Annotated in this window: 92 protein-coding genes and 1 pseudogene (1 of these 93 cut by a window edge); 41 read left to right on the top strand and 52 right to left on the bottom strand. The window is 70.1% G+C overall.

Annotated features, from left to right (window positions below):
• Positions 1-140: 140 nt before the first annotated feature.
• Positions 141-1250, bottom strand: coding sequence for an AI-2E family transporter (locus ABZS61_RS18645; protein ID WP_356421795.1), 1110 nt, complete (start codon positions 1248-1250; stop codon positions 141-143).
• A gap of 67 nt (positions 1251-1317) precedes the next feature.
• Positions 1318-3168: a glycoside hydrolase family 15 protein gene (locus ABZS61_RS18640; RefSeq protein ID WP_356421792.1), complete on the bottom strand. Its 1851-nt coding sequence runs from the start codon at positions 3166-3168 to the stop codon at positions 1318-1320.
• Between the two features lie 105 nt (positions 3169-3273).
• On the opposite strand from ABZS61_RS18640, the gene ABZS61_RS18635 reads away from it, so the two are divergent.
• The 7 genes from ABZS61_RS18635 to ABZS61_RS18605 all read left to right on the top strand — a co-directional run bounded on the left by ABZS61_RS18635 (position 3274) and on the right by ABZS61_RS18605 (position 14951).
• Positions 3274-3876, top strand: a complete 603-nt coding sequence (locus tag ABZS61_RS18635; RefSeq protein ID WP_356421789.1) for a TetR/AcrR family transcriptional regulator — start codon at positions 3274-3276, stop codon at positions 3874-3876.
• A 118-nt stretch (positions 3877-3994) separates the two neighbouring features.
• Complete coding sequence (locus tag ABZS61_RS18630; protein ID WP_356421786.1) at positions 3995-4918, top strand: TauD/TfdA family dioxygenase; 924 nt, start codon at positions 3995-3997, stop codon at positions 4916-4918.
• Between the two features lie 48 nt (positions 4919-4966).
• Positions 4967-6295: an MFS transporter gene (locus ABZS61_RS18625; RefSeq protein WP_356421783.1), complete on the top strand. Its 1329-nt coding sequence runs from the start codon at positions 4967-4969 to the stop codon at positions 6293-6295.
• A 74-nt stretch (positions 6296-6369) separates the two neighbouring features.
• Complete coding sequence (locus tag ABZS61_RS18620) at positions 6370-8076, top strand: aldehyde dehydrogenase family protein (RefSeq protein ID WP_356421780.1); 1707 nt, start codon at positions 6370-6372, stop codon at positions 8074-8076.
• A gap of 61 nt (positions 8077-8137) precedes the next feature.
• Entirely contained in the window at positions 8138-9715 is a 1578-nt protein-coding gene (locus ABZS61_RS18615; RefSeq protein ID WP_356421777.1) for a long-chain fatty acid--CoA ligase, read from the top strand.
• A 371-nt stretch (positions 9716-10086) separates the two neighbouring features.
• Positions 10087-13821: a S8 family serine peptidase gene (locus ABZS61_RS18610; protein ID WP_356421774.1), complete on the top strand. Its 3735-nt coding sequence runs from the start codon at positions 10087-10089 to the stop codon at positions 13819-13821.
• Positions 13822-13958: 137 nt separating this feature from the next.
• A complete protein-coding gene (locus ABZS61_RS18605) occupies positions 13959-14951 on the top strand; it encodes a helix-turn-helix domain-containing protein (protein WP_356421771.1) in 993 nt (330 codons plus the stop codon).
• A 48-nt stretch (positions 14952-14999) separates the two neighbouring features.
• Here ABZS61_RS18605 and ABZS61_RS18600 read toward each other — a convergent pair whose 3' ends face one another.
• The 9 genes from ABZS61_RS18600 to ABZS61_RS18560 all read right to left on the bottom strand — a co-directional run bounded on the left by ABZS61_RS18600 (position 15000) and on the right by ABZS61_RS18560 (position 28726).
• Positions 15000-16280 carry a DUF2254 domain-containing protein gene (locus tag ABZS61_RS18600; protein ID WP_356421768.1) on the bottom strand — a complete coding sequence of 427 codons (1281 nt, stop codon included), beginning with the start codon at positions 16278-16280 and terminating at the stop codon, positions 15000-15002.
• A gap of 14 nt (positions 16281-16294) precedes the next feature.
• Entirely contained in the window at positions 16295-18061 is a 1767-nt protein-coding gene (locus ABZS61_RS18595) for a cation:proton antiporter (RefSeq protein ID WP_356421765.1), read from the bottom strand.
• Positions 18062-18116: 55 nt separating this feature from the next.
• Positions 18117-19163: a cytochrome d ubiquinol oxidase subunit II gene (locus ABZS61_RS18590; RefSeq protein ID WP_356421762.1), complete on the bottom strand. Its 1047-nt coding sequence runs from the start codon at positions 19161-19163 to the stop codon at positions 18117-18119.
• 11 nt (positions 19164-19174) lie between these two features.
• A complete protein-coding gene (locus ABZS61_RS18585) occupies positions 19175-20650 on the bottom strand; it encodes a cytochrome ubiquinol oxidase subunit I (RefSeq protein ID WP_356421759.1) in 1476 nt (491 codons plus the stop codon).
• A gap of 37 nt (positions 20651-20687) precedes the next feature.
• Entirely contained in the window at positions 20688-21527 is an 840-nt protein-coding gene (locus ABZS61_RS18580) for an SDR family oxidoreductase (protein WP_356421756.1), read from the bottom strand.
• A 187-nt stretch (positions 21528-21714) separates the two neighbouring features.
• Positions 21715-23274: a gluconokinase, GntK/IdnK-type gene (locus ABZS61_RS18575; RefSeq protein WP_356421753.1), complete on the bottom strand. Its 1560-nt coding sequence runs from the start codon at positions 23272-23274 to the stop codon at positions 21715-21717.
• 279 nt (positions 23275-23553) lie between these two features.
• Positions 23554-25833, bottom strand: a complete 2280-nt coding sequence (locus tag ABZS61_RS18570; protein ID WP_356421750.1) for a SpoIIE family protein phosphatase — start codon at positions 25831-25833, stop codon at positions 23554-23556.
• Positions 25834-25981: 148 nt separating this feature from the next.
• A complete protein-coding gene (locus tag ABZS61_RS18565) occupies positions 25982-27562 on the bottom strand; it encodes a GMC family oxidoreductase (protein WP_356421747.1) in 1581 nt (526 codons plus the stop codon).
• A 219-nt stretch (positions 27563-27781) separates the two neighbouring features.
• On the bottom strand, positions 27782-28726 hold the full coding sequence (locus tag ABZS61_RS18560; protein ID WP_356421744.1) for a cyclase family protein: 945 nt from the start codon (positions 28724-28726) through the stop codon (positions 27782-27784).
• A 492-nt stretch (positions 28727-29218) separates the two neighbouring features.
• Here ABZS61_RS18560 and ABZS61_RS18555 point away from each other — a divergent pair, with 492 nt between their 5' ends.
• Positions 29219-29416 carry a hypothetical protein gene (locus tag ABZS61_RS18555; protein WP_356421741.1) on the top strand — a complete coding sequence of 66 codons (198 nt, stop codon included), beginning with the start codon at positions 29219-29221 and terminating at the stop codon, positions 29414-29416.
• A gap of 213 nt (positions 29417-29629) precedes the next feature.
• Here the strand turns inward: ABZS61_RS18555 and ABZS61_RS18550 are convergent, their stop codons facing one another.
• Positions 29630-30277, bottom strand: a complete 648-nt coding sequence (locus tag ABZS61_RS18550) for a TetR/AcrR family transcriptional regulator (RefSeq protein ID WP_356421738.1) — start codon at positions 30275-30277, stop codon at positions 29630-29632.
• Positions 30278-30393: 116 nt separating this feature from the next.
• Between ABZS61_RS18550 and ABZS61_RS18545 the strand changes: the two genes are divergently transcribed.
• The 3 genes from ABZS61_RS18545 to ABZS61_RS18535 all read left to right on the top strand — a co-directional run bounded on the left by ABZS61_RS18545 (position 30394) and on the right by ABZS61_RS18535 (position 32732).
• The gene (locus tag ABZS61_RS18545; protein WP_356421735.1) at positions 30394-31086 is read left to right on the top strand and encodes a hypothetical protein; all 693 of its coding nucleotides are present in this window, start codon (positions 30394-30396) and stop codon (positions 31084-31086) included.
• A 46-nt stretch (positions 31087-31132) separates the two neighbouring features.
• Complete coding sequence (locus ABZS61_RS18540; protein WP_356421732.1) at positions 31133-31312, top strand: GNAT family protein; 180 nt, start codon at positions 31133-31135, stop codon at positions 31310-31312.
• A gap of 187 nt (positions 31313-31499) precedes the next feature.
• Positions 31500-32732, top strand: a complete 1233-nt coding sequence (locus ABZS61_RS18535; RefSeq protein WP_356421730.1) for a glycoside hydrolase family 64 protein — start codon at positions 31500-31502, stop codon at positions 32730-32732.
• A gap of 587 nt (positions 32733-33319) precedes the next feature.
• Here the strand turns inward: ABZS61_RS18535 and ABZS61_RS18530 are convergent.
• A complete protein-coding gene (locus ABZS61_RS18530) occupies positions 33320-33997 on the bottom strand; it encodes a response regulator transcription factor (RefSeq protein ID WP_329236913.1) in 678 nt (225 codons plus the stop codon).
• A 104-nt stretch (positions 33998-34101) separates the two neighbouring features.
• On the bottom strand, positions 34102-35955 hold the full coding sequence (locus ABZS61_RS18525) for a histidine kinase (protein ID WP_356421727.1): 1854 nt from the start codon (positions 35953-35955) through the stop codon (positions 34102-34104).
• A 298-nt stretch (positions 35956-36253) separates the two neighbouring features.
• On the opposite strand from ABZS61_RS18525, the gene ABZS61_RS18520 reads away from it, so the two are divergent.
• Positions 36254-36958: a hypothetical protein gene (locus ABZS61_RS18520; protein WP_356421724.1), complete on the top strand. Its 705-nt coding sequence runs from the start codon at positions 36254-36256 to the stop codon at positions 36956-36958.
• A 175-nt stretch (positions 36959-37133) separates the two neighbouring features.
• Here the strand turns inward: ABZS61_RS18520 and ABZS61_RS18515 are convergent, their stop codons facing one another.
• From ABZS61_RS18515 to ABZS61_RS18505, 3 genes are all read right to left on the bottom strand, one after another.
• The gene (locus ABZS61_RS18515; RefSeq protein WP_356421721.1) at positions 37134-37553 is read right to left on the bottom strand and encodes a hypothetical protein; all 420 of its coding nucleotides are present in this window, start codon (positions 37551-37553) and stop codon (positions 37134-37136) included.
• A 115-nt stretch (positions 37554-37668) separates the two neighbouring features.
• Positions 37669-38064, bottom strand: coding sequence for a hypothetical protein (locus tag ABZS61_RS18510; RefSeq protein WP_356421718.1), 396 nt, complete (start codon positions 38062-38064; stop codon positions 37669-37671).
• A 45-nt stretch (positions 38065-38109) separates the two neighbouring features.
• Positions 38110-39549, bottom strand: coding sequence for an NAD(P)/FAD-dependent oxidoreductase (locus tag ABZS61_RS18505; RefSeq protein WP_356421715.1), 1440 nt, complete (start codon positions 39547-39549; stop codon positions 38110-38112).
• A gap of 115 nt (positions 39550-39664) precedes the next feature.
• Here ABZS61_RS18505 and trxA point away from each other — a divergent pair, with 115 nt between their 5' ends.
• Complete coding sequence (gene trxA, locus ABZS61_RS18500; RefSeq protein ID WP_356421712.1) at positions 39665-40045, top strand: thioredoxin; 381 nt, start codon at positions 39665-39667, stop codon at positions 40043-40045.
• Between the two features lie 126 nt (positions 40046-40171).
• Here the strand turns inward: trxA and ABZS61_RS18495 are convergent, their stop codons facing one another.
• The 3 genes from ABZS61_RS18495 to ABZS61_RS18485 all read right to left on the bottom strand — a co-directional run bounded on the left by ABZS61_RS18495 (position 40172) and on the right by ABZS61_RS18485 (position 42837).
• Positions 40172-40546 carry a hypothetical protein gene (locus ABZS61_RS18495; RefSeq protein ID WP_356421709.1) on the bottom strand — a complete coding sequence of 125 codons (375 nt, stop codon included), beginning with the start codon at positions 40544-40546 and terminating at the stop codon, positions 40172-40174.
• Between the two features lie 60 nt (positions 40547-40606).
• Positions 40607-41635, bottom strand: coding sequence for a LacI family DNA-binding transcriptional regulator (locus tag ABZS61_RS18490; RefSeq protein ID WP_356421706.1), 1029 nt, complete (start codon positions 41633-41635; stop codon positions 40607-40609).
• 83 nt (positions 41636-41718) lie between these two features.
• A complete protein-coding gene (locus ABZS61_RS18485; protein WP_356421703.1) occupies positions 41719-42837 on the bottom strand; it encodes a glycosyl hydrolase family 18 protein in 1119 nt (372 codons plus the stop codon).
• Positions 42838-42908: 71 nt separating this feature from the next.
• On the opposite strand from ABZS61_RS18485, the gene ABZS61_RS18480 reads away from it, so the two are divergent.
• The gene (locus ABZS61_RS18480; protein ID WP_329204995.1) at positions 42909-43376 is read left to right on the top strand and encodes a type II toxin-antitoxin system PemK/MazF family toxin; all 468 of its coding nucleotides are present in this window, start codon (positions 42909-42911) and stop codon (positions 43374-43376) included.
• Here ABZS61_RS18480 and ABZS61_RS18475 read toward each other — a convergent pair.
• A complete protein-coding gene (locus tag ABZS61_RS18475; protein ID WP_356421699.1) occupies positions 43361-44197 on the bottom strand; it encodes a TIGR02452 family protein in 837 nt (278 codons plus the stop codon). The two genes, ABZS61_RS18480 and ABZS61_RS18475, sit on opposite strands and share 16 nt — an antisense overlap.
• A gap of 147 nt (positions 44198-44344) precedes the next feature.
• On the opposite strand from ABZS61_RS18475, the gene egtA reads away from it, so the two are divergent.
• The 4 genes from egtA to egtD are packed head-to-tail and all read left to right on the top strand — an operon-like array spanning position 44345 to position 48721.
• Positions 44345-45667: an ergothioneine biosynthesis glutamate--cysteine ligase EgtA gene (gene egtA / locus ABZS61_RS18470; RefSeq protein WP_356421696.1), complete on the top strand. Its 1323-nt coding sequence runs from the start codon at positions 44345-44347 to the stop codon at positions 45665-45667.
• Complete coding sequence (gene egtB, locus ABZS61_RS18465) at positions 45664-47004, top strand: ergothioneine biosynthesis protein EgtB (RefSeq protein WP_356421693.1); 1341 nt, start codon at positions 45664-45666, stop codon at positions 47002-47004. The genes egtA and egtB overlap by 4 nt, the downstream gene beginning before the upstream one ends.
• Positions 47004-47762, top strand: a complete 759-nt coding sequence (egtC, locus tag ABZS61_RS18460; RefSeq protein WP_356421690.1) for an ergothioneine biosynthesis protein EgtC — start codon at positions 47004-47006, stop codon at positions 47760-47762. Before egtB ends, egtC begins: the two co-directional genes overlap by 1 nt.
• Complete coding sequence (gene egtD / locus ABZS61_RS18455; protein WP_356421687.1) at positions 47759-48721, top strand: L-histidine N(alpha)-methyltransferase; 963 nt, start codon at positions 47759-47761, stop codon at positions 48719-48721. Before egtC ends, egtD begins: the two co-directional genes overlap by 4 nt.
• Here the strand turns inward: egtD and ABZS61_RS18450 are convergent.
• The 3 genes from ABZS61_RS18450 to ABZS61_RS18440 form a co-directional block, all read right to left on the bottom strand.
• On the bottom strand, positions 48664-49503 hold the full coding sequence (locus tag ABZS61_RS18450; RefSeq protein WP_356421683.1) for a lysophospholipid acyltransferase family protein: 840 nt from the start codon (positions 49501-49503) through the stop codon (positions 48664-48666). The two genes, egtD and ABZS61_RS18450, sit on opposite strands and share 58 nt — an antisense overlap.
• A complete protein-coding gene (locus ABZS61_RS18445) occupies positions 49500-50339 on the bottom strand; it encodes a GNAT family N-acyltransferase (protein WP_356421680.1) in 840 nt (279 codons plus the stop codon). Before ABZS61_RS18445 ends, ABZS61_RS18450 begins: the two co-directional genes overlap by 4 nt.
• Before the next feature lie 175 nt (positions 50340-50514).
• Positions 50515-51768, bottom strand: coding sequence for an extracellular solute-binding protein (locus ABZS61_RS18440; RefSeq protein WP_356421677.1), 1254 nt, complete (start codon positions 51766-51768; stop codon positions 50515-50517).
• 202 nt (positions 51769-51970) lie between these two features.
• Between ABZS61_RS18440 and ABZS61_RS18435 the strand changes: the two genes are divergently transcribed.
• Positions 51971-52186, top strand: coding sequence for a dodecin (locus ABZS61_RS18435; protein ID WP_356421674.1), 216 nt, complete (start codon positions 51971-51973; stop codon positions 52184-52186).
• On the opposite strand, the gene ABZS61_RS18430 is transcribed toward ABZS61_RS18435, so the two are convergent.
• Positions 52187-52675, bottom strand: coding sequence for a hypothetical protein (locus tag ABZS61_RS18430; protein ID WP_356421672.1), 489 nt, complete (start codon positions 52673-52675; stop codon positions 52187-52189).
• Positions 52676-52712: 37 nt separating this feature from the next.
• On the opposite strand from ABZS61_RS18430, the gene ABZS61_RS18425 reads away from it, so the two are divergent.
• A complete protein-coding gene (locus ABZS61_RS18425) occupies positions 52713-53282 on the top strand; it encodes a type 1 glutamine amidotransferase domain-containing protein (protein WP_356421669.1) in 570 nt (189 codons plus the stop codon).
• A 138-nt stretch (positions 53283-53420) separates the two neighbouring features.
• Positions 53421-53612, top strand: coding sequence for a DUF6381 family protein (locus ABZS61_RS18420; RefSeq protein WP_356421666.1), 192 nt, complete (start codon positions 53421-53423; stop codon positions 53610-53612).
• A 75-nt stretch (positions 53613-53687) separates the two neighbouring features.
• Here ABZS61_RS18420 and ABZS61_RS18415 read toward each other — a convergent pair whose 3' ends face one another.
• Genes ABZS61_RS18415 through ABZS61_RS18405 form a run of 3 tightly spaced genes read right to left on the bottom strand, consistent with a single transcriptional unit; the run spans position 53688 to position 57089 of the window.
• On the bottom strand, positions 53688-54434 hold the full coding sequence (locus tag ABZS61_RS18415; protein WP_356421664.1) for a succinate dehydrogenase/fumarate reductase iron-sulfur subunit: 747 nt from the start codon (positions 54432-54434) through the stop codon (positions 53688-53690).
• Complete coding sequence (locus tag ABZS61_RS18410) at positions 54431-56380, bottom strand: fumarate reductase/succinate dehydrogenase flavoprotein subunit (protein ID WP_356421661.1); 1950 nt, start codon at positions 56378-56380, stop codon at positions 54431-54433. The genes ABZS61_RS18415 and ABZS61_RS18410 overlap by 4 nt, the downstream gene beginning before the upstream one ends.
• Before the next feature lies 1 nt (position 56381).
• On the bottom strand, positions 56382-57089 hold the full coding sequence (locus tag ABZS61_RS18405) for a succinate dehydrogenase (RefSeq protein ID WP_356421659.1): 708 nt from the start codon (positions 57087-57089) through the stop codon (positions 56382-56384).
• Between the two features lie 96 nt (positions 57090-57185).
• On the opposite strand from ABZS61_RS18405, the gene ABZS61_RS18400 reads away from it, so the two are divergent.
• Positions 57186-58160, top strand: a complete 975-nt coding sequence (locus ABZS61_RS18400; RefSeq protein WP_356421841.1) for a LysR substrate-binding domain-containing protein — start codon at positions 57186-57188, stop codon at positions 58158-58160.
• A 43-nt stretch (positions 58161-58203) separates the two neighbouring features.
• On the opposite strand, the gene ABZS61_RS18395 is transcribed toward ABZS61_RS18400, so the two are convergent.
• The 4 genes from ABZS61_RS18395 to ABZS61_RS18380 form a co-directional block, all read right to left on the bottom strand.
• Positions 58204-60378, bottom strand: coding sequence for an EAL domain-containing protein (locus tag ABZS61_RS18395; protein ID WP_356421656.1), 2175 nt, complete (start codon positions 60376-60378; stop codon positions 58204-58206).
• Entirely contained in the window at positions 60375-61193 is an 819-nt protein-coding gene (locus ABZS61_RS18390; RefSeq protein WP_356421653.1) for an SAM-dependent methyltransferase, read from the bottom strand. The genes ABZS61_RS18395 and ABZS61_RS18390 overlap by 4 nt, the downstream gene beginning before the upstream one ends.
• Positions 61194-61397: 204 nt before the next feature.
• Complete coding sequence (locus ABZS61_RS18385; RefSeq protein ID WP_356421650.1) at positions 61398-62360, bottom strand: SCO0930 family lipoprotein; 963 nt, start codon at positions 62358-62360, stop codon at positions 61398-61400.
• A gap of 633 nt (positions 62361-62993) precedes the next feature.
• Positions 62994-63371 carry a hypothetical protein gene (locus ABZS61_RS18380; RefSeq protein WP_356421839.1) on the bottom strand — a complete coding sequence of 126 codons (378 nt, stop codon included), beginning with the start codon at positions 63369-63371 and terminating at the stop codon, positions 62994-62996.
• Between ABZS61_RS18380 and ABZS61_RS18375 the strand changes: the two genes are divergently transcribed.
• Positions 63253-63882: a DUF4239 domain-containing protein gene (locus ABZS61_RS18375; protein ID WP_356421836.1), complete on the top strand. Its 630-nt coding sequence runs from the start codon at positions 63253-63255 to the stop codon at positions 63880-63882. The genes ABZS61_RS18380 and ABZS61_RS18375 overlap by 119 nt on opposite strands.
• Before the next feature lie 165 nt (positions 63883-64047).
• Positions 64048-64605 carry a hypothetical protein gene (locus ABZS61_RS18370; RefSeq protein WP_356421647.1) on the top strand — a complete coding sequence of 186 codons (558 nt, stop codon included), beginning with the start codon at positions 64048-64050 and terminating at the stop codon, positions 64603-64605.
• A gap of 98 nt (positions 64606-64703) precedes the next feature.
• On the opposite strand, the gene ABZS61_RS18365 is transcribed toward ABZS61_RS18370, so the two are convergent.
• Positions 64704-65318 carry a hypothetical protein gene (locus ABZS61_RS18365; RefSeq protein ID WP_356421644.1) on the bottom strand — a complete coding sequence of 205 codons (615 nt, stop codon included), beginning with the start codon at positions 65316-65318 and terminating at the stop codon, positions 64704-64706.
• 313 nt (positions 65319-65631) lie between these two features.
• Here ABZS61_RS18365 and ABZS61_RS18360 point away from each other — a divergent pair, with 313 nt between their 5' ends.
• The gene (locus ABZS61_RS18360; protein ID WP_356421641.1) at positions 65632-66294 is read left to right on the top strand and encodes a class F sortase; all 663 of its coding nucleotides are present in this window, start codon (positions 65632-65634) and stop codon (positions 66292-66294) included.
• Positions 66295-66321: 27 nt separating this feature from the next.
• On the opposite strand, the gene ABZS61_RS18355 is transcribed toward ABZS61_RS18360, so the two are convergent.
• Positions 66322-67167, bottom strand: coding sequence for a polysaccharide deacetylase family protein (locus ABZS61_RS18355; protein ID WP_356421638.1), 846 nt, complete (start codon positions 67165-67167; stop codon positions 66322-66324).
• A 165-nt stretch (positions 67168-67332) separates the two neighbouring features.
• On the opposite strand from ABZS61_RS18355, the gene ABZS61_RS18350 reads away from it, so the two are divergent.
• Positions 67333-67794: a universal stress protein gene (locus tag ABZS61_RS18350; protein ID WP_356421635.1), complete on the top strand. Its 462-nt coding sequence runs from the start codon at positions 67333-67335 to the stop codon at positions 67792-67794.
• Positions 67795-67870: 76 nt separating this feature from the next.
• On the opposite strand, the gene ABZS61_RS18345 is transcribed toward ABZS61_RS18350, so the two are convergent.
• Positions 67871-69082 (bottom strand): CapA family protein, encoded by a 1212-nt coding sequence (locus tag ABZS61_RS18345; RefSeq protein ID WP_356421632.1) that lies wholly within the window; start codon positions 69080-69082, stop codon positions 67871-67873.
• Between the two features lie 257 nt (positions 69083-69339).
• On the opposite strand from ABZS61_RS18345, the gene ABZS61_RS18340 reads away from it, so the two are divergent.
• Complete coding sequence (locus ABZS61_RS18340; RefSeq protein ID WP_356421629.1) at positions 69340-69909, top strand: sigma-70 family RNA polymerase sigma factor; 570 nt, start codon at positions 69340-69342, stop codon at positions 69907-69909.
• Here ABZS61_RS18340 and ABZS61_RS18335 read toward each other — a convergent pair.
• A complete protein-coding gene (locus ABZS61_RS18335; protein ID WP_356421626.1) occupies positions 69843-70040 on the bottom strand; it encodes a zf-HC2 domain-containing protein in 198 nt (65 codons plus the stop codon). The two genes, ABZS61_RS18340 and ABZS61_RS18335, sit on opposite strands and share 67 nt — an antisense overlap.
• Positions 70041-70151: 111 nt before the next feature.
• Here ABZS61_RS18335 and ABZS61_RS18330 point away from each other — a divergent pair, with 111 nt between their 5' ends.
• Entirely contained in the window at positions 70152-70661 is a 510-nt protein-coding gene (locus ABZS61_RS18330) for a hypothetical protein (RefSeq protein ID WP_356421623.1), read from the top strand.
• Positions 70662-70680: 19 nt separating this feature from the next.
• Here ABZS61_RS18330 and ABZS61_RS18325 read toward each other — a convergent pair whose 3' ends face one another.
• The 4 genes from ABZS61_RS18325 to ABZS61_RS18310 all read right to left on the bottom strand — a co-directional run bounded on the left by ABZS61_RS18325 (position 70681) and on the right by ABZS61_RS18310 (position 74552).
• Positions 70681-71868, bottom strand: a complete 1188-nt coding sequence (locus ABZS61_RS18325; protein ID WP_356421620.1) for a histidine kinase — start codon at positions 71866-71868, stop codon at positions 70681-70683.
• A gap of 19 nt (positions 71869-71887) precedes the next feature.
• Positions 71888-73351, bottom strand: a complete 1464-nt coding sequence (locus ABZS61_RS18320) for a cation acetate symporter (RefSeq protein WP_356421833.1) — start codon at positions 73349-73351, stop codon at positions 71888-71890.
• A 23-nt stretch (positions 73352-73374) separates the two neighbouring features.
• The gene (locus ABZS61_RS18315; RefSeq protein WP_356421616.1) at positions 73375-73737 is read right to left on the bottom strand and encodes a hypothetical protein; all 363 of its coding nucleotides are present in this window, start codon (positions 73735-73737) and stop codon (positions 73375-73377) included.
• A gap of 62 nt (positions 73738-73799) precedes the next feature.
• The gene (locus ABZS61_RS18310) at positions 73800-74552 is read right to left on the bottom strand and encodes a LytTR family DNA-binding domain-containing protein (RefSeq protein WP_356421613.1); all 753 of its coding nucleotides are present in this window, start codon (positions 74550-74552) and stop codon (positions 73800-73802) included.
• Between the two features lie 86 nt (positions 74553-74638).
• Between ABZS61_RS18310 and ABZS61_RS18305 the strand changes: the two genes are divergently transcribed.
• Entirely contained in the window at positions 74639-75343 is a 705-nt protein-coding gene (locus ABZS61_RS18305; RefSeq protein WP_356421610.1) for a zf-HC2 domain-containing protein, read from the top strand.
• A 16-nt stretch (positions 75344-75359) separates the two neighbouring features.
• Here ABZS61_RS18305 and ABZS61_RS18300 read toward each other — a convergent pair whose 3' ends face one another.
• From ABZS61_RS18300 to ABZS61_RS18290, 3 genes are read right to left on the bottom strand one after another with little or no spacing between them, the layout of a single operon-like run.
• Positions 75360-76220 carry a DNA-formamidopyrimidine glycosylase family protein gene (locus ABZS61_RS18300; protein ID WP_356421607.1) on the bottom strand — a complete coding sequence of 287 codons (861 nt, stop codon included), beginning with the start codon at positions 76218-76220 and terminating at the stop codon, positions 75360-75362.
• 56 nt (positions 76221-76276) lie between these two features.
• Entirely contained in the window at positions 76277-77146 is an 870-nt protein-coding gene (locus ABZS61_RS18295) for an amidohydrolase family protein (protein ID WP_356421604.1), read from the bottom strand.
• The gene (locus ABZS61_RS18290; protein ID WP_356421601.1) at positions 77143-77310 is read right to left on the bottom strand and encodes a hypothetical protein; all 168 of its coding nucleotides are present in this window, start codon (positions 77308-77310) and stop codon (positions 77143-77145) included. Before ABZS61_RS18290 ends, ABZS61_RS18295 begins: the two co-directional genes overlap by 4 nt.
• Positions 77311-77486: 176 nt before the next feature.
• Between ABZS61_RS18290 and ABZS61_RS18285 the strand changes: the two genes are divergently transcribed.
• Together ABZS61_RS18285 and ABZS61_RS18280 are read left to right on the top strand one after the other, a co-directional pair.
• Complete coding sequence (locus ABZS61_RS18285) at positions 77487-78017, top strand: helicase associated domain-containing protein (protein ID WP_356421830.1); 531 nt, start codon at positions 77487-77489, stop codon at positions 78015-78017.
• 724 nt (positions 78018-78741) lie between these two features.
• Complete coding sequence (locus tag ABZS61_RS18280) at positions 78742-78870, top strand: hypothetical protein (protein WP_356421599.1); 129 nt, start codon at positions 78742-78744, stop codon at positions 78868-78870.
• Positions 78871-79015: 145 nt separating this feature from the next.
• Here the strand turns inward: ABZS61_RS18280 and ABZS61_RS18275 are convergent, their stop codons facing one another.
• Entirely contained in the window at positions 79016-79180 is a 165-nt protein-coding gene (locus ABZS61_RS18275) for a hypothetical protein (RefSeq protein ID WP_356421596.1), read from the bottom strand.
• Between the two features lie 200 nt (positions 79181-79380).
• On the bottom strand, positions 79381-80034 hold the full coding sequence (locus tag ABZS61_RS18270) for a DUF4232 domain-containing protein (RefSeq protein ID WP_356421593.1): 654 nt from the start codon (positions 80032-80034) through the stop codon (positions 79381-79383).
• A 417-nt stretch (positions 80035-80451) separates the two neighbouring features.
• Here ABZS61_RS18270 and ABZS61_RS18265 point away from each other — a divergent pair, with 417 nt between their 5' ends.
• Entirely contained in the window at positions 80452-80688 is a 237-nt protein-coding gene (locus tag ABZS61_RS18265) for a hypothetical protein (protein WP_356421591.1), read from the top strand.
• Between the two features lie 190 nt (positions 80689-80878).
• Here the strand turns inward: ABZS61_RS18265 and ABZS61_RS18260 are convergent, their stop codons facing one another.
• Together ABZS61_RS18260 and ABZS61_RS18255 are read right to left on the bottom strand one after the other, a co-directional pair.
• Positions 80879-82240: a wax ester/triacylglycerol synthase family O-acyltransferase gene (locus ABZS61_RS18260; RefSeq protein ID WP_356421588.1), complete on the bottom strand. Its 1362-nt coding sequence runs from the start codon at positions 82238-82240 to the stop codon at positions 80879-80881.
• A gap of 120 nt (positions 82241-82360) precedes the next feature.
• Positions 82361-84427, bottom strand: coding sequence for a SpoIIE family protein phosphatase (locus ABZS61_RS18255; protein ID WP_356421585.1), 2067 nt, complete (start codon positions 84425-84427; stop codon positions 82361-82363).
• 133 nt (positions 84428-84560) lie between these two features.
• Between ABZS61_RS18255 and ABZS61_RS18250 the strand changes: the two genes are divergently transcribed.
• Genes ABZS61_RS18250 through ABZS61_RS18240 form a run of 3 tightly spaced genes read left to right on the top strand, consistent with a single transcriptional unit; the run spans position 84561 to position 87356 of the window.
• On the top strand, positions 84561-85394 hold the full coding sequence (locus ABZS61_RS18250) for a YndJ family protein (protein WP_356421583.1): 834 nt from the start codon (positions 84561-84563) through the stop codon (positions 85392-85394).
• Positions 85391-85903: a DUF1990 domain-containing protein gene (locus ABZS61_RS18245; protein WP_356421580.1), complete on the top strand. Its 513-nt coding sequence runs from the start codon at positions 85391-85393 to the stop codon at positions 85901-85903. Before ABZS61_RS18250 ends, ABZS61_RS18245 begins: the two co-directional genes overlap by 4 nt.
• A gap of 16 nt (positions 85904-85919) precedes the next feature.
• Entirely contained in the window at positions 85920-87356 is a 1437-nt protein-coding gene (locus ABZS61_RS18240) for a lipase maturation factor family protein (protein ID WP_356421577.1), read from the top strand.
• 73 nt (positions 87357-87429) lie between these two features.
• Here the strand turns inward: ABZS61_RS18240 and ABZS61_RS18235 are convergent, their stop codons facing one another.
• From ABZS61_RS18235 to ABZS61_RS18225, 3 genes are all read right to left on the bottom strand, one after another.
• Complete coding sequence (locus ABZS61_RS18235) at positions 87430-87603, bottom strand: hypothetical protein (RefSeq protein ID WP_329215559.1); 174 nt, start codon at positions 87601-87603, stop codon at positions 87430-87432.
• A gap of 390 nt (positions 87604-87993) precedes the next feature.
• Positions 87994-89481: an SDR family NAD(P)-dependent oxidoreductase gene (locus ABZS61_RS18230; RefSeq protein ID WP_356421570.1), complete on the bottom strand. Its 1488-nt coding sequence runs from the start codon at positions 89479-89481 to the stop codon at positions 87994-87996.
• A 162-nt stretch (positions 89482-89643) separates the two neighbouring features.
• Positions 89644-91101 (bottom strand): MFS transporter, encoded by a 1458-nt coding sequence (locus ABZS61_RS18225; protein ID WP_356421567.1) that lies wholly within the window; start codon positions 91099-91101, stop codon positions 89644-89646.
• 233 nt (positions 91102-91334) lie between these two features.
• Here ABZS61_RS18225 and ABZS61_RS18220 point away from each other — a divergent pair, with 233 nt between their 5' ends.
• The 4 genes from ABZS61_RS18220 to ABZS61_RS18205 all read left to right on the top strand — a co-directional run bounded on the left by ABZS61_RS18220 (position 91335) and on the right by ABZS61_RS18205 (position 95857).
• Entirely contained in the window at positions 91335-92231 is an 897-nt protein-coding gene (locus tag ABZS61_RS18220; RefSeq protein ID WP_356421564.1) for an RNA polymerase sigma factor SigF, read from the top strand.
• Between the two features lie 113 nt (positions 92232-92344).
• Entirely contained in the window at positions 92345-93604 is a 1260-nt protein-coding gene (locus ABZS61_RS18215; protein ID WP_356421561.1) for a SpoIIE family protein phosphatase, read from the top strand.
• Between the two features lie 101 nt (positions 93605-93705).
• Positions 93706-95235, top strand: coding sequence for a CHASE3 domain-containing protein (locus ABZS61_RS18210; RefSeq protein WP_356421827.1), 1530 nt, complete (start codon positions 93706-93708; stop codon positions 95233-95235).
• 166 nt (positions 95236-95401) lie between these two features.
• A complete protein-coding gene (locus ABZS61_RS18205; protein ID WP_356421558.1) occupies positions 95402-95857 on the top strand; it encodes an ATP-binding protein in 456 nt (151 codons plus the stop codon).
• Here ABZS61_RS18205 and ABZS61_RS18200 read toward each other — a convergent pair.
• Positions 95847-96669, bottom strand: a pseudogene (locus ABZS61_RS18200) (glycoside hydrolase domain-containing protein); the annotation flags it as partial. The gene ABZS61_RS18205 and the pseudogene ABZS61_RS18200 sit on opposite strands and share 11 nt — an antisense overlap.
• A 290-nt stretch (positions 96670-96959) precedes the next feature.
• On the opposite strand from ABZS61_RS18200, the gene ABZS61_RS18195 reads away from it, so the two are divergent.
• Positions 96960-98108, top strand: a complete 1149-nt coding sequence (locus ABZS61_RS18195) for a DMT family transporter (protein WP_356421555.1) — start codon at positions 96960-96962, stop codon at positions 98106-98108.
• Here the strand turns inward: ABZS61_RS18195 and ABZS61_RS18190 are convergent.
• Positions 98078-99397: a peptidoglycan DD-metalloendopeptidase family protein gene (locus ABZS61_RS18190; protein WP_356421552.1), complete on the bottom strand. Its 1320-nt coding sequence runs from the start codon at positions 99395-99397 to the stop codon at positions 98078-98080. The genes ABZS61_RS18195 and ABZS61_RS18190 overlap by 31 nt on opposite strands.
• Before the next feature lie 209 nt (positions 99398-99606).
• Between ABZS61_RS18190 and ABZS61_RS18185 the strand changes: the two genes are divergently transcribed.
• On the top strand, positions 99607-101918 hold the 5' portion of the coding sequence (locus ABZS61_RS18185) for a glycoside hydrolase family 3 C-terminal domain-containing protein (RefSeq protein WP_356421549.1). 181 nt of this gene lie beyond the right edge of the window; only the first 2312 of its 2493 coding nucleotides appear in the window; the start codon lies at positions 99607-99609; its stop codon lies off the right edge, out of view.

Raw genomic sequence — 101918 nt, 5'->3', positions numbered from 1 at the left:
GCGGAAGCTCCGTTGCAGCACCACCCGGATCACCGCCGTCGTCCGGGCCGTCGTCGCCCTCGAACTCACCACTTGATCAAGATGGAAAAGGCTCACTACCACGACGACCTAACTCCTGATCACGATCTACGGCTGGAGTACTAGGAGGGGACGCCACTCGGTGACGCAAGGGTTTCCGGCTCTTCCTCCGGAACACTGAGCTGCTCGCGCAGATAGTTCCAGACCACCGCGATCAGTGCGGCGACGGGTACGGCGAGCAGGCTGCCCACGATGCCGGCGAGACTGCCTCCCAGTGTCACCGCCAGCAGGATCACCGCAGCGTGCAGGCCGAGTCCGCGGCTCTGGATCATGGGCTGGAACACATTGCCCTCGAGCTGCTGCACCACGATGATGATCGCCAGCACGATCAGTGCGTCGGTCAACCCGTTCGACACCAGGGCGATGAGTACGGCGACGAAGCCGGCGAACAGGGCACCCACGATGGGCACGAACGCGGAGACGAAGGTCAGCACCGCGAGGGGGAGCACCAGCGGCACTCCCACGATCCACAGGCCGATGCCGATGAGGACTGCGTCGAGCAGGCCGACGTACGCCTGGGAGCGCACGAACTCACCCAGTGTCCGCCAACCACGTGCCGCCACGGTCGGAACATCGGTGGCGAGCCGGCCGGGCAGCTGACGGGCGAGCCACGGCAGGAACCGGGGGCCGTCCTTGAGCATGAAGAACATCAGGAAGACCGCCAGGACGGCAGTGACCACGCCGTTGACCACAGTGCTCACGCCGGTGACGACGGTGGTGACCATACTGCCGATGCTGTCCTGGATGCGGGCAGCCGCTGTGTCGAAGGCACCGGCTATCTGATCGTCACCGATGTTCAGCGGGGGCCCGGAGGCCCACTCGCGCAGTTTCTGGATTCCTTCGACCACGCCGTCTGCCAGCTCGCCGGACTGGGAGGCCACCGGCACCGCGATCAGCGCTGCGACCCCTGCGGCTACCAGGAGGAACAGCACGGTGACCACGGAAGCGGCGAGGGCCGGTGGCCACCCGCGTCGGCGCAGGTAATGCGCCGTGGGCCAGGTCAGGGTGGTGAGCAACAAGCCGACTATGAGCGGCCAGATGACCGACCACATGCGGCCCAGCATCCATACCGCCACTGCGGTCATGACGAGGACGAGCAGCAACTCGCCTGAGACACGCGCCGATACGCGGAGCGCGGCGCGGGATTTGGTGGAGCTCAACGTGGCAGACATGCGAGCCACCCTATGGGCCACCGGTCCCTGCCCGGATCGAACCCCTCCCCCGGGAGGTGACGTGAAGCTACGCCCCGACCCCGCGCTCCTCATTGAGCCTCGCGTCCAGGGTGATCGCCGCGTCGATCAGGGCCAAGTGCGTGAAGGCCTGCGGAAAGTTTCCCAACTGCCGTCCTGTCAGGCCGATCTCCTCCGAGTACAGGCCCAGGTGGTTGGCGTAGGTGAGCATCTTCTCGAGCACCAGCCTGGCCTGGTCGGTGCGTCCGGCCCGCGCCAGGGCGTCGACGTACATGAACGTGCACAGGGAGAAGGTTCCCTCGGAGCCGCGCAACCCGTCGGGTGACGCCTCGGGGTTGTAGCGGTAGACCAGGCTGTCGCTGACCAGTTCACTCTCCATCGCGTCGAGCGTGGACTTCCACATCGGATCGTCCGGCGTGATGAAGCCGACCGTCGGCATGCGCAGCAGCGACGAGTCGAGCACGTCGTCGCCGTAATGCTGTACGAAGGCCCGCTTCTTCGGGTCCCATCCCCGGCTGATCACCTGCGCGTAGATCTCGTCCCGCGCGTCCACCCAGCGTCCGCGTGCCGCTGGGCGGCCGTCGTCGGTGGCGATCCGGACGGCCCGGTCGAAGGCCACCCAGGACATCACGCGCCCGTAGGTGAAGTCCTTTTGGCCGCCACGGGTCTCCCACAGCCCTTCGCCGGGCTGATCCCAGTGGTCGACCAGCCAGTCGAGAAGGGTGTGCAGCGCGGTCCAGCCCCCGTGGTCGAGGTGCATGCCGTGCCGGTGCGCGAAGTAGATGCTGTCGAGTGCCTCACCGTAGATGTCCAGTTGCCGCTGGGTCGCTGCTCCGTTCCCGATGCGGACCGGGGCGGAGCCGCGGTACCCCTCCCAGTGGTCCAGGGTCTCCTCGACCATGTCCGAGGAACCGTCGACGCGGTACATGATGTTCAGTGGCCCGGTGCTGCCCTCGCCTTCACCGGCCTTTTCCTTCACGCGCTCGTGCAGCCAGCCGATGAACGCCGCCGCCTCTTCCTTGAACCCCATGCCCAGCAGGGCGTACACGGAGAACGAGGCGTCACGGATCCAGGTGAACCGGTAGTCCCAGTTGCGCTCCCCGCCCAGTTGCTCGGGCAGCGCCGCTGTGGGGGCGGCGACCAGGGCGCCGGTCGGTGCGTAGGTCATGAGCTTCAGTGCCACGGCCGATCGCTCCACCGCTTCCCGCCAACGGCCCGTGTAGGTGGACTGGCCCAGCCACGAGCGCCAGAACTGGACCGTCTCGTCGAAGAGCTGCGTGAACTCCGCCACCCGGACTTCGTGCGGCGGTCCGCCAGGAGACGATTCCATGACCAGCCCGCGCTGCTGTCCCGCTTGCAGAGTCAGGGTGAACCGCAGGTCGTTGTCGCTCGGAAGAATGGTCAGCAGCCGTTCGTCCTGCGGCTCACGGACAGCGTGGATGGCGAGGTCCATGTCCTGTGAGGTGAACACGGCCCCGTGCTCCGTGATGTGCAACTCGTGCGGCTTGCGGCCGTAGTCGAAGCGCGGAGCGATCTCCCCTTCGAAGGTCATGCTGCCCCGGACACAGCGCAGCATGCGGACGAGGCGGTGCCGGTCGGTCGCGGTCGTGCCGGTGATCGGCATGAAGTCGACGACCTCGCCGGCTCCGGCTTCGGTCATGAAGCGCGTGACCAGCACGGCGGTGTCCGGGTGGTAGAGCTGCTTGGTGGTGTACGTGTCCGCGGCCGGCCCGACGGTGAAGTGCCCGCCCTTCCGCCGGTCGAGCAGGGCACCGAAGATGCTGGGCGAGTCGAAGCGCGGGCAGCAGAACCAGTCGATCGTCGCGTCGGTCGTGACGAGAGCCGCGGTCTGCAGGTCACCGATCAGACCGTGGTTCTCGATCAGGGGGTATTCATCCACTTTGCGCACCTTTCGTCCCCGGTTGGCAACCCTAGGCCAACGGGGGCGCCCCGTCCTGGGGAGGGCGTGAGGTGGGGACGGCGGCGGAGACCGTAGTCTCTGCGCATGGTGGGCACACAGCGGGACGGGACCGTACGAGGACCGGGCAGACCGCGCGAGGAGCGGGTCGCCGGAGCCGTTCTCGACGCGGTCGTCGGCCTGGTCACCGAGCAGGGGATCGGGGCGGTCACGATGGACGCCGTCGCGGCGCGGGCCGGGGTGAGCAAGCCCGCCATCTACCGGCGCTGGCCCACGAAGCAGGATCTGATCATCGCCGCCGCGGAGACCCGCATCGGCGTCCTGTCGGTGCCCGACCTGGGCGACTTCCGCGCCGAGCTCCGCTTCGTACTCACGGCTCGCCTGGAGGCCTACCGGCTGCCGGGGTCGGGCCGGCTGCTCGCGGGGCTCATCGGGGCGTCGGCGGACGCGGGCGCGGTACGGGGTCAGTACGCGGAGTACACCGAGCGGATCACGAGCGAGACGAGGCGCATCCTCGAACGCGGGATCGCCCGGGGTGACGTGGCCCCGGACACCGATGTCCGGGCGGCGACCACCTTGGTGGCCGCACCACTGGTCTTCCGGCTGGTCGGCGAGCTGGAGCCGCCCGACGCCCGCTTCGTGGACGCGCTGGTCGATCTCGTCGCCCGGGCGGTCGGCACGGGCGGCTGACCAATCCCCGTCTCGACTTTCCGGCTTTGCATTTTCCTACCGCAAGGACCCTTGCTTCCGCATGCCTCAATAACGATACTCCCCGTAACGATATTCAGGCCGCCACCGTGGAGGACTCATGGACAGCGTCGTCACCACCCCCTCTCCCGCGCTCGACAAGCCGTTGATGCACTACGGCAAGCGCACGCTCGACCGCATCGCACCGGGCGCGGAGCAGCCCGCCTACGGGCTTCTGGACGTCTTCCCGCTCACCCCGCACATCGGCGCCGAGGTCGAGGGCGTCGATCTCTCGCGCCCCATCGGCGAGGACCTCGCGGAGGAGATCCGGCAGGCCCTGCTGGAGTGGAAGGTGCTCTTCTTCCGCGATCAGCACGCCTTCGACCCGCAGTCCCAGCTCGCCTTCTCCGCACTGTGGGGCCGGCCCGAAGCCAACCCCTTCTTCCCCAAGGGCGACACCGTCGGCGTCTCCCGCCTGGCCAAGGACGCCATGGCCGTCGGCACCGAGAACATCTGGCACAGCGACCACTCGTTCATGGCCGCGCCGGCACTCGGCTCCGTCCTGCGCGCCGTCGAGGTCCCCGCCGCCGGCGGCGACACCATGTGGGCGGACATGGCGGCCGCCTACGACAACCTCACCGAGGCCATGAAGGCCCGGATCGAGGGCCTCACCGCCGTGCACGACTGGGTGCCGAGCTGGGGCGCCCTGATGACGGAGAGCCAGGTCGCGGCGCACCGGGAGAACCTGCCGGCCGTCGAGCACCCGGTGGTCGTCCGCCACCCGCGCACGGGCCGCAGGCTGCTCTACGTCAACGAGCCCTTCACCACCAGGATCGTCGGCCTGTCGGACGTGGAGAGCCGGGACCTGCTCGACGAGCTCGTCCTCCAGGCCCGTATCCCCGAGTACCAGGTGCGCTTCCGCTGGCAGCCGGGCTCCGTCGCGATCTGGGACAACATCGCCACCCAGCACTACGCGATCAGCGACTACTACCCGCAGCGCCGTGTCATGGAGCGCATCGCCATCGCCGGCGTCCCCCTCGCCTGAACGACCTCCCGGCCCTTCCCCCTCCCAACCAGTCTCCGCGGAGCCCTTGTGACCGACACCGATGTCGCACCCGCTGTTCCCGTCGGCCCCCCGCAGGCGCCGCACGGAACGAGACGCCGAGCGTGGATCGTCACCGTGCTGCTCGTCGTCTTCATGATGGTCAACTTCGCCGACAAGTCGGTGCTCGGTCTTGCCGCGGAGGAGATCCGACAGGACCTCGGCCTGTCCGCATCGGCATTCGGACTCGCCAGCAGCGCCTTCTTCCTGTTGTTCTCGATCTCCGGGGCCGCGGTGGGGCTGCTCGCGGACCGCATACGGCCCAAGTGGCTGATCCTCGCGATGGCCGTGCTCTGGTCCGTCTCCCAGGCACCGATGGCGGTGGGCGGCGGGCTCGCGGTCCTCATCACCTCACGTGTGCTGCTCGGTGCTGCCGAGGGGCCCGCCTTCCCCGTCGCCCAGCAGGCCACCCTGTCCTGGTTCCCCAACCACCGGCGCAACCTGCCCGGGGCGTTGATCGTCCTCGGGATCACCCTGGGGGTCCTGGTCGCCGCTCCCGTACTGACGTGGGTGATCCAGAACCACGGCTGGCGTTCGGCCGTCGCCGCGGTGGCCCTCACCGGTGTCGTATGGGCGCTGCTGTGGGTCCCCTTCGGCGGGGAGGGGCCGTACGCGGCCGCGCCCGGCAACGGACTCGTGAGGGACGAGGAGGAGGCGGCGGAGACCGAGCCGGGTTCGGCCCGGTACAAGATGCCGTACCGGCGGATCCTCGCGACCCGCACCTGGATCGGTGCCACGGCAGCGTACTTCGGAACCTACTGGGTCATCGCGTTCGCCCTGGTCTGGCTCCCCTCCTACCTCCAGGACGCACTGGGCTACACCTCGGCCGGGTCCACCCAGGTGGTGATGCTGGTCTGGGGGCTGGGCGGCGTCGTGGTGCTCGGCCAGGCAGGCCTCACCGGATGGCTGCTGCGCCGCGGCACCGCGAGCCGGTGGGCGCGTGGCGGAGTCGGCGGCGTTCTGCTGCTCATCGGCGCAGCGGCATGCCTCACCCTGCCGGTGGCCCCGGCCGGTGTCGTGACCGCCGTACTCCTGGTCGCGGGATTCGGGCTGGCCGGAGCGATGAGCAGCGTCGCCGTCACCACCGTCACGGAACTGGCTCCGGCCAACCGTCGCGGCGGCGCCCTGGGCATCATGAACGCCGTGGTGACCACCGCCGGCCTGATAGCCCCGACGCTGATCGGGCGCCTCGTGGACACCCACGGTGCGCAGGGCTACCAGTACGCGGTCCTGATCACCGGCGCCGTGCTCCTGCTGAGCGGAGCCGCCGCCCTCACACTGATCGACCCGGACCGCGACGCCCGCCGGCTGTCCGTGTGACCACACGCGGGCCTGCTCCTCGCACGAGGGCGGACCCGCGTCTCCCACTCCCCCACCTTCCGCAAGGAACGACGTTGAACACAAGAGCCCTCGACACCTCCTTCCTCGACCGCACGGTGGCCCACGTACGCGGCAGCGCCGAGTCCTGGTCCTCCACCCCGCTCACCGAACGCATCGCCCTCCTGGAGAGGCTGCGGCCCCGCATCGTCGCGCGTGCGGCCGACATGGCCGGCGCGGGCGCCCGGGCGAAGGGGTACGGGCCGGACTCCCCCTGGGCGGCCGAGGACTGGATCGGCGGCCCCTGGGCACTTGCCCAGAACACCGCGGCGTATCTCCACGTCCTTCGGCGGATCGTCGCGGGCAAGGACCCCCTGGCCGACAGGACGGTTCACGAGGAGAACGGTCACACCCGCGTGAACGTTTTCCCCGCCACGGGCTGGGACTCGTTGCTGCTCAACGGGTTCAAGGCCGAGGTGTGGATGCGCCCCGGCGTCACCGCGGAGCAGACGCGTGCCTGCGCCGCCGGCGAGTACCGGGGCAGGCAGGGGGACCCGGCCCTGGCCCTGGTGCTCGGCGCCGGCAACGTCGCCGCGATCACCGCGCTGGACATCCTGCACAAGCTCTACGCCGAGGGCCAGGTCGTCATCGCCAAGATGAACCCGGTCAACGCCTATCTACGCCCCCACTTCGAGTACGTGTTCGCCGAGTTCGTCGAACGGGGCTGGCTGGCCTTCGTCGACGGCGGCGCTGCCGAGGGTGGTTACCTGTCGCGCCACGAAAGCGTCGACGCCATTCACGTCACCGGCAGCGATCGCACCCACGACGCCATCATCTGGGGCACCGACGAGGATGCCGGACAACGCCGCCGTGACGACCTCCCGTTGATCACCAAGCCCTTCAGCAGTGAACTGGGCGGCGTGAGTCCCTGCATCGTGGTACCTGGGCCGTGGAGCGACGCCGACTTCCGCTTCCAGGCCGAACACATCGTCACCAGCAAGATGAACAACTCCGGCCACAACTGCATCGCCAGCCAGATCCTGGTCCTGCCGCGCGACTGGGACGGCACCGAGCGACTGCTCGACGAGGTCCGGCGAGTGCTGCGCGAACTGCCGCCGCGCACCGACTACTACCCCGGCGCCGCCGACCGCCTCGCCTCCGTACGAGCGGCGCATCCGACGGCGGAGGCACACGGCGACGGCTGCCGGCTGCTCGTATCCGACATCACCGACCACGACGACCCCCTCGTCATCGACGAGGTCTTCGGCAGCGCCCTGGGGGTCGTGCGCCTGCCCGGCGCGGCTCCGGCCGAGTTCCTCCGCCATGCCGTCGACTTCGCGAACGCCACCCTGCCCGGCACTCTCGGCGCGACCCTGATCGTCCACCCGAGGACCGAGAAGGCGAACCGGGAGGCCATGGCCACCGCCGTCGCCGAACTGCGCTACGGCACACTGGGCATCAACTGCTGGTCGGGCGTCGGCTTCCTGCTCGGCTTCACTCCGTGGGGGGCCTTCCCCGGCCACACCCGCCAGAACATCGGCAGCGGCATCGGCTTCGTGCACAACGCGTTCATGCTCGAAGACGTCGAAAAGACCGTGCTGCGCGCCCCGTTCACACCCGCCCCGCGCGGGCTGCTCACGGGCGACCCGTCACTGTCACCGCGCCCCCCGTACTTCGTCACCCACCGCACGGCGCTGACCACGGTGGAGCGCCTCACCCGCTTCACGGCGGCGCCGAGCCTGACAAAACTGCCCGCACTCTTCGCTGCCGCGTTGCGGGGCTGACGCCCGGCCCTCGGCGACCCACATCCGTCCCGCCCGCAGTGCCATCCTTTACGGAGACCTCATGCTCAACATCGCCACCCTGCTGGAGAACAGCGCCCGTACCGTGCCAGACCGTGCGGCGGTCGTACTGGGAGGGCAGCGACTGACCTACGCGGAGCTGGACGCGGCCGCCTGCCGCGTGGCCGACCTGCTGCACTCGCGCGGTATCGGACAGGGCGACAAGGTCGCCCTGTCCTGCCCCAACCTCCCGTGGTTCCCGATCGTCTACTTCGGCATCCTCAAGGCCGGTGCGGTGGTCGTCCCGCTCAACGTGCTGCTCAAGGGCCGTGAGATCGCCTACCATCTGGCCGACTCCGAGGCCAAGGCCTACTTCTGCTTCGAGGGCAGCGCGGATCTTCCGATGGGCCAGGAGGGCTGGTCCGCCTTCGGCGGGTCTCCCGGCTGCAAGAACTTCTTCCTGATGACCGCCGCCCCCACCGACGGCTCCCCGGTCGCAGGCGCCGAGACCCTGACGGCGGCGCTGGCCGGCCGGAGCGCGGACTTCGAGACGGCCGCCACGGAGTCCGGTGACACGGCGGTCATCCTGTACACCTCCGGCACCACGGGCACGCCCAAGGGTGCTGAGCTCAGCCACTCCAACGTGATGCTCAATGTGCTGACCTGCCACAAGCTGTTCGGCGAGGTGGAACACGACGTGCACCTGGTCACCCTGCCGCTCTTCCACTCCTTCGGCCAGGTCGTGCAGATGAACGCCGGCCTCGCCTCGGGGGCGACGCTGGTACTGCTGCCACGCTTCGACGCCTCGTCCGCTCTGGCCCTGATGCAGCGTCACGCGGTCACCTTCTTCGCGGGTGTTCCCACGATGTACTGGGCCCTCCTCGAAGCCGAGGCGCCCGACGTGGACCCGTCGCGGATCGCCGCGAACCTGCGGATGGCCGGGTCGGGGGGCTCCGCACTGCCGGTCGAGATCCACCGCCGGTTCAGCGAGCGCTTCGGGGTGACCATCATGGAGGGGTACGGCCTCTCGGAGACCAGCCCGGTGGCCACCTTCGCCCCGCGCGGCGAGAAGGTGCGCCCGGGCTCCATCGGACGCCCGGTCTGGGGCGTGGAGGTGGACCTGGTCGACAAGCACTGGGCACCGGTGCAGGGGGCTGACGCGATCGGCGAGATCGTCATCCGCGGCCACAATGTGATGAAGGGCTACCACAACCGGCCCGAGGCGACCGCCGAGGTGATGCGCAACGGCTGGTTCCGTACCGGTGACCTGGCCCGCCGCGACTCCGACGGATGGTTCTACATCGTGGACCGGGCCAAAGACATGATCCTCCGCGGTGGCTTCAACGTGTACCCGCGGGAGATCGAGGAAGTTCTGCTCACCCACCCGTCCGTGAGCATGGCGGCCGTCATCGGCGTGCCGCACGACCGCCACGGCGAGGAGGTCAAGGCCTGCGTGGTACGCGCCCCAGGGGCGACGCTCACCGAGGAGGAGCTCATCGCCTGGTGCAGGGAGGAGATGGCCGGCTACAAGTACCCCCGCCTCGTGGAGTTCCGTGCGGCCCTGCCCACCAATGCCACAGGCAAGATCCTCAAGCGCGAACTCAGGGACGCGGACGGCCACGTGACCGAGGCGGTTCGCTGAGGCCCCACCATCTGACGGAGAGGCGTGGGCCGGGACCGTTCCGGGGTGGCGCAGCCCCGGAACCGGTCCGGCCCATGTCCTTCTCCCCCGCCGGGCGGCTCGCTCGACCTTGCTCAATTTTGACAGGTTCATGACTATCGTCGGGCTGCCGCGCTCCCGTACAAGCGCACCGACGGCACACTCCACCCAGCGGGTCCTACCGACGTCCGACAGAGGTATCGCCCCCGCAACCGGTGGCCGGGCATGGGAGACGTCGGCACGTACACCTTGCCCGGATTCAAGCCCATTGCGTCTGTCAAGTCCTTGCCATGGCAAGGACTTGCCGCCACCAGGCCTTCACGTCGGGCGTCACCGGCCGATAGACCCATGGCATGTTCTCCCCCTCTCTCTCCTCCGCCTTCCGGCGCAGACGGTGGCAGCTGCTCTCAGCTGCCACCGTGGCGCCGCTGCTGGCGTCGGGCCTCGCAGTCATGCAAGCGCCCGCACAAGCTGCTCCGAGCAAGCCCACCGTCCCCGCCAAGTCCGCGGCGACCCACAAGGTCACCCTGGTCACCGGCGACGTCGTCACGGTCACCACGATGGCCGACGGCAAGCAGACCGCCGAAGTCGACCGGCCGGACAGCGCCGTCGGCGGCGTAAAGATCCAGAAGATCAAGGGCGACCTCTTCGTCGTTCCCGACGAGGCGGCGCCCCTGCTGGGCACCGACAAACTGGACAGGCGGCTGTTCAACGTCACCGACCTGATCGAGATGGGGTACGACGACGCGAAGTCAGCAGCGGTACCGCTGATCGCGACGTACGAACGGTCGAAGTCCCGCTCGGTGGTCCAGCCGACAGCCCCCCGGGGCAGCAAGCTGACCCGCAAGCTCAAGGGCATCAGTGGTGCTGTGCTCAGCACCGAGAAGCGGCAGACCCGCACCTTCTGGACCGACGTCGCCCCGCGGGGCAGCGCGAAGTTGGCCGACGGTATGGCGAAGCTGTGGCTCGACGGCCGCGTGAAGGCGAGCCTGAAGGAGAGCGTGCCGCTGATCGGCGCGCCCGAGGCCTGGGCGGCCGGGTACAACGGCAAGGGCGTCAAGGTCGCGGTGCTCGACACCGGTATCGACGCCGACCACCCCGACTTCGCCGGCCTGATCGACGGTACGGCCAGCTTCGTGCCGGGTGAGGCCGTCACCGACGTCAACGGGCACGGCACGCATGTGGCCGGCACGATCGTCGGTTCCGGAGCCGCTTCCGGTGGCGACAACAAGGGCGTCGCCCCGGGCGCCGATCTGTACGTCGCCAAGGTGCTCGGCGGTGTGGAGGGCTACGGCCAGGACTCCTGGATCATCGCCGGCATGCAGTGGGCCGCCGAGACCGGTGCGGACGTCGTCAACATGAGCCTCGGCGACTCCTACCCGACGGACGGCAGCGACCCGATGTCGCAGACGGTCGACGCTCTGTCCGCGCAGTACGGCACGCTGTTCGTCATCGCCGCCGGCAATTCGGGCCCGGAGAGCATCTCCGCCCCGGGCGCGGCCGCCGCGGCGCTGACCGTGGCCGCCACGGACAAGCAGGACCGGCTCGCGAACTTCTCCAGCACCGGCCCGCTCGCCTACTCCGGCGCCATGAAGCCGGACATCGCGGCGCCCGGCGTGGACATCACCGCGGCCCGTTCGCAGGACATGACCGACGGTGGCGAAGGCCTCTACCGCACCATCAGCGGCACCTCGATGGCCACCCCGCACGTGGTCGGCGCGGCTGCGATCCTGGCCCAGCGGCATCCGGACTGGAACGGCGCGCAGCTCAAGGAACACCTGATGAGCACCGCCAAGGGCCTGGACGCGGGGTACTCCCCGTACGAGGTCGGCACCGGCCGCCTCGACGTGGCCGCCGCCGTGCGCACCACGGTCCGCGGCACCGGATCGCTCTTCTTCGGCAACTACACCTGGCCGCACAAGCCGGAGGACGTCGCCGTCACGAAGGACCTGACGTACACCAACACCGGTTCCGCCGAGGTCACACTGGACCTGGCGCTGACCGACGAGGGCGGACCGTTCGCGCTGGGAGCCACCACGGTGACCGTCCCCGCGGGCGGAACCGCCGCCGTCCCGGTGACCGGTGACCCGCAGACCGCCTCGGCGGGTCGGCACGTCGGCTACGTGACAGCCACCGACGCGGCCACCGGGAAGAACGTGACCCGCACCTCCGTCGCGCTGCTCAAGGAGGACGAGCGCTACGACCTGAACATCAAGCTGGTCGGCCGTGACGGCAAGCCCGCCAGCGGCTGGGTCGGGATCAACCTGGCCGGCGACTCCTGGCCGTGGAACGTCTACGTCGAGGGCTCGACCACGATGCGCATGGCACCCGGCCTGTACACCGTCGCGGGGTACCTCGACGTGACCGGCGAGAAGGCGGACCGCTCGGGCATGGCCGTGCTGGTCGACCCCGAGACCGTGATCGAGGGCAGCTCCGCGAACGTGGTGCTCGACGCGAGCAAGGCAAACCTCCTGCAGACCGAGGCGCCGCAGCGCACCGAGGACCGCCAGCGCAAGGTCGACTTCAACGTCCACTACAAGGGCCACGACCCGTACATGGACTACCGCAGCGCGTACGTGCTGCCGTCCACGTACGACGACATCTATGTCGCCCCGACGGAGCCCATGAAGCAGGGCGAGTTCATGCTGATCACCCGCTGGCGCAAGGGCGAGCCGCAGCTCGGCCTGAGCACCTTGGGCGGTCGGCTCCGCTTCGACGCCATGGTGCAGGCGGGCAGTTCCCTGGACACCGCCACGGACACGCTGACCGCCGTCCACGCGGGCACCGGCGCGGCGTCCGCGTACGGGAAGGTCAACGCGAAAGGCAAGGTCGTCGTCATCACGCGCAGCGACGAGGTCTCGCCGCAGGAGCGCACCGAGGCCGCGGTCACGGCCGGTGCGAAAGCGCTGATCGTGGTCAACGACGGTGTCGGCGGCCTGATGGAGTACGTCGGCGAGTCGGCCATCCCCGTAGCCACCGTGCACCGCGACGCGGGCAAGGCCCTCATCGCGACGGCCAAGATCGGCATCCTCAAGCTGACCGTGAAGCAGACGGAGCACACGCCGTTCGTCTACGACCTGACCCGGGACTACCCCGGCCAGGTCCCGGACCGGGACCTCGTCTACAAGCCCACCCAGCGTGACCTCGCCCGGATCGACGCCCGCTACTACTCGGCCACCGAAGGCAAGTTGTCGGAGGGCTACCGGTCCGACTTCACCCTCAGCCCGTCGTTCAACATGCCCGAGCTCGAGTGGCACCCGGGAACCCGCACCGAATGGGTGACCCCGGGCCAGGTCTGGAGGGAGTACCACGCACAGGGTGTCGACGGCCCCCTGCCGTGGGTGATGGTGTCGGGCGACAACACCTACGCCAAGGGCAGCACCAGCCGTCTGGACTGGTTCGCTCCACTGACCCGCCCCGCCCAGAGCGAGTCCTTCGGTGTGTACAACTCCCGCATGCGGGACTACATGACCTGGAACGTGCAGGCGTGGGCCTCCGCCAGCGACAACATGCGGCTGGGCGGCTACCTGCCCTGGGGTGAGACTCCGTCCCACCTGCAGGTCTTCCAGGGTGACAAGCTGATCCACGACAACCCGGTCAGCGGGGACATGCAGTGGGTGGAGGTGCCGGTCGGCAACCTGCCCTACCGCACCGTCCTCGACGTGGAGCGTCCCGGTGACGTCTTCCGGCTGTCGACGCGCACCCACTCCGAGTGGACGTTCATGTCCGACACCGTCGACTCGGACTACTTCGAGCCGTTCTCGGTGCTGAACCTGGACTACGAGCTGGAGTCGGACCTGCACGGCGACGTCAAGGCCAACACCACGCAGCGGATCACGCTCGAGCCGGTGTCGATGAACCTCGACGCAGTGCCGGGCAAGGTCACCACGGTGAAGCTGGACGTCTCGTACGACGACGGCGCCACCTGGCAGAAGGTGACACTGTCCAAGGGCTCCGGCGGCTCCTGGAACGGTTCGTTCAAGACGGCCAAGAAGCCCGGCGGCTTCGTGTCGGTCCGCGCGAGCGCCGCGACGGACCGCGGCTACAGCGTCAAGAACGAGATCATCCGGGCGTACGGCCTGCGATGAGTCGCACTGTCGGGCCCCGGGGAGGCGACTCCCCGGGGCCCTTCCCCTCGCACCTGCTCCCAGCTGGGACTATTCAGGGCCTGCCACCATGGCGCATACTCTCCCCGCTGCGGCAAGCAAGGGAGAGTCGGTCGCCGATGCTGGATGTTCTGGGCCTCGAACCCGATGATGAGCACGTCTACCGGGCGCTGCTCGGACGGCCGAACTCCACCGCGGTGCTGCTGTCGGATCAGCTCGACATGCCGCATGCCCACATCGACACGGCCTTGTGTCATCTGGTCGGGTGGGGGCTGGTCATCAGGTCGGCCGACGAGCAGTTCACCGCCGCGCCGCCTGCCATGGCCCTCGGCGCCCTGATCAGCCAGCGCCAGGACGGGCTGCGCATGGCCGAGCAGGCACTGGTGACCTTCGCCGAGGAGCACCGGGCGGCGATGACCGGGAGCAGCATCAGCGATCTGATCGAGGTCGTGACGGGCGTCGACGCCATCCGCCACCGCTTCCTCCAGGTACAGCAGGCAGCCCGCACCCAGGTCCGCACCTTCATCACCGCGCCGTTCGTCGCCGTGCCGCCCGACGAGAACTCGGCCGAGCCCATGGCCATCGGCCGCGGTGTGCACTTCCGGGCGGTACTGGACCGGGCTGTGCTGGCAGAGCCGGGCATCATCGCCGATGCGGTCGATTCCATGCGCAACGGTGTGGAACTGCGGGTCGCCGACCAGTTGCCGATGAAGCTGGTGCTGGCCGACGCCGACCTCGGTCTCGTCCCGCTGGCGGTCACGCCGGCCGGAGAGCCCGGTGCGGTGCTGCTGCACCGCAGCGGCCTGCTGGATGCGCTGGACGCGCTGTTCGAGACGGTGTGGCGCACCGCGCACCCGCTCGAACTGGCGGGCGCCGACGGAGAATCCGAACCCGCCGTCGAGCTCGGTGCGGAAGGCCCGACCGACCTCGACCGGAAGATCCTTGCCCTGCTGCTGGCCGGCCTGACCGACCCGACGGCCGCGGCTCAGCTCGGTCTGTCACCGCGCACGCTGCACCGGCGCCTGCGCCGCCTCATGGACATGGCCGGAGTCCGGACGCGGATGCAGCTCGGCGGCTACGCCATCCGGCACGGCTGGGTTGAGCCGAACTGAGCGGGCACGCCGGCCCGGCGTGACCCGGCCGCGGACACGGCCACCCCGCTATCCGCCGGGCCGGGACCGGCCGCCCACGCCCTGGCTGTCGGCCGTCTGTGCGGCGGCACGGCGAGCCGCGTCGGGGAAGGCCCGTTCCACCGATGCGTTCAGGAGATCCACCTCTGCCCGGACTGCCGGATGGTGGGTGGGCGGCAGGCCGTCGAGGAGCCCGTCGAACAGGGCGCGCAGCCTTCGGCAGACCTGCGCGGACGTTGCCCCGTAGTCGCGGATCTCGGACACGGCGAGCTGGAGGTAGTCCTCCCACGTCCTCCCACGCATCACGAGCCGCGGCCTGCCGTCGCCACCGGCCAGCACAAGCCGGTCGGGCAGCGGCGACTGGCCGATCCTGGTGAGGAACGACTCGATGTGGTTCAGGACCTGTACGGCGGTGGTGGGGTCGTTCACGGCGGGCGACAGCGCGCGGATGGCGATGTCGACGAGCACCCGCAGGGCGAAGGCCGGGTCCTGTTCGATCGTCCGCTCGGCACCGAGCGCGATGAGACCGGTCACGTGCCCGTGGTCGGGGGTGGACGTGCCGCCGTGGACTTCTACCAGGACGGCGCCTCGGGGGACGTAGTCACCGATCAGGTGGGGCACGGTGAACACGCAGTCGTGGCGCGTGGCGAGTGCCGAGAGGCCGTCGGTCTGGAGGGCCTGGATGGCTCCTCCTGCAGTCGCGCGGACGACGGTCATCCGTACGTCCCGCACGGCGGCCTCACCACCGTGCGGGGCGGAGGCTCTGACCGCTGCCGCCCCGTGCTCGAAGACGCTCTCCCCCATGCGGCCGACGAGATCGGCGATGGCGACCGGCCTGAGGTTGTGCGTGAAGCGGTTGAGATAGATGAGGAGCAGCAACAGGCTGACGGCCACGGCCCCGCCTGCCAGGGTGACCCCGAGGTCCGGCACCGAATCCGTCTCGATGCTGCGCAGCAAGGAGAAGGCGAACGCGAATGTGCCGGTGAAGGTGGCCAGCACGGTCTTCTGCAGCCGGTCCCTGTACCAGAGCCGCATATATCGTGGGGACAACGTTCCTGTGGCCTGCTGGATGACGAGGACACCGATGGTCACGACGAATCCCAGAAGGGCGATCATCGCCCCGACGATGGAGCTCAGAACTCCACTGGCCGTCGTCGCCGAATAGCGCCAGTCACTCGGTGGCCAGTCCGGACTGTCGGCGTCGATGGCCAGTTCGGCCAGGACGGCTCCCAGCAGGAGACCGAACAACGGCGTGATCCACAGGCTCGCCTTCACGTATTGCCGCAGGCGGAATGCGGAGGCCCAGGACATCATCGGAGTCTGCCTCACTGCTCGGTGCCGGAGGTCAGCAGCACAACGCTGTCGCCTTCCCCGGGAGTTGCCCGCCGCTTCTCGGTGACGGGTTCCAGCCGCAGGTCCGCATGTACCACGAACAGTGTCTCGCTCCCGGACGGCAGTGGTGCGGAGGCCGGCTGCACCAGGAACCGCGCGCCCGCCTCGTACCGCGCCGCCAGCGTGTGGCGGACGAGTGACTTGCCGAAGAGGATGTCCCCTCCGGTGTAGGGAGCCACGACTCCATGGCTCTCGTGGGGAGGCCCGACCCGATAGACGGGTCCCTCGACGCTGTCCTGCATCACGACCGAAGCGAGCGCGTTGAAGTCGTCGTCGTCCGTGGCCAGGAGCACGGCCGTCACCCCCTCCAGCCGGGCACCCGGGTTCGTGGCTGTTGCCAGCAGGTCACCCTCGGCGAGTTGGATACCGGCGTCCGCGATCCGTTGGCGCTCCGGTGTGAGGCCTGCCCACATCAGCAGGTCGAGGCCGGCGGACCTCAGGCTCCGTCCCAGATCGACCACCCACGGCTCGCCGCCCACGAGCAGGATCCGTGTCCTGGCGGGTTTGACGATGCCGAGCATTCTGACGGCCGGTGCGGCAGTCAGGGCGTACAGGAGGACCGTGCCGACGATCACCAGGAAGGTGACGGGAAGGATTCTGGCGGCCCCGTCGACCCCCCTGCGGGCGAGGTCCGCGGAGAACGCCGTAGCCGTGGCTGCGGCAACGATGCCGCGGGGTGCCATCCATCCTACGAAGGCCCTCTCGCCCATGGACAGGCCGGAACCCGCGGTCGACAGGTAGGCCACGAGGGGCCGCACCACGAGGACCAGGACGGCGACGAGGGCAAGGGCCGGGAGGAGTACGGGCACGAGGGACGCCGGTGTGACGGTGGAGGAGATCGAGACGAACAGCAGGCCGATGATCAGCTGGGCCAGGGTCTCGAAGAAGGGACGCCGCGCGGGCATGTCGAAACCGCTGATGTTGGTGACGGCGAGGCCCGTGACGATAGCGGCGATGAGTCCCGTGTCCTCCCTCACGATGTCGGCGCCTGCGGACACGGCGATCACGGTGGCCAGTTGAGCCAGCGTTCCGAGCGTCTCGCCGAGCCGCAGCGTGCGAAGCGTCAGCCAGAGCAGCGCCGTCCCCACCACTCCGCCGATCAGTCCCACGGCCATGCTGATGGCGAACTGGCCGAGTTGGTAGCCCCGTCCGACGTCGACCGGGTCTGTGGTGGCGATGGCGTGGAAGACCAGTGCGCCCAGGATGGCGCCGATCGGGTCGGTCAGGGTCCCTTCCCAGATCAGGATGCGGCGCACCTTGTCCGTGGGCTGCACGAAGTCGAGGATGGGGCCGACGACCGTGGGACCGGAGACGACCAGGATCACGCCGAGCATCGAGGCGACTTTGAGGGGCATGTCGAACATCGCCGGTGCCACGGCGGACACGACCAGGAACGTGACGAGCACACCGAGCAGCAGCAGCCGTCCCACGATCCACCGTGTGCGGCCGGTGAGTTTGCGCAGGTTGAGCCCGAGACCGGCGTCGTAGAGGATCACCGCCACGGACATCGACACGAGGACGTCGAAGTTCTGGTCCATCAGCTTGTCGGGGTGGATGACGTCCGTCAGCGCTCCGGCCGTGAACCCTGCGGGCAGCAGGATGATGAGGGCGGGAACGCGTAGCCTGCTCGCCAGGATCTGTGACCCGGTGGCGAGGATCACGGTCAGTGCGATGCCGAGGTAGATCTCGTCGTCCGTCACAGCTACTCCTTTCGGCAGAGTCCCGGCGCGGTGGAGGTTCAGCCGTACCCGACGGTCATGTGGCTCTCGCTCCGCCACCGCCTTCGGGATCGCCGCCTTGTCGCAGGTCGGCCTCGGTCAGCTCTACGAGTTCGCCTCTGGTGTCGAGCCAGTACAGGAGGACGACGGCCGGTACCACGATCACCAGCGCGACAAGGGTGACGATCGCCAGCCAGGTCAGCGTGCTCGACGCACCGGCGCCTTCGGCGACGGTCATGGACTGCGGGAGGAGGTAGGGACGCTGGGCCAGGCCCCAGGCGAGGACCGCGCAGGCGATGGCCCCGACAGCCGAGGCGCGGGCCCAGCCGCCCGGTTTCCGCCGCACCAGCAGCCACGCCGTGGTGAAGGAAGCAGCTGCACCGGCGATTCCGAAGGCCAGCCCGGCCCCGTGGGTGAGCCCGTGCCACACGTGCGGGGCGTCATCGCTGGTGACGAACAGGGTGATCACCACCAGCACCGTCAGCGCGGCGAGGCTCAGCAGCCCGCGCCGCCGGAAGTACGCGACCAGGTCGGGTGCGTCGAAGCGGCGGGCGTCCCCTGTCAGGAAGACGGCGCCCAGGAAGGCGGTCGCGGCGACGGCGAGCAGGCCGAACATGATCGAGGTGGGGTTGGCCCAGGCGTCCGCCGACGCCTCCGTACCGAGCTTCACCCGACCTGAGGCGACACCCCCCACGGCGGCACCGAGGAAGAACGGCGTCACGAGCGAGGCCACGGCGAACACGGCACCGTAGAGGCGCCGTTCCGCGAGCCGGCGGGCGACCTTGCGGAAGGCGAAGCCGGCGCCGCGCAGGACCAGGCCTACGGCGGCCAGGGCCAGAGGCAGCCACATCGCGGAGAACACGGCTTGGAAGAAGGTGGGAAAGCCGGTCCACATGAAGACGAACACGAAGATCAGCCAGACGTTGTTGACCTCCCACACGGGTGCCATCGCGTGATCGATGAGCCATCGCGGCCGCTTGCCGCGTTCAGCGCCTCCCGCAGTCAGGTCCCAGAAACCGGCACCGTAGTCGGTACCGCCCGCGCAGGTGTACGCAGCGATGGCCAGCAGCAGTACCACTGCCATCAGGTCGGCCATCACGGTCGGTCGCCCTGGGACCGGGTGGCACCGCCGGCGGCGCCGTCCCCCGCGGAGACAGCTGCCCGAGGGCCGTAGGGGCTGTCTGTCTCCGGCTTCTCCGCCGGACGCCCAGCGGCCTGCTGGGCGTCGGCGAGCCGCCAACGGGTGCGCAGCTTGAGCAGCACGGCGAGGAGCGACCCGAAGATGAACACGTACACGACGATCACCAGGCCGAGCATGATCCACAGGGTGGACGAGCGCGTCGCCGTGACGGCCTCGGCGACGCGCATGTTCTGGTAGACGATCCAGGGCTGGCGTCCCACCTCGGTCGCGATCCAGCCGCATTCGACAGCCACCACCGAGGCCACACCGGCGCAGGCCGCACCGCGGTAGAACCACGTGGACTCGGGAAGCCTGCGGTGCCGCAGCCATACCAGGCCGTACCAGAGCGCGAGGAGAACCAGGGCGGAGCCGATGAGGACCATGATGTCGAAGGCCCAGTGCGCGATGGTCGCCTGAACGGCGGTGGGTCGTTCGTCCGGGGGGACGGAGGTCAGCCCGACGACCTTGGTGTCCGGGCTGAATCCGGCGAGCAGGGAGTCGAGCAGCGGAACCTTGATACCGCCCGAGATGGAACCGTCGGAGTGCAGGCGGCCGAACAGGTACTCCGGTACCCGGGTGTCGGTCTTCCAGACGATCTCCATGGCAGCGAACTTGACCGGTTGCTTGTGGAACACCGACCGGGCGATGGCGTCGCCCAGGACGAACTGCACCGGGGTCGCGATGGCGGCGACGGTGAAGGGGACGGTGAAGCCGAGCCGGTGGTAGCGGTCACGACGTCCCCTCAGTCGGCCGACCGCGTAGACGCCGGCCACCATGTAGCCCGCGGTCAGCAGCATGGCCACGACGAAGTGCCAGTACTGCGGCCCGAACATCGGCGTGAAGATCGCCTTCCAGATGTTCACGTCCGTCGGATTGCCGGCGGAGTCGAGGGAGAAGCCCTGCGGTGTGTTCATCCAGGAGTTGGCCGCCAGGATGCCGAATGCCCCGAGCAGCGCGGCGACCGGGAGCGGCAGTCCGAGCAGAAAGTGTGTCCGGGGCTTCAGTCGCCGCCATCCGTAGAGGTAGATGGCGATCAGGACCGCTTCGAGGAAGAACGCCCAGGCCTCGACCCCGAAGCCGATGCCGAAGACATCGCCCCACCTGCCCATCAGCCCCGGCCAGAGCAGACCGAATTCGAAGGAGAGCACGGTGCCGGTGACGACACCGACGGCGAACTGCACCGCCATGACCGCCGACCAGCGCCGCGCCAGCAGGAGGGCTGTGGCGTCCTTGTGGCGCAGCCCGCGGTAGTGCATGACCAGGGTGATCAGCGGCAGAGCGACGCCCAGCGGGACCAGGATGATGTGGGAGGCCAGAGTGAAGGCCATGAGCTCTCGGGCCGGCAGGAGTTGATCGGGAGCACTGGCCAGCAGATGGACCGAGGTGTGCATGACCGCCTTTCGCGCTGTTCGGGACCTGCGAAGAAGGTCAGCCGCCGGTGGCGAACCCGGGGAAGAGCGTCATCCCGCCGTCTACGTAGAGGGTCGTCCCCACGACGTAGTCCATGAGGTCCGATGCGAGAAGGACTGCCGCGTGGGCGATGTCCTCGGGTTCACCGATGCGGTCGTAGGGGATCAGACGCAAGAGGTCCTCGCGGGCCGCCGGCGTCTCCCAGGCACTGCGGTTGATGGGGGTCTTGATCGCCCCGGGCGCGACGGCGTTCACCCGGATCTTCTCCGGCGCGAGCTCCTGGGCCAGGGTCTGCATCATCATCTGCACGCCGCCCTTGGAGGAGGCGTAGTTCACGTGGCCCGCCCAGGGGATGAGCTGGTGCACCGAGCTCATACAGATGATCTTCCCGGCCGCCCGGGACACCTCCGGGACCACTCCGCGCCGACGGAACTCCTTGACCGCCTCCCGCGCGCACAGGAACTGGCCCGTGAGGTTGACGTCGAGGACCTTCTGCCACTCGGCGAGCGTCATCTCGGTGAACTTGGCGTCACGCTGCAGACCGGCATTGGCGACCAGGATGTCCAGGGTCCCGAAATTCTGGACCGTCCGGTCGACCATCGCGGTCACCTGGTTCTCCTGCGACACATCGGCCTCGTAGGCCACCGCGCGCACCCCGAACGAGGCGATCTCCTCCACCACTTGCTCGGCGGCGTCACGATCGCTCACGTAGTTGACCACCACGTCGGCGCCTGCCCTGCCGAGGCCGATGGCGGTGGCCTTGCCGATGCCCGAATTGGCGCCGGTCACCAGTGCTGTCTGGCCTGCCAGCAGGTTGGCCGGCGGAGCACCCCGCGATGCCTCGACCTGGGAATCCATGATGCCCTGTCTCCTCGCTGCGCTCCTGGCCCCACCCGGCCGCTGCCCGGCAGGCGGGGATCAGGCAATCACCGGACGAGCGCGGAGGCAGCCCTGGCGTGCTGCTGTTGGGCCATTGGGCGCAGCGGCTTCCCCCGGTCGGATCAGCCGGGGCGCCGCCTGCTCGGCGCACTGTGCGTGCCCGCGTTCATGAGGACCGCCATGCCCGGATGCCCCACCGGAGCACATGGGTGTCGCCACGCTCCAGTACGTCGGGGCCGAGGCCGATGCGAAAGGCATCCGGCGGGCAGGACATGGGCTCCACCGCGACCCCCTGGCGGCGTTCGGACTCCAGCAGCGTGTCACCCGTGTAGATCTGCACGTACCGAACGCCTTCGCCGAGCCGGACGTCCACACCGTGAGCCCCTGAAGGGTGGGCCAGCCGTACGACCGCCACGTCGTCGTCGGCACGGTCGAGGCCGAAGGCGGTGTCCAGCCGTCGGGAGCCGATGGGCCGAGCCGTACGGAAGTCGAAGTCCGAACCCTCCACGGGCTCCTGGCCGATGGGCAGGCCCCGGTCGTCGGTGAGGAAGCGGTCCCGTGCGGGTACGGTCAACAGAAGCGTGTCGATGGAGGCGGTGCCGAGCGTCAGGTACGGATGCTGCCCCACGCCGTAGGGAGCGGGCCCGTCCCCCATGTTGGTGGCGGAGACGACGACGTCGAGGCCGGCGGGCCCCAGCCGGTAGTCGGCGGTCACGTCCAGCAGGAAGGGGTAACCCGGCTGCGGACGGAGTTCGGTACCCAACCGCAGCGATTCCTCGCTCCGGGCCTGCAACTGCCACGGGACCCAGCGGACGAGGCCGTGGATCGCATTGCCCTTCTCGGGCTCGGTGAGCGGGAGTTGCAGGTCCGTGCCTTCGAAACGGTAGCGGCCGCCGCCGAGGCGGTTGGGCCAGGGCACGAGCAGTTGCCCCCTGCCACCCGTGATGGGGGCGTCGAAGGCGAAGCCGTCCAGCAGGGGCCGGCCGTCCACCTCGTAGTGGCGCAGGGCGGCGCCCAGTTGGACCACGACGGCCTTCTGCCCCTTCCACCTCAGTGTCCACTGTTCACCTGTCGGGCTGACGGGGGTCCCCGCGGTCGGGGCAACAGGTTCCGCGGCTCGCTCGTGGAGTGCCCCGGCGGGTTCGGGGGCGCGGTACAGGAGCGAGGTCAGCGCGGCTACGATCGCCGGCGGCGGCTGATCGATCTCCACCACCAGAGGGCGCTCGTCCGGTTCCGGCTCCTCGAAGTCGGCGATCTGGCTCTCCAGCAGGCTCGCCGGGAAGAAGTGGCCCCGTCTTTCGGACAATCGGGAGCGGATCAGCTCCGGTGCGCCGTGCAGGTACACCAGGCGCACTTCGGGCCTCCCGGAGAGGAGCCGGTCGCGGTAGGCGCGCTTGAGGGCGGAGCAGGTGACGACCGCCGACCGGTTCGCGGCGATCTCGTGGTCCAGCCATGCCGAGATGGCGTCCAGCCAGGGCTCGCGATCGGTGTCCGTGAGCGCCTGACCGGCCGCCATCCCGGCCCGGGCGGTCGCGGAGTGGAACTCGTCCGCGTCACGGTACGACCAGCCGAGCCGGTCGGCGAGGAGCCTGCCCACCGTGGTCTTGCCGGAGCCGGACACACCGACGATCAGGACCAGTTGGATCGACGGTCCGCAGGCCTCGTCGTGGGCGGTGACCGTCGGTGTCCCGGACGTCAGGTCCTCCGGCGGCGGGGAGCCGTACACGGGGTCCGGATGACGAACATGTCGGTCGCGAAGAGCGCCGGTTCCGAGAGCGGCGCGTGAGGCAGCCGGCGGCTGCCGTGACCTCCGCTCGTCGTACGGGGTGCCGTCTGTTCTCTCGTCATGGAGCTTCCTCCGTGTCACGGACGCCCCCTCGGGGGACCGGTGCCTCCAATCTGGGCCACCCGGGCCGCACTCGCATCTCGGGTGGCCGGGGGCAGGATCCCTCGATGGAAGGCATCACCCGCTTCCTCCCCTCAGCAGGCTTGCCACCGACGTGCGCTATGCCTGGGGCATCTCCTGCTCGGTCCAGAGCGTCTTGCCCTGGTCGGTGAAGCGGACGCCCCACCGGTGTGAGAGCTCGGCACAGATGAACAGCCCGCGGCCGCCCTCGTCCGTGGTCTGCGCGTGCCGCAGGTGCGGTGCCACAAGACTCGAATCGCTGACCTCGCACGTCAGGGTCGGACCGTTGATGAGGCGCAACTCGAGTGGAGGCCTGCCGTAGTGGATGGCGTTGGTGACGAGCTCACTCACGATGAGTTCCGTGCCGAAGGTGAGTTCGTCGAGGCCCCACCCGGCCAGCCGTCGACGGGCCCAGGCACGTGCGGTGCCCACGGCAGCAGCCTCCGCCGGCACGTCCCACCTGGCCACCCGGCCGGCTTCAAGGGTGCGGGCACGGATGAGGAGCAGGATGGCGTCGTTGTCGTGCCCCTCGGGAGCAGCCCTGCGGACTGCCTCCTCGCACAGCGTGTCCAGCGAACGGCCGGTGTCCGCGAGGACCTCCCGGAGTTCCTCCCGGCGAGCACCGGCATGGGGGTCCTCCGGAGGCAGGAACACGTCGGTGTGGAGCCCGATGACGCTTCCTTCCTCCAGGTCGAAACGGGTGGAGGCGAACACCGCGCCGTCCGCGCCCGTACCGAGAGGCGGAGCCTGGTGAAGATCGGGGAGGGCCGTGGTCCCGCCGGGGGGGGCGAGCAGCGGGGGCGGGTTGCCGGCGAGAGCGATCGTGCAGCTGAGAGTGAGTGGGTCGTAGATGCCGTACACGCAGCCCGCCGTCAGCTCCTCCGTGCGCGCGGTGGGGCCGGGGTCGAGGGCGGAGCGCTCGGCGGCGAGGCGCGCGACCGTGTCGTTGAGCCGGGCCAGCAGCTCGTCGCATTCGAGATCCAGCGAGGACAAGGTATGGATGGCGGTCCGTATCTGCCCCATGGCTGCGGTCGCCTGGATCCCTTCCCCCGAGACACGGCCGACCGTGAAGGCCACACGCGCGCCGGAGAGCGGGATGACGTCGAACCAACCGCCGCCCACCGCTCCCGACCTGTGGAAGTGGGCCGTTTCCAGGGCAACCCGGGGACTGTGCGGGAGGAGATAGCGCTGCAGCGTGAGGGCGATGGTGTGTTCACGTGTGTAGCGCCGGGCGTTGTCGATGTGCAGTGCGATGCGTACGGCCAGTTCGAGTGCGAGGTCGAGGTCCTTCTGCTCGAAGTCCGCCCGCCCGGTGGTCCGGTGGAGACTCAGCGTCCCGAGAACTCCGCCCCTCAGAGTCAACGGAGCGATGATGGCGGATTGGGCATCGGACGGGCGGTCGGCCGGGCCGTGGACGATGAGGTGAGGCTGCAGGTCGGTGAGCGTCTGCGACCAGGCTGAGGGAAAGCGGAACAGGCCGGGATCCGGGCCCTCGGACGGAGGACGGCGCTCCGCGGAGGCGAATGCCATGCGCCGTAGGGGCACGTCGGGTGCGACCGGCGCGGACGGTGGCTCGTCCCCACGGATGACCGGGTCCAGAAGGTGCACCTCGGCGTCGTCCGCGAAGGCGGGAACCAGGACGTGAACCAGTTCCGCGCAGGTGGTCTCCATCTCCAGGGTGTGGCCCACGTCCTCTCGTACGGCGTTGAGGATCCTGGTACGTGACAGGGCCTGCTCACGTTCCGTGACGTCGACCACGGAGGTCGCGACACCGAGGACGCCTCCGTCGGACTCCTGGAGGGGGAACAGCGAAACCTGGTACAGGTGCTCCCGGTCCGGATCGCTGGGCGGGTTGGCCCCCACCATCCTGTCGATCGCGGGCTCACCGGTGGTGAGTACGCCCCGCACCAAGGCCGTAATCGCATCGGGGCTCGTGAAACGCACCGCCTCGACCAGCCGGCGCCCGACCAGGCGATCGGCGGGTATCCCACTCATGCCGTCGGCCGCCGTGTTCACCCGGAGGATCCGCATGTCGGGGTCGATGACCTGCATACCTATGGGAGACAGAGTGAACAGCGCCCTCAGCAGAGCCTTGCCGAGCGGGTCCTCGTCCTCGCCGGACAACGCCCGGTACACACCCCAGGCGGTCGAGCCGTCCTGGCGGACCACCGGCCGCACCAGCAGCCCTTCCGCACCTGCGCCGCCGGTCCTCGGCCACAGGTTCTCGGCGGCCCTCCCAGCCGCGGCGGGGAGCAGCTCCCAGGCCGGTCGCCCCACCGCTTCTGACCTCACACGGCCGAATGTCTCTTCGGCCTCCTGGGTCCACTCGAGCACGATTCCCGACACGTCCACGACCAGCAGCGCGTCGTCCGATGCCATTGACGGATCGCCTCCGGTCTCCCCCGACGGTCCCACCTGGCCAGCTGACTGTGCCGGCGCGCTCGCTCCCCTCCCAGGTTGCGGCCCTCGCCGAGGATCCGCACGTCGAAGCCGCACGGCCGCCGGGGGCCGTGCCGGATTCCGCCCCTCAGCCGAGTCGGGCGGCGATGTGGTCGCCGACCCGCAGGGCGTTGGCGATGGCGGTCAGTGAGGGGTTCACCGCACCGATGCTGGGGAAGAAGCTGGTGTCCACGACGTAGAGGTTGTCCAGGTCATGGGCCTTGCAGTTGACGTCGAGGGCTGAACTCCGCGGATCGTCGCCGAACCGCACGGTGCCGGCCTGGTGCGCGGTGGCGCCGATCGGCATGCCCTTGTGCAGGTAGATGCTGTGATCCAGAAGATGGTGCTCGTGCATGCCCAACTGCCCCAGCATGCCCCGCAGCTTGTGCTGGAGGCGCTTCAGCCCGGCGATGTTGTTCTTCTCGTCGAGGCTCAGGTGGATGGCGTCGTCCCTGTCCAGGGTCACCCGGCTCTCAGGCAGCGGAAGGTCCTCCCCGCACAGCCAGAAGTCGACGGCGTGGTGCGCCAGCACCTCGAAGGGCATGTCGGGCAGAACCGCACCGTCCCAGCGCGGTGCCTCCCCGTGGATCTGGTCGGCGTCCGACTTGCCGAGCATCTGGATGCCGCCGAGCGGATAGTCCCAGTCGTCCGCGCCCAGGTACCAGTCGTTCAGCGCCAGCGTCTTCTGGAAATTGGTGGGGTTCGGTTCCTTCGACACCGCCATCAGCGCCAGGTTGTTGTGCCGCATGTAGTGGCGCCCGACCACGCCGGAGCTGTTGGCCAGTCCGCCGGGGTGCTGGTCGTTGGCCGAACGCAGCAGCAGGACGGCGCTGTTGACCGCTCCCGCGGCGACCACCACGATGTCGGCGCTGAACTCCTCCGTCGTTCCGTCCTTGAGTTCGGCGACGACTCCGGTGACGGTGCGTCCGGTCGAGTCGGTCTTCAGGCGCCGGACATCGGCGTCGGTCACCATCGTGACGTTGTCGTACGTGAGCGCCGGGTCGACGCAGATCACCTGTGCGTCGGATTTGGCGCCCACCAGGCAGGGGAAGCCGTCGACCCGGTCACAGCGGATGCAGACACTGTCGTGGGCGGCCCTGCCGTTCTCGTCCTGGGTGAGGTTCACGCCGATGGGCAGGTGGAAGGGGTGCAGCCCGACCCTCTCCAGATCGTCACTGAGCTGCTGGATGCGCGCCTCGTGCTCCACCGGCGGGTACGCGTACTGCGCGCCGACCGGCCCTTCCGTGGGGTCCTCGCCGTGTCGGCCGTGCACGAGGTAGAGGTGCTCGGCTTCGGTGTAGTAGGGCTCCAGGTCCTCGTAACGGATCGGCCAGGCCGGAGAGATGCCGTCGTGGTGACGCAGTTCCCCGAAATCCTCGGGCCGGAGCCGGAAGAGTGCGGCACCGTAGAACTTGGTGTTGCCGCCGACGTAGTAGTTGACCTCCGGCGGGAACTGTCTGCCGTGCTTGTCGTACCAGAACTCCGGGGCACGGTACTTGCCCCTGACGAACACTGCGGTGGAGTCCCAGTTGTCCCGCTCCCGAGGCAGGTAGCCGCCGCGCTCCAGGATCAGGACGCGTTTGCCGGTGGGTGCCAGCCGGTGCGCGAGCGTCCCGCCGCCCGCTCCCGTACCGATGATGATGACGTCGTAGTGCTGATCGTCGGCCATGGAGAGGGTCCCGTTCTAGGAGTCATCGGCCGTCCTGGCCGTCGCGCCCGTCCGAGGGCCTCTGGACTGTGCTGCTCCAGACAGACATGCGCACAAGGGGAATATCCGGCACCATTTCCCAAGCTATCGGGTGGGCAGCGTGGCGGCGACCCGGCGCAGCCGGACAGGCGCCGGAGGCCTGATTCCGCATCCAGCCGCTGCGCGATCGGGCCATGGCCTTCAGAGGACGGCGATCGGGTTCACCGGTGAACCGGTGGCCTGCGGCAGCCTCAGCGGGGCGATCACACAGAGGAACGACCAGCGCCCCTCCGCCTCACAGACCGGTACCAGATCCTCGAACTGCAGGTAGTCCAGCAGATGAAGGCCCATGGCGTGGATCGCCAGCACGTGCACGGGGAAGCCGACCCCCTCGGTGGAGCTCGGGGCTGTGTCGTTGTTCCCGTCGCCGCCCAGCACGGCCACCTTCCGGTCCGCCAGGAACTCCATCGCAGTCGGATGGAGGCCGGCGCGCTCCCGGGCCGCGTGCCACGGTCCGAGCTCGGCGCGGCGTCGGCGGTGCCCGACCCGGACGAACAGGAGGTCGCCCTCCCCCACGCGGACGTCCTGGGCGGTCTCGGCCGCGGTGAGGTCGTCGGCGGTCACGTGATCACCCGGTTCGAGCCACGGCACACCGCGCAGCCGCGGGATGTCCAACAGCACGCCGCGGCCGACGATCCCGTCGCGGGTCACCGCGATGGACAGGGCCGTTGCCCCGCTCTCCGTGACGCTGCTCGCGGCCACGCCGCCGTGCAGTGTGCCGTCGTAGATCACGTGGCAGAGGGCATCGATGTGGCTGTCGGCGTCGCCGTGCACGTTCATCGCGAAGGTGTCCCTCGCGAAGTGGAGCCCGCGCGAGGTGTCTTCCCCCGGCTGCCCGCTCATCCGGTGCCTCGCGGGATCCGGATTGTCCGGGCCCGGCCGCGTCTCCACCGGAGCGGCGAGCGTGACCGTCCGGCCGGTCCGTACCTCCCGGGTGGCCGCCACCACCCGGGCAGGTGTCACGGCGTCCAGTGCACCTCTGTCACCCGCGGCCCAGGCGGCGCGGGAGCGCAGGCGCCGGTACAGGACGCCGAACTCGTCCTCGGTCAGCCGTGGTGGTCCGCCCGGGCCGGCCTGGATGACCATGGGTCACCGCCCTCGCACCGCGTCGAAGCCGGGAACGGCGGACGAGTCCGGCGCGGCAGCCCGCGTGTCGCCCACGTCGGTGGGACAGCGATTCAAGGCTGCTCCTGAGGTTCGGCACACAGGACCGTGCTCCACGGCGGAACCGCCGTGAGACACACCGTAGCCCGGGCGCGGGCGGCGCGCGCGTACAGGCGCGATGCGGGCTAAGTACCGTCGCTGTGCGGCGCGTACCCCAGTTCCTCGGACATGGCCCGGGTCGAACGCAGCAGTTCCGCCGAGGCCGACGAGCGACTCCTCGGTGGTGCCGCGCGCCGGCGTCACGAGAGTGACGACCAGCGGCAGCGACTCGCCGGCGGTGAACACCGGTGCCGCCAGAGAGGTGACGCCGGGGATCACCCCTCCGAAGGTGGTGGCCACGCCTTTGGCCAGGACGTCGGAACGAATCGTGCTGACGCGTTCCTTCGTGGCCGGGTCCAGTCGGTCTGTCTCCAGTTGCAGACGAAGCACGGGCTCGGTGAGCTGTTCGGGCAGATGGGCCAGGAAGACGCCACCGTCGGCCCCGCCTTCGACCCGGAGGTCATGCTCGCCGCCCGCCGCTCCGGCGCCACCGTCGAGGACCTGATCCACCGTTCCTGGGCGCTCAGGAGCGACCTGCCCGACCCGATGCTGGCCCTGACCGGAGCCGTCTGAGCACGGGGGCCAGGACCGCTGACGGGGTGCCGGGGTCAGACCCGGCACCCCGTCGGCGCGCCATCGCTCAGCGGTCACGTCGAACGCCCGGCCCGACCATCCGATCACTCACCACCAGCCCGAGGGAAACCGTTGAGCACACCCAGCCACGAGCCCGGCTGCTTCATGTGCGGTCCACGCGCTCGCCGCTGCCGGTGGGCGAAACCCGCTCAGCTACCGGGCGGCGCCCCTGCGGTCGGGGGTGAGGAGGTAGGCAATGGCCATGTCGCTGAGTTCGTCGGCATAACGGCGCCGGGCCGTCTCGCCCGTGACGGGGTCGGGGCGCACCGAGTTGTGGAAGCAGGCACCCAGGACGGCGCGGGCCGCGGTGTCCAGCGCCTCCTGCGGGTGGGAGCGCTGGATCTGTTCGGCATAGGGGGCCGCTGCTTCGAGCAGGAGACGGTGGATCTCCGTGATGGTACGGGCCCCGCGGTCCATGGACTGACTTCGCCCCGCGCGCAGCAGTGCGGGGAAGGGGCTGTCGCTGTCGGCGAAGGACTGCAGCAGGGCGTGCGCGTAGGCGTCCAGGACGCCGGTCAGCGAGGGCTCGGCCGTGCGCAGTCGCTCGGCCATGTACTCCTCGCGGCGTTCCAGCATCCGCTCGGTCAGGGCGGTGGTGAGCTGTTCCTTGTCTTCGAAGCGGCGGTAGATCGTGCCGACGGAGACGCCGGCGCGCTCTGCGACGCCGGTCATCGTCATTTCCTCCAGGCCGGACGAGGCGACGATCTCCTCGGCGGCCTGCAGGACGCGAGCCAGTGTCGCGGCGCTGCGTGCCTGCTGGGGTTGCCGATAGCTCGGTGGGCGGTCGGGCTCCTCAGTCATGTCCAGCATCGTAGTGGTGGGCGTCGCAGCAGGTCCTTTTGACAAGTGGTCCACGCCTCCGGGTATCCTCATTATGCGAATGTGAATTCACATTCGCATAATAATGGAGGTGCGAAATGACCGACAACCAGATGTACCCGCCGGTGACCGTGACCCTCGCGTCCGGCCCCACGGGTGGGAGCATCGACGACTTCGAGCTGTTCTACGCCCGCCGCGCCCTGGACCGATTCCGGACGCGACTGGGCCGCCAGGGCCTGCTCGACCTCCTCGCCGCGGACATCGAGGAAGGTAACGCCTTCCTGCGCGAGAGCGCCCGCACCTCCGACGGCCGCTTCAAGGGGGGCACGACCGTACTCGCGGCGACGGGCCTCACCTCGGGTGCGTTCCTGGCCTGGATGGACAAGGCGTTCGCCGGCGACGAGCACGCGCTTCTCGCCTCGCACCCCGAGCACTATGTGATGGGCACCGATGACATCGGCGCACGCGTGGTGGAGAACATCGGCCCCCACGTCTGCTCCTTCTACATGGGCGGCTGGGGATCGGACGCGGTGGCCTGGGCCTCGGACGCGGACGAGCTCCTCCCGGAATCCGAGTTTCCCCGCAAGATGTCCTCGAACCTGTTTCTGGCCGACGGCACCGTGGTCGGGCGGGCACTGATCCAGTTCGGTGACACCGCTGACGGCTTCACGGCGAACTTGAGCGTCTACTTCCCCGTCTCGTGTCCGGACGCGGTCCTGGATCACCACCTGCGGCACTACGCCGTCGAGTTCAGGAACTGGATCGTCGCCGCAGCGGCTGCCCAGGCCTGAGACTTCAGCCAGGTACCTGGTCGGCAGTCGCAAGGCTGCCGACCGCATGAGCGGGCGTCGGGCCCTGTGCGACTGCATCGAGTGGTGGGCCACGGCCGGGAACACCGGCTCGCGGGCCATCGCCGAGAAACTCGGCTTCACCGCCGAAGGGTCGCTGCGCGATCGCGATATCGCCAACGATGACAATCCGCATGACTGGTGGGTGGGCGGACTACTGAAGCCTTGACCGCACCAGGCCCGCACCGCTGTTCCGCAGCCACGGGGGTACGGAATTCTGGTCCAGACCAGAACATTGACGCGTCCCTGACCGGTCGATACGCTCCAGGAAGTCTCCTGAGAGCGCTCTCAGCGTCGCCTCGGGTGTCTCACACCGGCTACCCCCACAGCACGGCCTTCCGGATGAGGAGTAGAGCTTGTCTGCCAACCTTCCTTCCGCCCCACGTACGCACCGGGCCCGCCGCACGCCCGCCGCCCTGGTTGCCGCGCTCGCGCTGGCCGGCGGATGTCTCGTCGCCACCCAGGTCACCGCCGCCACCGACGCGGCGGCCGTCCCCGCGACCATCCCGCTCACGCTGACCAACAACTCCGGGCGCGGCGAGCAGGTGCACGTCTACGTCATCGGCACCGAACTCTCGTCCGGGCGCCAGGGCTGGGCCGACGCGAACGGCGCCTTCCATCCGTGGCCCGTCGGCGGCAACCCCCCGACGCCCGCTCCCGACGCGTCCATCGCGGGCCCGGCCAACGGGCAGTCGAAGACGATCCGGATGCCGAAGTTCTCCGGCCGGGTCTACTTCTCCTACGGGCAGAAGCTCGTCTTCAAGCTCACCACCGGCGGCCTGGTGCAGCCCGCGGTGCAGAACCCGAGCGACCCGAACGCGAACATCCTCTTCAACTGGACCGAGTACACGCTCAACGACGCCGGCCTGTGGATCAACAGCACGCAGGTCGACATGTTCTCCGCCCCTTACGCGGTCGGAGTGAAGCGCCCGAACGGCACCACCCTTACCACCGGCCACCTCAAGCCCGGTGGCTACAAAGCGTTCTTCGACTCCCTGCGCAGCCAGCCCGGCGGCTGGGGCGGGCTCATCAGGACCCGCTCCGACGGGACAACCCTGCGGGCACTCGCCCCCGGCCATGGCATCGAAGCCGGGGCGCTACCGGCCTCTGTCATGAACGACTACGTCAACCGGGTGTGGAGTAAGTACTCCTCGCAGACGCTGACCGTCCAGCCGTTCAAGGACCAGCCGAACACGAAGTACTTCGGACGAGTTCAGGGCAACACCATGACCTTCACCAACAGTTCGGGAGCGGTCGTCACCAGCTTCCAGAAGCCTGACTCGGACAGCATCTTCGGCTGCTACAAACTCCTTGACGCGCCCAACGACCTGGTCCGAGGGCCCATCTCCCGCACACTGTGCGCCGGCTACAACCGGTCGACGTTGCTGAGCAACCCCAACCAGCCCGACGCGAACAACGCGAACTTCTACAAGGACGCGGTCACCAATCACTACTCCGCCAAGATCCACGCCCAGATGGCCGACGGCAAGGCCTACGGCTTCGCCTTCGACGACGTGGGCGCGCACGAATCGCTCGTGCACGACGGCGACCCGCAGCAGGCGTACATCACGCTGGACTCGTTCAACTAGGTCTCCTCCGTGTCCGGTTGCTCATCGCCCCCTCCGTCCTGAGTCGTTCCCACGGGCAAGGGACGGGGGGATCCGAGTAATCCCGCCACCAGCCAACGCCCCCGATCAGCCGGCTGAAGCCCGGCGGGCGCCAAGTTTCCGAGGTCCCCGAGCACGTGGCTGTCAGCGCTGGCGAGTACGGCGACATTCTGCGCATCACGTACACGGCGAGGATGGGGAACTGTCCAGCGGCAAGGGTAACCGGTGGCTCCGAGGCCGGCTGGCGAAGCAGACAGATTCGGCATCTCCGCCCGTGCGGCAGCAGACGCACACCACATCGGCGAGATACTGGTCCGCGCCTACGCTCAAGCCGGCACCGCCCCCCGCCGCTCAGACATCCTCAACCTCCTGGATGATTCGCTCCTCAACGGGGCACAGGGGCTGACCGAAGCAGTCGACAGCGCCGGCCGCCGATGAGTCGGACACACACGGCTCAGCCCCAACCCGAGACCTACGCATGACGAGTTGTCTGATCTTGGTCCAGGAGCGTCCGGGAATCCACCGTACGGCGTTCACCCTTGGTCAACGGGCTTGGTAGCTCCGTCCGGTCAGTGCCCGCCCGGCTGAAGTCCCCCCGGCTGGAACCCTGCGTCGCGAGCGAGTAGGGCGGCCTGGACTCGGTTGTCGCAGTCGAGCTTGGTGAGGATGCGGCTGACGTACGTCTTCACCGTGGCCTCGCTCATATGCAGCCGCCGCCCCGCGTCTGCGTTGGAGAGCCCCTCCCCGAGCAGCGCCAGCACCTCGCGCTCCCGGGTGGTGAGCCCGTCGAGCCGGCGCCGCGCGGCCTCCCCGCGCGTGGTGGCCCCGGTGGCGGAGAGCGCGTCCGCCACATGCCGAGTGGCTGCGGGTGAGAGATACGCGTTGCCCGCCGCCGCGGCCCGCACCGCCTGGATCAGCTCGCCGGGCGCGGAGTCCTTCAGCAGGAACCCCGCACCGCCGTGGCCCAGCGTCCGCAGTACGTTGTCCCGCTCGCCGAAGGTGGTGAGGATCAGGACCCGTACCTTCGGCGTGGCGCGGCCGAGCTCGACCAGCGCCGTCAGCCCGTCCATCACCGGCATCTGAATGTCCAGCAGCGCCACGTCGACCCCGCCGCCCCGGGCCTTCTCCACCGCCTCGCGGCCGTCCCCGGCCTCGGCGACCACGTCGATGTCGTCGGCCGAGGTGAGGATCATTCTGATGCCGGCCCTGATGAGCGGCTCGTCGTCGGCGACGAGGACCCGGATCACACAGCCTCCTGCGCGGTGTCGATCATGACGTAGTCAAGGAGAACGGACGGAGTGGCCCCGCCATCATGCCTTGTACGGGCCGACCCGCCGCACGGAGCCCGGCATCACTTCGCCTTGTACGTCTCCTTGGAGACCAACTTCCCGTCCTGGAAGCAGAACCGGAAGACGGTGAGGGCGTCGACCCCCCGGTCGTCCTTGGAGGTGAAGTGTCGGCACGTCGCTCCCTCGGGCAGCTTGGGCCCCTGGTCCGCCAGGTCCGAGGTGAGCCACGAGTCCTCTTCGGGGAGCCTGGCCTGGATGTCCGCCTCGGCGTCCCCGACCTTCGCCTCCTCGTAGACGCTCGGCGAGATGTCCGCCTTCTTCACCTCTTCCGTCATGACGCCCACTCCCCAGACGCCCAGGCCGATGACGCCCGCGACGAGGACGACGGCGGTGACGGCGCAGCCGATGGCGACGTTCTTCCTGGTACTCATAGTGGTGGTGAACTCCCTCTGTGGATCGGCCCCGTTGATGACCGTTCCACCGTCGCCCACCGCCCCCGGACGCCGCTGCCCCCGAACGTCGCCAGCCGGTACGACGGAGGTCGCGCCGTACGGCTCCGCGCCCCGGGCACCGTTCCCCGCCCCGTGTCCCCCGAGGCTCACCGCCCGGCCCTCCGCCCCGCTTCCCGCCTTGCTCTCCTCCCCGTACGGCAGCATCCCCGCGATCCGGAAGCCGCCGTCCTCGGTGGGCCCGGTGTGCACCATGCCGCCGACCCGGCCGACCCGCTCGCGCAGCCCTTTCAACCCCTGGCCGCCGCTGATCTCCGGCGGCACCTCGGGTGCTCCGCCCGGCACGGGCCCGTTGGTGACCTCCACGACCAGGCTGTCCGGTTCGTACCGCAGGGCAAGGCGTATCGGGGCGCCCGGCGCGTGCTTGTGGGCGTTGGTCAGCCCCTCCTGGACGATGCGGTACGCCTCGTGGTCGGCGGCGGGCGCCAACGGCCGCCGGACACCGCTCCGGTCCAGCGACACCGCCGTGCCCGCGCCCCGGGACGACTCGACCAGGCCGTCGATGGCGGCGGTGGTACGGGGCACGTACGGCACCGAGGCACCGCCGCCCACCGGCTGCCGCCGGCGCCCTTGGTGTTCCCGGTGCTCCCCGTACTCCCGGTAGGAAATCTCCCCCTGATTCCCCTGGTGGGGCTGATGCCCCTGGTACTGCTGCTCGTTCTGTTGCTCCCGATACTCCGCTTCGTCGTGGAGCACCCCCACCGCCGCCCGCAGCTCCGCCATCGCGGTGACGGAGGCACCCCGGAGGATCCGTACGGCCTCCCGCTGGTTCCCGGTCAGCTCCGGGTCGACCTGGAGGGCGCCCGCGTGCACGGAGATCAGGGCGAGCTGGTGGCCGAGGCTGTCGTGCATGTCATGAGCGATGCGGTTGCGCTCCAACAACCGCGCCTCGCGGGCCACCATCGCCTGCTCGCGCCTGAGTTGCTCGTTGTTCTGCCACAACGCGTCGAGCAGCCGACGCCGTTGGTCCCGATAGCGGCCGACGAGGGCCGGCACCACGGCCAGGGTCAGGAATGTCACGACGTTCCACCCGAGGGTGACGGGCAGCACAGGAGCGGCCCCCGAGGTGATGTCGTGGTACACGCCCGGGACGGTGTGGAGCACACACGCGGCCCCGAACGCGGCGGCCACCCGCCAGGGTTCCGTGATCCGCCGCCCCGCCGACCAGGCGGCGCAGACCAGCAGCACGGAGGCCATGACATTCCACCCCCCGGCCAGCGGGGCGGAGAGGATCAGGGCGGTCGCGGGCAGCGCGTGGCGCGCGGGCGCCAGCAGGGCCATCGCCCCGGCGAGGAGGACGGTCCGCGCCCCGAACGTGTCCACCCACGCGCCGATGCCCGTGGCGAGCCCGGCGAGGGTGACGGCGAGCACCGCCTCCCCGACGATGCGGGCGGGGCTCCAGAGCACACCGCCGGTCAACCGCCGCCGGAGGCCCCGAACGGCGAGCCCGGCGGAACGTACCCGTCGATCTCCCACATCCGTACCCGCCCTCACATCCACATCCACTTCCCTGTCCGCATACACCGGACCGACGGTAGGCCCCCCGGAAGAACGCGCGCATCGGCCGAGCGTCGTGCCACCGTACGACGAAAGTCGACACCTTTCGTCGCCCGGGATCGCGACTTCCGGAGACTGCGCCGGGCCGGTCGTGCGGCCGACGATGGACGGACCGAAACGGGGACACGGGGACAACGGGAGATGCCACATGGACAGCACGGGCACGGAGTCGAATACAGGAACGGGCGCGGAGCAGGACAAGGCCGCCGTCGGCCTCACCAAGGCCACCCCCGCCCCAACCCTGGCCCCCACCCCCGCGGAAGCACCGGACATCCAGTCCCACGACACCTTCGTCATCAAGAAGACACTGAGCCTCACGGCCGGCGAGTACGTGGTGAGCGTGGCCCGGCCGGACGGCTCCGAGGGCGAGCCCGTCGCCTACGCACGCGAGAAGCGGCTGTCGCTCAGGGGGCAGGTGACCGTCTATACGGACGCGTCCAGGAAGTCCGTTCTCGCCGCCTTCAAGGGCCGCGACCACGAAGTGGGCTACATGTACGACGTGCGGGACGCTTCGGGCCAGTCCTTCGGGTCGTTCTACGAGGACGCGGGCGCGTCTTTCCTCCGCAGGACATGGCAGGTGCGGCAGCCGGGGACGATGAAGCTGACCGGCCGCGAGCGCAGCCGGGTGGTGGCCTTCGTCCGGTTCGTCTGGGAGTTCGTGCCGTATCTCGAATACGTGCCGTTCATCTGGCCGTACCGCTTCAAGTACACCGAGAGCGGCAAGCTTCTGATGACCGTCACCAAGAAGCTGGGGCTCCACACCCGGTACGTACTTGAGATCCTCGCGCCCGACATCGACCGCCGTCTCGCGATCGCCCACACGCTGGCCCTGGACGCCCTGGAAGTGGACTGACACGTACATCACGCCCGTTACGGCGATATAAGCCAGGTACGCCACGTATCGCCGTTACGCGTCGCGTTGCCGACAGGCCGTCGAGTCACATGCCGGCCGGATCAGCGAGCAAGGGTTGCGCGAACCGATCCTCATGATGCCGACCGCGCCGACCTCGACAGCCTCGCCCGCTCGGCTACGAGAATGGCGCCGCCCGGGTGTGCGGTGCCGGTTGACGAACTCGCTCGGAACGCTCGGGCGGTTCGTCCACGACCGTCAACAGCGCTGCGGCGATGGAAACCAGCGCTCTCGCCTCGTTCCGGCTGTAGGTGAACGCCGACGTCACCGCGTCCCTGTGCACCGCTGCGCTTGTCTGGTCCTCAACAGCGAAACGGATCCAGGCCCAGCGTTCGTCCTGCGTGCGCTGCAACCTGTCCTTGCCGCCGGGCCACTTCCAGCCACTGCGTTCCTTGATCCGTTCCAGCGCGCGGCGGGCTTCCAGCATCGCGCCATCGATGTCGTCGTCCAGAAGTCGGCGCCGGGCAGCGCGCAGAAGCTGGGCGGCCTCCGCGCGGGGGTCGTCTGCCAGCAGCCGCCCCTGGTGGAGAAGGACCACTCCGTCGAGCGTGGAGAGGTCCGCTTCCAGGTCGGTGGTGCGGACGTGCGTGGCGTGTTCGGCCGAGCGGGTACGGCGGGCAGGGTGTGCTTGCCCGGGTGGAGGGGGAAGCCGTTCACCCGCGGGTGCTCTCGCGCTCGTAGGGGGAGGTGGCCAGTTGTTCCTTGGCAGCGGTATGGACGTGGTTGAGGGTGTGCCAGGGCAGGACGGGCTCGTCCATGTGCCGCAGGTGGCGGTCGAACGACAGGCCGTGCCGGGCGAGGGCGTCGACGAGTTGGCTCTTGGTCACCGTGTGCAGGTCGATGTCCGCGCCTCCGAAGACAGCGTGATCCGTTCGGGGTCGGAGAGAATCCTTCGAGCAGCGTTCCGAAATGACGGTAGAGGCGTGGCCGTGGAGGGCCACGGACGCCGTGGGAGCCAGCCGTATGTACTCGTAGCCGTAGAAGGGCTTGGCCTTCACCCGGCGGGCCTGCCGGGCCTTGATGGTCGCTTCACGCTTGCGGCGCTGCATGGCTCGCAGCTCCATCTGCGCACCCCACGCCTCCACCGTTTGTACTCAACGGCGGTACGTCTCCAGCAGCCGCAGCCAGATCTCGCTGATCGTCGGGTAGGCGGGGACCGCGTGCCACAGCCGGTCGATGGGAACCTCGCCGGCGACGGCGATCGTCGCGGAGTGCAGGAGTTCACCGATGCCCGGTCCGACGAAGGTGACCCCGAGCAGGATCTCGCGGTCCAGATCGACGACCATCCGCGCGCGGCCCTTGTACCCCTGGGCGTACAGGCCCGAACCGGCGACCGCGGCCAGGTCGTGGTCGACGGCCCGTACCCGGTGGCCGGCCGCTTCCGCCTCCGCGAGGGTGAGGCCGACCGAGCAGGCTTCCGGGTCGGTGAAGACGACCTGGGGAACCGCGGCGTGGTCGGCGGTGGCCGCGTGCGCACCCCACGGGTCCGTTTCCAGGAGCGGTGTCTTCCGGGCGCGGGCCGCGATCGCGGCGCCCGCGATGCGGGCCTGGTACTTGCCCTGGTGCGTCAGCAGCGCCCGGTGGTTGACGTCGCCGACCGCGTACAGCCAGTCGCTTCCCTCGACCAGGCAGCTGTCGTCCACGGCGAGCCAGGAGCCGGGCTTCAGTCCCACCGTGTCCAGGCCGACGTCGTCGGTGCGCGGGGCCCGGCCGGTGGCGAAGAGGATCTCGTCGGTCTCCAGTTGTTCCCCGTTGTCCAGTTCGACGGTCACGGGGCCGTCCTTGCCCGCCCTCCGCGCGGCGGTGGCCGACACTCCGGTGAGGATCCGGGCGCCTGCTTCGGTCAGCGCCTCGGCAACCAGTTCACCCGCGAACGACTCCATCTTGGGAAGCAGCTTCCGGCCGCGGATCAGCATCGTCACCTGGGAGCCGAGCCCCTGCCAGACGGTGGCCATCTCGACGCCGACCACGCCGCCGCCGACGACCACGAGGCGGCCGGGCACCTCCTTGGCGCTGGTCGCCTCGCGGCTGGTCCAGGGGCGGACGTCCGCGATGCCGGGCAGCGCGGGAACGACGGCCCTGCTGCCGGTACAGACGGCGACGGCGTGCCGTGCGGTGAGCTGCTTGTGCGTACCGTCGGGGGCGGTCACGGACACGGTGCGGGTTCCGGTCAGCCGGCCCTTGCCCCGGTAGATGTCCGCGCCGACGCCCTCCAGCCACGCGACCTGGCCGTCGTCCTTCCAGTGGGAGGTCATCCCGTCACGGTGGGCGAGGACGGCTTCCGCGTCGAGCGGACCCTCGGCAGCGGCGCTCAGGCCCGGGACGCGGCGCGCGTCGGCGCGGGCGACGACGGGGCGGAGAAGCGCCTTGCTCGGCATGCAGGCCCAGTAGGAACATTCACCGCCGATGAGTTCGGACTCGACGACGGCCGTGCTCAGCCCGGCGGCGCGGGTGCGGTCGGCCACGTTCTCCCCCACGGGACCGGCCCCGATCACCACGACGTCGTACTCGGTGTTCTCCCCAGCATCAGTCATGAGGACAGTCTGGTCGTGGGTGTGCGCCGCTGCCACATGGGCAGGCGGAATAGGGAAAGAGACGTCACCGTTGTGCCGGACAGGTCCGAACGGGCAGAGGAAGAGGTAGCAGAGTATGAGCACCGTAGAGCTCACCAAGGAAAACTTCGATCAGGTCGTGACCGACAACGACTTCCTACTGATCGACTTCTGGGCTTCCTGGTGCGGTCCGTGTCGGCAGTTCGCGCCGGTCTACGACTCGGCGTCCGAGCGCCACCCCGACCTGGTCTTCGCCAAGGTCGACACGGAGGCGCAGCAGGAGCTGGCGGCGGCCTTCGAGATCCGGTCCATTCCCACTCTGATGATCGTGCGCGACAACGTGGCGGTCTTCTCGCAGCCCGGAGCACTCCCCGAGGCCGCCCTCGAGGACGTCATCGGGCAGGCGCGGAAGCTGGACATGGACGAGGTGCAGAAGTCCGTCGAGGAGCAGAAGCAGGCGCAGCAGGAGCAGCCGTAGTCCCTGCGGATCTGCGGAAGACGTGGTGAGGGCCCGGCCGGCACGGCCGGGCCCTCACGCATGGGCAGGCCGACGGGCTCCGAGGAGGACTGCGGCCGGGGCGCCCTGGTCTCCGCGGTCCGGTGCTCAGCGGTCCCCGGTCTCCTCGGTGGATTCGGCGGTTCCCTCCCGCGCGCCTGTCTCCTCCGTACGTTCGCCGGTCTCCACCCTCGCCTCCGCCCAGGTCTCCCCCGCCTCGCCCCCGCCCGTGCGCTCCGCGATCCGGACCGTGAGGCCGTAGTCCAGTTCCGCCCCGTCCACCAGCAGGGCCTCCACGGTGTGCGTCGCCGGGTCGATGTCCGCCTCCATGCCGTCCCCCGCGTAGCGCGGGTAGCCCGACGCCCCCGTTTCCCCCGTGGCCGCCACGACCGCGGAGCGAATGGCGGCACCGGGCGTGGGGGCGCCGGTGGAGTCCTTGAATTCCGGGACCAGCAGGATCTCGTAGCTCTGCGGATGGCTCATGCCGAAGACGCTAGACATCTGCCGTCGGCTGCGCATGTCGTGACACCGCTCACGGCCCGTTCAGCTCGACTCGCGGGCCACGGCACGGGCCCGCAGCAGGTCGTGACGCTCGGGCGCGCCGCCGGGGTGCTGCACGAGGCGGTCGATCATCTCCGCCAGTGGCTGGGCGGTCGCCAGTTCCATCCTGACGCTGCTGAGACGGGGCCGCAGGAGCCTGCCGAGCATCAGGTCGTCGGCACCGATGACGGCCGTCTCCGTCGGCACCTGGACTCCGGCGTCCTGCAAGGCCCGCGTCAGGAGCATGGCGTATTCGTCGTTGTACGCGAAGACGGCGTCCAGGCCCAGTGCCCGCCACCGGCCGGCCAGCTCCCCGGCCGACTCCTCCTCGTACCGCAACGGCAACGGCTGGATCCGGGCATCGGTCCCGGACTGCTCCACCGCACGGAGCGCGCCGGCCAGCCGTGGTTCGGAGAACATCGCGAGACCGGGGTCCTGGGGCATGACGACCCCGATCCGGCGGCGGCCGCGGGACAGCAGGTGTGTGGCTGCGCAGCCGCCGACCTGGCGCTGGTCCATGACGAGTGCGTGGGCACCGTCCACGGGCTGCGGTCCGAGCGTGATCACCGCTTTGGCGCCGGAGCGGGTGAGCACCCCTATGCCCTGCGGGGTGAGGGTGATGCCGCCCGGTGAGACGACCGCGACGGGGCGGAGCTCCGCCCACGCCCTGACCGCCTCGTCGGCGTCGAGGCCGACGCTGCCGTACTGGACGACGGTGTAGTCGAGACGGCGCAGATCCGTCTGGAGATCCTGGTAGAAGCGCTGGTGGAGTGGCCCGGCCGGCACGTGCGCGGCGGCCAGCAGCACCATCCTGGTGTGGCCGGCGCGCAGGCTGCGGGCAGCGGCGTGCGGGACGTAGCCGAGGTCGGAGGCCGCTTCCCTGACCCGTCGGCGGGTGGGTTCGCTGATCCGTACGGTCGAGTTGTTGTTCAGTACGTAGGACACGGTGGCCCGGGAGACTCCGGCGAGGCGCGCCACGTCGGCGCTGGTCGGTACGGAGATGTCGGCGGGCTGCTCGGGTAACTGGCTCATGGCGTCGGGCAGTCTTCCAGACCCGCCGGTCCCGCCGGTGGCCCGGGGGCACCGGACCCACCGGCGGGACCGGGCGGCCGGGTTCACCCGCCGGCGAGTACCGGCCAGAGCTCGGGGTCCTCGAAATTGAGTGCCCACAGCACGGTGTTGGTCACGCCGTGCCGGCGCAGGACCGGCAGGTGCGTGGCGACGCCGCGGGCGTCCTGGTACCAGACCTCACGGAGCTCCGTGCCGTCCTCGTAGGTGAAGTACGGCGTTCCCGAGACCTCGTCGAGCCGGTAGGGCGCGCCCTGTTGCTTGCGCAGCGCCTCGGCCTCCTTCCAGGTGACGTGCTTCGTCGCTGACGTGCTGTCGCTGTCCGCGGGCCAGTCCCAGCCGTAGGCGGGGAGCCCCATCTCGAGTTTGGCCGCCGGGACGAGGGCGGTGGCGCGGGTGAGGATGTCCTCGTACCAGCGTGTGTCGGCGAGCGGTCCGGGGTCGCCGCCCGACCAGTGGAGGTTGTAGCCCATGATCCGGATCCGGTCGGCCACGCGGCCGAGGGCGGCGTAGTCCCAGATGCGGCCGGTGGTCGCGGTCTTGGGGAACACGGTGATCACACACTGTTTGCCGAGGCCCTGGAGCCGCCGGCAGAGGTCGGTCGCCAGCGCGGTGAACCCGTCGCGTACGGCGGCGTACGTGGCGTCGCCCGTGGCGGCGATGGATTCGTAGTCCAGGTCGAGGCCGTCGTAGTCACGGGTGGCGACGGTGCGCATCAGCGCGTCGGCGTGCTCGGTGCGCCGGGCGGAGCTGGTGAGGATCGCCGCGAGGGCACCGGACTCCATCGTCTCCATGACCGTGGGGACGACCTTCGCTCCGGCGCGGTGCAGTCCGTCGATGATCCGTCGCTCGCCCGCGCCGGGGTGCGCGTCGATCCGGCCGGCCGATACGGCCTGGTACCAGAACGGGCTGACGGTGTGCAGTTGGTCGGCGTGGAGCAGGGCGTCCTGGTACGCGCCTTCCTGGTCCCAGTAGGGCAGCCACGCCGACACCGTGCGGGGAGGCGGTGTCGTGGGACCGCCGGACAGCCCCTGGGCCGTGGCGGGTGGCGGATCGGGGACGGGGGCTGACGCCGTGGCAGAAGCGGTGGGCAGCAGGGTCGCTGCGAGGAGCCCGGCGACCGATACGGCGCGGGCCAGGTGTGCGGTGAGGACGGGGGTGATCATGAGGTCGAGCCTGAACCCCGTTTCACGGACCCGCTCCACGGATTGGGCCGTACAGGTTCTACGGTGTTGCGATGACGTTCCAGCACACCAACTACAGCAGTGACAGTTCCTCCGACTTCCCCGGGCGCAGTGGTCCGGCCGCCACGGCGGAGGCCGACCCCCGCGACGTGGGGCCGGTCCGCACCTCGTACGCGCCGAACCGTGACGGCGATCCCGACCCCGGAGAGATCGTCTGGACGTGGGTGCCGTTCGAGGAGAACGACGGGCGGGGCAAGGACCGGCCGGTTCTGGTCGTGGCCCGGGAGCAGGAGGGCACTCTGCTCGCCGTGCAGTTGTCCAGCAAGCAGCACGACAGGGATCACGAGTGGGTCGCCCTGGGCGCCGGCCCGTGGGACAGCTCGGGACGGCCGTCCTGGGTCGATCTGGACCGGGTGCTGAGGGTCGACGAGGACGGCATGCGCCGTGAGGCGTGCGCCCTGGACCGGGACAGGTTCGACCTGGTCGTGGTGCGGCTGCGGGAGCGCTACGGCTGGAGCTGACCGGCGAACACCCGGGTGAAGGCCGCCCGGACCCGGGATTCGGGACTGCGGTCCAGGATGCCGAAGACGATCTGTTCGAAGTGGCCCGCGAACCGTCCGCCGTCGGCGAGAAGGGCGCGGAAGGCGCCCGCCACCTCGGCCGGGTCGTTCTGGAAGACCCCGCACCCCCAGGCGCCGAGGACCAGCCTGCGGTAGCCGCGGACGGCAGCCACTTCGAGCACCCGTTCGGCGCGGCTCGCGAGCGCGGCCGGTATCCGGTGGGCCTCCGCGGGAGTCTGCCTGCGGATCACTCCGGCGTTGGGCGCGGGAGAGGTCAGGAAGCCCACGGTGTACGGGGCGGCGAGGGGCCTCCCCCGGTCGTCGCGGAAGACCGGCACACCCGGTGAGTGAATGACCCGGTCGGTGTAGAAGGCACTGCGTTCCGCGCGGTGGTGGGCGTAGTACTCGGGGGCGCGCAGCAGCGTGGCATGGAGCGCGGAGCCACGGCACAGGGCCTCTTCCTGAGCCTGCGCCCCGTTCAGGTAGCCGCCGCCCGGATTGCGGGCGGAGGCGTAGTTCAGGACGGCGACCCGGGCCGTCGACCCGGCGGTCATCCGGTGCGCCGCCTGCAGGCTGCTCTCGTCGGTGACCTCGAAGGACGGGGTGCGGTCGGTGTCCAGGACGGCGACCGGCACCGGCTCCGGGCCGTACAGCCTGGTGCCGGACAGTGCGGCCGTCAGGGCACGCTCGATGCTCACCTCGCGCCCGTCGGGCGCGAGGTAGTGCCCGGCCGTGACGATGGCCTCGGTCTCGCGCGCGATGCCGCGCAGTCGTGCGCTCATGGGCGCGCCCCCGTGTGGTGCATACGGGGCATGCTGGATGCCCGGGCGGCATGGACGCAACCGGTTTTCCGTCCCACAGGGGCACCCTTGTGCGAACTCTCGGTAAGGGTTTGGGTGGGAGGGAAGCACCCCAAAAGGAGGCCAAGCATGCCCCCGGACACACCCGGCGATCACAGTTCGCCCGTTGACGCGGATCTCCTCGGCGAGGACGAGGCGGAGGATCTGCTGCGCGGCATATGTTTCAAGACAGGACCGCCCCGGACGGTCGGTGTGGAACTCGAATGGCTCATTCACGACCGTGAGTATCCCGAAGTGCCCGTCTCCCACGACCGGCTCGCCGCCGCCGCGGACGCTGTGCGCGCCACTCCGCTCGATGCGGCCCTGACCTTCGAACCGGGCGGTCAGCTGGAGCTCAGCTCACAGCCCGCCGCCTCCCTCATGGAGTGCATCGACCGGACCGCAGCCGACATGAGGACCGTGCGCGACATCCTCGGCCGGTCCGGCCTCGCACCGGTCGGTCTCGGCGTGGATCCGTGGCATCCTCCCCGCCGTCTGCTGCAGGAGCCCCGTTACGCGGCCATGGAGACCGCCCTGGACCGGTCCGGGACCGCCGGTCGCGCCATGATGTGCACGTCCGCGTCCATCCAGGTCTGCCTGGATGCCGGTGAGGAGGAGCCGGGACCGCTGGGCTACGGGCGGCGCTGGCAGCTCGGGCACCTGCTGGGTGCGGTCCTCGTCGCGGCGTTCGCCAATTCGCCGTTCCGGGAGGGGCGGCGTTCGGGCTGGCGCTCGACACGGCAGTCGCTGTGGGCGGACCTCGATCCGGCGCGGACGCTGGCGCCGAGCGGCCGTCTCGCGCCCCGCGACGCCTGGGCGGCGCATGCCCTGGACACGCCGGTGATGTGCATCCGCGACGGCGATGCCCCGTGGGCCGTACCGGACGGGCTGACGCTCAGGGACTGGATCCGGGGTGACGGGCCACGGCCTCCGGTGCGGGCCGACCTCGACTACCACGTCACGACGCTCTTCCCGCCGGTACGCCCGCGCGGGCACCTGGAACTGCGCATGATCGACGCCCAGTCCGGCACCGACGGCTGGCTGGTGCCGCTGGCCGTGACGACCGCCATGTTCGACGACCCGGAGGCAGCCGAAACCGTGTACCGCACCGTCAAGCCCCTGGCCGAGACAGCCGGCCCGCTGGCCGCACCCCGCAATCCCCTCTGGACAGCCGCCGCCCGTGACGGGCTGAGCGATCCGGAACTGGCCTCGGCGGCCGCCGCCTGCTTCGCGGCCGCCATGGAGGCGCTGCCCAGGATCGGGGCGAGCGACCATGTGCAGAACACCGTCGCCGCCTTCCACGACCGGTACGTGGCCCGGGGCCGATGTCCGGCCGACGACCTGCTCGCCCCGGCAGCGGCGCGGTCCGGTACGGGATCCGCCCCGCGGCACGGAAGGGGCACGGCCCGATGACCGGCACAGCTGCGTCTCCCGCCGAACCCGGCCTCGACCCGGAGGTCCTGCGCGAGCGCGCCCTGGCCGCGCTCCTCACGGCCCGCGAGCGCACCGCGCTGCTCACCGACAGCGTCGACGACCACGAACTCACCGCCCAGCACTCCCCGCTGATGTCGCCCCTGGTCTGGGACCTGGCACACATCGGGAATCAGGAGGAGTTGTGGCTGCTGCGCGCCGTGGGCGGCCGTGAGGCGTTGCGCCCGGAGATCGACGGCCTGTACGACGCCTTCGAGCATTCCCGCGCGAGCAGGCCCTCACTGCCCCTTCTGGCGCCCGCGGAGGCGAGGACCTATGCCGCCGACGTACGTGGGCGGGCCCTGGACATCCTCGACGGTGCGCCGCTGCACGGCGGCGGCCGGCGCCTCGAACAGTCGGGCTTCGCCTTCGGCATGATCGCCCAGCACGAACAGCAGCACGACGAAACGATGCTGATCACCCATCAACTGCGCTCCGGGCCTGCGGTGCTCGACGCGCCGGAGCCGCCGGAGCCCACCGATGCGGTGTCCCGGCCGGCCGAGGTCCTCGTCCCCGGGGGCCCCTTCACCATGGGCACGTCGACCGAGCCCTGGGCGCTGGACAACGAGCGGCCCGCGCACCGGCGAGAGGTCGCGGCCTTCCTCATCGACACCGCGCCGGTCACCTGCGGCGCCTACCAGCGCTTCATCGATGACGGCGGGTACACGGAGGTGCGCTGGTGGGACCCCCGGGGCTGGGCCATGGTCCGGGAACACGGTCTCACCGCACCCCTGTTCTGGCATCGCGACGCAGGACAGTGGCTGCGCAGGCGCTTCGGGGTGACCGAGCCGGTGGAGCCGGACGAGCCGGTTCTCCACGTCAGCTGGTACGAGGCGGACGCGTACGCCCGCTGGGCGGGCCGGCGGCTGCCGACGGAGCCCGAGTGGGAGAAGGCGGCCCGTCACGATCCCGTCTCCGGACGTTCGCTGCGCTATCCCTGGGGGGACGAGGACCCGTCACCCGAGCGGGCGAATCTGGGCCAGCGCCACCTGCGCCCCGCCGCCGCGGGTGCGTACGCGGCCGGCCGTGCCCCGTCGGGCGCCGGGCAGCTGATGGGCGACGTGTGGGAGTGGACGTCGAGCGACTTCCTGCCCTATCCGGGCTTCGCGCCGTTCCCGTACCGGGAGTACTCCGAGGTGTTCTTCGGACCCGATCACAAGGTGCTGCGCGGCGGTTCGTTCGCCGTGGACCCGGTGGCCTGCCGCGGCACGTTCCGCAACTGGGACCTTCCGGTGCGGCGCCAGATCTTCTCCGGCTTCCGCACTGCGAGGGATGTCTGATGTGCCGTCACCTTGCCTGTCTGGGGTCGCCTCCGATGCTTCTGGGCGACGTGCTCGTGGCCCCGGCGCACTCGCTCGTACGCCAGTCGTGGGAGCCGCGCCGCCAGAAGTACGGCACGGTCAACGCCGACGGCTTCGGGGTCGGCTGGTACGCGGACGGCGATCCCGCTCCGGGGCGCTACCGCCGCCGGGGGCCCATCTGGGGCGACGAGACATTCGCCGATCTGGCCCGCGTGGTGCGCAGTACGGCACTCCTCGCCGCGGTCCGTGACGCGACGCGGGCGGGCGCGGACGGCGAGGCGGCCGCCGCACCGTTCGCCGCCGGGCGCCTGCTGTTCAGCCACAACGGGGCGGTGAAGGGCTGGCCGGACTCCCTCGCACCGCTGGCCGGCGCCCTGCCGCCCGCGGAGCTGCTCGCGCTGGAGGCACGGACCGACTCGGCGCTGATCTGGGCGCTGATCCTCCACCGGATAGCCGCCGGCGACGAGATACCGCAGGCGGTCGCCGACACCGTTGTCGACATCGCCTCGGCCGCCCCGGGTTCGCGCCTCAACCTGCTGCTCACCGACGGCTCCACGATCGTGGCGACCGCGTGGGGCGACTCGCTCTGGTATCTCGACGAACCGGGCCGCCGCATGGTCGTGGCCTCGGAACCGTACGACGACGATCCGTACTGGCGCGAGGTCCCCGACCGCACTCTGCTGGCCGCGACCCGCACCGACGTTCTACTCACCCCGCTCAAGGAGCCCACTGAGTGAGTCCCTTTCTGCTGACCCGCACCCTGCCGCTGGACGCGACGGACGCGGCGCTGCGCGCCGACGTGCTGAGCGGTCTGACCCGGCACCCGAAGACGCTGCCACCCAAATGGTTCTACGACGCGCACGGCAGTGACCTGTTCGAGGAGATCACCCGCCTGGCCGAGTACTACCCGACCCGTGCCGAACGGGAGATCCTGGTCGCGCACTCCGCGGACATCGCGGCGGCGTCCGGGGCGCGGACCCTGATCGAGCTGGGATCCGGCTCCTCGGAGAAGACCAGGCATCTGCTGGACGCACTGCCCGAGCTGCACACCTACGTACCCGTCGATGTCAGCGAGAGCGCCCTGAAGGGCGCGGCCGAGGCGCTTCTGGCCGAGCGTCCCGGACTCTCCGTGCACGCCCTCATCGCCGACTTCACCCACGCCCTGGACCTGCCCGACAGCCCCGGGCCGCGGCTGGTGGCCTTCCTGGGCGGCACGCTGGGCAATCTGCTGCCCCAGGAGCGCGCGGAGTTCCTGACGTCCGTACGGGCACGCCTGGCGCCCGGCGACAGCCTGCTGCTCGGTACGGACCTGGTCAAGGACGAGGCCACGCTCGTCGCGGCGTACGACGACGCGGCCGGGGTGACGGCCGCGTTCAACAAGAACGTCCTGACGGTGGTGGACCGTGAGCTGGGAGCGGATTTCCAGCTCGACGACTTCGACCATGTGGCCGTGTGGAACCCGGAGCACGAGTGGATCGAGATGCGGCTGCGCTCACGGCGGGCCCAGACCGTGAAGATCCGGGAGCTGGATCTGGAGGTGTCGTTCGAGGAGGGTGAGGAGCTGCGTACGGAGGTCTCGGCGAAGTTCCGCAAGGAGGGGGTACGGGACGAACTGGCCGCGGCGGGGCTGCGGCTGGCTCAGTGGTGGACGGACTCCGCGGGCCGGTTCGCGCTGTCGCTGGCGACGGCCGACTGAGCGGCCCGCGCGAGTGAACGTCTGTCGGGCTCACTGCCGGCCGGGATCGGCGCGAGGACGCTGATCTCGGCCGTGAGCCCGGCGGCCGTGACCACCCTCCAGAGCGACGCGGCGAGGGGATCGTCCCCGACGAACGCCGCGGCACCTGCGGCGCTCAGGTCCGCGGTCCGGTACCGGATGCGCACCGGCCGGACCGCGGCGCCCGCGTCGATCGCCGCCTGGAACGCGGCGGGCCGGAAGCGGCCGCCGGTGCTGCGGCCGCACCAGGTGCTGCCCTGCGGGAAGACGGCGACCCGTGATCCTGATCCCAGTGCCGCGGCCAGGGACCCCACTGCGGCGGGCAGGGCCCGCAACCGGTCCCGTTCGATGAACAGCGTGCCGCCGAGGGCGGCGAGCGATCCGAGCAGCGGCCAGTTCCGGATCTCGCTCTTGGCGACCGTCCGGGCCGGGAAGACGGCGGCGACGAGCGGGATGTCCAGCCAGGAGACGTGGTTGGCGACCACGAGCTCCCCCTCCGGCGGGCGGGCCGCCGTCCCCGGCCGGCCGGTGACGCGTACGCGTACGCCGAAGGCCCGCACCACCCAGTACGCCCACCGGCGGACCAGCCGGTCTCGGCCCGCCGGGCCCAGGAGCAGCACGCCCGGTACGCAGAGCACCCCGAGCAGGGTGAGCGTGCACCCGGCGAGCAGCAGGGCCACGGCGGGCAGCGGGGCACGCCGCTCGCCCAGGTGTCCCGCGCAGTCGTACGGGGTGCACGGGGCCATGGGCAGCCAGGCGCTCATCGCAGGGGGGCGAGCGAAAGGAAGTGGCGCAGGTAGCGCGGGTCGGTCCGGCGCATCGAGAGCAGGACGTAGAGGTCGGCGACGTCGAAGTCCGGGTCGTGGGCGGGGGCTCCGCAGACCCAGGCGCCGAGGCGCAGATAGCCGCGCAGCAGGGGCGGCAGGGCGGCCCGGCCCGCCGAGCCCCCTGCGGGGTGTCCTGAGGTGTCCCAGAGGCGGTGGGGAGTGACCCAGTACTTCTCCGGGGCCAGGTTGTGGGTGCGTACGGTGTCCCAGCTCCTGGCCGCCAGCGCGCCGCCGTCGGCGAGGGGTACGGAGCAGCAGCCGGCCAGCCAGGTGTGGCCCGTGCGCTCCATGTAGCGGGCGAGGCCGGCCCAGATCAGCGCGATCACCGCGCCGTCGCGGTGGGCAGGGTGGACACACGAACGGCCGACCTCGACCAGGTCGTCGCGTATCGGTCCGAGCCGGCTGAGGTCGAACTCGCTCTCCGCGTACAGCCCGCTGGCCCGCGCCGCCCCTTCGGGCGGCAGAAGCCGGTAGGTGGCGACGACGTCCCCGGTGGCCGCCTCGCGCACCAGCAGGTGATCGCAGTGGACGTCGAAGGCGTCACTGTCCAGGCCGGGCTCGGGGCCGTCGAGCCGAGCGCCGAGCTCACCGGCGAAGACCTGATGGCGCAGGCGCTGGGCGGCGCGTACGTCGTCCTCGCAGGTGGCGAGCGAAACCCGGTACCCCGAGGGTTCGGTAGGAGCCCCGCCCTGCGGAGGGACGGCCGCAGCGGGGACGGGAACGGGCGGGGCGAGGGGCAGGGGCAGGGGCAGGGGCAGGGGCAGCACGGTCATGGCAGTCTCCGGGGACGGATCAGCAGGGCGGCTGCCGGGCTTCCGCTGGAGTGCGACGGCCCGGCCCCTTACTTCTTCCGTGACCGACTGGACTTGACATGACCGCTACGGAGAGCCGGGATGTGCGACGGCTGAATCCCGGGGGCCGGATTCGGCCGTCGCTCCCGGGCCTCTGTCAGCCGGTGGTGAGCTTCGCGGTGATGCGTTCCGACGCCGCCTTCGCTTCCCTCGCCGGATTGCCGCCCAGCAGCACCGCGGTCATGTACGGCTTGATGGGGTTCTCGGCCTCGACGGCGGCCCAGTGGGGGGAGTTGGGTGTGGCACGGCCCTGGGTCGCCCCCTCGGCCATCGCGGCCGTTCCTTCCTGGCCCTCGATGACCCGGGCGAGAGCGGGCTTGTTGGGCACGTAGCTCATCGTCCTGGCAAGATCCGTCTGCCACTTCGCGCTCGCCAGGGCCGAGATGACGTCGATGCCCGCGGCGCGCTCGTCGGCCTTGCCCGGCACGATCAGGTCCGACCCGCCGGTGAAGACGGCGCCAGGGTTCTTCGCGGTCTTGCCCGGTATGGGGAAGTAGCCGAGCTTGCCCTTGAGGTCCGGATTCGCCTGCTCGATGAGGGCGGCACTTCCCGGTACGGAGATGATCTGGCCGACGTCGCCCTTGGCGAACACGTCGGTCTGCGGGGGTGTCTGCTCGTCGGCGTCCTTGGGCCCGTCGCCGAGTGCCTGGAGCTCCTTGTAGAAGTCCATCCCCCTCAGGGCGGCGGGCGAGCCGAGCGCACCCTCCCAGTCCCCGCCGTTCTCGTCAGCGAGTTCACCGCCCTCGTCCCAGATGAATCCGGCGAGGACGTACCAGTTCTGGCCCGCGAGGTAGATGCCCTGCCGGCCGTCGCTGTCGAGCTTCTCGCTGGTCGCGATCCATTCCTCACGTGTCTTGGGCAGCGCCGTGACACCCGCCTGGGCGAAGAGGTCCTTGTTGTAGATGACGACACGGTTGGCCGCGTACCAGGGGATTCCGTACTGCTGACCGCTGATGCTGCCCGGTTCAGCCAGGCCCGGTAGCCAGTCCTCGCTGCCCAGGTCACGCATGGACTCGAGGGTGAGGTCGCGCAGTCCACCGCTCTCCGCGTACTGCGCGACCTGGGTGTTGCCGACCTCGATGACGTCCGGGGCGTCCTCGCTGTCGAGTGCTTCCAGGACCTTGGCGCCGATGCCGCCCCACTCCTGGATGACGAACTCCAGCTCGATGTCGGGGTTCTCCTCCTCGTACGACTCCGTGAAGCGGTCCAGGAAGCCCTGGGAAGCGCTGTCCTGCATCAGCCAGACGGTCACCGTGCGACTGTCGGGACCCCCGCCGGGCAGGTAGCCGCAGCCACCCAGCGCGACGGAGGAGACGAGCGCGACGGCTCCGGCCAGTTTGCGGAATTTCACGAGGGTCACCTTCTGCGGAACGGCACGACGAAACAGGACCCGGGTGGGGGGACTGCGGGCGGCGCTCGCACGGGTTATGACTCGGAGTTTGGTATGGACCAATCGGCGGGTCAAGGGCCCTGCCCCCGGGAGTGCGACGACCGCGATCCCTCGCGCGTCGCCGCGGAGTGAGGCACCGTGGAACCAGGAAAGGAGACATTAGATGTCTAATCACACCTATCGAGTCACCGAGATCGTAGGAACCTCCGAGGAGGGCCTCGATGCGGCGATCCGTAACGGCGTCGCAAGAGCTTCCGAAACGTTGCACAATCTCGACTGGTTCGAGATGACACAGGTGCGCGGACACATCGAGAACGGCCGGATCGCCCACTACCAGGTGGGCCTCAAGGTCGGCTTCCGTCTCGACGGGAAGGCGTGATCAGGTACGGCCCTCGCGCTCCTGCGCGTCCTTGAGCGACGACGACGGCACGGCCCAACGGGCACGTACCACCGCGAATCCCGCCAGTTCGGCCGCATCGCAGACCAGTTCGTCGTCGTCGACGAGGACCCGCACCTCACGCCCCCGGCCCAGCCGCTTCAGGATCTCCAGCTTGGTGCGGCGGGCCGGCCGCCTGTCGTCGTTGCGCCGCATGTGCACGTGGCCCCGCGGCAGCCCCTGCCGCTCCAGCCACGCCAGGGTGTCCCGCCTGCACCGTTCCGGGCGGCCGGTGAGGTACACGACCTCGCACTCCTCGGCGCTCGACAGCGCCAGGCTCACGCCCTCCTCCAACGGGGGGTCGTCGACCGCCGCGGCGAAGAACCCTCCCCAGTCGCGCCGGGCCCCTTCGAGGAAGTGCTGTCGGTGGCCGCTGTCCGCGAGCGTCCCGTCCAGGTCGAATACGGCCAGCGGCCGGGCATCGTCATTCACCCGCTCACCCTAGAAGACGCGACGGAAGGACAGGAGCATGACGGACGACGACCTCAGCGGGCGCCGAGTGCTCGTGATCGTGACCAACTACGGCGTCGAACAGGACGAACTCGTGCTGCCCGTGCGGCATCTGCGCGACCGCGGAGCCGCCGTGGACATCGCCGCCGAGTCCCTGGACGTCGTCCGGACGCTCGTCGGCGACAGGGACCCCGGGGAGAACGTGCGGCCCTCCCTGACACTGACCGGTGCCGGTCCGGCCGGCTACGACCTGCTGCTCGTCCCCGGCGGAACACTCAACGCCGACTCGCTGCGGCTGCTGGAGCCCGCCGTGGACCTCGTCCGCTCGTTCACGTCGTCGGGCCGCCCGGTGGCGGCCATCTGTCACGGACCATGGGTGCTCCTCGAGGCGGGAGTCGTCGAGAACAAGACCCTCACCTCGTACGCCTCGCTGCGGACGGACATCCGCAACGCGGGCGGCAACTGGGTCGACGAACCGGTCGTCAGCGACGACACCGGCGGCCGGCTCCTGATCACCTCGCGTACCCCGGACGACCTTCCGGACTTCCTCCACGAGGTCGACAAAGGACTCGCAGCAGTGGGTTCCTGAGCCGACAGCATTGCGCGGCCGCTCCTCGTCCATCGACGAGCGGCCCTCGGAGGAAAGCGGGTCCGGTCCCGAGATGCAGATCCGGCAGTGCGCTGATTCGCTGATCCTGTCCGCTCCCCCACCGATTCAGGAGTGATCATGAGCGTTGCAGGTGAATCCGGCGGCCGCGCCCAGCAGCTGCGTGCCAAGGCGCAGGAACTGAAGGAAGCCGCGGAGCGCGCCTCCGACCCCGAGCAGCGCCAACGGCTCCAGGACAAGGCCCGCCGCCTGCAGGAGCAGAGCGAGCAGGAGAGCAGCATGCGGGATCGCGGAATGGACCCGATGGTCTAGAGCCACGCTTCACTGCCGGTGGCCCTCCCCTGGTCGACATGTACGGGGAGGACCACCGGCAGAGCCGTGTACGGGTCAGCGGCGTACCTTGCGGGTGGCCCGGAGCCACTCCTTGTTCATGGCCGCGATCGAGGGCAGCGGAATGCCCTTGGGGCAGGCCGTGGCGCACTCGCCGGTCAGGGTGCAGCCACCGAAGCCCTCCTCGTCCATGGTGGCGACCATGTCGAGCACCCGGGTCTCGCGCTCGGGTGCGCCCTGCGGGAGCACGTTGAGATGGTTGATCTTCGCCGAGGTGAAGAGCATCGCGGATCCGTTGGGGCAGGCCGCGACGCAGGCCCCGCAGCCGATGCACTCGGCGTGCTCGAAGGCGAAGTCGGCATCCGGCTTGGGTACGGGGGTGGCGTGCGCGTCCGGTGCCGTACCGGTCGGGGCGGAGATGTATCCGCCGGACTGGATGATGCGGTCGAAGGCCGAACGGTCCACGACCAGGTCCTTGACGACCGGGAAGGCGGAGGCGCGCCACGGCTCGATGTCGATCGTGTCGCCGTCCTGGAAGGAGCGCATGTGGAGCTGGCAGGTGGTGGTGCGTTCCGGGCCGTGGGCGTCACCGTTGATGACGAGGCTGCAGGCGCCGCAGATGCCTTCGCGGCAGTCGTGGTCGAAGGCGACGGGCTCGTCCCCGCCGAGGATGAGTTCCTCGTTGAGGGTGTCGAGCATCTCCAGGAACGACATGTCCTGCGAGATGCCGTCGACTTCGTAGGTGGCCATGGCGCCGGGCGCCTCGGCGTTCTGCTGGCGCCAGACGCGCAGGGTGAGCTTCATGCGTAGCTCCGCTGGGTGGGGTGGACGTACTCGAAGACGAGGTCTTCCTTGTGCAGGACGGGGGCGTCGCCGGTGGCGTCGAACTCCCAGGCGGCGGCGTAGGAGAACTCCTCGTCCCGGCGGGCGGCTTCGCCTTCCGGGGTCTGTGACTCCTCGCGGAAGTGGCCGCCGCAGGATTCGGCGCGGTGCAGGGCGTCGAGGCACATGAGCTCGGCGAGCTCCAGGTAGTCGACGACGCGGTTGGCCTTCTCCAGCGACTGGTTGAACTGTTCGCCTGTTCCCGGCACCTTGATGCGGCGCCAGAACTCCTCCCGGATCTCCGGGATGCGGTCCAGCGCCTTGCGCAGCCCCTCCTCGGTGCGGGCCATGCCGCAGAACTCCCACATGAGTTCGCCGATCTCCCGGTGGAAGGAGTCGGGGGTGCGGTCGCCGTCGACGGCGAGGAGCAGGTTCAGCCTGTCCTCGGTCTCCGCAACGGCTTCGGTGACCGCCGGGTGGTCGGCCTGGATCTCCTCCGCGTGCGGGTGGCGGGCCAGGTAGTCGTTGATGGTCGACGGCAGGACGAAGTAGCCGTCGGCGAGGCCCTGCATCAGCGCGGACGCCCCGAGACGGTTGGCGCCGTGATCGGAGAAGTTGGCCTCGCCGATCGCGAAGAGGCCGGGGATCGTGGTCTGCAGGTCGTAGTCGACCCAGAGCCCGCCCATCGTGTAGTGCACGGCAGGGTAGATCCGCATCGGGGTCTCGTAGGGGTTCTCCGCGGTGATCTGCGCGTACATGTCGAAGAGGTTGCCGTACTTCTCCTCGACCTTGTCCCTGCCCAGCCGCTGGATGGCCTCGGCGAAGTCGAGGTAGACGCCCTGCCCGCCGGGACCGACTCCGCGGCCCTCGTCGCAGACGTTCTTGGCTGCGCGTGAGGCGATGTCGCGGGGGACGAGGTTGCCGAAGGCCGGGTAGACGCGCTCCAGGTAGTAGTCCCGCTCGTCCTCCGGGATCCGGTTGGCGGGGCGGTCGTCGCCCTTGGCCTTCGGGACCCAGATACGTCCGTCGTTGCGCAGCGATTCGCTCATCAGCGTCAGCTTGGACTGGTGGTCACCGGTGCGCGGGATGCAGGTGGGGTGGATCTGGGTGAAGCAGGGGTTGGCGAAGTAGGCGCCGCGGCGGTGGGCGCGCCAGATGGCGGTCGCGTTGGAGTTCATGGCGTTGGTCGACAGGTAGAACACGTTGCCGTAGCCGCCGCTGGCGAGCACGACCGCGTCGGCGAAGTGGGTGTCGATCCTTCCCGTGACCAGGTCGCGGGCGACGATGCCGCGGGCCTTCCCGTCGACGACGATCAGGTCGAGCATCTCGGTGCGGGCGTGCAGTTCGACGTTTCCTGCGGCGATCTGGCGGGACAGCGCCTGGTAGGCCCCGAGGAGGAGCTGCTGTCCCGTCTGGCCGCGGGCGTAGAAGGTGCGGGAGACCTGGACGCCGCCGAAGGAGCGGTTGTCGAGGAGGCCGCCGTACTCGCGTGCGAAGGGCACACCCTGGGCGACGCACTGGTCGATGATCTCGACGGAGATCTGGGCGAGCCGGTGGACGTTGGACTCGCGGGCGCGGAAGTCGCCGCCCTTGACCGTGTCGTAGAAGAGCCGGTGGACGGAGTCCCCGTCGTTGCGGTAGTTCTTCGCGGCGTTGATACCGCCCTGCGCGGCGACGGAGTGGGCGCGCCGCGGTGAGTCCTGGAAGCAGAACTGGACGACGTGGTACCCCTGTTCGGCAAGGGTCGCTCCTGCCGAGCCGCCGGCCAGGCCGGTGCCGACGACGATGACGGTGTGCTTGCGGCGGTTGGCCGGGTTGACCAGCTTCGCCTGGAAGCGGCGGGTGTCCCAGCGTTCGGCGACGGGGCCTTCGGGCGCCTTGGTGTCGACGACGGGTTCGCCGGTCGCGTAGTTCGTGTAGTCCTTCATGTCAGCTCACCACTCCGGTCATGACGGCCAGGGGCACGGAGACGAAGCCCACCGTCAGCACCACGGCAAAGATGTTGGCCAAGGTCTTCAGCACCCGGTCGCGGGTCGCGTTGCCCACGCCGAGGGTCTGCGCCGCGCTCCAGAATCCGTGCTGGACGTGCAGGCCCATGGCGAGCACCGCGACGATGTAGATGACGTTGCCGTACCAGGTGGAGAAGGTGTCGAGCACGTTCTGGTAGGGGTGTCCGGACTGGAATCCGCCGGTGTGCACGGTGCCGGTCGTCAGGTCGAGGATGTGCCAGACGATGAACAGCGCCAGGATGATGCCGCCCCAGCGCATGGTGCGGGTGGCGTAGCTCGCTCGGGCCTTCTTGTGTACGTACGCGTTCGGGCGCGCCCTGATGTCGCGGCGGCTCAGCTGGTACGCGGAGACGGCGTGCAGGACGACGGCCGCGACGAGCACCACGCGGATGATCCACAGGGCCCACTCGTAGTGCAGGAAGGGCTCGCCGAGGGTCCGGAGCCAGTGGGCGTAGTGGTCGAACTCGTCGGCCCCGAAGAAGATCTTCAGGTTGCCGAGCATGTGGACGCTCAGATAGCCGAGCATGATCAGGCCGCTCCCAGCCATGATCATCTTCTTGCCGACGGACGAGTCCCAGAGCGTACGCGTCATGGACGGCCGTCGGTCCGTCCGCGTTGCCAATGCCATGGACACGACGCTAGGCCCGAAGGGCACCATCGGTCCAAGACATGAAACTAGTCATGTCCATAGACATTACCTATGAAGGCCGCTATCGTCGGTTCCATGCACTTCCAGCAGCTCACCTATTTCGTGGCAGTCGCCGAGGCGAAGCACTTCACCCGTGCCGCCGAGGAGGTGCACGTCTCGCAGCCGTCGCTCTCGCAGCAGATCAAGGCGCTGGAGAACGAGCTGGGTGCCGAGCTCTTCAGCCGCGCCCGGGGCAATATCGCGCTCACCGACGCGGGCGAGGCACTTCTGCCGCTTGCCCGCCGGATCCTGGCGGACGCCGATACGGCACGGCACGAGGTGCAGGAGCTGGTGCAGCTGCGCCGGGGGCGGATCAGGTTGGGCGCCACCCCCAGCATCTGCACGGGTCTGTTGCCCGACATGCTGCGCGCCTTCCACGATCTGCACCCGGGGGTCCAGCTCCTGATCGAGGAGGGCGGCTCCCACGACCTCGTACGAGGGCTCGCCCGGGGCGCACTGGACCTCGCGTTCCTCGTGCTGCCGCTGCCCGCCGCGTCGCCCGCGCTGACCACGGTGGAGCTGCTGCAGGAGGATCTGGTGGTGCTGTCGTCGCCCGCCCGGCCGGCTCCCGGCCACGAGGGGAGCGTCCGCATCGCGGATCTCGCCGACGAGCCGATGGTGATGTTCCGGCACGGCTACGACCTGCGGGAGCTGACGGTGGCCGCCTGCCGCGCGGAGGGCTTCGAGCCGTCGTTCACGGTGGAGGGCGGCGAGATGGACGCCGTGCTGGGCTTCGTACGGGCGGGGCTCGGGATCGCTGTGGTCCCCCGCATGGTCGCCGTACGGGCCGGCCGCGATCTGCGGACGACACCGCTGGCCTCGCCCGGCCTCCGGCGCACCATCGCGCTCGCGCACCGCAGCGACGTCGCGCCGCCGCGGGCGGCACGGGAACTGCAGCGGGTACTCCTGGCCATGGGTGCCACCGGGCCCGGAGCCGCGGGCGGACCGAACACGGCAGCGCCGCCCGCCGCGTCCTCAACCGCCGGCGGATCCGGCCCGTCCGGCGGTTGAGGACGAAGGGCCGGACCGCGTAGGGCGGTTGAGGAAGAGGACCTCAGACCGCGTCCGCCAGCAGCAGGGAATGGATGCGGTCCGGTGCCCCCGGTCGCGCGTAGTACCAGCCCTGAGCCGTGTCGCAGCCCAGCTGCCGCAGCTGCTCGGCCTGGGCTCCGGTCTCCACGCCCTCCACGGTGACCGCGAGGTCCAGGCTGTGGGCGAGCGAGACGATCCCCTCGACGATCTTCAGGTCGACCGGGTCGGCCGGATGGTGCTGCATGCCCTGCGTGAAGGAACGATCCAGCTTCAGCACGCTCACGGGCAGACGGCGCAGGTTCGCCAGGTTCGAGTAGCCGGTCCCGAAGTCGTCCAGGGCGATGTCGACGCCCATCTCCGCCAACTGCCGCAGCGGCTTGAGCAGATCGTCGTCGGCACCGATCAGCGCCGACTCGGTCACCTCCAGGCACAGCGCGCCCGGATCCAGTCCGGAGCGTTCCAGGACGTCGACGGTCTCGGCGACCAGCCTCGGGTGGTGCAGCTGCGTCGGCGAGAGGTTGACGTTGATCCGGAGCGGGCCGCCGTCGGTGTGCCGCTCCGTCCAGTACTTGGCCTGGTGGACGGACTCCTCCAGCACCCAGCGGCCGAGCGGCACGATCAGCCCGGTGTGCTCGGCCAGCGGGATGAACCGGTCGGGTCCCAGCACACCGTGCTGCGGATGACACCAGCGCACGAGCGCCTCCGCACCGTGCACACTGCCGTCACCCAGGTGCACCAACGGCTGGTACTCGATGAAGAATTCGCCGCGGTCCAGGGCAGCGGGCAGAGCCGTCGTCAGCCCGTGCCGGGTGATGGCACGGGCGTCGGCCTCGGCGTCGGCGATGGCGAAGCGGTTACCGCCCGCCGACTTGGCGCGGTACATGGTGATGTCGGCGCTGCGCAGCACCTCGGCGGCGGTACGTTCGCCCGACGGCCCCTCGACGACGCCGATGGACCCCCGTACGGTCAGTTCCCGGCCGTCGAGCCGGATGGGTGTGGCGAGCGCCGAGAGGATCCGCCCGGCGAGCTCGTCGACCTCGTCCTCGGTACGCGGGCCGGTCGTCAGGGCCACGAACTCGTCCCCGCCGAGGCGTGCGACCATCTCGCCCGGGGCCGTCGCGCAGCTCTGCAGCCGGTCGGCGACCTCCACCAGGAGCCGGTCGCCCGCCGCGTGGCCGAGGCTGTCGTTGATCGCCTTGAACCCGTCGAGGTCGAGATAGCAGAGGCCGAAGCGCATGCCGTCCTTGGCGGCGAGGGCCTTCTCCAGACGCTCGAAGAACAGGGTCCGGTTGGGCAACCCCGTGAGCGCGTCGTGCGTGGCCTCGTAGCGCAGTCTCAGATTGAGCAGGCGCCGCTCGGTGGTGTCCTCCATGAGGGCGAGCTGGTACTCCGGCCTGCCCTCGGAGTCGCGCAGCAGCGAGACGGTGAGGTTGGTCCACAGCACGGTGCCGTCGTTGCGGTAGTAGGCCTTCTCCACGCGGTAGTGCTCACGTTCCCCGCGCACCAGCTCGTTGTAGTACCTCCACACCTGCGGCGAATCCTCGGGGTGGACCCACTCGTTCACCTTGTGGCTGCGGACGTGGTTCTCCAGGCCGCCGAACATCAGGGTGAGGGTGTCGTTGATCTCCAGGATGTTGCCTTCGAGGTCGGCGATACCGATCCCGACGGCCGCGTCCTTGAACACCGCACGGAACCGCGCCTCGGTCGCGTGCAGCGCCTGCTCCGCCTGCGAACGGGCAGTGAGCGCCGAGCGGGCGATGGCTTCCTGCTCGGCCAGCGTCCGCTCGCGCAGCGCCTGGGTGAAACCGCCGGCCAGCGCGTGCTGCATCCGCGCGCAGCGGGCCCTGCTGTCCTCGGTCGACAGCTCCGCGGGGCCGTTGCTGCCGCAGTAGAGCACCAGGTACGAGTCGACGACGCCGAGTGTGGAGCTGAGGGCGTCGGGATCCGTGCAGTGGGCGGCCACCAGTGCGGCCCCCACCCGATGTGCGGAGGCCGCGTCGAAGGGCCGTGCATGAAGGATGTGGCTGAGGTCCCGGGCGAGCGGCAGCAGGTGCTGCTCGAACTCCGGGCGGGTCATCGACGTGGCCGTGGACGGAAAGATCGCCCGGCTCCAGATGGTGGCGAATCTCCGGAGCCGGCCCTCGGGGCCGTCCGGTTCCGCGTCCGGTGCGCCGGACGCCTGGGCGGGGATGCTCACGCCTTGCGTCCAACCCCGCCGAAGCCCGAGAAGGCGAACGGGTCTTCCTGCCCCCGTGCCTCGGGGTTCTCGGGACGCCAGTCGGGCATCGAGACGAGTCCGGGCTCGACCATCTCGTATCCGTCGAAGAAGCGGCTGACCTCATCGCGGGACCGCATGATCAGCGGATTGCGGATATTGCGGTAGACGCCGACCGTGCCGCCCGCATCCTCCTGGGAAAGCGGAATCCCTTCGTACGAGGCGTGGGTCAGGACGAGCAGGCTGCCGGGCGCCAGCGACTCGCGCAGCTCGGCCACCGCCTCGTACGGAGAGTCGGAGTCCTCGACGAAATGGAGAACCGCCACGAGCAGCAGTGCCACCGGCTTGTCGAAGTCGAGCAGTCCGCGGATCTCCGGGCTCTCCAGGATCTCCGCGGGTTTGCGCAGATCCGCCGCGGCGACCACGGTCCGCTCGTTGCCCTCCAGCACCGCCTGGCTGTGTGCGACCGCGACCGGATCGTGGTCGACGTACGCGATCCGGGCCTCCGGGTCGGCCGCCTGGGCGACTTCATGAACGTTGCCGAACGTCGGTATGCCCGAGCCGATGTCCAGGAACTGGCTGATTCCCGAAGTGGTGGCGTAGTGCACGGCCCGGCGCATAAAGGCGCGATTCGCCTGCATGATCTTGGGAAGGCCCGGCATGAACTCCATGGCCTTGCGGGCCGCATCCCGGTCCACCTCGAAATTGTGCGAACCGCCCAGATAGAAGTCGTACATGCGAGACACGCTCGGCACCGAGATGTCAATGCCCTGCGGTGCCCAGGCGGGACGCTCCATCGATGTCTCCAACAAGTCGCTACGGCGATCCGGCCATGTTCATGGTCAGTGTGGAGCAGAGGCTACTGACCGACCGCCAAGAGAGCGAGTGGAAACGGAAATTAGAGATCCGTTATTGGTCACACACCAGTGGCATGTGCAACCGGTCCGTCGCTGCGCGTAAACACCCAGCGACGGACCGGCACTGCGACGTCCTCTTCGGTACTACTTCGTGGCGCCCACGAGCTTTGAGTTGGGCGACACCGCGTACCATGTCCCCCCGACACCTTGGCCGTTGGTGTCTCCGGGCTCGACGTCACCGGAGAAGGTGTAGATCGGCCAGCAGTCGAGGGTCTGCTGCTTGATGCCGTCGGGACGGTCGAAGGTGACGAATCCCTTGGTGGTGACTCCCTCGACATCATTCTTCGCCACGGGACTGACGACGGGCCACTTCTTGAGGCACTCTCCCGTGCACGCGGTCTTCATCGGCCATGCCGAGTCCTTCTTGAAGCGGTAAACCGTCATGCCTTGCTTGTCGACGACGATCTCTCCGAGTTTCGGGTCCTTACGGACCGAAAGTCCGGCGAGATCAGCAGGTTCCGCACCGGCGGGGCCATCCGCGTTCACCGCGGCCTTCTTACCGTCCGGAGCCGAGGCGAACCACGTACCTCCGACGCCCTGCCCGTTCGCTTCTCCGGGCCCGGTGTCCTTCGCGTAGCGGTACATCGGCCATCCGTCGACGGTCAGCTGCTTGATGCCGTCGGCTCGTGCGACCTCACCCATCAGTGCGGCATCGGTCCCCGCCGCGGCCTTGGCGTCACCGGCGAGCACCACCGGCCAGGCCTTCGCACAGTCGCCCTCGCAATTCGACTTCGGCGGGCTCGCGGTGTCCTTGTCGAAGCGGTAGAGCGTGAAGCCCTCGCTGTCGGTCAGCACCTTGCCCAGTTCCTTGCTGTCCCACACCGCGAGCTGCCCGGCCTTCTTCGGTCCCGCTGCGTCAGCACCCGCGTCGGAACCGTAGCCCCCGTCCGAGCCGTATCCGCTGTCGGCCTGCTGCTGCGCGGGGGCCGCGTTGCCCACGGCCTGGCCGTTGGGTGTCGCGGTGCCCTTCTCCTGACCGCACGCCGTCGTCAGCGCCAACAGGGCCACCGTCGTCACCGCGAGCGAGGCGTTCCGCCAGGTATTCATGTCGACTCCCGTTGTCCTTCTGCCGGTTGCGACGCGAGTCCGCGTCGTTCATGGCCCTAGGTACGGGCGAGCGGTCCCCCTCTGTTCAACGGGTCACCGAAAAAGATTCTCCGGCCCGCAAACGCGAATCACCGAATGTCCCCACCATCAGGCGAATCGGCTTCCCGCTCCGCGTGCCGCAGTGCGGCGGGGAACATGATCCCCGGCGTGTACGGATCACGCATCGTGCGGCTCTTGGCCGCCACCTCCCTGCTCTGGCTGCTCGCCGTCCCGGCGCCCGCGGCCGGTGACAACTGCGCGGTGGCCTCCATCGGCCAGGGGGACGGCAGTTGGTCGGTCGCCGTGTCAGGTGACGGGCAGTGCAAGGCAGTCGTCGCCGAACCCGAACCGGCACCACCCCCGCCACCCCCGCCACCGCCGCCTCCACCTCCCCCGCCACCTCCACCGCCGCCTCCCCCGCCGCCCCCACCACCTCCGCCTCCGCCCCCTCCGGCCCCCGCGCCGCCCGAACCGGAACCGGAACCGGAACCCGCGCCGCCGCCGCCGACAGCGCGCCCCGCACCGCCCTCACCCAGGCCTGTGGCACTCCCCGCCTACCGGAAACCGGCCCGCAAAACGCCTCGGGCGGGTCCTTCACTGGTCTCGCTCACCTTGGTGATCACCGCTCCCGCCGTCTTTGCGGTGGCCGTACTGCGGCCCCGCTCGTCCCGATGACCGACAACCAGTGACCGATGAAGACCGATGAAGGAAGCCCATGTCGGAATGGCTTGTTCTGACCATTGCCATGGCCTCGGCCTGCGCCGTCGTCCTGACCATCGCAGTCCTCAACAACCGCCGCATCGGCGAGGACGACGACCCGTCCGAGACGCCCGACGTCATCGAGTACATGACGATGATGATCGGCGTGGTGTACGCGATCGTGCTCGGCCTGGCCATCGCGGGCGTCTGGGAGGGCCGCAGTGCCGCCCAGGAGTCGGTACGCCTGGAGGCACAGGCGCTGCATGAGGTCAGCGCGCGGGCAGCCGTGTACCCGGTCGAGGTACGTGACCGGATCCGCGCCGACGTGGACGCCTACGTCTCGTACGTCGTCCACGAGGAGTGGAAGGCGATGACGGAGCACAGCAGCCTCACCGAAGAGGGGACACGGCTCCTGGACCGGCTGCGGGCCGACGTCACGGAGTACCGGCCGCGTACGGACCACGAGGGGCAGGCGTACCAGCCGCTGGTGGACCAGGTGGCCGCCGTCGACGACGCACGCGGCTCCCGGGGCCAGAACGCGGGCGCGACCATGCCGGGAGTCGTGTGGTTCGGCCTGATCACCGGGGCGCTGGTCACGGTCGGGCTGATCTTCACACTCCAGATCCGCAGAACGTTCCGCGAACTGCTGCTCGCCGGGCTCTTCAGCGTCCTGATCGCCTTTCTGCTCTTCCTGATCTGGGATTTCGACGCTCCCTTCGGCCGGGGCATCTCCGCCACCCCTGCCCCGTTCGTCGATCTGTTCCCGCACGCCACGGGCGGATAGGACAGCCTGCGGGTGCGCCGGCCGGGGGACAAAGCTGCCCCATTCGCCGGACCCCGATCGCGGGTGATATGTGCCACTTCTAGCGTTTCGGGCATCGAGGTGCATTTCTCATGCCTTGCGGAAATCCGTTCCGCAGCTGCTCCTCGGGGACCCGGAGGATCCACCATGCGCGCGATACGTGTCGCACCCGCCGCCCTGCTGGGCGCGGCCGCCTGCTTCCTGATGACACCGGCCGCATCGGCCCATGTGCTCACGGGCAACACGTCCTCGTTCACGCCGACCATCACTCCCTCGACGGTCGCGCCGGGGGGGCAGGTCACCCTCGGCGCGATGGGGTGCACCAGTGACGCGACCGCGTTCTCGGGCGTGTTCGACACGACCACGATCCCGCGAGGCAGGTCGGCCACCGTCACGGTCGACTGGGACGCCAGGCGCGGGGCCGTCTACGAGGTGACCTTCCGCTGCGGCACCTCGACGCGGACGGCCGACCTGTCCATCACGAGCGGTGCCACGAGTTCCCCCACGAACACCCCCACCACCCCTCCCACCACCGCTCCCACCACCAGCTCCACCTCGTCTCCCAGCGGTGTGCTGGGCGGGCTCGGCGGTAGCGTCGACACCATGGACCCCGGCGAGATCGCAGCCGGGGCCGCCTTGGTGACGGTCGCCGCAGCCGGGGCCACGTACGTCCTGCGCAAGCGGCGCACCGGCCGTCAGCACTGACGGTTCCGCACGATTTCACGGCGCACGACAGTCGCCCCGGGTCCTGGTCCAGGACTCGGGGCGACGGGCGTATCGGGCCGGGCGGGAGGTTCGACGCGTTACATTGCCGCATTGCTCATCCGGCGGCGGACAATGAAGACGGCACCGCCGACAGCCGCCGCGGCGACAAGACCGCCTCCGATCTGCATCTCGACCGAGCTCGGCCCCATGGAGCCACCGAGGCCGCCCTGCGCACCCCGGCTGGGGAGCACGGTGAAGCGGGCCGTCGCGACGGACGCGTCGTTGTCGCCCCGGCCACCGCGCTCATCGCCGTTGCCGCCCTGGCCGCCGTTGCCGCCCTGGCCGCCGTCGCCACCGTTACCGCCGGTGCCGTTGCCGAAGTTGTTGTCGCTCTCGTTGCACTTCACGGACAGGCTGTACTGCCCGGGCGTCGCGTTGTCCCGGATGCGGGGCGTGGCGTAGCCGACGCGCCCGGGCGAGAGGTTCACCGTCGGGAAGGCGTTCGACCACACCTTGCCGCCGGCACGGCCGCACCCCTCTGCGCTGACCTGCAGGGTGGCGCCCTGGTGGACGGAGGACGGATTGACGGTGACGTTGGTCGGGGCGGTGCTCGGGTTGCTGCCCGGGCCGCCGCCGGCGATCGCCATCGGAGCAGCGAGCCCGACCGCGGCGAATGCGGTCGCGGTCACCGCGAGAGTGCGTGAAGCACGCATCTTTGAACCTCCAGCGGGAAGCGCCCCGGAGTCCTGTTCCCCGGGATGAATCGACGAGAACGCGTCCCATGACGAACCCTCACCAGATACCGCAAGTGTTGCACTTCGGCACTGCTCCACATCGGTGAGCCGACACGCCGTGCGACGGGCCCGTAATCTGACGGAGTCGCAGGTCACGGACCGTCAGAACTTTTATCTGCTCATTACTCCGAAGTAGAGGGCGTCCTCGTGGCCGCCACCCGTTCGCTCTTCTCTGATCGCCGCCGCACCGCACCGCGCCTAGCGTTTGCGATGTCGCGACGAAGGGATGACCATGGGCCGGGACCACTGGGGCGCCGAGCGGAGCAGACGCACACCTTGGGGCGCGATCGCCCTGGTGATGCTCACCGGACTCGCCCTCATGCGTAATGGCGTCGAAACCTCCCCCGGACCGCCGCAGCCGGCCGCAGCGGCCTCCGTGGCGGGTCCCCGGGACGCGGCAGCCGCCGCACCGGTCGAGGGTGAACCGGTACAGCCGCTGCCGTACGCGCCCGCCGCCCGGGTCCAGATCCCGTCGATCCAGGTCGACGCCCCCATGATCGATGTGAACCTGGATCCGGCCGGCTGGATCGAGGCGCCGCCCGCGCAGGACCCGAACCTCGCGGGCTGGTACCAGAACGGCATCGCGCCGGGGCAGCGCGGTACGGCCGTCGTGGTCGGCCACGTGGACAACCTGTCGGGCCCCGCGGTCTTCTACGGCCTGGGCTCCCTCCAGAAGGGCCAGCGCGTCGAAGTGGCCCGCTACGACGACCGGGTCGCGGTGTTCGAGGTCTACGGGGTCGAGGTGTTCTCGAAGAACGACTTCCCCGGAGCCCGGGTCTACGGCGACACCGGGTACTCCGAGCTCCGGGTCATCACGTGTGGCGGCGGCTATTCGAAGGCCGGCGGGTACGACGGGAACGTGGTGGTCTTCGCCCGGCTCGTCGAGACGCGCTGACCATCAGGAAGGCGCGAGCCTAGGCCGTCAGGTGCGGTGCGGGACGGTCAGGCGGTAGCCGTCCTCGATCAGCGCGGGCAGATACCGGCGCAGGGCGGCGACGCTCTGCGACCGGTCGCCGCCCGCGTCGTGCGACAGCACCACGACGCCCGGTGCCGCGCCCTTCCGGACCCTGCGCACGATGGTGGACGTGCCCGGTGCGGTCCAGTCCAGCGAGTCGACGGTCCAGGCCATCGGTTCCATGCCCATCGAGGCGCCGATCTCGAAGGAGTTGCGGTTCCAGGCTCCGTACGGGGCCCGGTACCAGAGCGGCGCGGCCCCCAGCGTCTTCTCGATCACGTCGCTGGTCCTGCCGAGCTCTGCACGGATCGCGCGCCTGGGGAGCGCCGGGATCAGGGGGTGCGACCAGGAATGGTTGCCGACCACGTGCCCGTCCGCCGCCATCTCACGCAGCAGGTCCTGGTTGCCCACCGCCATCTCCCCGCAGACGAAGAACATCGCCCGGACCCCGTACCTGCGCAGGGTGACCAGGATGTCCGGTGTGTACAGCGGGTCCGGGCCGTCGTCGAAGCTGAGCACCATGGCGTCATGCCCCAGGTCCGGCAGCTCCTCGAACGGCCGGGTGCGCACCGGTGGCGCTTCGGGCCGGAACCGGGGCGGGGCGTGGGAGGTCATGGGCCGCAGGCGGTACCCGGCCGCGGGCGTCCGCGCGCCGCCCGGAGAGCCGGCGGCACCCGTGGGCGGCTCTCCGCCGGGACGCGGAGGCGTACCCGCCGGGTCTGCGGCGATCATGTGTACGACGGTGGCGGCCCCGAGCCCGAGGGCGAGGCGCAGGAGTGTGCGGCGTCCTGCTGGGATCTGATCATGTTTCATGGCCAACTGCTCGCATGCCGAACGTCCCTGACCTGGCGGCGACACCAGGTGCGCGGCAATGTGCACCCGATGGAGGGAGTGCGCCGGCAGGGGCGGACGGGGACGTTCCGGTCCGCACGCAGGCCGGGTCGGGTTCCCTGTCGGAGTGCGGATAGCCTCACTGCCGTGACAGACCAGCGACACGACCGGTTCGAACGCGGCACGGACGGCCCCAAGGTGATCGTCGCGGGCATCGACGGGTCCGACTCCTCGATGCGGGCCGCGGCTTACGCCGCCGGCCTCGCACGTCGTCAGAACGCCATGCTCGCCCTCGTCTACGTCCAGCCGGTGATCCCGGCCGGCGCCGCGCTGGGGGTACCGGTCTCCGGCGCGACGGAGGAGATCGCCGAGGAGCTGGTGAGCGAGATCAGGACGGCGACCGAACGGCTCAAGGACACATGGAATGTCCGCTGGGAGTTCCACACCTTCCGGGGCGATCCGTACAACGGGCTCGTGACGGCGGCGGACGAGCTGAAGGCGGACGCGGTGGTGGTCGGTGCGTCGGAGTCCGCCGGGCACCGGTTCGTGGGGTCGGTGGCGGTCCGGCTGGTGAAGGCCGGGCGCTGGCCGGTCACGGTCGTCCCGTAACCCGCGCCCCGTACCGACGTCGTTCCGGACGCCGGGGGGCCCCTCGACGCCGCGACGCCCCGACGCCGCCGGGAGACTACTTCCCCATCACCAGTCCGTCCTGGCCGGCACCACGGCTGAGGACGACATCGCGAATCCGGTTTCCGGCCTCCCACCGGTGGTCCGCTCCGCCCTCCACGGCCGCGTCGAGGTTCCACGCACGCCCGGTGACGGGATCGAACCGGTGAGGGATGAATTCGGCCTTGCTGACCGTCCAGCGCTCCCCGGGTTTCCCGGGCGGCGCGAAGGTGAAGCGGCCCATCGAGCTCTCGTTGCCGCGTGGATCCCCGGCGCCCTCGTGATTGACCATCGCACCGGAGATGTGGTCACCCATGCCGTAGACGATCCAGGTGCCGTTGACCTTCTCGTACGCCTGCGGGACATGGGCGTGGGTTCCGAGGATCAGGTCGATGTCGGGGCGGCGACCGGTCACGGAGGCCGTGAGTTCCCGGCCCAGCGCGAGCTGGTCCTCGTCGGGGTCGTCCTGCCACTCCGTACCCCAGTGCAGGGAGAGGACGACGACGTCGGCGCCGGCCCGGCGGGCGGCCCTCGCGTCCGCGACGATCCGGTCCCGGTCGATCACGTTGACCGCCCAGGGCCGGCCCGCGGGCAACGGAATGTCGTTGGTTCCGTAGGTGTACGCGAGGTGCGCGACCTTCGGGGCCCGCTTGCCCCGGCCGGCCTTCAACAGGGTGGGACGGCCCGCCTCGGCCGCTGAGCGGGCAGACCCGGTGTGCGCGATGCCGGCCTTGTCCAGGGCGTCGAGGGTGCGCCCGATCCCCGGCGCTCCGTCGTCCAGGGTGTGGTTGGAGGCCGTGGAGCAGGAGTCGTAGCCGGTGGAACGCAGTGCCTGTGCCACCTCGGGCGGTGATTTGAAGGTGGGGTAGCCCGTGTAGGGACCCCCGTTCTCCCCGTACACCGTCTCCATGTGACAGATGGCCAGATCCGCACCTGAGACGGCGGGAACGGAGCTCTTGAGCATAGGGCGGAAGTCGTAGCCCCGGCCGCCCGCGTCGGCCGCGGCACGGTCGATGACGGAGGAGTGGGGCAGGATGTCGCCCGAGGCCAGGAGCGTGAACGTGCGCGCGCTGTCCGCTCCCCCGCCGCCCGTCCCGCTGCCGCCCCCGTCCGCGGACAGCTGGCGCCCGGCGAAACCAGGGGGCGTGGACTGCTGGCCGGTACAGGCCGTCGCGGCGGCGAGCAGTCCCGCGACGGCGATCACCGCGCCTTGTCGGATGCGCTTCGTCATCGGCACGACTCCCAGTTCGGATGATTTCGGCTATCCGAATACACATATATTCATACTGGCGAGTCAAGGACAAAGGTGGTGAAGTACCTGAATCGGCCGTATCGCCGTCTCCCGACCGTTCACCGCACCACTCGCCGCTCCGTGCGACCGCTCGGCGCACATCTCGGTGTGCTGCCTGGTCCCCCGGGCCGCGATGCGTTCGTATACGCCAGGCGGGAGCGAGGCGGCAGGTGCCTCTTCGGGAAAGGACGTTCACGATGACCACGGCGACAACCGATGAGCGGACCCTCGCGGAGTTGCAGCGGGAACACGGTCCGGCTCTGTTCCACTTCCTGCTCGGGCTGACGTTCGGCGACCGGCAGCGCGCGGAGGACCTGCTGCAGGAGACGCTGGTCCGCGCCTGGCAGCATCCGGAGGCGTTCGACGCCCAGTACGACTCCATGCGCCCCTGGCTCTTCACCGTCGCCCGGCGTCTGGCCATCGACGCCCGCAGGTCCCGCCAGGCCAGGCCCGCCGAGGTCAGCGACGTGGTCCTGGAGAGCGCCCCCGCCCGGGAGAACACCGCGGACTCGGCGGTCCGCGCGCTCGATGTGCGCGAGGCGGTCAGGACCCTCAGCCCCGAACACCGCGCGGTGCTCGTACAGATCTACTTCCGCGGACTGAGCGTGGGCGAGACGGCGCAAGCGCTCGGCATACCGGCGGGCACCGTCAAGTCCCGCTCGTACTACGCGCTGCGGCTGCTCTCCCGAAACCTTCCCGGCTACTCAAGCAGGTCGTCCTCGCTGAGCAGCGCCAGCAGGGACACCGCGTCCGCGACCTCCACATAGGCCGCGGCGCACGCGTCGCACCGCTGGAGATGCCCGGCGACCGGACCACTCTCGTCGGCGGCCAGCGCGTCGAGCACATACGCACCCAGCAGCTCCCGCACATGCGGGTCGTCGCCGCGTTCGGCGGTCATCGCACCTCGTATCTCCCGACGGATCCTGCCCTTCTGCCCACGCGGGGCACGCGCCCCCGGTTCAATGCTGCGTGAAGCCCGGTACCGAGTCGAAGAAAGAGGCGAGACGGGATGCGTCCCGAACGGCACGATGGAACCAGTGGGGGCGGGCTGCTGGTCCCGATGGACTGGATGTACGCCGAGTACATCGCGGACGAACTGCTGGTGACCGGCGACCTGATGGAGCCGACGACTCTGGAGTACCGGGCGGGCCGGGATGCGCTCGCCCTGACGATCTTCCTCTCCGAGGGTGCGGTGGCCGACGCGCTGCCCGCGGCCCGGGTGGACGAACTCCGGCTGCTCACCGCGTACGGGGCGCCCTGGAGACGGTGGGTGTGCGCACGGCTGGAGGCCCGGGAGCGCCCGGGGGCCGAGGGTTCACCGGCGGCCCCCGACCTCGCGCTGGCGCGCGCGGCCTGGCGCTGGCTGGAGGAGACCGAACTGCTGGCGGCGGACCTGGACGCGATCGGTCCGCCGCCCTGGGAGCCGGCGAGGAGCGAGGACGAGCGGGAGGCGCAGGTGTGGACACCCGCGTGGCAGCTCGGGCTGCCGCTCGGGCATCTGGCGATCCATCTCTACTGAGCGGCCGCACCACCGGGCGTCATGAACCGTGGACTCCCGCACGGTACTTGGGCAGCCGCACGGTGATCTTCATTCCCGCGCCCGCACCGGTCTCGATGACCAGCCCGTAGTCGTCGCCGTACACCTGTCGCAGCCTCTCATCGACGTTGAGCAGCCCGATCCCCGTGGACGTACCGCCCTCGCCGCGCAGGATCTGCCGCAGCCGGTCCGGGTCCATGCCGATGCCGTCGTCCTCGATGACCACCTCCGCCTCGGCGCCCGCGTCCAGTGCGCTGATCGTGATGCGGCTCCGGGTGACGGCGCCCTCCAGTCCGTGCTTGACGGCGTTCTCGACCAGCGGCTGGAGACAGAGGAACGGCAGGGCGACGGGCAGCACTTCCGGGGCGACCTGGAGCGTCACCGAGAGCCGCTCCCCGAATCGGGCCCGCACCAGCGCCAAGTACTGGTCGATGGAGTGCAGTTCGTCGGCCAGGGTGGTGAACTCGCCATGCCTGCGGAAGGAGTAGCGGGTGAAGTCGGCGAACTCCAGCAGCAGTTCGCGTGCCTGCTCCGGGTCGGTTCGCACGAACGAGGCGATCGCCGCCAGCGAGTTGAAGATGAAGTGCGGCGAGATCTGCGCCCGCAGCGCCTTGATCTCCGCCTCTATCAGCTGCGTGCGGGAGCGGTCGAGCTCGGCGAGTTCCAGCTGTACGCAGACCCAGCGGGCGACTTCTCCCGCGGCCCTCGCCAGGACGGCGGATTCGCGGGGCGCGTAAGCGACGAGCGTGCCGAGCACCCGGTGGTCGACGGTCAGCGGGACGGCGACGGCCCAGCGGAGCGGGCAGTCGAGGTCGCCGCAGTCGCTGTGGAAGGCGGTGTCCCGGCCGCTGGCGAGGAGCCCCTGGACGTGGTGCATCACGTCCTTGCCGTGGTGGTCCCCCTCTCCGTCCCACACGAGCACCTGGTCCCGGTCGGTGAGGCAGAGGGCGTCGGTGCCCAGCAGCGAGCGCAGCCGGCGTGCCGATCTGCGGGCGCTCTCCTCGGTGAGTCCGGCGCGCAGGGGTGGCGCGGCGAGGGATGCGGTGTGCAGGGTCTCGAAGGTGGCGTGCTCGACGGGCGTCCCCACGTCACTGGTGCGTACGGGCCGTGCGGTGCGCCCGAGGAGGAAGCCCGTACCGAACAGCAGCAGGGTGAGCACGGCTATGGCGGCGATCCCGGCTCCGGTCACCTGTTCTCCTTGCAGGGCCTCATCGCCCTCTCCCCGAGGTCAGCGTTTCCGGCAGATGGAAGCGGGTCATGGCCGCGTTGGTGCCCGGCGGTATCCGTCCCGGGGTGGCCAGGGACACCAGGATCATCGCGAGGAAGCCGACCGGCACGGACCAGACGGCGGGCCAGGCGAGCAGGGCGTGCGGCCAGCCCGGCGGGCGCACCGCGCCGCTGACGGTGATGGCCACGGACAGGAGCGCGGAGCCGCCGCCGAGCAGCAGTCCGGCGATCGCGCCCGGCGGGGTGAGCCGCCGCCACCAGATGCCGAGGACGAGCAGCGGGCAGAAGGAGGAGGCGGAGACCGCGAAGGCCATGCCCACGGCGTCGGCCACCGGCACCCGGCTGACGAGCAGTGAACCGGCCAGCGGCACGGCGATGGCGAGGACGGTGGCCAGCCGGAAGTGCCGCACGCCGCGCGAGGGCAGGACGTCCTGGGTGATCACTCCCGCGACGGCCATGGTGAGCCCCGACGCCGTGGACAGGAACGCGGCGAACGCGCCTCCGGCGACGAGCGCGCCGAGCAGATCACCGCCGAGGCCGCCGATCACCCGGGCGGGCAGCAGCAGTACGGCGGCGTCGGCGTCACCGCCGTGCATGAGCTCCGGCGCGTACAGCCTGCCCAGGGCCCCGTAGACCGGCGGCAGCAGATAGAACATGCCGATGAGCGCAAGGACGGCGACGGTGGTGCGGCGGGCGTCGCGGCCGTTGGGGCTGGTGTAGAAGCGGACGACGACGTGGGGCAGGCCCATGGTGCCGAGGAAGGTCGCCACGATCAGCCCGTACGTCGCGTAGAGCGGGTGCTCCGCGCGGAAGACGGAGACCTGCTCGTCGAAGCTGACGCGGGGCCGTCCGTCGCCCTGCCAGGCCAGCACCAGGAAGATCGCCGGGACGAGGAGCGCGGTGAGCTTGAGCCAGTACTGGAACACCTGCACGAAGGTGATCGAGCGCATGCCGCCCGCCGCGACGGCGAGCACGACGACGGAGGCCACGAGCACGTCGCCGAGCCAGCCGGGCGCTCCGGTGAGGATCTTCAGGGTGAGTCCGGCGCCCTGCAGTTGCGGTACGAGGTACACCCAGCCCGCGCCGACGACGAACACGCTGACCAGCCTGCGCACCTGGCGTGACTCCAGGCGTCCTTCGGCGAAGTCGGGCAGGGTGTACGCCCCGGAGCGGCGCAGCGGCGCGGCGACGAACACCAGCAGCACGAGGTATCCGGCGGTGTAGCCGACCGGGTACCAGAGCATGTCGGGTCCGTGCACCAGCACCAGGCCCGCGATGCCCAGGAAGGACGCGGCGGAGAGGTACTCGCCGCTGATCGCCGCGGCATTGAGTCGGGGCCGCACGGTGCGGGAGGCGACGTAGAAGTCGGACGTGGTCCGGGAGATCCGCAGCCCGAACCCGCCGACGAGCACGGTGGCCAGGACGACGAGTGCGACCGCCACCATCGATGCCGGCTGGCCGGGGACGGTCACGGTGCGGGGCGGCCTTCCACGAGTCGGGCGAAGTCGCGCTCGTTGCGCTCGGCCCTGCGTACGTACCACCAGGCGGCCAGGGTGAGCGGCGGATAGGTGGCGAAGCCGAGGACCGCCCAGACGAGGGCGTTGCTGTGGAGGGCCTCGAAGACCAGCGGCAGGGTGCCGGCGACCAGGGCGAGTACACCGAAGGCGGTGAGTCCGGCGCGGAGCTGGCTGCGCATCAGCGAGCGGACGTAAGCACCGCCGAGGGCGGTCTGCTCGTCGATCTCCGACTGGGCACGGTAGCGGGGCAGCGGACGCACCCGCCGCGGCTCCCCCGTGACCACTTCGCGCCGGGGTGTGCTCTCTGCGGACATGGGCCCGGAGTCTAGGCGGCACGGGCCTCGGCTGGGAAGGGGCGAGCCAGGGTAGGCGCAGGTCAGCGGCCGGTCTGGCGCATCAGGAGATCGCGCAGGGCCCGGGTGTGGCGACGGCTGACCGCGAGCTCCGCGTCCCCGATGCGCACGCTCATGCTGCCCGCGTCGAGGCGGAGTTCGTCGATACGGCTCAGCGCCACCAGATGGCGCCGGTGTATGCGGACGAAACCGCGGGACCGCCAGCGTTCCTCGAGGGTGGTCAGCGGGATCCGGACGAGGTGGCTGCCCGTGGCGGTGTGCAGCCGGGCGTAGTCGCCCTGCGCCTCGGCGTACGCGATGTCCTCGACGGGCACGAACCGGATCACCCCGCCCAGTTCGACCGGGACCTGGTCGGCGGCGGCATCGTGGACGGGCGCGGAGCGCTCGCCGACCTGTTCGGCGACGCGGCGGACGGCCTCGGCCAGGCGCTCGCGGCGGACGGGCTTGAGCACGTAGTCGACGGCCTTGAGGTCGAACGCGTGCACGGCGAAGCCTTCGTGGGCGGTGACGAAGACGATGAGCGGGGGCGCGGCGAAGCCTGCCAGGAGCTGGGCCACGTCGAGTCCGGTGAGGCCCGCCATGTGGATGTCCAGGAAGACGACGTCGATGGCCGAGGGGTCTTCGGGCCCGGCATCGACGGCACTGCCGATGCGGCGCAGCGCCTCGGTCGCACCGGTGGCCCCCTCGGCGCTCCGGATGCGGGGGTCGGCGCGCAGGAGGTAGAGGAGTTCCTCCAGGGCGGGTGCTTCGTCGTCGACGGCGAGTACGCGCAGCATGAGGCCGGAGTTTAGACCGGTCGGCACATGGGGGTGCCGGTCGGTTGCGGACGGATCGGTCGCGGGGCGTGTCCGTGCGCTGCGGCATGAGTGATTTGCGGGTCGGCTGCGTACGTGTGGGCATGCGCATCCTCGAACCCCACCGCGACGCCGGAGCCTATGTGCTCGGCGTGCTCGGTGCTGCCGATGCCTTCCGATTCGAGGAGCACCTGACGGAGTGTTCCGCCTGCACGGTCCAGGTGCGCGACTTCAAGGAGGTGGCGGCCCAGCTAGCGGTGTACGCGCGCCGGACGCCGGCCGGGGTCGCTCCGGTGGCCGATGCCGGACCGGAACTGCTGCACCGGATCGTCGCCGTGGCGAGGGCGGGACGCCGCACGTCCCGAAGACGGCGCCTCGCCCTCGTGGCGGCGGCCGTGATCCTCGGCGTCGGCGGGCCGGCGGCCGTGGCGGGCCTGTACGGCGGCTCGCAGCCCCGTCAGGCGGCGGCCGAACGGTGGGCGGGCGGGGACCGGGGGTCCGGGGTGAGCGCGGTGGTGACGACCGGTGAGAGGGAGTGGGGCTCGGACGTCGGCCTGGAGGTGGCACGAGCCCCGGCGGCGGGGTCGTGCGCACTGGTCGCCGTGGGGCGGGACGGCAGCAAACAGACGGTGAGTACCTGGTCGGGTACGGGTACGGCGGCGGGCGAGGAACCGGCGGTGGTCCGAGGGGGCGCCGCGCTGCGGCCCGCCGACATCGACCATTTCGAGGTCTGGTCGTCGGACGGGCAGTGGCTGGCGACGGTGACCCGCTGAGGCCCGCTGAGGCTGGCTATTTGAGCAGGCGGGACAGGCGCCGGTCGGCAAGGGGCTTACCTCCGGTCTGGCAGGTGGGGCAGTACTGGAGCGAGGAGTCGCTGAACGACACCTCCAGCACGGTGTCACCGCAGACGGGGCAGGGCTGACCTGTACGTCCGTGAACGCGCATATTGCTCTTCTTCTCGGCTTTGAGCCTCCCTGCGGCGACGCCCCGGGAACGTTCCACGGCTTCCTGGAGGGTGGCGCGCATCGCCGTGTACAGATGGCTGACGTCGGCGTCGCCGAGGCTCGTGGTGAGTTTGAACGGGGACATCTTCGCGACGTGCAGGATCTCGTCGCTGTAGGCGTTGCCGATGCCCGCGATCAGGGACTGGTCGCGCAGGGCCCCCTTGACCTGTCGCCGTACCCCGCCGAGCAGCCGGGCGAACGCGTCCAGGTCGAAGGAGTCGGCCAGCGGATCGGGCCCGAGGCGTGCCACGCCGGGCACGTCCGCCGGGTCACGCACCAGGTGGACCGCGAGGCGCTTGGTGGTTCCCCTCTCGGTCAGGTCGAACCCGCCGCCACCGGCGAGGATCAGGCGCAGCGCCAGCGGTCCCTTGCCCGGCCGGGGCGGTGTGGCGGGGAAGCTGTCCTTCCACTGCAGCCAGCCGGCCCGGGCGAGGTGGGTCAACAGATGGAGCGGCCCTGCTGTGATGTCCAGGAATTTGCCGTGCCTGGCCACGGAGGTGACGGTCGCGCCCTCCAGGGCGGTGAGCGGCGGATCGTACGTCTTGAGAACACTGATCGCGAGAGGCAGGACGCGGACGATCTCCTTGCCGACCAGGTGGTCGCCGAGGAAGTCCCGCAGTGCTTCGACTTCGGGCAGTTCGGGCATGACACCAGCCTGCCGCAGCGGACCGGCCGATGCCTGCGAAGTGGCGCGGCGCGCCTTCAGCCGGCGGCTTCCCCCAGGCCGTAGACACGGTGTGCGGTGGTGGCGAAGACCGACTGCTGCTCGTCCTTGCCGAGATCGTTGGTCAGTACCCGGGCGGCGTCGACGACATCGGCGTACGACGCGGCGAGCCGGCACACGGGCCAGTCGGATCCGAACATCAGCCGGTCGGGTCCGAACGCGCCGATGACGGTGTCGGCGTACGGGCGCAGGTCCTCGACCGTCCAGGAGCGCGGGTCCGCCTCGGTGACCAGGCCGGAGAGTTTGCACACGGTGTTGGGCAGCGCGGCCAGATCCCGGAGCCCTTCGGCCCACGGGTGCGTACGCCCCTGTGCCACCGGCGGTTTGCCCGCGTGGTCGAGTACGAAGGTGAGCCCGGGGAGCAGGGCGGCGGCCCGGACGGCGGCGGGCAGTTGCTGCGGCAGGACGATCAGGTCGTAGACGAGTCCGGCGTCCGCGACGGCCTCGAGTCCGCGTAGGACGGCAGGGCGCAGCAGCCACTCGGGGTCGGGTTCGCCCTGGACCTGGTGGCGGATTCCGACGAGGAGGTCGCCGCCGGGCAGGGCGCGCAGGGCGGCGAGCGTGTCGTCGACGTCCGGTGCCGTGAGGTCGGTCCACCCGACGACGCCCGCGACGAGATCGCTGCCGACGGCGAGTCCGAGGAACTCGGGGGTCTCCTCCGCGACGGTGACGGTCTGGACGAGGACGGTGGCCCGCACACCCGCGGCGCGTGCCTCCGGCTCCAGGTCGGCGAGGGTGAAGGTACGGCGGATCGGGGCGAGTTCCTCGCCCGTGATCCAGTCCTGGTCCCGTACGGCGAGGTCCCAGACATGATGGTGGGCGTCGATGATCCCTGGGGGCTGTGTCATCTCCGGTCCCCGCTCAGCAGCAATTCGGCGCGCGGTTCGTCCCAGGCGACGGCTGCGGCAGCCCGTGCGGGATCGATCTCGGTGAAGAGATTGCCGCCGGCCGCCGCCCCGAAGGGCCGCTCGGTGCTCTCGACCGCGCTGGGTCCGAACCTGACGCGCCGCATGCCTCTGCCGTCCTGCCGATGGTCGCCGGTGCACTGACTGCACTGCGCATATTCATCGGATCACTTGGCAGCGTCAACTGCGATCCCGTCCCTGGCCGTGCTCCCGCTGCTCTGGCGCCGCGGAATGGAAGCGCCGTCCTGTATGCCGGCAAGCATGGCGCCTGCGCGTGCCCTTCATGTTCCGCGCCCCCGGCTCCCCGCAAGCCGACGGCCCCGACCAGGCGCAGGACACCGTCCGCGAAGCAGGGTGGCCGACGTCGCCTCCCGGGCTCCCGCTCGGCCGGTGGATCGCAGAAACCCGCCGCCGGTACGCCCGCGGCACCGTGCCGGACGACCGGATCGCCCAGCTCGAGAAGTTCGGCATGATGTGGTCCACCGTCGACGTCGCCTGGGAGCCTGTCCACGGCCTGCGCCTGGGCGCAGCTGTACGGACACCTGCTCGCACCGCTGGAAGCCACGAAAGGGTGAAAGCCGGCATCTTCCTGAAGAACGTCCGGGCCGCCGCCCGCCACACCGACGACAACGAGCACCGTGAGGTCGAAGGCCTCCCCCTGCTCGGCTGGTTCCACGCGTCGCGGCGCCTTGCCGACCGGCCGGCAAACCAGGTCCGCTTCGAGGGACATGGGTACGAGGCAATGCGTCGCGTCAGGCTCTCGGCATCCTTGCTCTCGTCGCCACGCCTCCATGCGCGAGGGGCGGCGTGGTGATGTTCTGGCCCCGGATCTTGTCCGGCGGATAGTGTGATCGCCGGGGCAGAGCGGCTGACTCCGGTGACCACCATCGGTGTTGAATGCAGGGGCCAGGGGGAGCTCATGGCTGCTTGGTGGCGAAAAAGCGCGCACCGGGGAAGGACGTGCCGGTGACAGGCGCGCCAGAGTTCCTCGCGGGGTCGGCACGCGGGATGCTGCCTGCGCATATTGACGGACCCGGCGGACGGCGGGCGGTGACGCTCGCCGTGCATGACGGCGGGGTGGTGCTGACCGACGGCGATGAGCGCCGCACCTACGCGTGGTCGGAGGTCGCCCATGCGTGGCACGCCAACGACATGGACGGCAGAGCGGCCGACGGCCTGATGATCACGGAGTGGGTGCACGAACTGCTGTTGGAGTTCACCGACGGTACCTTCGTGAACTCACTGCTGGCCGACCCGCCCGTCGTCACGCCGGAGTCCGCCTTCCGCACCGGCCGGTTGTCACCCTCGCCGCCCTCTGTCATCGCGCCGCTGATGCAACGCGTCAACGGACCGGTGACCGAACGGCATCTCGCCCGGGCGAGGGCGACACTCGCGGCCGGCGGCCAGGTGGAGTTCGGCCCCCTGACCCCACGGCGGACGGGCTGCACCATGACGGTAAAAAGATCCCCTGGCACACCATCACCTCATGCCGCTACGGCTTCGTCATCTTCCACGAGGACGGGGATGAACTGGGCGCGATGCTCCGCATGGAATACGAGGTCGACGGCGGCGCGAACGGATTCCCGCTCGCCTGGCTGCGGATACCGGCACTCGACGTCCCGGACCTGGATGTCCTGGTGCGGCTCGCCGACGAGAACCGCACCTGAGCAACAGCGGCCCCGTACGTGCTTACGACAGTACGAGCTGGGTCCGACACCGTGTACGGCAAAGAGCCCGGCCGCGTCGCATGACCCGGCGTCAATTGCACTTCGGTCGGGGTTGTCGCATTTGGTGAATTGTCCTGAGCGGGTCCTATTCCATCCAGGTTTCCCATCGCATCTGTGAGGGTTCACAGAATCCGGCGTCTACGGCTTGGCTGTAGGAAATGTTTCCCATGTAGAAGCAGTCCGGATAGATCGACTGCATGGCATACCAGCCGCCGGCCGCCAGCAGGACAAGTGCCAGTGCGGCAACCACGTGTCTCCATGTGGATGGTCCCGAAAGTGGGTGAATCATGGGCTGATCATAGGACTCGCCAGGTTGTCGGGACGGTGTTGGCATCGGTCTTGGTGAGGACACCGAGTCGGCGTCGTCTGAGCTGGTGGTCAAGACCCTGCCGTTCGGCCGGCCCCTGTGCGTTCCCACGTCGGAAGGCGGTCCTGCCCGGTGCGGAGTGATCAGTACGTGAGCGCGTCCTCGGCAGTACCGAAGAAACTGGTGACCTGACCGTCGTTGACCGTGACGGGGCCACCGTTGATCGGCACCGTCGTCGGACTCTCGGAAGCGGCGAGTGCAATCTCCACCTTGTCGGCGCTCTTGCCGCCCGCGGTGTCGGCGCGCGCGAAGAGGATCCCGGCATAAGCGCTCTCGCCGACCTCCAAAATCCAGTCCTTGCCATCAGGACCCGTGTGCTCGGCGGCGCCGTCGAGCCCCGGAATCGTGATCACCAGGTCGTTCGCCGACAGGAGACAGGGGTCGCTGCCCTTGTTGGCCGCGGTCAGCAAGACGTGGTTGACGAGCTTGGACGCGACGGTGACCTTGTAGGTCAAGTCGGTCGTCTCGCACATGCCCACGCCTCCGTCCTGATCGTCGTCGGACCCGGGCTCCGATGGCGGCGGGGTGGTGGGTTCGTCGGAGGAGTCGCCGCTGCCACCATCACTCGGGGCGGTCGGCGAGGACGTGACCTTGTCCGTAGCGGACGGGCTCGCCTTCGCGCCCGGCGCGGCCGCATCGTCCTCGGCGTCACCGTTGCATGCTGTCAGAGCCACGATGCCGAGCGACAGAGCGGCAAGTACAGCGGTGGTACGGCGTGAACGAAGTGCGTAAGCCATGAGATGCCCCCGGGATTCGGAATGTGTCGGTGATCGTGCCTCAGGGGAGTGATGCTTACGCCCACCCGCACCGAGTGGAAGCAACCTTCGAACAGGGTTGTGACACTGTGACAGTGGCCGTGGTCCAGCAGTACCGGGCAAGACCGTACGATGCGAACGACTGGCCCTCGGTCCCGCGGCACGGTTGTGATGAGCGGCGTCCAGCGTGAGCTCGCGGAAACCGATGCCGTGGAACAGACCGTGTACGTCGAGGGAGCCCAGGCGTCCAGTGGGCCTGGACCGCGGCCTTCGGCCCGGCCTCGTCGGCGGTGCAGAACCGGAATCCACCCGGCAGTGCCGGCCGTACCACGTCGGTGAGGTCCCGCTCGTTGAGCTGGGCACAGGACCCCGCGTCGCCGACGGGGCCAGTTCGGTCTCATGGCCGTACGCCGCCCATTGTTCCAGGGCGAACTCATCGGCGGCGGCGCCGAGTTCATCCGGGAAAAGGGCTGTGGCTTCTCGACCCTGCTCGTTGTCACCGGTCCGCACCGGGCCTCACCGTGGTTCGACGGCCGGGCCACCTGCGACCAGATCCTTCCTCCAAACCTGAGCGGTCAGCCCGTGTCGTTCATGGACTGGCTCGCTCGAGGGTCGATGAATCCGGTCGGCCGGTGAACTCGGCTGGGCCGACACCGGGCGGAGCCGCTCCGGCAGCCCGGTCACATCGTCCTCGACTCGATTACCGATGAGAACTCGTTCAGTACAGGCTGATCGCGGGTCAGGTCGTCAGTTCGGTCGGTGCCGTCGGCACCGACCCTGACACGACATGCCCCTCAGCCCCGTGGAGTTACGGGACAACTCTTGGCTAGGACGGGGCAGGGACGACGGGCACGACCAGGGACTGCAGCTCCGCCAGCTCGTCCTGGACGGCCACCGCCAGCCGGTCGAGGTCGGGCAGCGCCTTGCCGTCGGCCACCAGCCCGACCTGCACCCGTCCGCCGTAGGTGGACAGGGCGACGGCGAGTGCCTGCCCGCGGGCCAGGGGGGCCATCGGGTAGACGGCGCTCAGCGGGCAGCCGCCGAGCGAGAGCGCCGAGCGAGGCAGGGGAACGCTGGTGACCAGGACGTCGAACAGCATCCGTGCCGCGTTCCCGGCCAGCGGAGCACCGAACCGGTGGGCCAGGGCGGGCAGCTGATCGGCGAGCACGGCCACCGCGCCGGCACCGCGCATCGGGCCGGCGGCCTTGTTGCGGTCCATCCCGCTGCGGACCAGACGCAGCCGCTCGCGGCCGCGCGGTTCCCCGACCGGGAGGCCGAGCAGATAGGCGGAGAGACGGTTGCCGGTGGCCGCGGCGTGCGGGCGGCGCCGGGAGACGGGGACCAGCGCGCGCGGGTCGGCTACGGGGAGCTGCTCGCCGCGTTCGAGCATCCAGCGGCGCAGCGCCCCGGCGACCACGGCGAGCAGGACGTCGTTGGCCGTGCCGCCCTCGGCACGGCGGATCCGCTGGACCGTCTCGGCGTCGAGTTCGGCGGTGGCCAGGCGGCGGGTGCCGCTGGAGCTCGCGGTCAGGACGGTCGAGCCGCGCATGTCGAGCCGACTGGCCCGTACGACCGAGGCACCGACCCCCAGCGCCCGGCCGACGTCTCCGATGCGGTCCAGTGCCGCGCCCGCCACCTTGTGCGGGCCGGGCAGCCAGGAGCGCGGGGGCACCGGTGTCCTGCGCCGTGCGGCGCCGCGCCCCGCTCCGGCGGCAGCGATCTGGTCGAAGATCCCGGCCCCGATGGCGACGGCGCGCATCCCGTCGGCGAGCGCGTGGTGCAGCTTCACCAGTACGGCGAACGGGCCGCCGCCGGCTCCGCTCAGGAGGTACATCTGCCAGGGCGGCAGGCCCCGTTCGAGCGGCTGCTCCATGAGCTCGCCCGCAAGCCGGGTCGCCTCCGCCATGAAGTCGCCCTCCGCCAGGACCACCCGCCTGACATGCCGGTGCACATCGAAGTCCTTGTCGGTGAACCATGCGGCCCCGCCCACGGGCAGCAGGACGTCCCGCACCCTCATGCGGAGCCGCGGAATCGCGGCAGCGCGCTCCCCCAGCAGAGCCAGCAGGTCCTGCGGACTCACTCCGGGCGCCGGGGAGAAGACGGCGAGCGCGCCGAGGTGCATCGGGTGGGCATCGGATTCGAGGTGCCAGAAAGCCAGATCAAGCGGTGCAAGGAGCTCGGTACTCAACGGGGCCTCGTGTCATCGACAGCAGAACTGCAGGATCGCAGTCAATCGCTGGTGATCGGTTACGGTCAAGCATGGACGTGTTACGTACTGTTACATCCTCGCGTCGCTGCGGCGCTCCCGCTACCCGCGCTCCGGGATGACGAACTCGCACCACACACATTTGCCGTTGCCGCGGGACTCCACACCCCACACGTCGGACAGCCGGTCGACGAGCATCAGCCCGCGGCCCGAGACCCCGGACTCCCCCGCGTCCCTGCGCCGCGGCAGTGCGCTGGACCGGTCCTCCACGTCGACCCGGAGGCGCCGTTCGGGGCCGGTGAGCACCCGGATGGTGACGATCGCGCCGCCGTCGGTGTGCATCAGAGCGTTGGTGATCAGTTCGTCCGCGGCCAGCTCGACCTCGTCCGCCCGGTCCTTCGCTCCCCACGCGCGTACCGCCGCCCGGATCATGTGGCGGGAGGAGCTCAGCGCCTCCGGGTCGTTCTGCGCGACGTGCTGCTGGAGCCTTCCGCCCGGGTGGGGCGCGTGCGCGGCCCTGCGGCGCAGCAGCAGCATCGCCACGTCGTCCTCGCCGCCTCGTTCGTCGACGACGTCGCAGAGCCGGTCGGCCAGCTGCTGGATGTCCTGCGGACCGTCGTGCACCGTGGAGGCCAGCAACTGCATGCCCTCGTCGAGGTCCGACCCGGGCAGCTCGACCAGACCGTCGGTGTACAGCAGCAGCGTCTGGCCGGGGTCGAGCTCGACGGTGCTGACCGGGTATTCGAGGCGGCCGAACTCCGCCGAGAGCCCCAGCGGCAGGCCGCCCTCCGCGGGCAGTCGGCGGCAGCTGCCGTCGACGTCGCGCACGAGCGGGTCGACGTGGCCCGCCCGGACCAGCTGCACCACCCCGGAGCTCAGGTCGATCTCGGCGTACGTACACGTCGCGAAGCGGTCGGTGTCGAGTTCATGGAGGAAGACGGAGGCCCGCGCCATCACCGTGGCGGGGCTGTGCCCCTCGGCCGCGTAGGCGCGCAGCACGATCCGGAGCTGCCCCATGACCGCGGCGGCGTGGGTGTCGTGCCCCTGTACGTCTCCGATGACGGCACCGACCCGGCCGCCGGGCAGCGAGATGACGTCGTACCAGTCGCCGCCGATGTCCCGGCCGAGGCGTGCGGAGCGGTAGCGGACGGCGACCTGCGCCCCCGGGACCTCGGGGATCCGGCGCGGGAGCATCGCCTGCTGGAGGCCCTCGGCGAGATCGTGTTCCTGCTCGTAGAGCATGGCCCGCTGCAGGCTCTGGGCGATCGAGCTGCCGAGCGCCACGAGCAGGTTCCGCTCATCGGCCGTGAAGCCCGCCTTGTTGCCGTAGAGGAGGCCGAGTGCGCCGATCGGGCGGGCCTGGGCGATGAGCGGCAGGTAGGCGGCAGCAGTGATGCCGAGGTGGCTGATGTGGGGCCAGAGGATCGGGTACGAGGTCGCGAAGTCCTCGGCGGACTCGATGAAGCGGGGTGCGAGGGTGCGGATCGCCTCACTCATCGGGTACGGCTCGTCCGTCCGGGTGTACCGCGTGCCGGGCACATAGGCTCCCTCGGGCCCGTCGGCCACGAGGTGGATGCGCCCGGACTCCAGGAGACCCATGACGAGGCTGGTGGCGCCGAGGTTGGCGAGGCCCTGGGAGTTCTTCAGGACGTCGGTGACGTCCTTGACGGTCCGGGCGTGGGCGAGCGCGGCCGTCGTGCCCTCCACCAGACTGGTCCGGCGCCGCCGCTCCTGGTCCACCTCCCGGCGGGCGGTGGAATCGGCGAGCTCCTGGGTGGCGTCGCGCACGATGCCGATGATGCGCCGCGGCCTTCCGGTGCCGTCCCGGCGGATGAAGCCCTGGGTGTGGGTCCAGCGCAGTGTGCCGTCACGCCGCATGACGCGGAAGTACGCGCCGTAGTTGCTGCGCCCGCTCTTGAGCGCCTGCGAGACCATGCCGTCGAGCCTGATCGCCTCGTCGGTGGGGACGCGTGGAGCGAGGGAGGCGGGGCGGTCGTCGTACTCGTCGGGGCGCAGATCGAACACGTCGAGAGCGGGCTGGTCCATGTGCATGAGGCCGCTGTCCAGATCCCAGTCGAAGCTGCCCATTCGGTTCAGGGCGAGGCTGAGGTCCGGGTGGGCGGGCCAGTCGTCCGGGAGTGACAGGGCACCCGCTACCCGATCATCCATGTGCGCCACTCTGCCATTATTTGTCCGATTCCTCGACCGAACCGTCCATCTTGAACACGTTCAAGAAAACGTCTACGCTCGGCACAACGGTAATTGAACGCGTTCAATGGGGCGTGGAATCGGGGGTGGCGCGATGTCCGTGCTGGTCGGTCTCATCGTGATGCTGGGCATGCTGGTGATCGTGCCGGCGGGCCTGAGGCTCCTCGGGGACCCGGCATTCGACCGGATACGGCGCCTGTGGCCGCTCTTCGCGGTACCCGGCGCCGTGGCCCTGTGGCTGCCACGCGGAACCACCGCCACCGCACTCGCCTGCTGCTACGCCCTGGGGGCGCTCCTTCTCGCGGCACACGCCCCGTGGCGCCTGGCCCGGACCCGCAGCATCCGCCCCGCGGAGATCGCCCTGCTCACCGCACTGGTCACCCCGTCGGTCGCCGCGCTCGCCCTGGTCGCGGAGCGCGCAGGCCACGAACTGTTCGGCTTCGGCCTCGGCATCCTGGCGCTGACCGTGCCCCACTTCCACTTCGCCGGCTTCGCCGCGGCCCTGGTCGCGGGCCTCGTCTGCCGGGGCGCCGACCGGCCGGCCGGCCGCTTCGCCGCCCTGAGCGTGCCCCTGGGCACCCTGCTCGTCCTCGTCGGCTACTTCGTCGGCGACCGGGCGGAACTGGCGGGTGCCGTGGTGCTGACCGCCGGGATGTGGACGGTCGCCCTGCTGACGTGGCGCACCGCTCGCGACGGGCGCGACCGCGTGACCCGCGTTCTCCTCGCCACCTCGGCCGTCGTACTCGTGGCGACCATGGTGCTCGCGCTGAGCTGGGCGCTCGGCGAGGCCACGGGACTGCCCCACCCCACCCTGACCTGGATGGCCGCCACCCACGGACTGGGCAACGCCCTGGGCTTCGCCCTCTGCTCGCTGCTCGCCTGGCGCCGCATCCAGGACCGCACCCACCCGGAAGGCAGGACCGCATGACCACTCTGACGTACCCCGAGGTCGGAGCCACCCGCATCGGACCGCTCCCGCAGGGCTACCACCATCTGCACCACCGGACCGCCGTGGGCCGAGGCCGGGCCGACTTCGAGGCCGCGGGCGCCGCCGTCACCGAGTGGCGGATGCACCGCGGGGCCGGAACCCGGGTGAACGCCTCCGGCGAGCGAGCGGCCGAAGGGGACGGCGTCGCCATGTCGCTGGGCATGGGGCCGTTCCGCGTGACCGCGCACTGCGAGGTCGTCTGGACCGCGTACGAGCGGGGGCGCATCGGCTTCGGCTACGGCACCACGGCCCGGCACCCGGAACTGGGAGAGGAGTGTTTCGTGGTGGACCTGGCGGACGACGGGACCGTGTGGTTCACCGTCATGGCCTTCTCCCGGCCCGCCTCCTGGTACGCCCGGCTCGCCGGCCCCCTCGTGCCGGTGTTCCAGCGGTTGTACGCACGCCGGCTGGGCAACACGCTGCGCCGGAGCGTGCTCGCGGGCCGATGAGCCGATACTGGAAGCGATGGAGTGGTTCACCGCAGACGGGTACTGGCTCAGCCGGCTGGTCTTCCAGCGGGCGCTCGCTGCCGTCTACCTGGTGGCCTTCCTGTCGGCCGTCCTCCAGTTCCGGGCGCTGATCGGGGCACGGGGCATGCTCCCCGTGCCCGAACTGCTGCGGCGCACCCCCTGGCGGGCGGCGCCCGGCCTGTTCCGCCTCCACTACTCCGACCGCTTCTTCGCGCTCGTCGCCTGGACGGGCTGCGCGGTCTCGCTCGCGCTCCTCGCGGGCCTGGACGGGTTCCTTCCCCTGTGGGCGGCCATGGTGCTGTGGGCGGTGCCCTGGGCCCTGTACCTGTCGATCGTCCAGGTCGGGCAGGTCTGGTACGGCTTCGGCTGGGAGTCGCTCCTGCTGGAGACGGGCTTCCTCGCCGTGTTCCTCGGGAACGCGGACCATGCGGCCCCGGTCCTGCTGCTGTGGCTGCTGCGCTGGCTGCTCTTCCGGGTGGAGTTCGGCGCCGGCCTCATCAAGATCCGGGGCGACGCGTGCTGGCGACGTCTGACCTGTCTGGATTTCCACCACGAGACGCAGCCGATGCCGGGGCCGCTGAGCTGGTTCTTCCACCATTTGCCGAAGCCCGCCCACCGGGTGGAGGTGGCCGCCAACCATGTCACCCAGCTCGCGGTGCCCTTCCTGTTGTTCACCCCGCAGCCCGTGGCGAGCATCGCCGCGGGCCTCATGGTGCTCACCCAGCTGTGGCTTGTGCTGTCGGGGAACTTCGCCTGGCTGAACTGGCTGACCATCACCCTCGCCCTCGCCGCGATCGACTGGTCCCCGCTCGCGGGCCCGCCGCCCGAGCAGTCCGCGCCACCCCTCTGGTACGAGGTCGTGGTCATGGCAGTGACGGCCCTCGTCCTGGTGCTCAGCTACCGTCCGGCACGCAACCTCCTCTCTCGCCGCCAGGTCATGAACCGTTCCTTCGACCCGCTCCACCTGGTCAACACCTACGGAGCCTTCGGGAGCATCAGCAGGATGCGGCTCGAGGTGGTGGTCGAGGGGACCGACGAGGCGGTGATCCACGAAGGCACCCGCTGGCAGGAGTACGGCTTCCGCGGGAAGCCGGGCGACCCGCACCGGATGCCGCGCCAGTTCGCCCCGTACCATCTGCGCCTCGACTGGATGATGTGGTTCGCGGCGCTCTCCCCCGCGTACGCCCGGTCCTGGTTCGGGCCGTTCGTCGAAAGGCTGCTCCGGGGCGACCGCGACACCCTGCGGCTGCTGCGGCACAACCCCTTCCCCGGCACCCCGCCCGCCCATGTCCGCGCCCGGGTCTTCTCCTACCGGTACACGGACCTGCGGGAGTTGCGCGCCACGGGATGCTGGTGGCGGCGGACCTACGTACGGGACTTCATGCGTCCGGTGGCCAGGCCCGTACCGCTGCGGCCCCAGCGGCGGACATGAGAATGCCCCGGCCCCCGCGGGTTCCGATGCGGGGGCCGGGGCTCAGCTCTGTACGACGCTGTGGCGCGAGCGGTCAGTCGATGCCGGGCAGGATGTGCGGCTCGGCGAGATCGTCCTCGTAGCCGGCCAGCCGGATCGGCGCCGACCTGGCCCAGACCTCGATGTTCCGGAGCTTCTCGGGCCGATGGGCCCGCGCTCCGGTCCGTTCGGCGGGGCGCTGCTCGCTCTTCGTCATTTCAGGTGTCACCGCGGACTCCTTTTGTGTCGCGTAACCCCGGGCGGTGGCGACGCTGCGGCGTGAGAACCGTCGGTCGACCGCCCTCTGCGGGGCAAGGGGCAGAAACAGTTCGGTCGCGGTGGCGCCGGTACGGGGCGGGACGGCGGCCTGCTTACAGACCTGTCCCAGGACGGCCGAGGAAGTTTTGTGGATCCCTTGGTGGCGTCCGTTCAATTCAGAGTAACCAAATGAGCGCGATCCCGCTCGACAGAACGTGTGGCCTGGGTCACTTTCAGCCAACGGGGGTCACCACACGTTCCCCAGGAATCACACAGCGGGACAAAAGCGGCGGCGGCCCATGGGTGTGGGCCGCCGCCGGTCTCACTGTCCTGCTGTTCCGCGCGCAGAGGGTGGGTGCGGTCACCAGCCCGCGGGCGCGTAGTCCTTCAGGAAGCAGCCGTAGAGCTCCTCGCCCTCTTCGCCGCGCACGATCGGGTCGTAGACCCGGGCGGCGCCGTCGATGAGGTCGAGCGGGGCGTGGAAGCCCTCCTCGGCGAGGCGGATCTTGTCGGGGTGAGGACGCTCGTCCGTGATCCAGCCGGTGTCGACAGCCGTCATGAGAATGCGGTCCTTCTCGAACATCTCCTGCGCGCTGGTGCGCGTGAGCATGTTCAGGGCGGCCTTGGCCATGTTGGTGTGCGGGTGACCCGCACCCTTGTACCCACGGCTGAAGACGCCCTCCATCGCGGACACGTTCACCACGTAGGCGCGCTTCGTCGCCGCGGCCATCGCCGGGCGGAGCCGGCTGATCAGGATGAAGGGCGCCGTCGAGTTGCAGAGCTGTACCTCGAGGAGCTCGATCGGCTCGACCTCCTCGACCGTCTGGATCCAGCTGTTGGTGTCGTGCAGATCGGGCACGAGGCCGCCCGCGTCGATCGCCGTGCCTGCGGCGATACGGGCGGGCGAGGCGGATCCGGTGACCAGGGCGAGATCGGTGACGTCCTGGGCGCTCAGGCCCTCGCCCTGCTTGCGGGCGGCGGGGAGCGCGGCGACACGGTCGACCGTGCCGCTGCCGAAGGTGCCGATGACCTGCGCCGCGGGGAGCTCGCCCGCGGGCAGCGGGGCGGACTCGGCACTCAGCAGCTCGCTGTAGGCCTGCGGGGAGCGGCGCACCGTCTGGGCGGCGTTGTTGATCAGGATGTCCAGCGGGCCCTCTGCGGCGACGGAGTCGGCGAGCGCGACGACCTGCGCCGGGTCGCGCAGGTCGATCCCGACGATCTTCAGCCGGTGGATCCACTCGTCGCTGTCCGGCATCGCCTTGAAGCGGCGGATCGCGTCGTTGGGGAAGCGGGTGGTGATGGTGGTGTGTGCGCCGTCGCGCAGCAGCCGCAGCGCGATGTACATGCCGATCTTGGCCCGGCCGCCGGTGAGCAGCGCCCGGCGCCCGGTGAGGTCGGTGCGGGCGTCGCGCCGGGCCCGGTTCTCCGCGGCGCACTTCTGGCAGAGCTGGTGGTAGAAGGCGTCCACCTCGACGTAGCGGGTCTTGCAGATGTAGCAGGACCTGGGGCGCTGGAGTATGCCCGCGATCTCGGCGGTGGCGGAGGACGACGGGAGCACGCCCTGCGTCTCGTCGTCGATGCGCTCGGCGGAGCCGGTCGCGGTGGCCTCGGTGACGGCCTTGTCGTGCGCGGTCTTGGCTGCCCGGCGCTCCTGCCGGCGGCGCTGCTTCACGGTGCGGTAGACACCGGCGGTGGCCCTGCGTACGGCGATGGCGTCCGGGTGGTCGACCTCGATGGTGTCCAGCTCGTCGAGCACGCTCAGGCAGACGGCCAGCCGCTCCGGGTCGATACCGGGACCGACCTCGTCGATACCGGGAGCGAACTCCTGGCTGTCCTGTGTCACCGTCATTGCCGTTCCTCTGTTACTCGTCACTCGTGCCGCTGCAGGGCTTCGGTGGGGAGGAGGTCCGGCCGGGTGCCGGCGGGGGCCGGCGCGCTACGGGCCGAATGCCCCGGTCAAGTCTGCCATGAGTCGGGCGCTGCTCCGTTCGGGTCGGCCGGCCCCGCCTCTCTACCCCTCCTCGGCGGAGAGCGGGGTGGCGATGTCCTCGAGGGACTTCTGCGCGGCGGGGACCGCGAAGAAGAGCGCGACCAGGCCGGCGGCCACCATCAGCCCGGCGCCGATGGAGAAGGCCAGGGCCGTCTCGCCGACCACGCCGCTGGACGTGAGTTCTGCGAAGACCAGGGGGCCCGTGATGCCGCCGGCCGCCGTGCCCACGGCGTAGAAGAAGGCGATGGCCATGGCCCTCGTCTCCATCGGGAAGATCTCGCTGACGGTCAGGTAGGCGGAGCTGGCGCCCGCAGAGGCGAAGAACAGGACCAGGCACCAGCAGCCGGTCATGGTGGCGGCGTTGAGCGAGCCTGCGTCGAAGAGCCAGGCGGTGGCGAAGAGCAGTACCCCGGAGAGGATGTAGGTCCCCGCGATCATCGGCTTGCGCCCCAACGTGTCGAAGAGCCGGCCGAGGAAGAGCGGTCCCAGGAAGTTGCAGAACGCGATGACGGCGAAGAAGTAGCCGGTGGACCCGCTGGAGACGTCGAAGAACGTCACGAGGATCGAGCCGAATCCGAACGTGATGGCGTTGTAGAGGAAGGCCTGCCCGATGAAGAGCGCCAGCCCGAGAACCGCCCGCTTGGGATAGGAGCGGAAGACGGTGCGGGCGATCAGGCCGAAGCCGACGCTCTGGCGCCGGCGCACGGTGATGGTCCGGTCGGCGCGTGGCAGAGGCCGGCCGGTCTCCTCCTCGACCTCCCGCTCCACGCCGTCGACGAGCCGTTCCGCCTCCTCGTCACGCCCGTGGATGAACATCCAGCGAGGGCTCTCCGGTACGTGGCGGCGGACCAGCAGGATGACGAGCCCGAGGACCACGCCCAGCGCGAAGGTGAGCCGCCAGCCGATGTCCTTGGGAAAGATGTCGGTGTTCAGTGCGAGGACGGAGAGCAGGGAGCCCGCCACGGCCCCGAGCCAGAAGCTGCCGTTGATGATGAGGTCGACACGCCCCCTGTACTTGCTGGGGATCAGCTCGTCGATGGCGGAGTTGATCGCCGCGTACTCCCCTCCGATCCCGAAGCCGGTCAGGAACCGGAAGAGGAAGAACCACCACGCCGAGAAGGAGACCGCGGTGAGCGCGGTGGCGCCCAGGTAGACGGCGAGAGTGATCATGAAGAGCTTCCTGCGCCCGAAGCGGTCGGTCAGCCACCCGAAGACCAGCGCACCGGAGCATGCGCCCGCCACGTACAGCGCGGCGGCGATGCCGGTGATCTGGGCGCCGGTGATGGCCAGTCCGCTGCCCTCCTCGGACAGCCGGCTGGCGATGCTGCCGACCACCGTGACCTCGAGGCCGTCGAGGATCCAGACGGTCCCGAGGCCGATCACGATCATCCAGTGCCAGCGCGACCAGGGGAGCCGGTCCAGCCTGGCCGGGATCCTGGTCGTGACGGTCGTCCCACCAGCCGCGCCGGTGTCACTCATGGGCCCCTCCTCTGTTCCGGAACACCACAGGTGCCCGGAATGAGGCGCGGCTCACACATCGGTTCAGGATGCGCTCGCCAAATCCCCCTGAAACGCCACATATCGTTACACCTGATGGCGGTAATCCCCTCAGTCAGCCGCCGGCGTGGAAAAATCTCGGGATTGGGTGGCATCAATCCCGGATACCGGGGCATGCGCCCGTCACCACACCGGATCCAGGGGAGGGCGACACCATGACGGCCATGTCAGTGCGAACCACCGAGGCAGTCGGCACAGCCACGGCACGGTACGACGAGGCCGGTGCGGGGTCCGCGGAGTCCTCACTGCCGCAGATCGAGGACACGGGGAAGGTCGCACCCCAGGACGCGCGGGCCATGTCGAAGATCTTCTTCGACCGGCTCCAGGTCCTCGAGGAGGGCACCCACGAGTACCAGTACGCGCGCAACACGCTGATCGAGATGAATCTCTCGCTGGTGCGCTTCGCCGCCTCGCGCTTCCGCAACCGGGGCGGTGACGACACCGAGGACATCGTCCAGGTGGGCACGATCGGCCTCATCAAGGCGATCGACCGGTTCGACCTCTCGCGCGAGGTCGAGTTCGCCACCTTCGCGGTGCCGTACATCGTCGGTGAGATCAAGCGGTTCTTCCGCGACACGACCTGGTCGGTCCATGTCCCGCGCCGGCTCCAGGAGCTGCGCGTCGAGCTCGCCAAGGCCAAGGAGCACCTGTCCGCCGAGCTCGACCGCGACCCCACGGTGCGGGAGCTCGCCGCTCATCTGGATCTCCCCGAGGAGGAGATCATCGAAGGGCTGGTCGCGGCGAACGGCTACTCGGCGGGCTCGCTGGACACCCCGAGCGCCGACAGCGACTCCGGCAACGACCAGCGTTCGTACGCCGATCTCCTCGGCGAGGACGACCCGGCCATGGAGAGCGTCGAGAACCTGCAGACATTGGCCCCGCTGCTCGAACAGCTGGACGAGCGGGAGCGGAAGATCGTACAGATGCGCTTCGGCCAGGAGATGACGCAGTCCCAGATCGGTGCGGAACTCGGCGTCTCCCAGATGCACGTCTCGCGGCTGCTCAGCAGGATCGTGCAGCGACTGCGTACGGGTATGTGCATCGAGGCCTGAAAAACGAGCACACCCTGTGACCGATGCCCGGCTGACCAGCCGGGCATCGGTCACATATGCTTCCAGGCGTCATGGCACGGGTCGCCCCGTGCCATCCGTCGAGGGGGTGGAGCGTGGCCGAGCTGCCGTTGGGCACCTCTCTACGTGCGAAGGAGCCCACCGGGGTCCCCGCACAGCAGGGCTTCGCCACCGCCGCCGCGTCCGCCTGGGACGTCGGCGCGGCCGCGATTCTTCTGGTCGAGGACGACTCCGGGGACGCTCTGCTCGTCGAGGAGCTGCTGGCCGACAGTGAGCTGGACTCCTCGCTCACCTGGTGCAAGTCCCTGGCCGAGGCGCGGCTCTTCCTTCGGTCCTGCCGCACCCCGGTCTGCGTCCTGCTGGATCTGCATCTGCCCGATGTGCACGGCCTCGATGCCGTCAGGCAGCTCGTCGAGTCGGCACCTGATGCCGCCGTCGTCGTCACGACGGGTCTGGACGAGGCCGAGACGGGACTGTCCGCGGTGGCGCACGGCGCGCAGGACTACCTCGTCAAGGGCCGAATCGATCCCGAGGCGCTGGGCCGCGCGGTCCGATACGCCCTCCAGCGCAAGCAGGCCGAGCGGTCGGCGTCCGCGATGCGGGCGAGTCAGCTGATAGCCCAGGAGAACGCCCGGCTGGAACGCGCGCTGCTGCCCATCCCGCTGCTGCGCGACGACAGTTTCGCCGTCGCCGCACGCTACGAGGCGGGCCGTGCCCACGGATTGCTGAGCGGCGACTTCTACGACGTGGTGCAGACCGCCGACGGTGCGGTGCACGCCGTGATCGGCGATGTGTCGGGGCACGGTGCCGCGGAGGCCGCGCTGGGTGTCTGCCTTCGGGTGGCATGGCGCACCGCCGTGCTGACCGGGGTCACCCAGCTCGAGAAGATCAGCCTCCTGGAGCAGATACTCGTCGCCGAGCGGTCCGATCCTCATGTCTTCGCCACCGTCACGGCGCTCGTCTTCCCGCCGGGCCGGGATCGGGTCCGGATCGCGCGGGCCGGTCACCCCGGCCTCCTGCTGCGCCGCGGCACGGAGGTCAGCTGGGTGGAACCCCAGGCCGGCATGGCGTTGGGACTCCTGCCCGGCGTGGGCCGCTGGACGGTCTCGGAGATGGACCTCGCCCCGGACAGTGAACTCGTCCTGTTCACCGACGGCCTGTTCGAGGGACGCACGGGGCCGCACTCCCGGCTCGGCGAGGAGGGGCTGCTGGCCATGGCCCGTCGGCACGGGGGCCTCGCGCCCCGGGCCTTCGTCGACGCCCTCGTCGCCGAGGCCACCGAGAGTGCCTCGCCGTACGGAGGGCTGGCCGACGACGTCGCCGTCCTGCATCTGGGCTGGCGAGCGGACGCGTGACGAGGCAGGACAGTACGGCCGGGACGAACGAGCGACCGGGCCGGTTCGCACGGCTGTCGGTGCAGAACTGGGTCCACCTGATCCTGGCCGGCTTCGTCCTGATGGTCTGCGGGTGCCTGGTCGTCGGCGGCCTCGTCCTCTCCCGAATCTCCGACCGGACCACGGAGCTGGTGGACCGTATCCAGCCCGCCCGCGCCTGGTCGTACCAGTTGCAGAACTCCCTCCTGGACCAGGAGACCGGGGTGCGCGGCTTCGCGCTCACCGGCGACGCGTCGTTCCTGGAGCCGTACGAGGCGGGCGTGCGGGCCGAGCGGGACAGGCTGGACCGGCTCCGCGCCCTCGTCGGCGACGAACAGCCCTTCGCCGGGGACCTGGGCCGGATCGAGGAGGCGTCCCGGCAGTGGCGTCTGCTCCGGGCCGAGCCTCTGATCGCCCGTGTCCGCGAGGCCGGGCCCGCGGGTGCGTCCTCGGATCCGATCCGGCGGAGCAAGTCGGAGTTCGACACGCTGCGTCGGCTGTACACGGCGCAGCAGTCCCATCTGGACGTCGCACGCGATCAGGCCCGTGCCGATCTCGGTGTGGCGCGCACGACCCGGAACCGGGTGCTCCTCGCGCTGGTGGTCGGCTTCGTGCTGGCCGTCGTATCGCTCAGTCTGCTGCTGCGCCGGATGGTGGGCCGGCCTCTCGACGCACTGACCGCGGCGTCGGACACGGTCCGGTCGGGCACGTTCGCCGGAAAGATCGAGGTCCGCGGTCCGTCCGACGTACGAGCGGTGGCTGCCGCGGTGGAGGACATGCGCCTCCGCCTGGTGGCTGAGCTCGCCGAGTCCCGGGAGCGGGAGACCCTGCTGGCCGAACAGGCCGAGGAGCTGCGCCGGTCCAACTCCGAGCTGGAGCAGTTCGCCTACGTCGCCTCGCACGACCTGCAGGAGCCCTTGCGCAAGGTCGCCTCCTTCTGCCGGCTGCTGGAAAAGCGGTACGGCACGGAACTGGACGAACGCGGCAAGCAGTACATCGACTTCGCGGTCGACGGCGCCGTGCGGATGCGGGTGCTCATCGAGGATCTCCTCACCTTCTCCCGGGTGGGACGGGTCCACGAGAGCTGGAAGCCCGTCGATCTCGACCGCTCGCTGGACCGGGCCCTCGCCAATCTCGCCCTGGCCGTCGAGGAGTCGCAGGCCACCGTCGTGCGCGAGGACCGGTTGCCTGAACTGCTCGGCGACGCGACGGCGCTGACCATGGTCTGGCAGAACCTCATCGGCAACGCGGTCAAGTTCCGCCGTCCGGATGTGCCGTGCCGGATCACCGTCGGATGTGTGCGGGAGGGCGAGGACTGGCATCTGACGGTCGCGGACACCGGCATCGGGATCGCGCCGGAGTTCTCGGACAAGGTGTTCGTCATCTTCCAGCGTCTGCACGACCGTGACGCCTATGAGGGCACGGGTATCGGGCTCGCCCTCTGCCGCAAGATCGTCGAGTTCCACGGTGGCCGGATCTGGCTGGACCCGGACCCGGACGAAGGCACGCTCGTCCACTTCACCCTGCCCGTCCTCCCCGAGGCCCCCACGCACACCACGGCGGAACTGCTCGCGCCAGCCCTGATCAGCACGCAGTCGGCGGGCTCCCCGTGAACCACCGGGCCGGCACGGCAGATCGGCGACTTCTCCATGAGCGTGGTAAGGACGCCCCGTCGTGCGTAAGATCTGAGAAATCTCCCGGAGTGGGATCTCTCGACGCGGGTAGACGAACGGCGAGAAGAGGTCTTCGACCTCCCCTGCGGCGCCCTGGCTGGAGCACATGAACGAACAGGCCACCTCACGGCCGGACGACCCCGTGCAGGGGTCTACGGTCACGGAGGTTCTGCTCGCTGCCGAGGTGTTCGACGGCGAACCGGGATGCATCGCGCAGGCCCGCACCCTGGCCGACCGATTCCTGGCACGGCTCGCGGCGGAATGGCTCGCGGTCCTCGGTGAGCACACCCGCAGCGATCTGATGCTGGCGGTGAGCGAACTCGTCACCAACGCGGACCGCTACAGCCACGGCCCCTACCTGCTGGAACTCGAGGGGAACGCGGACCGCATCAGCGTCACGGTGTACGACAGCAGTACGGCGCTCCCGGTCCTCTACGCCCCTGATCCCGCCCGTCTCGGCGGGCACGGCATGGAGATCGTTGTGGCGCTCTGCGACCGCGTCACGGCCGAGCGGGTCCCTGTGGGCAAGCGCATCCGGGCCGAGTTCCAGCTCAGTACCTGAACCTGCGGCGGCGCCCCGCCCCGGACCGTGTGGCCCGGGGCTCGCTGCCCACGTCGAAGGAGAGCGAACGTGCCGAGCGGATGTCCTCGGCGGTGAGGTACGTCCTGGACTGCTCCGCCCCATCGAGCCGGGCCGACTGGATGGAGCGGTCGGTGTCCGAGGTGCCGGGAGCGTGCACGGTGAACGAACCCCGCGGGTAGGAGCGGCGGTCCAGGGGCAGGTCGACCCGGTCGAAGGCGGGCGTGGACAGGCCCCAGGTGTCGGTGTCGGGCTGGACCGGGAAGATCCGAGCGAGGAGAGCACGTCCCAGGCGGACATGGTGACCACGTCGTCGTTGCCCGTCGTGCCGGTCGGGGTGTCGGTGAAGAGCGTGGGCCCACCATGGACCACGTCGGTCGTCTTCGACGGTTGCCCGGTCGACAGGTAGGTGCACGGGGCGCTCAGGTCGGGCTCGTTCTGTGGGATGTACGTGTCGGCGTCGTAGTAGTCGTACGGGCCGTTGACCCACACCTCGCGCACCGTCTTCGCCGCGTCGGCGAGCAGCTGCTCGTACGCGAAGAAGGAGTCGAGGCGCTCGTTCGTCACGTCCGTACCGCCGATCAGACCGACGAGGCCAGGAAGGTCCTGCGGGACGAGCCACGGGTAATGCCAGGACGTGCCCTCGTGCCCTCGTAAAGCCCTCGCGTCAGGCCGTCGTCGCGGGAGCGGAAGTAGCCGGTCGAGCTGTCGAAGATCCGGTGGTAGTTCTGCGCACGCTCCCGGTGACAACGGGCATCGTGGCCGAGATCGGCGGCCCTCTCGCCGAGCATCGCGCCCGACAGCCGTACTCGAGGGTCGCGGAGCCGAAGGTTCACGGCACACAGAACTCGGCGGCAGCACTCACCCGCAGTCGGTTTTCTCCCGTTCCTCCGGTTTCGGGTACTCACCGCAGCGGACGGTCAGCGCTCCGTGTGTCCCACGGCCCATCTTCTGAGGGCTGAGGCTAGGAGGACTACCGTCGAGAGGAGGACGTAGGAGTGATGTACGTACTACTGGAGCAGTACGCCGAATCGCCGCCTCAAGGACGACGACTGGGCGGCTCCGACAGGACATCGTGGTGTACATGAGTTCCCTTGCGTTGTCCGTGCTGCTGTCACTGATCTCCGCGGTCGCCTATGCGGCCGGGGCGATCGTCCAGGAGCGCGTGGCCGCGGGCGGTCACGACCGCCCGTACGCACCGGTGCGCAACGCCGTCTGGTGGGCGGCCGTGGCGCTCAACGGTGTGGGCGCGGTGCTGCACGTGGTGGCACTGGCCTACGGGCCCCTCAGCCTCGTCCAGCCGCTCGGCGCCCTGACCATCGTCTTCGCCCTCCCGATGGCGGCGCTCTTCGTCCGCCGCAGGGCGGGGAAGACCGCCTGGCGCGGTGCGATCATGGCCACGGTCGGACTGGCCGGCCTGCTGGCCCTCACGGGGAGTGCGGGCTCGCACACCCTGGCGGGACCCGAGCAGCTGGTGCTGGCCGCCGGGACGTTCGGTGCGGTGGCGGTCGTGACCGTTCTCGCCAAGGGCCTGCACCGCCCCATGGCGCGCAGCGTGGTGCTGGCCACGGGCGCCGGTGTGGCCTTCGGAATGGCCTCGGTGTTCACCAAGACCGTGGCGATGGAATGGACGTCCGGCTCGGTGGGGTCGGGGCTGCCGACGCTTCTGGTGATCGCGGGCCTGGCCGCCTCGGGGCTGCTCCTCTCCCAGGCCGCCTACCGGGGCGCCGGGCTGACCGCTCCGCTCGCGACGGTCACCGTGGTCAATCCGGTGGTCGCCGCAGCCGTGGGTCTCACGCTCTTCGGGGAGCAGTTCCGCTACGGCATCACCGGCACGGTTCTGGCGCTCGGCTGCGGTGCGGTGGCGGCGGGCGGGCTGGTCCTGCTGACCACCCAGAGGCTTACCGCGGAGCGTACGGGGGCCCGGCATCTGGCGTCGCAGCGGTCGGCGGCCGATGCGGACGGTGACGAGCCACAGGCCCACGGGAACCGGCCCCTTGTGGTCCCCGAGGCGCCGAAACCCCTGCCCTCCCCCACGAAGGCGGCACCGGATCCGTTTCCGGCACCGACCGCCCTGCCGCTGAACCACGCGACGGGGCGTGTCGAGTTCAAGGGGGAGCGGGAACGGCCGTTGGCAGGCCCTGCCCGCCGCGGCGACTTAGCCCGCCCGGAACGGAGCGCACCGGGGCCGTACAGCGGAGTTCAGATGCTGACGCCGCCTGCCCTGAGATAGGCGAGCGGGTCGACGTCGGAGCCGTAGCCGGGGCCGGTCCGGATCTCGAAGTGCAGATGCGGGCCGGTGCTGTTGCCGGTGGATCCCGAGCGCGCGATCCGCTGGCCGCTGCCCACCTGCTGGCCCTCGCGCACGTGGAGCGAGGACAGGTGCGCGTACTGGCTGTACCTGCCGTCGCTGTGCCGGATGACGACCTCGTAGCCGTAGGCTCCCGCCCAGCCGGCCGAGACGACCTTCCCGGACGCCACGGCCTTGACCGAGGTACCGGTCGGCACGGGGAAGTCGACGCCCGTGTGGTAGCCGCTGGACCACGAACCCGCCTGGTGGTACGGGGTTCCGGTCCGGGCCGTCACGGGTGCGGTGAGGCCGGAGTGCTGCTTGGCCGACTGCTTGGGCTTGGCGACCGGCTTGGCGGCCTGCTTGGGCGCGGCCTTCTGAGCAGCTTTCGCTTCATCGGCCTTCTGAGCGGCCCGCTGCTTCGGCGCGACCTGCTTCGAGGCGTCCCGCTCCCGGCTCGCCGAACCGGCGCGCTCCCCCCGGGACCCCTGCGTCGCTGCGGGTTCGGCGGTCTTCGGCGTCTCCGCCACCTCGAGGCTCAGCCGCTGTCCCGGCAGGATGAGGTCGGGGTCGTCGCCGACGACGGCACGGTTCGCCGAGTAGAGGCGCTGCCAGCCGCCCTGGACCCGTTCGGTCGCGGCAATGCCGGAGAGGGAGTCGCCACGGGCCACGGTGTACGACTCGCGCTTCCCCGGAACAGCGGTGGGCGATGCGGACGCCTTGCCCGCCCGGGTGTCCGGGGCGGCCTTCGCCGAGCCGGACTGCGGTGCGGTTCTCGGTGCGGCCTTCGCACCCGTCTTCGCCGCGTCGGCGGCTGTGCGTTTCGTCTGCGGGGCGATGTCGGGGGCGTCGCCGCCCCGTGTCAGCCCGGCCCGCACCGAGCAGGCCGGCCAGGCGCCGGGCCCCTGCCCCTCCAGCACCTTCTCGGCGATGGCGATCTGCTGGTCCTTGGTGGCCAGGTCGGCGCGCGCGGCGTAGGCCGTGCCGCCGAAGGCCGCCCAGGTCGAACGGGTGAACTGCAGGCCGCCGTAGTAGCCGTTACCGGTGTTGATGTGCCAGTTGCTGGTCGACTCGCACGCGGCGACCTTCTCCCACACATCGGTCGAGGCTGCTCCTGCCGAAGCGGCCGTGAGGAGCGGTAGCGCGATGCCCGCGCCGCCCGCCGTGACCGTGAGCGAGGCACGGTTGATACGGCTGGGCTGATATCTGCGGTGCCGTCCGTTCGCGGCCATGACTTGGCTCCCCCACTGACAGTAGGACACGTCGCAAGCGGCCAACTTAGGTGCAGACGACGGGTGGTGACAAGTCAGTGGCCACTGCGCGGTCGCCCACGCCCTCTGCCGCGGCACCCCATTGACAGAGCCTTGCCCGGCCAGCGACGCTGTGCCGAGCACACCGGGAGAGCGCTCTCCAACGAGGCGCGGGTGAGGGGCAGGGCCGCATGACGGATGAAGAGATCGACCGCCTGCTGGAGAAGCTGGACCTCGGGCAGAAGGTACGCCTGCTGACGGGCTCCACCACCTGGCGGACACACGGGGAACCAGCTGTCGGTCTGCGCCCGTTGACGTTCTCCGACGGGCCCGCAGGAGTACGGGGTGAGGCCTGGGACGAACGGGAGACCTCGCTCGTCCTGCCCTCGCCGACCGCGCTCGGCGCCTCATGGGACGAACGGCTGGTGACCGAGCTGGGTGCGCTGCTCGCGGCCGAGGCCCGCGGGAAGGGCGTCGATGTCCTCCTCGCCCCCACACTCAACCTGCACCGCTCGCCCCTGGGCGGGCGGCACTTCGAGTGCTTCTCCGAGGACCCGCTGCTCACCGGGCGCACCGGGGTCGCACTGATCAGGGGCATCCAGTCGGGCGGCGTGGCCGCCACCGCCAAGCACTTCGTCGGCAACGACTCCGAGACCGACCGGCTGACCGTCGACGTCCGGATCGACGAGCAGACCCTGCGCGAGGTCTACCTCGCCCCGTTCGAGGCGGCCGTCGAGGCAGGCGTGTGGGCGGTCATGTCCGCGTACAACCAGGTCAACGGCTGCACCATGGCCGCATCCCCGCTGCTGGACCGGCCCCTGAAGAGCGAGTGGGGATTCGACGGACCCGTGATCTCCGACTGGGGCGCGGTGCGCACCCTGATCGACACCGCGGGCTCGGCACAGGACCTGGCCATGCCGGGTCCCTACAGCCCATGGGCGGCCGGCCTGCTCGCCGCCGTGGAACAGGGCCTCGTGGACGAGCAGTTGCTGGACGACAAGGTGCGGAGGCTGCTGCGGCTGGCCGGCCGGGTGGCTGCGCTGGGCCGCCCGGAGCTGGTGTGGCGTCCCGCGGTCTCCCCCGTGGCCCAACGCGCCCTGCTGCGCAGGGCCGCCGCGGCGGGGGCCGTCCTGCTGCGCAACGAGGGCGGGCTCCTGCCGCTGGATCCGGCGGGGTTGAACAGCATCGCCGTGATCGGGTCGCCTGCCCGCGACGTACGGATCCAGGGCGGGGGCAGCGCGGAGGTGTTCCCGGCCTCCGTCGTGTCACCGCTGGAGGGCATCCAGCGGGCGGTGGGCGGCGGCACACGGGTGACGTACGCCCCGGGTCAGGCGCCCGCCGCCCTGCCGAGACCCCTGGACCGGTCCTGGTCCCGTGATCCACGCAACGGCGAACCGGGGGTACTCGTCCGGCTGCTGGATGCTGCGGGCGCCGAACTCCACGCGGAGCACCGGCTGTCCGGCCGGATCGTCGAGCCGTCGGTGAGGGTGGACGGAGCCGAGACGGTGGAGATCCGGACGCTGGTCAGGCCGGACACCGGCGGGAAGTGGACCTGGGCGGTCGGCGGCTGGGGGCCTGTGTCGTTGAGCGTCGACGGCCGGGAGGTGCTCGGTGGGACGTTCCCGCTCGACAGCGACGACCCGACGCGTGTCCATGTCGCCCCTCCCTACCGGCTGGCGGAGGCGGTACTGAGGGCGGACACCGAGGTCGAGGTCGTCGCCCGGCGCGGCCTGGCGCCGGGGACGGGTGTGGCGACGGTGCTGGCGGCGGCTCCCCCGGCGGGTGACGACGACGCGGCGCTCGCGGCCGCCGTGGCCGCGGCGCGGTCCTCGGATGTCGCGGTGGTCGTCGTGGGCACCACCGAGGAGAGCGAGTCGGAGGGCCACGACCGCGAGGGACTCAGCCTGCCGGACGGCCGGGACGATCTCGTCCGGGCGGTCGTACGGGCCAACCCGCGCACGGTGGTGATCGTGAACTCCGGCGGCCCGGTGGCCCTTCCGTGGCACACCCTGGTCCCCTCCCTGCTGTTGGCCTGGTTCCCCGGCCAGGAAGGCGGCGACGGGCTCGCGGACGTCCTGTTCGGCCGTACCGAGCCGGGGGGCCGGCTGCCGACCACGTGGGGCGTCGCCCAGGAGGACGTCCCGGTGCTCACGACCCGCCCGGACGAGGGGGTGCTGCGCTACGAGGAGGGGTCCGACATCGGCCACCGCGCCTGGCTGCGGTCGGGTACGGCACCGGCCTACTGGTTCGGGCACGGACTCGGCTACACGCAGTGGAGGTACGAGGTGTTGTCGCCGCCGGAGAGGGCGAGGGCCGGGGATGCCTTCGACGTACAGGTACGGCTGTGCAACACAGGAAGGCGGCGCGGGCGTGAGGTCGTTCAGCTCTACCTGTCCCGGCCCGCCTCCGGGACGGAGCGGCCGGTGCGCAGGCTGATCGGTTACGCGGCGGTCGAGGCGGATCCGGGGCAGAGCGCCGTGGCGACGGTCCGGGTCGCGGGAAG

This window comes from Streptomyces sp. NPDC005566, from assembly GCF_040605575.1.
Lineage (GTDB): Bacteria > Actinomycetota > Actinomycetes > Streptomycetales > Streptomycetaceae > Streptomyces.
This window is presented reverse-complemented; position numbering and strand designations above follow the sequence as displayed.

Bases quoted from the DNA above. Each gene is read 5' to 3' on its own strand.
- ABZS61_RS18645 (WP_356421795.1), bottom strand. From the start codon at position 1,250: ATGTCTGCCACGTTGAGCTCCACCAAATCCCGCGCCGCGCTCCGCGTA.
- ABZS61_RS18635 (WP_356421789.1), top strand. From the start codon at position 3,274: ATGGTGGGCACACAGCGGGACGGGACCGTACGAGGACCGGGCAGACCG.
- ABZS61_RS18630 (WP_356421786.1), top strand. From the start codon at position 3,995: ATGGACAGCGTCGTCACCACCCCCTCTCCCGCGCTCGACAAGCCGTTG.
- ABZS61_RS18615 (WP_356421777.1), top strand. From the start codon at position 8,138: ATGCTCAACATCGCCACCCTGCTGGAGAACAGCGCCCGTACCGTGCCA.
- ABZS61_RS18610 (WP_356421774.1), top strand. From the start codon at position 10,087: ATGTTCTCCCCCTCTCTCTCCTCCGCCTTCCGGCGCAGACGGTGGCAG.
- ABZS61_RS18605 (WP_356421771.1), top strand. From the start codon at position 13,959: ATGCTGGATGTTCTGGGCCTCGAACCCGATGATGAGCACGTCTACCGG.
- ABZS61_RS18600 (WP_356421768.1), bottom strand. From the start codon at position 16,280: ATGTCCTGGGCCTCCGCATTCCGCCTGCGGCAATACGTGAAGGCGAGC.
- ABZS61_RS18590 (WP_356421762.1), bottom strand. From the start codon at position 19,163: ATGGCAGTGGTACTGCTGCTGGCCATCGCTGCGTACACCTGCGCGGGC.
- ABZS61_RS18585 (WP_356421759.1), bottom strand. From the start codon at position 20,650: ATGCACACCTCGGTCCATCTGCTGGCCAGTGCTCCCGATCAACTCCTG.
- ABZS61_RS18580 (WP_356421756.1), bottom strand. From the start codon at position 21,527: ATGGATTCCCAGGTCGAGGCATCGCGGGGTGCTCCGCCGGCCAACCTG.
- ABZS61_RS18570 (WP_356421750.1), bottom strand. From the start codon at position 25,833: ATGGCATCGGACGACGCGCTGCTGGTCGTGGACGTGTCGGGAATCGTG.
- ABZS61_RS18565 (WP_356421747.1), bottom strand. From the start codon at position 27,562: ATGGCCGACGATCAGCACTACGACGTCATCATCATCGGTACGGGAGCG.
- ABZS61_RS18560 (WP_356421744.1), bottom strand. From the start codon at position 28,726: ATGGTCATCCAGGCCGGCCCGGGCGGACCACCACGGCTGACCGAGGAC.
- ABZS61_RS18550 (WP_356421738.1), bottom strand. From the start codon at position 30,277: ATGACTGAGGAGCCCGACCGCCCACCGAGCTATCGGCAACCCCAGCAG.
- ABZS61_RS18545 (WP_356421735.1), top strand. From the start codon at position 30,394: ATGACCGACAACCAGATGTACCCGCCGGTGACCGTGACCCTCGCGTCC.
- ABZS61_RS18540 (WP_356421732.1), top strand. From the start codon at position 31,133: ATGAGCGGGCGTCGGGCCCTGTGCGACTGCATCGAGTGGTGGGCCACG.
- ABZS61_RS18520 (WP_356421724.1), top strand. From the start codon at position 36,254: ATGGACAGCACGGGCACGGAGTCGAATACAGGAACGGGCGCGGAGCAG.
- ABZS61_RS18510 (WP_356421718.1), bottom strand. From the start codon at position 38,064: ATGCAGCGCCGCAAGCGTGAAGCGACCATCAAGGCCCGGCAGGCCCGC.
- ABZS61_RS18505 (WP_356421715.1), bottom strand. From the start codon at position 39,549: ATGACTGATGCTGGGGAGAACACCGAGTACGACGTCGTGGTGATCGGG.
- trxA (WP_356421712.1), top strand. From the start codon at position 39,665: ATGAGCACCGTAGAGCTCACCAAGGAAAACTTCGATCAGGTCGTGACC.
- ABZS61_RS18495 (WP_356421709.1), bottom strand. From the start codon at position 40,546: ATGAGCCATCCGCAGAGCTACGAGATCCTGCTGGTCCCGGAATTCAAG.
- ABZS61_RS18490 (WP_356421706.1), bottom strand. From the start codon at position 41,635: ATGAGCCAGTTACCCGAGCAGCCCGCCGACATCTCCGTACCGACCAGC.
- ABZS61_RS18485 (WP_356421703.1), bottom strand. From the start codon at position 42,837: ATGATCACCCCCGTCCTCACCGCACACCTGGCCCGCGCCGTATCGGTC.
- ABZS61_RS18480 (WP_329204995.1), top strand. From the start codon at position 42,909: ATGACGTTCCAGCACACCAACTACAGCAGTGACAGTTCCTCCGACTTC.
- ABZS61_RS18475 (WP_356421699.1), bottom strand. From the start codon at position 44,197: ATGAGCGCACGACTGCGCGGCATCGCGCGCGAGACCGAGGCCATCGTC.
- egtA (WP_356421696.1), top strand. From the start codon at position 44,345: ATGCCCCCGGACACACCCGGCGATCACAGTTCGCCCGTTGACGCGGAT.
- egtB (WP_356421693.1), top strand. From the start codon at position 45,664: ATGACCGGCACAGCTGCGTCTCCCGCCGAACCCGGCCTCGACCCGGAG.
- egtC (WP_356421690.1), top strand. From the start codon at position 47,004: ATGTGCCGTCACCTTGCCTGTCTGGGGTCGCCTCCGATGCTTCTGGGC.
- ABZS61_RS18450 (WP_356421683.1), bottom strand. From the start codon at position 49,503: ATGAGCGCCTGGCTGCCCATGGCCCCGTGCACCCCGTACGACTGCGCG.
- ABZS61_RS18445 (WP_356421680.1), bottom strand. From the start codon at position 50,339: ATGACCGTGCTGCCCCTGCCCCTGCCCCTGCCCCTGCCCCTCGCCCCG.
- ABZS61_RS18435 (WP_356421674.1), top strand. From the start codon at position 51,971: ATGTCTAATCACACCTATCGAGTCACCGAGATCGTAGGAACCTCCGAG.
- ABZS61_RS18425 (WP_356421669.1), top strand. From the start codon at position 52,713: ATGACGGACGACGACCTCAGCGGGCGCCGAGTGCTCGTGATCGTGACC.
- ABZS61_RS18420 (WP_356421666.1), top strand. From the start codon at position 53,421: ATGAGCGTTGCAGGTGAATCCGGCGGCCGCGCCCAGCAGCTGCGTGCC.
- ABZS61_RS18415 (WP_356421664.1), bottom strand. From the start codon at position 54,434: ATGAAGCTCACCCTGCGCGTCTGGCGCCAGCAGAACGCCGAGGCGCCC.
- ABZS61_RS18410 (WP_356421661.1), bottom strand. From the start codon at position 56,380: ATGAAGGACTACACGAACTACGCGACCGGCGAACCCGTCGTCGACACC.
- ABZS61_RS18405 (WP_356421659.1), bottom strand. From the start codon at position 57,089: ATGGCATTGGCAACGCGGACGGACCGACGGCCGTCCATGACGCGTACG.
- ABZS61_RS18400 (WP_356421841.1), top strand. From the start codon at position 57,186: ATGCACTTCCAGCAGCTCACCTATTTCGTGGCAGTCGCCGAGGCGAAG.
- ABZS61_RS18390 (WP_356421653.1), bottom strand. From the start codon at position 61,193: ATGGAGCGTCCCGCCTGGGCACCGCAGGGCATTGACATCTCGGTGCCG.
- ABZS61_RS18385 (WP_356421650.1), bottom strand. From the start codon at position 62,360: ATGAATACCTGGCGGAACGCCTCGCTCGCGGTGACGACGGTGGCCCTG.
- ABZS61_RS18375 (WP_356421836.1), top strand. From the start codon at position 63,253: ATGATGATCGGCGTGGTGTACGCGATCGTGCTCGGCCTGGCCATCGCG.
- ABZS61_RS18370 (WP_356421647.1), top strand. From the start codon at position 64,048: ATGCGCGCGATACGTGTCGCACCCGCCGCCCTGCTGGGCGCGGCCGCC.
- ABZS61_RS18365 (WP_356421644.1), bottom strand. From the start codon at position 65,318: ATGCGTGCTTCACGCACTCTCGCGGTGACCGCGACCGCATTCGCCGCG.
- ABZS61_RS18360 (WP_356421641.1), top strand. From the start codon at position 65,632: ATGGGCCGGGACCACTGGGGCGCCGAGCGGAGCAGACGCACACCTTGG.
- ABZS61_RS18355 (WP_356421638.1), bottom strand. From the start codon at position 67,167: ATGAAACATGATCAGATCCCAGCAGGACGCCGCACACTCCTGCGCCTC.
- ABZS61_RS18345 (WP_356421632.1), bottom strand. From the start codon at position 69,082: ATGACGAAGCGCATCCGACAAGGCGCGGTGATCGCCGTCGCGGGACTG.
- ABZS61_RS18340 (WP_356421629.1), top strand. From the start codon at position 69,340: ATGACCACGGCGACAACCGATGAGCGGACCCTCGCGGAGTTGCAGCGG.
- ABZS61_RS18335 (WP_356421626.1), bottom strand. From the start codon at position 70,040: ATGACCGCCGAACGCGGCGACGACCCGCATGTGCGGGAGCTGCTGGGT.
- ABZS61_RS18330 (WP_356421623.1), top strand. From the start codon at position 70,152: ATGCGTCCCGAACGGCACGATGGAACCAGTGGGGGCGGGCTGCTGGTC.
- ABZS61_RS18320 (WP_356421833.1), bottom strand. From the start codon at position 73,351: ATGGTGGCGGTCGCACTCGTCGTCCTGGCCACCGTGCTCGTCGGCGGG.
- ABZS61_RS18315 (WP_356421616.1), bottom strand. From the start codon at position 73,737: ATGTCCGCAGAGAGCACACCCCGGCGCGAAGTGGTCACGGGGGAGCCG.
- ABZS61_RS18310 (WP_356421613.1), bottom strand. From the start codon at position 74,552: ATGCTGCGCGTACTCGCCGTCGACGACGAAGCACCCGCCCTGGAGGAA.
- ABZS61_RS18305 (WP_356421610.1), top strand. From the start codon at position 74,639: ATGAGTGATTTGCGGGTCGGCTGCGTACGTGTGGGCATGCGCATCCTC.
- ABZS61_RS18300 (WP_356421607.1), bottom strand. From the start codon at position 76,220: ATGCCCGAACTGCCCGAAGTCGAAGCACTGCGGGACTTCCTCGGCGAC.
- ABZS61_RS18295 (WP_356421604.1), bottom strand. From the start codon at position 77,146: ATGACACAGCCCCCAGGGATCATCGACGCCCACCATCATGTCTGGGAC.
- ABZS61_RS18290 (WP_356421601.1), bottom strand. From the start codon at position 77,310: ATGCGGCGCGTCAGGTTCGGACCCAGCGCGGTCGAGAGCACCGAGCGG.
- ABZS61_RS18285 (WP_356421830.1), top strand. From the start codon at position 77,487: ATGTTCCGCGCCCCCGGCTCCCCGCAAGCCGACGGCCCCGACCAGGCG.
- ABZS61_RS18280 (WP_356421599.1), top strand. From the start codon at position 78,742: ATGCTCCGCATGGAATACGAGGTCGACGGCGGCGCGAACGGATTCCCG.
- ABZS61_RS18270 (WP_356421593.1), bottom strand. From the start codon at position 80,034: ATGGCTTACGCACTTCGTTCACGCCGTACCACCGCTGTACTTGCCGCT.
- ABZS61_RS18265 (WP_356421591.1), top strand. From the start codon at position 80,452: ATGGCCGTACGCCGCCCATTGTTCCAGGGCGAACTCATCGGCGGCGGC.
- ABZS61_RS18255 (WP_356421585.1), bottom strand. From the start codon at position 84,427: ATGGATGATCGGGTAGCGGGTGCCCTGTCACTCCCGGACGACTGGCCC.
- ABZS61_RS18250 (WP_356421583.1), top strand. From the start codon at position 84,561: ATGTCCGTGCTGGTCGGTCTCATCGTGATGCTGGGCATGCTGGTGATC.
- ABZS61_RS18245 (WP_356421580.1), top strand. From the start codon at position 85,391: ATGACCACTCTGACGTACCCCGAGGTCGGAGCCACCCGCATCGGACCG.
- ABZS61_RS18240 (WP_356421577.1), top strand. From the start codon at position 85,920: ATGGAGTGGTTCACCGCAGACGGGTACTGGCTCAGCCGGCTGGTCTTC.
- ABZS61_RS18230 (WP_356421570.1), bottom strand. From the start codon at position 89,481: ATGACGGTGACACAGGACAGCCAGGAGTTCGCTCCCGGTATCGACGAG.
- ABZS61_RS18225 (WP_356421567.1), bottom strand. From the start codon at position 91,101: ATGAGTGACACCGGCGCGGCTGGTGGGACGACCGTCACGACCAGGATC.
- ABZS61_RS18220 (WP_356421564.1), top strand. From the start codon at position 91,335: ATGACGGCCATGTCAGTGCGAACCACCGAGGCAGTCGGCACAGCCACG.
- ABZS61_RS18210 (WP_356421827.1), top strand. From the start codon at position 93,706: ATGGTCTGCGGGTGCCTGGTCGTCGGCGGCCTCGTCCTCTCCCGAATC.
- ABZS61_RS18205 (WP_356421558.1), top strand. From the start codon at position 95,402: ATGAACGAACAGGCCACCTCACGGCCGGACGACCCCGTGCAGGGGTCT.
- ABZS61_RS18195 (WP_356421555.1), top strand. From the start codon at position 96,960: ATGAGTTCCCTTGCGTTGTCCGTGCTGCTGTCACTGATCTCCGCGGTC.
- ABZS61_RS18190 (WP_356421552.1), bottom strand. From the start codon at position 99,397: ATGGCCGCGAACGGACGGCACCGCAGATATCAGCCCAGCCGTATCAAC.